This is a genomic window from Acinetobacter seifertii, from assembly GCF_000368065.1.
GTDB classification, from domain to species: Bacteria; Pseudomonadota; Gammaproteobacteria; order Pseudomonadales; family Moraxellaceae; genus Acinetobacter; species Acinetobacter seifertii.
In genome coordinates this window covers 57,672-173,014 of record NZ_KB851200.1, presented here as the reverse complement: position 1 = coordinate 173,014, position 115,343 = coordinate 57,672, and the positions used below count along the sequence as shown (strand labels likewise).

The following is a 115,343-nucleotide window of genomic DNA, read 5'->3' as shown; positions in this document are numbered from 1 at the left end:
CGTGCTCAAAATGCCAATATCGCGACAGCGGTAATTTCGCATAAAGACTTTCCTAGTCGTGCCGATTTTGATGAAGCGATGCATCAGCAACTTATGGCTTGGCAAGCTGACGTTGTTATTCTAGCTGGCTTCATGCGTATTTTAACTGCAAACTTTGTCGATAAATGGCAAGGTAAAATGCTCAATATCCATCCTTCGCTATTACCTGCTTATAAAGGTGTTAATACACATCAACGTGTATTAAATACAGGTGATCGATTGCATGGTTGTACAGTTCACTTTGTAACTTCTGAACTTGATGCTGGTCAAGCAATTGCTCAATCTGCAATTGAAGTCAAAGAACATGACAATGTTGCCTCTTTGGCAGAACGTGTACATAAACTTGAGCACTTTATTTATCCTCAAGTTGCAGAATGGTTATGTAATGGCCAACTGACATGTAAAAATGGACAAGCCTATTTCCGTAATCAAATTCTTGAACACCCTATTCGTTTTGCATCTTGGTAAAAGGTTTGCTCAACGAAAATTAAAAAAGGACATGCATGCATGTCCTTTTTTATAGAAATCTTATTAGCGTGAATTGCTATGAATAAGCTTCTTAATATAATTCACTGTGTCAATCGGATGCTCTAGTGGGAACATATGCCCTCCTTCAACAACACTAAATGGAATTCCCATTTTACGCTTTGCCATTTGAGGGAAGCCTCTTTTTAAGAAGGCACTTTCTTTTCCTACAACTAAATGTACAGGCATTTTTGGTTTTGGCATAGGTAACCACCACCAAGAAGGATTTTTACGGAAAATCGCAACTTCATCTTCACGAGAAATAGTGAGAGTTACGCCGCCACGTACCGAATCTTCTTTCAAAGCATAATCAATGTAAGCTTGAAAGCAGTCTTCATCAAAGTCTTTATAAAAACCTTTTGGACGCAATAACGAAGCCGCTTGCTCACGTGACTCCCAATGTTCACGACGACGTGCAGATAAACCCGCAGGTGTCATGTCATCGACTATTTTAGGTTTAAACAGTTTTGCCATATGAAAAGCAAAAGAGTATCGACCCAAAATAAGAGGCGGATCTAACATAATCACTTGTAAGAAAAGCTCAGGGCGTTTAAAGGATGCCATTAAGGTCAAAACTGAACCCAGCGAATGACCAAGTCCGATCACCTTTCGCCCTTTAGCTTGACGAACAATACTATCAATCACCTGATCAACCAAAAAAGGCCAATGATCGGTAATTGGATAACGTTTGTCAGGACCAATAAGAGGAACATAAATGATGTCATACTCATCTTTTAATTGATCAAACAATTTTTGATACACCATAGATGGCACACCATTAGCATGCGCAAAGTGTATAACCGGTTTTACTGACATACCGTTATCCTGATTTAAATTATTGTAGCTTGGCGTTTTGACTGGTCTCTAAACGTTGAGCAACCGACTCACTTAAGCCTTTACCCATTTCTGCACCCATTCGACCAAGAATAGATTGTAATGGGTTACGTTCAATCGTGTAGTCAACTTTATTATCAAGCTTCAGTTCACGCATCAAGCTCGTAATGTTACCTGAACGGTCAGCAACACCTAACTGAATTGCTTGTTCACCAGTCCAGAAAAGACCAGAGAAAATAGCAGGATCATTAGATTTTAAGCGTTTCCCGCGTCCTTCTTTCACTGCATTAATAAAATGAGTGTGGACGTTATCGAGTACAGATTGAATGTGCTCTCTTTGTACAGGATTGATCGGTTTTGTCATACTTAAAATGTCTTTATTGGTACCCGCTGTTAAAGTACGGTCTTCAATTCCTAGTTTTTGAGCTAAGCCAGTAATGCCATAATTTGGCATAATGACACCAATTGAACCGACTAAACTTGATGGATTTACAATAATTTCATCAGCAGCAGAAGCAATATAATAAGCACCTGAAGCACCCATATCACCAATTACTGCATAGACTTTCTTATCAGGATGTTCTTTTTTCAAATAGCGAATTTCTTGCCAAATTTCATCTGACTGAACAGGAGAACCGCCAGGAGAATTAATATTAAGTGCAATTGCTTTGCTATTTGAAGCTTCAAAAGCACGTTTAAGGGCTTTATTTGTATCTTCACTATTTACCGCTTGATTGCTTGAAGCATCAATGGTTCCAACAATATCAACCACAGCCAGATGAGCACTACTGCTGCTTGCTGCAGAGCTTTCCTTGCTGGTTGAGCAACCTTTACCCATTAATACAACAATGAACAATAGATAAATAAAAGTAAGTGTTTTAAAGAATATACCCCAGCGACGACTACGGCGTTGTTCTTCCACAGAAGCGAGTACCGCTTTCTCAAGGATTTGCCATTCTGGTCCGTTCTGTTTAGGGGTTATAGGTTCATTTTGTGGTTTTGGTGGCCAATCGGACATAAAATTCCAATCCAAATCAATCGAAATGATGTCATTATATACATTGATTTGATAAAAACTGTCTAAATAATATGATTTCATTTATAATATTTTTGTCTTTTTTTACTTGTTGTTTCCTCTCTACTGCTATAGATGACTAGACCAGATTCAAAAAGCATGAACTATCAATTACTCAAAACATTTAGCCGACTACCTATTCAATTTGGGCGTTCTATTGCTCGTATATTGGCTGGCGTAGTAAATACTCTAAAAATTACCAGAACATCAAAAAGTATAGAACTTAATTTAAGAATTGCTCTGCCCCATTTAACACCGCAACAGCGTATAGCGATTACAGAAAAAGCTGTAAGAAATGAGCTGACCTCATATTTTGAGTTTTTAAGTATTTGGGGTTCATCTAATCAAGAAAACATTGATCGCATCCATCGTATAGAAGGTGAACAATATTTTCATGATGCACTAGCTGAAAAAAAAGGTGTTGTATTAGTCGTCCCACATTTTGGTACATGGGAAGTCATGAATGCATGGTGCGCCCAGTTCACATCAATGACCATTTTATATAAACCAGTCAAAAATGATGATGCTGATCGTTTTGTACGAGAAGCTCGCAGTCGTGAACAAGCAAATTTAGTTCCGACCGATGAAAGTGGTGTAAGACAAATTTTTAAAGCACTCAAAAAGGGTGAAACTACAGTCATTTTGCCAGACCACACTCCAAATATTGGTGGAGATATGGTGAAGTATTTTGGTGTTCCACTTGCTTCAAGTAATTTAAGTGCAAAACTCATCCAAAAAACAAAAGCGAAAGCTTTATTTCTCTATGCAATCCGTAATGAAAATGACGGTTTTACCATGCATATTGAACCTATGAATGAGAAAATTTATGAAGGCTCTGCGGACGATGGTACTTATGTCATCCACCAAGCAATTGAGCAGCTCATTCATAAATATCCAGAACACTACCACTGGAGCTATAAACGCTTTAAAGCAAACCCAGCTTTAGATAATGTTTATAATATTGACCCTTTAGAAGCGATTAAAACTGTTAATAAACTCAAAGCTGAAGCTTTAGAGAGCTCTACGCAACCATAGCCGCTCAAAACGTCGGTCGTGTAAAACCATTTTGTGGCTTTCCAGAACAAAACTTAACTTTCCTTGCTCTACTGTACTTTTAAGTGGGATATGAAGGGCTTTTAAACGATTGATAACCTCTTGGCTAGGATGGCCATAACGGTTATCAAACCCTGCTGATGCAATTGCCAGTTTTGGTTTTAAAGTTGCTAAGAAATCATAAGCAGAGCTGTGCTTGCTTCCATGATGACCCAATATCAAAACATCTACTTTTAAGCTTGGATAGTCTTTTAACAGCTCGTACTCTGCTTCCCAGCCTGCATCTCCCATAATCAGAAAATTTTGGTAACCACTGACTCCTTTGAAATGAAGATATACCACACAGGAATATTGATTCTGTTGAGAAGATACAAAAACTAAATCTTTTTGTTTAGGCCATAAAACTTGGATATCCACCTCTGGATATTGCCAGTGTTGACCTTGATGACAATATTGAAATGACTGTTTGAGAGTATTTGAAGATTGCTCATTTGAGAGAACCTGCTTTACAGGAATCTCCTGCTGAATGGCTGGAAAAGCGCCACTATGATCTTGGTCAAGATGAGACAATACAACACGATCTAATTGTTTAACTCCTTGTTGGCGTAAAAAAGGGACTACAACATTTTGACCGATACTGAATTTTTTTTCATCGTAGGAACCACCTGTATCAATTAGCCAGTTTTGTTCAGGCTGCTGCAACAAAATAGCCTGCCCCTGTCCAACATCTAAAATATGAAGCTGAATTTGCTGGTTCGTTTTATTCACTACAATTAGGGGTAAACAACAGAGTAATCCCCACGTTTTTGGGAAAACGCCTTTAGGCAAAAATAAAATAAGGATACCTAAACTCACTGCGAATAAAGCCAGTGGCGTCAAGCTTATACCTTGTAGTGGTAAAGAGAGTTTTTCTAATAAGGTTAGGCAACTTAGTAAGATACTGAGTAAAATATCATTAAACTGAAATAGCATATTCCCGAATGGTTTGACGATAAACCATGCACAAGCAGCCAAAATATTTAAAGGGACAATAACACCACCAACAATAGGCACCGCAACAATATTGGTTAATGGAGCAACCCAAGAAATTTGTTGAAAGAAAAGTAAGGTTAAAGGACTCAATGCAATAAATATTTTGCCTTGAGACTCAATTAACACCTTACTCATAATAATCAGTTTTGAACTCAGACTTAAAAAATGTTGCTCAGGTAACTGCACTATAGTTTGGTAAATTCTTAATAAAATAAAGCATGCCCCATAAGACAGCCAAAAACCTGCAGAGAGGACACTAAACGGATCCATTAGCAACAGTAGACTGGCGCTATATACAAGTAATGCAAATGGTTTAAGGGGTTGTTTTAATATTAGGAAGGAAATAAATATAGAGACTGACAACAATGTCCGTAGTGCAGGAATTTCAAACCCAACAAAAGCTGTATAAATTAAAACCCCGAAACTGAATGGTACAGCCAATAAAACTTGTTTGGGTTTCCATAAATAAATTTGAGGGTAATAACGACAAATGAGTTGATGGCACACCCAAGAAAACATGATGGCAAAAATAAGTACATGTGGACCCGAAATCGCCAATAAGTGAGCAATTCCTAATTGTTTAAATTGTAGTTGAGTTTCATCTGATAAAAGACTTTCATCACCAGTCAGCAAAGCTAAAAGTAGGCCCTTTTGCTGTAATGAAGAATTGTGTAATAGATACCTAAAAGTTAAGCGAAGCTTTTCTATATTTAAATGAAATCTATTAAAAAAGGACTGCTGTCCTCTTAAATGCTGTTGATATCCTAATCGATAGATCTCATCAAGGCTTAAAGGTTCAATATGCTGAACAGTAAATCCAGACATTATATTTCGCTGAATAAACCACTTTTCCTGATCAAAAGCTCCTGTTGTGGCATAACTATGAGCAGGTTTTATTTTTCCAGATAGTTGATAGTAATGGCCTAATTCAAGTTCTTGACTGCCCTTCAACACATCCTGATTATCATTTTTTAAATACAACAGCCAATTTACTGATTCTTTAGATAAGTTTAATACTTGTCCAGTTTGTTGAACTTTATTGTCTTTTTCTTCACTGAGTTGCTTTATATAAACAATAATATCGAGATTCTTTGAATCCGTTTCTCTTTGTTGTAAGCGTTCGATCAGTGCATTCTCGGCATATTGATACCCGACAATAAACAGACTTGTTGTACATAACAGGCAATAAATAGCCTTTAGAAGTGGTCGGCCAACGAATACTGAGCGTCTAAAAAGATAAAAAATAAAGGCAAGTAAAAGTAAAACCTTAGCTACTTCTCCATATTGCATGATTAAAGGTAAATGAATACCCATTAATGCAATACCGCAAATCCACCCCAATAGAATAATTTTAAACATTCAAAATCTTGTGATTATCATTTTAGGGGCAAAATTAAAGCCCAACTGAGTGGGCTTTAACAATGTGATTTAATGACAATTTTTTAAGAACCGCTTACCCACAAACCATCTTCCATATGTAAGATAGAATCTGCCGCCTGAGCCAATTGCTCATCATGGGTCACAATGAGCATTGCCATGTTTAGTTCTTTCTTAAGATCAGTAAGTAACTCAAAAATACCAACAGCTGTTTTACGGTCCAAATTACCCGTTGGTTCATCAGCTAGAACGACCGCAGGCTTAGTCACCAATGCTCGAGCAAGAGCCACACGTTGACGCTCACCACCAGAAAGTTCACCTGGTTTATGGTCCATACGATGAGATAGCCCAACTCGATCTAGCAAATACTCAGCTTGTGCCTTTACAGACTTAAATTGACTGTCTGCTCGAAGCATTAAAGGCATTGCTACATTTTCAAGTGCAGAAAACTCAGGTAATAAGTGGTGAAATTGATACACAAAACCAAGGTATTTATTGCGTTGGAAACCACGCTCTGCTTCACCCAAGTTATCAAAGCGCTGTCCATTTAGAAATACTTGCCCTTGAGTTGGTTGCTCTAAGCCACCAAGTGCATGCAACAAAGTACTTTTACCCGAACCACTTGCACCGACAATAGATACAAACTGCCCTGCTTCAACCTGTAAAGAAAGACCTTTAATGACTTCAACCTTAGATTTACCGTCATCAAAATGCTTATAAATCTCTTTTGCTTCTAAAACGATTTTACTCATAACGCAATGCCTCGGCAGGTTGAACTTTGGCTGCACGAAGTGCTGGATAAATAGTTGCCAAGAAACTTAAGAGTAAAGAAACAATTACGATAATCGTCACATCTTGCCATCTTAAGTAAGAAGGTAAGTAATGTACAAAATAGGCATCGAACAAATTAAGTCCAAGCACATTATTAAACCAAGAAATAATATCGCTAATTGTAAGTGCCAAAATTACACCTAAAACCGTGCCAGCAACTGTACCAATTACCCCAATCACTGTACCTTGCACCATAAAGATTTTAGTAATCATAGATGGTGACGCACCTAAAGTACGTAAAATTGCAATGTCCGATTTTTTGTCGGTAACCACCATAACCAAAGAAGAGACAATATTAAATGCCGCAACTACAATAATCAGTACAAGTAATAAACCAACTAATGTTTTTTCCATTTGAATGGCGTTAAACAAATTACCGTGTGTATAGGTCCAGTTCGTTGCATAGAAATTGCTTGGCAAGTTTTTCACAATATCGTCGGCAACTTGAGGAGCAGCAAAGATATCATCCATTTTTAAACGAACGCCTTGGGCACCATCAGGTAAACGCAATAAAGTCGATGCATCGTATAAAGCAATGTACCCGACCATTGAGTCCACTTCAGCACCTACGCTGAAAATACCAACCACTTTAAAGCGCTTAAAACGAGGCACTACACCTGCTGGAGATGGCGTTGCTTCAGGTAAAACCAGTGTCACGCTGTCATTTAGACGTAAACCAAGTGAATCGGCCATGTCTTTACCAAGCACAATACCGAACTCACCTTTTTTCAGTGAGTCTAGGCTACCAGCAACAATATGATCTTGAATAATAGATACATTCTTCTCATATTTTGGGTCAATACCCGTCACCATAATACCAGCCACTTGCCCTTGAGCAGTTAACATACCTTGCAATTGGGTAAAAGGTGCAACTCCAGTGACATGGGGATGTTTTTCAACTCGTTTAACCAGTTCAGGCCAATCCGCAAGAATTTGCGTCGATGAAACTGTCGCTTGCGGAACCATTCCCAAAACACGATTTTTCAATTCGCGGTCGAAACCGTTCATTACAGAAAGTACCGTGATCAGTACAGCAACACCAAGTGTCAAACCGATCATGGAAACTAATGCAATAAAAGAAATAAAATGATTACTGCGTCGTGCGCGAGTATATCTCAACCCTATATACAGTGAGATTGGTTTAAACATACCTTCTAAATCCAAGGTCATTGATGGAAAATAGAGAAATGCAAGTTACACTTCCTATTTGGCCATATCGTTAGATGCAGTATTAAGGTTTAAAAATCAGTAAGTTCTGACCTATCCTTAACAATCCTAATATTATATTGCTGCGCTATTTTCTACTACTTAAGATATGAGATCAATTTGATCATGCATTTAGCTACGAATTAGAACAATTTAATGAATAAGCTCAACAAATTACCCTCATCTTCTGCTATTTAGATTTAATATGTTGAGCAAAATTACGGTTTGCCTGAATGTCTTTATAGAAATAAAGGAATAGACCAAACAAGATAATAAATGCCCCCACAAAAACCATCATCGAAAGATGTTCATGATTTAAAACAGCACCAATCACCATAGCTAACATAGGTGTAATAACGGTGGTAAGCGATAAAGTGGTTGCCTTTATATTTTGTACAAGTTTGAAATAACAGAACATAGCCAAAAGTGAGGCCATAAGCACTGTATAAATTAAAGCAAATAGAGATTTAGCTTGCGGTAAATGGGTCGGTGCATATTGCCAAATAAATGGAATTAGGCAGCTCGCCAAAAGTGAAGATACCAAAATTGAGCCTGTTGCCTGAGCCATAGGTTGAATTTTGGCATTCACTTTTTTTACCCAAAAAATAGAAAATGAATAAACGAAAACACTAATCAACATTAAAACAATGCCAAATGGATGCACGTGCTGACCAGATCCATTTAAGCAAATGATTGCTAGGCCACAAACAGCAATCGCCATACCAAGCCACTGTAGTTTATAAAGATGCTGACCAAACCCGAAACGACCAATTAAACCAGCCATAATAGGTGCCAGACCGAACATGAGGGCAATCATGCCTGAACTTAAATACTGAGTTGCAGCATAAGTAAAAATTTGAGAGCCAATTAAACTAAAAGAACCTGCAAAATAACTATGGAGAGCTTGTTTATGAATCGGAAAAGCTGTTTTTAAGACTAATAACACGATAACCGAAAGAGGTAATGCTATATAAAAACGTAACAGCAGAGCCCACATAACATGTAAGTCAGACACGCTCCATACAATGGCTAAAGGCGTCGTTGCCCAAATAAATACAAGCAACACATACGTTGAAGCCAAGTTGGTTTGGGATGGCATAAGAGGCTCACTAAGCAGTTTTACGTTTTTGCTTTAAAATCGTTTGGTCGAGTGAACTCGAGAACTCACGCTTATCACGTTCTGAAATTGGAGGTGGGCCTCCTGTTTGTACACCAGCGCCGCGCAGCGTGTCCATAAAATCACGTAAGTGCAAACGAGCCTTAACATTTGCAGTGGTATAAATCTCACCCCGTGGATGAATCGCAATACCACCCTTTTCAATAACTTGAGCAGCAAGCGGAATATCCTGTGTAATGACAATGTCATTTTCAGACATGCGGTCTACAATTTCCTGATCGGCCTGATCGGCTCCACTTAAAACCTGTATTGATTTAATACGTACCGATGGGGTAATTCCGACATTTTGATTGGCTACAAAAATCACTTCTAACTGATAACGATCTGAAGCTCGTAAAATGACTTCACGCAAAATTTTAGGTAATGCATCTGCGTCTACCCACAGCTTGAATGGCAGCACGTTATTCTCTATTTCCACTAAAAATATAAGTCTAACAGATGCATTAGACTCGAGAATAGCGCTAAATATAAAACTTATTTTCTAAATTTAATTTTAACAATACCTTAACAATCGAGCATATTCACTCTTAAAAGCGAGTGATTTATCGATTGGAAGGATTTTTGATAACTAAATATGTGCTTTTACAAGAGAATTTACACATGTTGACTTGAAAAATAGCAATTACCCTCGATTTAATATAACAAGTGAGATAAACCCAACATCAATCGTACTTATGAAAAATCAAAACAGTCCAGAAGTTATTACGGTAAACGACCAAAATTTTGGTAGTCATGGCGAGCATTGGAATCTATTAACCTCCCATCCAGAGACAGATGTACCAAAATGGCTTGGACTGGCGCTTGATGCACCTGTAATGCCAATGGGCTTATGTCAGCATGAAGATGAGATGGATCAATCTTTCTGGCTGATTCAAGGTCCTCAAGGACAGAATGTCACCATTAACCAAATTATTGCGGTTGAAAATCAAAAACCGCGCGCACTAAAAACAGCATTTCCTAGTTTTGAAAGTCCTTATCAATATAATGCGCAAATTGAGCGCATCATTACTTGTGACTCAGCAACTCAGGCAGTATTAAGTTTAAGATTAAATAAAAATACGACTGTTTATGCATTTGATAATTTATTTAGTGTTAATCGTTGTCAATATGACAAAACCCAAACTTATCAAGTTCAATTTAATGCATGGGCTTATGAGTTAGAACCAGTCCCTGCTGGTGAAACCATTGTTGTAGATGACCCAGCATCTATTAAACACCACCGTGCGTTAAATGCAATTTTGACTGAACATAATGGAATTGCACCTGAAAACCTACAAGAGCTCATTAATGAATGGCAACCAAAAACTGAGGAAGATCATGAGCCTGTAACGGTCGATTTTTCTAAAATGGTTGCATATTTATATGGAGAAAATCTTGGTCAGGAAGATGAAGCTTGGTTTCAAGGTAATATTGTAGGTAAAACTTCAATGTCATTTATGGGAGCAGAATATACTCTTTATGATGTCACTTTAGTTTTAGAAGATGATCTTCCTGCCATATTAGTGCGCATTGCGACCCAAAATGATTTGTACAAAAACTTTAATATTGGTGAATATATTCGCGGTAATATCTGGATTCAGGCGAATATTTATGCTAAAAATAGTGAAACTAATTGAATTTCACTAATATTTTAAAAATTAGGCTATTGAATGAAGATTATACCTGAACAAACCACCAGCCTCATTCAAACTAGTAACCCACGTATAAGGGTCGATACTGGTGCGTTTTGCTTTTTTGTTTTAGGTATGTTCTTAGCCGCGATGATGATTCATCAATTTGGTTTCGCCCCTTTTTAATGAATAAATTGCACAATAAATAAAGCCCTCTTTCGAGGGCTTTATTTATTTGATTTACTTAACCATTACGTTTAGCAAAATCATCCATAAAGCGAATAAGTGCTTGAACGCCTTCTAATGGAACTGCGTTATAAATACTTGCACGCATACCGCCTACTGAGCGATGACCTGCCAAGTTCAACAAATGATTTTCTTCAGCTTCTTTCAAGAATTGCTTTTCTAAAGCCTCATCTGCCAAAGTGAATGGTACATTCATAATTGAACGGTTTGGAATAGCAATCGGGTTATTATAAAAATCACTTGAATCGATATAACCATAAAGTAACTGAGCTTTTTCAAGGTTAACTTTATGAATAGCATCTACCCCACCCTGCTCTAGCAACCATTCGAATACTAAACCAGACAAGTACCAAGCATAAGTCGATGGTGTATTTACCATAGAACCATTTTTCGCTTGATCACCATATTTTAAAATGCTTGGAATTTCTGGTTTAGCTTGGTCAAGTAAATCATCACGAACAATAACGATTGTTAAACCAGCAGGACCAATATTTTTTTGTGCACCAGCATAGATTAAACCGAACTTGGTCACATCTAATGGAGCAGATAAAATACTTGATGAATAGTCACAAACAAGTGGTGCTTTAACATCAGGAATACCTGCAAACTGTAAACCACCAATTGTTTCATTATCTGCATAGTGAACATAAGCAGCATTATCAGATAAGTTCCATTCGCTTTGATCAGAAATTGCGAACTTACCATCTACTTTAATGCCTGCTTCGACAGCATTAATATCGCCATAGCGTTTTGCTTCTTTTAACGCTTTTTCAGACCAAATTCCTGTATGGATATAATCTGCTTTGTTATTTTTACCAAGCAGATTTAAAGGAATTGCTGAAAATTGTAATGACGCACCGCCTTGTAAAAATAGCACTTTATAGTTTTCAGGAATATTCATAAGCTTACGCAAGTCAGCTTCAGCTTTTTCAGCCACAGCAACATAGTCAGCACTACGGTGACTCATTTCCATGATGGATAGACCTTTACCTTGCCAATCCAACAATTCTTGTTGAGCTTTTTCTAAAACGGCAGTAGGTAATGCAGCAGGACCAGCACAGAAATTGTACGCGCGCATGATTTTTCCCTTGTAAAGTGAAACACAATAAAAAAAGGCATTTAACCACAGATTGCTTAAGGTTGCAGCAGCTTCTCTAGTAAATATTTCAATGCTAGGGCGTATTTAGGTTTATTTTTTCAATAACTATTTTATTTATTTCTTTGCTTTCACTTATTTTTTTATAAGTTTTATTAAATAAAGTTCAACTTGACTTGTGAATGGAGTTTCCCATACTGTGATGAATATATAAAGTATGCTGTATGATTTTGCATCAAGTAAAATAAACTCAAAATCATTTTGTGCTTTTATACAATTGTATAATAAACAATATGATAATTGAATTTAATAACAAGAAATTTAAACTATAAGGGATGATCAAAAATTGTTATATAAAATGCCAACACATCAGTATCGACAGTCAATACGCCCTTTTCTCTTTAAACCCAATTATCTTGCTTTGGTATTGGGAATATTTATTGCAACGCCTATTTATGCACAAAGCTTAAGTTATGCCGAAGCTGAACAACAAGCTTTAAAAAGCTCATATAGCACCCAAGCCAACCAAGCATTGCAACAAGCTTCTCAATTAGAAGCTGAAGCAGTCAAAGGCCTAGGGTTACCTAGAGTTGATTTAAACGTAAGAGCATACGCATTTCACAGTGAAACAGACGTACCACTTGGTAGTTTCAAACAAAAGCTTGAGAATGATTTAAGCCAAGGGCTAAATGACAAGTTGTCCCAGTGGAACAATGTCATTCCATCCGATGTTTTGGGACAAATTCAGGAAGGTTCAAACCAAATCATCCATGATGGCATAAATCGCTTTCCTAACTACGCTAATTTGACTTTAGAAGATCAGGTCGTACGCCCGTCTATTTCAGTTGTGATGCCACTTTATACAGGGGGCTTAACCAGCAGTGCAAAAAAGATAGCCAACATTCAGGCTCAGCGCTCAGAGCTTTCAAGCCAGCAACAACAAGATATCCAGCGGTTTGAAGTCGTACAAAGTTATTTCAATGTGCAATTACAACAGCAACTGGTCGCGAGTAGCTTATTTAACTTTAATGCAATGCAGAAACATTATAGCAATGCGTTAAAGCTCGAACAGCAAGGTTTTATTAGTAAAGGTCAACGCATGCAATTTGAAGTTGCTCGTAACAATGCAGAGCGAGCTTTACAAAACGCACAAGCAAACCTAAATGCCAGTCAATTCAGTTTAAACAATCTTCTTCATCAGCAAAGTAATGCTGATTTAAGTACTCCTCTTTTTGTAAATACAGTTAGTAGCCAATCTTTAGAAGCACTGCTAAGTAGTTACGCTCAAAAATCGAGTCTTGTGCAAAAAATGCAGTTAGATACTCAATTGGCTAATGCAAATATTCAAGCTCAACAAGCAGCAAAGAAACCAAGTCTATTTGCTTTTGGCGAATATGCACTAGATGAAAAGGAAAACTGGATTGTAGGTGTGATGGCAAAGTACAACTTGTTTTCAGGTGTAGATAAAAATAAGAATATTCATGCGGCCGAGTTAAAACGTTATGCCTCAGAACTATTAACTGAGCGAACTAAACAAGAAATTGAAGGATTGTTGAATAAATCATATAACGAGCTCAATTCAGCACAGCAAAGTCACACGTTATTGCAAAGAAATATTAGTGCAGCTCAAGAAAACTTACGTATTCAGGAGCTTTCTTTCCGTGAAGGTATGGGAACAGCCACACAAGTCATTGACGCGCAAAATGCGTTAAGTGCTTTAAAAACAGAAATGGCTTTAAATGCATATAAATATGTCATGTCACTTGCAACCTTATTGCAAAGCCATGGTTCTATGGACCAGTTTAAAGCTTATGTGACTCAACCACATACTGACTATATCCGCTAATAGGGGCATAACATGAATCAAGAATCATCTTCTTCTCAGCAAGATTCACCTGTTACGGATACAGAGCATACAGGTCAAGATCAACAAAATATTCAAACTGACAATACTCAAGAAGTAAAATCGAATAAAAGTAATCCTCAACCACCTAAAAATTCAAAAATTAAACTAATAATTGGTGTGGTCATTATTGCTTTGTTAGGTTTGATCATTTTCGGTTTGTGGAAAAGTTATCAACCAAAGCCTATTGAATTACAAGGCAGAGTTGAGGCTGAAACGATTCACGTGAGCACTAAAGTTCCAAGTCGTATTGAAGAAATTTATGTACAAGAAGGCCAAAAAGTTTCTAAAGGACAACCTCTAGTTCGTTTAGTGAGTCCAGAAATAGAAGCCAAAAAGCAACAAGCCCTAGCAACCTTACAATCAGCTTTAGCACTTCAGTCGACTGTGGATCGAGGTTCGCAACAAGAAAATATTGATACTCTGTATGCCAACTGGCAGAGTATGAAAGCTCAAGCAAATCTTGCAAAAACCACTTATCAGCGTGGAGAAAATTTATATAGACAAGGTGTCATTTCCCGTCAAAGACGAGATGAGATGTTTGCAGCCCAAACCTCTGCTCAAGAGTTAAGTGAGGCAGCTTATCAACAATATGCGCGAGCAAAGCGCGGAAGCACCAGTCAACAGAAATCTACAGCAGATGCTCAAGTGGATATTGCCAAAGCAGCTGTCAGTGAAGCCCAAGCACTTGAAGCAGAAACCCGCTTACTCGCTCCTATTTCAGGTACAGTTTCAAAAACTTATGGCAAACCTTCTGAACTGGTTGCAATAGGTGTACCGGTTGTCAGCATTTTAGAAGATGATGATTTGTGGGTGAGTTTAAATGTCGGTGAAAATCAGTACGCTTCTGTTTATAAAAACAAAACGCTAGAAGGATTCATTCCTGCGCTAAATCAAACCGTAATGTTTAAAGTAAAAAATATTGATGCTGAAGGTGAATTTGCCACGATTAAAACCACACGTCAGACTGGTGGTTATGATATTCGTAGCTTTAAATTGCATCTAGTGCCTGAGCGTCCTGTCAAAGACTTAAAGGTTGGCATGAGTGTTCTATTTAAAATTAAAGAAGAAAAATAAAACATGTTTGCCAGTATATTACGTGAACTAAAATATCTAAGAAGCAATAAATGGGATTTGTGTATGGTGACACTCATCCCTGCTTTTATCATTTTTCTGTTTAGCAGCATGTTTTATGCAGGTAAGGCTGAACATTTACCTATCGCAATTATTGATCAGGATCAAAGTGAGCTGAGTCGCAATATTGAAAAGTATCTTTCGTTAAACCATACGGTAGATGTTAAAACAATTATGGCAAGCTCGACCGAAGCTGAAAAACTACTCAATGAAACCAAAATTTGGGGCTATATTTTTATTCCTGACGGCGCTGAAAAACGTTTTGTAAAAGCTCAAGACGCTCAAATTAGCATTGCATTTAACCAATCTTTTTTTAGCGTAGGAAATACGATTTCCTCTGCCATGTTAGTCAGTACACTCAATGCTTTAGCAGACTACGCAGGCCAGAGTTATCTAGCAAATAATATCCCCTATTTAGATGTTCCTACAGCGCACGTCAAAATTTCAACACTCTATAACCCAAATATGAGCTATGAATTTTATTTAGAACCTTTCATGGTTCCTGCTGTTTTGCACCTATTACTCTGTTGTTGCGTGGCTTTTGCTATTGGACAAGAACTTAAACGCGGCACCTTAACCCAGTGGGTTAACCGTGAAAATTTTATCCGCGGCTTACTGGCTAAAAATTTACTTTATAGCTTTATTTTTTGTCTCTGGACTTGGTTATGGATGTTTTGGTTGGTTGAGATTCGCGGTTGGTTTGTCGCTGGCTCTCTCAGCTTTTTATTAGTTGCTCAGTTTTTGCTTTATTTTTCTTATGCACTCATTAGTAGTACTGTCATTCTTGCCACCAAAAATTTAAGTAAAACTTTTGGTTTTATTGCGGTATACGGTGGTTCTTCTTTAAGTTTTGCTGGTGTGACCCTGCCTTTAAATAATGCACCAATTTTCACTAAATTTTGGTCTTTAATTATTCCTTATACACCTTATGCAAAGCTCCAGACCGAACAGTGGGTCATTGGAAGTCCACTTTTTAATTCAATGACGTCCTTTTTAATACTGATTGGCTACTGTCTTATTTATTTCATTTTGAGTTCCTTGCTACTTAAAAAACTAGTTCGGGGAGCTGCGCAATGAAAGAATTCTTAAAAGCTTATGCCCAAACATTTAAAGATATTGTTAGTAACAGTTCGGTTTTCACGACACTGATTTTATCAGTCATTCTTTATAGCTTTTTTTATCCAACTGCCTATAAAGCTGAACGTGCTGAATCAATTCCAATCGTCATTGTTGACGAAGAACAAAGTCTTTTAAGCTCTCAAATTATTGGACAAACAAGCAATAGCCCGAACGTAAAAATTGTTGAAGTCACTGCTAATTTTCTCGAAGCCGAACAAATGGTACGTGAACAAAAAGCAGATGGTATTTTGCTTTTACCCAACAACTTAACACAGAGCCTACGCCGCGGAGAAACTGGTGGAATTGGCTTATACTTAAGTACAACCAACTTTTTAAAAACTAAAGAAATTGGGTTAGGTCTTGCTACTTCTATTGAGGCCACATTAAAAGAATATGTTGAAAAATTTGGAGAGCGTACTCATTTCCAACCAGCCCTTTCTATTCATCAGGTTCCTTTATTTAATCCCCTTTCAGGTTATGGAAGCTATATTTTTCCAGCAGTTGCCACACTCATTATTCATCAAACGATTGTATTAGGCTTAGCCATGCTGATTGCAAGCTACCGCGAACAGCATAAAAAAATTACAGCTATTCGGTTTGCTGGAATTTTTGCCAGCCTATTTACTATTGGTTGCTTAGGTAGTTTTTATCTTTTTGGTTTTACCTTGTGGTTCAACGACTATCCACACGGTGGAAATTTTATTGGTTTACTCGTCGCGGTTCCGATTTTTATTAGTTGTGTGATTGGATTAGGCATGTTGATTGGCTCACTTTTAGACATGCCTGAACGTGCTGGACATATTATTGTATTTAGTTCAGTTCCGCTTTTCTTATTAACTGGTACCGCATGGCCCCACCATGCCATGCCTGAATGGTTACAATGGTTTGCTTGGTGCTTACCTTCTACACACGGTGTACAAATGTTTGTACAGCTTAATCAAATGGGTGTTCCTTTAAATGTTGTGATACCTAAATTAATTTTTCTTGCAACAATTGGAATCATTTTTTTAATTATTGCCCATTCACGTTTAAAAAATTCTAAGTAAATTTAAAGGTTCATGAATGTATATAAATTATATTTTTATTTACTATAAAATCTTATAGTTAAATCTTATTTCTTAAATAATTGACCAAAAATTTATAAAAAAAATAAATAAATTCAAAGCATTAGTTTGTATCAATTGTCATAAAACCTTAAGAAAACTTTAAGTTGAAATTAAGGATATTTGTTCATAGTAAAGCTGTTTAGTTTTTCAGCAGCTTTTCAGGGTATCTCTGCTACTCTGACCCATTATGGAACTTGAATATGGCAAAGGTGTGTTATTGCGCATATGACTTTGCAATGAATGCGGAAATATCTGACGCAATTATTCAATTAATTGAACAAGGTACACTTCAAGCAACCTCATGTATGACCCAATCTGAACTATGGGAAACTGCTGCTGCCAAATTAAAACCTTTTAGTGACCAAGTTGATATCGGTTTACATTTAAATCTTACCCATGCTTTCGCTTCAGGTAATACTGTTTTTTCCTTACCCATGCTTATTTTACGTGCATGGTCTTCAAGTCTGAATCGTGAATTAATTACCCAATGTATTGAAGAACAATGGGACTTATTTGTTTCAGCCATGGGAAAGCACCCAGATTTTATTGATGGACATCAGCATATTCATCAATTTCCATTCATACGCGATATTTTGCTGCAATTGTTAAAAGAGAAAAAATTTACGGGTTGGATTCGAAATTTACAGCACCCGATAGATTTACCTCACTATCGTTTTAAAACTCGCGTGCTCTCTGCACTCGGCTCTAATTCTTTAGCAAAAGCATGTCAAACATATCATTTTAATCAAAATGACCAATTTGCTGGCATCTATGATTTTAAGCAAACTGACTATGGCGAACTGAACCAGTATTGGCTTGCGCATGCAAAAGACCACTTACTGATTATGTGCCATCCAGCGCTTGCAGAATCAAATGATCAAGATCCGATTCAACATGCCCGAATACAAGAATATGAATATTTCAGTTCGGATCAATTTCAACTTGATTGTCAGCAATATGGTATCCAGCTCACTAGACTAGGGGCAATGCAATGAACACAAAACCATTTTTATCCTGCGTTGTTCCAGCCTATAACGAAGCAGAAAATTTAAAAACTTTTATTCCTGCTTTAGCAAATAGTCTAAAACAGCAAAATCTTAGCTTTGAAATTATTGTTGTAGATGATGGGAGTAAAGACGACACCATTCCTATTCTACAAACAATGATTGATGATTACCCATTGGTTGTGCTTGAACTTTCACGCAACTTTGGTAAAGAGGCAGCTTTAAGTGCTGGCTTAGATCACGTAACAGGTGAAGTGACGCTACTCATTGATGCTGATTTTCAACATCCATTTGAAGCAATTCCAACCATGATTAACCTTTGGAAAAATGGTTATGACATGGTATATGGCATTCGCAATCGTACTACTGAGTCTTCGCTCAAACGTGTTTTAACCCAAGGTTACTATCGTATATTAAACTTAAGCTCACCGATCGATATTCCAGAAAGTGCTGGCGACTTTCGTCTATTAGATGCAAAAGTTGTTGAAGCAATTAAACAATTGCCAGAAAAAAACCGCTATATGAAGGGTCTCTATGCTTGGGTTGGATTCAAAAGTATAGGCGTTAATTTTTCTGAGCAAGAACGTCAGCATGGTCGTTCCAGTTTTAATGTAAAAGCTCTCTTTAATTTAGCCATGTCAGGTCTAACTGGTTTTTCAGATTTACCTTTACGCATTTGTATTTATTTAGGTGCAATCTTAGCTTTAGGTGCTATGGGTTACGGAACATGGATTATCCTTAAAACCTTGATTGAGGGTGTTTCTGTTCCAGGTTGGGCAACACTTGTAGCAGGCATGACATTACTGGGTGGTATACAATTGCTATTCTTGGGCATTGTCGGTGAATATGTAGGTCGAATTTATGCGGAAGTAAAAAATAGACCAAAGTATATTGTTGCATCTGAACATTCTCATATTAAAAAAGAAAAATCCATCACAAAGCCTAAAAATACATTCTCAAGTTTCTAACATGTTTGCTCATATTTTTCAGCTCACGCGGTTTGCCACTACTGGTGCCGCAGCAGCGCTCACTCACTATAGTGTAGCCATGCTTCTGTTTAAGCAGCATGTCGAGCTGCAATATGCCAATTTACTTGCATTTTTAGTTGCCTATTGGGTGAGCTATTTCGGGCATCGCATTTTTACTTTTAAAGCACAGCATCTTGCTCATCGTCAGACTTTACCAAAATTCACATTAGTTGCAGGCTTAGGTTTTTTATTTAATGAAAGTTTTCTTTTAATTTCAAATCTTTATTTTGACATTCCTGTTTCAACCTTAGTGTGTATTGCAATTGTTCTGACTTCTGTCGTGACTTTTTTGCTTAACCGTTTTTTTGCATTTCAACATTAAGGATTGTGTATGCAGCAATGGCTTCGTAATTCGAAATTTTTATTATTTTTTTTACCATGCTGGTTACTTGTTCTTTCTTGGATAAGACCTTTGTCAGTACCCGATGAAGGCCGCTACGGAGATATTAGCCGAGCAATGGTCGAAACTGGAGATTGGTTAACTCCAAGAATCGATAGTTTACCATTTATGCATAAACCTCCATTGCTCCATTGGTTAAGTTCTATTTTTATGGAAATTTTTGGGGTGCATGTATGGGTATTACGCTTAGTACCTGTTTTGGCCGCTACACTCACCTTAGTTGGTCTATTCTGGTTTGTAAAAAAACATATTTCAGAGCGTGTAGCGCAACTCACGGTTATTATTTTAGCGACTAACCTACTTTTTTTTGGTAGTAGTCAATACATTAACCATGACTTATTAGTAGCATCTGGGATTACATTAAGCGTTTTATGCTTTGCTGATTTCACTATTTCTGCACGTAAATCTATCTTATTTTTAGGTTATGTTGCAGGCGCAGCAGCCTTTCTCAGTAAAGGACTTATTGGTGTTCTCATTCCAGGCATGATTTTATTACCTTGGTTACTCTACACCAAACAGTGGAAGAAAATACCTTCGCTTCTTAATCCATTAGGGATATTGCTATTCTTACTTATCGTTAGTCCATGGTTATACGCGGTACAAAGTAAATATCCTCATTTTTTACATTATTTCTTTATTGATCAACAATTTAGTCGATTTAGTTCAAAAGAATTTAATAATAAGCAACCATGGTGTTTCTATCTGCTTATTTTATTTGTTGGTTCTTTACCTTGGTTTTTTGCGAGTAGATTTGACTCTATTAAGACCGTCTTTAAAGATCATAAGCAATCTGGTGTATTTGCTTTGCTTGTATGGTGGTTTATTTCTGTCACGGTTTTCTTCTCCATTCCACCTTCTAAACTAGCGGGCTATATTTTACCTGCTGTCCCGCCCCTTACTATTTTCTTGGCACTTGTGATGAATAAGGTTCTTGAAAGCAGTTATAAAACCAAATTACAGGTATGGGGTACTCCTGTATTTATTATGATTCTTGGAATAGGCATTGTGGCTACCCCACATTTTCTGCGTGCGAATCAGCCTTTTTTCCAACATGAAGCGGTATTCATTTACACGATTGGCACACTGTTAATTGTGCTTCCATTAGTTTTAGTATGGTTATATAAAAAGCAAAAAGTGAGCTATTTAAACTATATTTTTATAAGTTTAATTGTTCTATGTAGTGCGGTTCCTTTTGCTGTTCGTATTTTAGATACTAGGTGGTGTTTCAAAAAGTATGCTGACATTAAATGAAGCCATTATTGATGTAAAAAAAGGTTAAGTCGAAAGCTTTAAAATGGTTTTCAATCTTTTTTGAAAAATTACAACTCCTTCTAAAACCACGCCTAATTCGATGCCTTATTTTGCAATTATTACCTTCAATACCTACAGTAAAAAATTTACCAATACTTTGCTTGCAGTTTTTAAAAGCAGTTATGAAACTGTCCCAATGATCACTTGCAATTCGGGTGTAGTGAATACCTAATTGTTTAAGCTTTGTTTTCAATCGTTGAACTGTAGCTAAGTCTCTTTTACCCCAAACATAAGCAACAATCTCACCTGTTTCTCGATGGTAGGCGTAAATAAGCCATTGTTTATTATTTTTATTTCCCACAAAAGTCCAAAACTCATCAACTTCAAGAGACTCATAATGACTTTGTTTAGGCTGAATTTGGTAGGTCGATTCGGTTAAAGTACGTAAAACTTTACCGATACTGATTCGCTCAACTTCAGCGATATCTCGTATACCACTACCTCTGACCATCAACTGTAATATTTTTCGAGTAATGCCTGAATTACATCCTAGATAGCTCAGAGCATGGTCACCAATAAACTGACGTTTACAGTCTTTGCACTGATAGTTTTGTTTCCCATCTACTTTGATGCCATTTTTCTTTATACTGTCACTGAGGCAGGTTGGACATTTGATTTCTAGAGTTATTCGCATTTCTCTATTTTATCAAAATTCAACCTGCTTTGTTTCAGCATACTTTTTGAAACACCACCAGATACTAAAAATAATGTGGGCCAAACAGATTTTGCTGAGTACATCACCCCATCTACAAAAATAGTTTTCTATAATTACTATTTCTATGATGTGCCTTTCCTTTTACAGCTTAAACAGCCTGTCTACATTGTAAATGAATGGGATAGTGTTCATTCTGATAGCGCCTCTTTAGAAATTAAGGATGGTTTGTTATTTGAGCCTGAACGTAAGAAGTATTTATGGAGCGAGCAGCAACTTAAAGATGCCTTAGCCCAAAAGCAAGATTTGATTGTGGTCAGTCAGCCAAATAATTTTGCAACTAAAGATCCTTCTGTGAAAACTCTACACTACCGAAACTATGATGTATTTATTTTCCATCCAACAAAATAAATAGATTACACATAAAAAAGGAAGCCTCAGCTTCCTTTTTTATTTTAAAACTTTTTACTCTTCAGAAGTATCTTCATTATTAGATACTACTTCTTCACTATCGGTTTCAGTCGTATCTACTTCGCCTTCAAGAAGTTCTTCTTCGTCTTCTACAGCTTCAATTGAAACCACACCAACCAAAGTTTCTTCTTCGCTTAAACGAATGAGACGAACACCTTGAGCATTACGGCCTGTCATTGCAACCTCTGCGGCACGTGTACGAACAAGCGTACCACCATCAGAAATCAACAATAACTCTTTAGTTTCATCAATAGAAACTGCACCAACTAGCTCACCGTTACGTTCAGTTGTTTTAATTGCAATAACACCCTTACCACCACGTTTCTTGGTTGGGAAGTCATTTACAGGGGTACGTTTACCATAACCGTTGGCACTCGCACATAGTACTTCACCAGTCTCTGGCACAACTACAAGCGATACAATACGACTTACTAGATTTGAATCTGCTGAATCATCGTTATCATCTGATTCATCGTTTTCAACGTCTGCATCTTCTTCACTTAAGGTACTGCTTGCGAAGCTCACGCGCATACCACGTACACCTTTCGCTGTACGACCCATTGCACGTACGTCAGTTTCAGCAAAACGAATTGCTTTACCTTCGTTAGAGAACAACATGATTTGCTGATTACCATCAGTAATCGCAACACCAATTAAGGTATCTTCTTCATTCAGTTCAATAGCACGTAAACCATTTGAACGAATGTTTGCAAACTGTTCTAACTCAACACGCTTAACCGTACCAGAAGCAGTCGCCATAAACACATAGTGGTTTTCTGGGAACTCTGTTAACGGCAAAATAGCAGTAACTGTTTCTGTTGCATCTAAAGGTAACAAGTTCACGATTGGACGGCCTTTTGCCCCACGTGATGCTTGAGGAACTTCAAATACTTTCAGGCGATACACTTTACCTACGTTGGTAAAGCAAAGTACCGTCGCATGGTTCGATGCCACAATCAGATGTTGAATAAAGTCATCATCTTTCATAGAGGTTGCAGACTTACCACGTCCACCGCGGCGCTGTGCCTGATAGTCTGAAAGTGGTTGAGTTTTTGCATAGCCCGTTTGAGAAACAGTTAATACCACTTGTTCTTCTGGAATTAAATCTTCACGACAGAAATCAACACGAGATTCAACAATTTCGGTACGACGTGCATCAACATATTGTTGTAATACTTGAGCTAGCTCTTCACGAATAACAGCCATCAACAAGTTGAAGTCGTTTAGAATTGCCGTCAGTTCAGCAATTTGACCTAAAATCTCGGTATATTCAGCGTGTAACTTGTCTTGTTCTAGACCTGTTAAACGGTGTAAACGTAATTCTAAAATTGCGCCTACTTGCGTCGGAGATAAACGGTAAATTGAATCGCTTAAACCAAATGGACGATTTGGATCTTCACCTTCAATTTCATCTGGACGAACCGAAATAGCCCCTGCTTTTTCAAGTAATGAAATAACACCACCACCTGCCCACTCACCAGCAAGTAAACGCTCACGCGCTTCAGCAGGGTTAGCAGAAGTTTTGATGGTTTCAATAATTTCATCAATATTTGCTAAAGCAACTGTCAAACCTTCCAAGATATGACCACGTTCACGTGCTTTACGTAATTCGAACATGGTACGGCGTGTCACAACTTCTTGGCGGTGACGAATAAATGCCGCAATAATATCTTTCAGATTCATCAATTTTGGCTGTCCATTGTCTAGACAAACCATGTTGATGCTGAATGAGTTTTCAAGCTGGGTATTTAAGAATAAGTTATTTACAACGACTTCTGCGTTTTCACCGCGTTTTAAGTCAATTGCAATACGCATACCGTCTTTGTCAGACTCATCACGAAGCTCTGAAATACCTTCAAGTTTTTTCTCTTTTACCAACTCAGCAATACGTTCAATTACTCTTGCTTTGTTGACTTGATATGGAATTTCAGTAAAGACGATGGTTGTACGACCTGTCTTTTCATCTTCTTCGAAATGGTATTTACCACGAATGTGTAAACGACCTTTACCGGTACGGTAGGCATCAACAATACCTGATTTACCGTAAATAATACCGCCTGTAGGGAAGTCAGGACCAGTAATGTATTCCATCAATCCTTCAATCGAGATATTCGGATTATCGGCATAAGCCAAACATGCATTCACAACTTCTGTCATGTTGTGTGGTGCCATGTTGGTTGCCATACCTACAGCAATACCAGCAGCACCGTTAATTAACAAGTTTGGAACGCGTGTCGGAAGTACCTGAGGAATACGTTCTGAACCGTCGTAGTTATCTTCCCAGTCAACTGTGTCTTTTTCTAAATCTGCAAGAAGCTCATGTGCCAGCTTAGTCATACGGACTTCGGTATAACGCATTGCCGCGGCACTATCACCATCGATCGAACCGAAGTTACCCTGACCATCAACCAATAAATAACGTAAGCTAAAGTCTTGAGCCATACGAACAATGGTTTCATAAACAGCTGAGTCACCATGCGGGTGATATTTACCGATTACGTCCCCAACGACACGAGCAGATTTCTTGTAGGCTTTGTTATAGTCATTGCCCAATTCGTGCATGGCATAAAGCACACGACGGTGAACAGGTTTAAGACCGTCTCTCACATCCGGCAATGCACGAGATACGATTACACTCATTGCGTAATCTAAATATGAATGCTTGAGTTCGTCCTCAATGGCAATCGGTCGGATTTCCGATACGCTCATGCATACTCCTTCTTACAGATAGATATTTCTATCCGTTTATATGTCTTGATCTTGCAAAAAATTTAGTTCCGGAAAGTGAACTAAAATCGAAAAAAATATAGCTGTATACTATAGCATAAAAGCACTTTGTAATGTGCGGAATCTACACTGCCAATCTAGTGATATTTGTATAATTTAATTGCATATTATTCTTATCATATCGCCATAACCTACATCGTCTTACCTTCATAAAACTATGTGATTTTTATTCTATAAAAATCAAACCTCAAATGAGATACAAGTCTCAATTATGCATTTCATATTACTATTTCCAATAAAAAAACCCTTAGTAAAACTAAGGGTTTTTAACTTTAATCAATATAGATTAAAGCTTAGATACCAATTCAGGTACTACAGCGTTCAAATCACCAACTAACCAGTAGTCAGCAACGCTGTTGATTGGTGCTTCTTCGTCTTTGTTGATTGCAACAATAACTTTAGAATCTTTCATACCAGCCAAATGCTGGATCGCACCAGAAATACCTACAGCAATGTAAAGCTCAGGTGCAACGATTTTACCAGTTTGACCAACTTGAAAATCGTTAGGTACGAAGCCTGCATCAACTGCTGCGCGTGAAGCACCTTGTGCTGCACCAAGCTTGTCAGCTAATGGATCAAGTACTTTGTGGTAGTTCTCACCAGAACCCACACCACGACCACCAGATACAACAATACGAGCAGCTGTTAATTCTGGACGATCAAGTTTAACGATTTCTTCAGATACAAACTTAGAAATGCCTGCATCTTTTACTTCGCCAACTGTTTCAATCGCAGCAGAACCACCTTCCGCAGCAACTGGATCAAATGCTGTACCACGAACAGTACCAACAATGATTGCTTCGTCAGATTGAACAGTTGCAATTGCGTTACCAGCATAGATTGGACGCTTGAATGTGTTAGCAGATTCAACAGAAATAATGTCTGTGATCATACTTACATCAAGAAGTGCAGCAACACGTGGAAGAATGTTCTTACCAGTAGTGGTAGAAGCAGCTAAAACGTATTTGTAACCTTTAGCTAAATCAGCAACTAAGCCAGCTACGTTTTCAGCTAATTGATTTGCATAAGCCGCGTTGTCAGCAAGCAATACTTTGCTTACGCCAGCAACTTTAGCAGCAGCGTCAGCAACTGCTTGAGCGCCTGAACCAGCAACTAATACAGTAATATCACCACCGATTTTTTGTGCTGCAGCAACAACGTTTAAAGTAGCACCGTTAAGTGTTTGGTTGTTGTGATCAGCGATAACTAAAATACTCATGATTTTATCCTTCCGTATTAGATCACTTTCGCTTCATTTTTCAATTTTTCTACAAGCTCATCTACAGATTTCACTTGTACGCCAGCTTTACGTTCTGCTGGAGCTTCAACTTTAACAGTTTTAAGCTTAGTACCAGCTGTAACACCGTAATCAGCAGGAGATTTAGTATCAAGCGGTTTTTTACGAGCTTTCATAATGTTAGGCAATGCTGCATAACGTGGCTCGTTTAAACGCAAGTCAGTTGTAATGATTGCAGGAAGTGCAAGCTCAACAGTTTGTAAACCACCGTCGATTTCACGAGTCACTTGTACTTTACCGCCATCTACTTTCACTTCAGAAGCGAACGTACCTTGACCAGCACCTAATAATGCGCCAAGCATTTGACCTACTTGGTTAGAGTCATCATCAATTGCTTGTTTACCAAGAAGGATAAGTTCTGGTTTTTCAGCATCAACAACACCTTTTAAGATTTTAGCAACTTCTAAAGCGCCAATTTCGTCAGTGGTTTCAACTAAAATACCGCGGTCTGCACCCAAAGCCATTGCAGAACGGATTTGTTCTTGAGCTTCTTTAGGGCCAACAGAAACAACAACGATTTCTGATACTGTTCCTTTTTCTTTTAAGCGAACCGCTTCTTCCACTGCGATTTCACAAAATGGGTTGATTGACATTTTAACGTTGGTAAGGTCAACCCCACTATTGTCCGGCTTAACACGAACTTTAACGTTGGCATCAACCACGCGTTTTACAGCAACAAGAGCCTTCATGTAATCCTCGGCTGTTCTAGCAAAAGTAAATGTTGAGAAAAGTATATTAACTCTTCGATTAAAATTTTTTAGGTACCCTATCTTGCAATGTGTTTGGCATTTCGGTCAAGTCACAATTTTCTGGAACAGTACAAAAAAAATGAAATCATCAGTTCATAAAAAAAATTTTATACATGATTACCCTCTATTTTATTCTTTTTAAAGTCTATTTTATACATTGATTTTTATTATCTTTTTATTTTATTTACCTTATTAGTAAGAAGCATAAGCACGGTGTAAAAGACTCAAAATTTGTCGTTTTCAGGCTATATATGCTGACAAATTGTGCAAAGATCAAAATGGTCAATTGGGTAATTTCACCCTTTTTCTTTATACAAATTTGTAAATAAATACAAATGATCTCTACATTCACCTTATTTAGTGCAATCAAAGTCGCGTATTGATAAATAATTTAACTTAAATGACTTAATGCTTGGTCGCTCGCGGATGAGCTTGATCATACACTTGAGCCAAATGATCAAAATCGATATGCGTATAAATTTGCGTAGTCGATAAGTTGCTATGGCCTAACATTTCTTGGACTGAACGCAAATCACCGCTACTCGATAACATATGGCTAGCGAAACAATGTCGAAGTAAATGCGGATGTAAATCGACATTTACACCGGCTCTTTGCGCCTGAAGTTTTACACGTTTCTCGATTTGCCGTGGAGTGAGTACACCACCACGCTGTGAAATAAATACAAAAGCATTTTGATCAAAATGCCCTTTCCAGATTTTATAAATTTTGAGCCAGTTCAATAGACTTTCTTTTGCCTTTTTCCCAAACGGGACAATACGGGTTTTATTTCCTTTACCCGTAATACGAACAAGATGACGATTAAAATCGATATCTTTAATGGTTAGGCCCTGTAGTTCAGCGAGTCGTAAACCACTTGAGTACAGTAGTTCCAACATGGCTTTGTCTCTTAACCAAAGCTGCTGATCAATTGGTTTTTCCGGCATGGGTTGATCTAAAATTTGATTAACCGTTTCTATGTCGATCATGCCCGGCAAGAGTCTAGGCTGGCGTTTTAACTTAAAATCGTCAGTGGGATTAATTTCTAGATATTTGCCCTGTTCAGCCCATTTCATAAACTGACGAATAGAAGTAAGATGACGCTGCATACTACTTGCGCTTAACTGGTCTTGCTCAACACGTTGAGCTAGATATTCACGTAAATCTGAAGCTTCAACATTTTTTAAATCAATTTTTTTTGAGTCACAGAACTCAAGAAAGCTTTTCACATCTCGCTCATAAGCCGTGATTGTATGCTCAGACTGATTTTGAATTTTTCTTTCTTTTAACCACATCGAGAGCAGTTGTAATGCAAAATCCAAATTGCTCTCCATTTATTTACCCATTTTTTTGAGTGTACCAAAAACTAATTGATCATGAAAATTTCATATCGCACAGCATAATGAATCTAACTTATATATTACACTTCACTTTAAGTATTCGTCGGAACCTTGCTGTCATGACTACCATACTCATTCCCTACTTAATTGCCATTACTTTACTTACGCTTACTCCTGGCTTAGATACGACTTTAATTATTCGTACCGCTACACTTGAAGGTAAATCAAAAGCATTTCAAGCAGCTGTAGGCATTTGTCTTGGTTGTATTGCTTGGGGAATTGTAGTTGCTTGTGGTCTGGGTGCTTTACTCATGGCTTCTGATTTAGCTTTTAATATTCTGAAATGGATGGGAGCCACTTATTTAGCGTGGTTGGGTTTAAATATGATCTTAAAACCACGTAGCCAACTCACAGATATGCAAGAAAGCAACTCAAATGCCTCTTCTTCACAGAATTGGTTTGTTAAAGGTTTTTTGGGTAACTTACTTAATCCAAAAGTCGGAATTTTTTATATTTCATTTCTTCCACAGTTTATTCCACCACAAGCATCAGCTTTCATTTGGGTAATGGGGCTGGTGATGATTCATGTCATCATTGGAATGTTATGGTTAACTTTATTAATTCTAGCCATGCAATCACTTTCACGTTATTTAAAGCAACCTAAGTTTGTGAAATATATGGACCGAATTACAGGCAGTATTTTTGTGTTGTTCGCATTGAAATTAGCTTTGAGTAAGAGATAAATTTTAAAAAGCGTGCTAAGGCATAGCACGCTAAATAAGAGTTAAAAAATTACATTAGGCCTTTTAAGTAGTTTTCTATTTGGACTGCAACTTCATCGGCTTTTTTTTCTGCTAATTGATGGTCCCCACCTTTCACAACATATAACGTCGACTTTTCAAACTTTTGATTTAAATATTGACCTACCTGAACTGGGCTCACTGGATTGTTATCGCCCCAGATTAATAAAGTTTCAACATTTATATCTGGCAAAAACTCTTCATAGTTAGCATGAGTGGTAACAAACCAATCTGGATATTTTAAAAATGTTTGGCGATATGCTTCACGCCAGTCTTGAACATTAAATCTTTTAAGGTTGATTCCACCAGAAGTAGCAATTAAGACCAGCCCTTTCACCAAATGAGGTTTTTGTAGCGCTGCGGCAACGGCAAAAATCCCACCCATAGATTGGGCAACAATGATAGATTCTTCATTAATTTGATCGACCACATAATTTGTTAGGTCTTCAAAACTCTTCACTTCAAGGGATTCTGGTGTATCTCCAAAACCAGGGTAACCAATAATTTTTGTACGGTATTGCTGAGGTAATTTTTCAATTAAAGGATGCCAAAATGCAGTACTGCCTGACGCACCGGGTAAGAAAATTAAATTATTCATATTTTTTATAAAGTAATGAAATTAAAAAATTATTGTACATATAAAAAAAGCCTCTTTTATCACTTTAACTGATGAAAAGAGGCTTCTATTTAGGCTAAGCGATTAACCTTGGAAATAACGTAAATCCAAACGCCCATCATATACATGGGTTGTTGGACCAGTCATCCAAACAACATCACCTTCTTGCCATTCAATTTGTAGCTTACCGCCGGCAAGTTCAACTTCAACTGAGTTAGCAAGCAAACCACGGCGCATGCCACTGACCGCAGCAGCACATGCTCCTGTACCACAAGCGAGTGTTTCACCTACACCACGTTCAAATACACGTAAACGCACATGCTTTTCATCAATTACTTGCATAAAACCAGCATTCACACGTTCAGGGAATCGTTGATGTGATTCAACTTGTGGGCCAATACCTGCTACATCAGCAGTGAGTACGTCTGGAACAATAGTGACCGCGTGTGGGTTACCCATGTTGACCACATCAATACTAATGTTTTGGTCATTTGCTAACTCAAGTGTATATAAAGCTTCTGGTTGCTCAGCAATAAATGGAATTTCATTTGGTAGAAACTTTAGGTAGCCCATATTTACGCGCACCCAACCATTTTGCCCAAGCTCTGGCTTTACAATACCTGCTTTGGTTTGTACGGTGATGTTGGTTTTATTGGTTAAATGACGTTCATGTACAAAACGAGCGAAACAACGTACGCCATTACCACACTGTTCAACCTCAGAACCATCTGCATTGAAAATGCGATATTTAAAGTCAGCTTCTGGTAAATCTGGTGGCTCAACAATTAAAAGCTGGTCAAAGCCAACACCAAAGTGTCGATCTGCCAAACGTTGAATGGTTGCCGTATCTAAGTAAGCTCTTTGGCTAATCAGGTCAACCACCATAAAGTCATTGCCTAGGCCATGCATTTTGGTAAATTCTAATAACATCTCATTTACTCCTCAGGCAATAAACGTTCTTTTTCCCAAAGCGACTCAACCGTTTCACGTTCACGAATTAAATAGCTCTTTTCACCTGATACCATGACTTCTGCAGCACGGCCACGCGTGTTGTAATTTGAACTCATGACAAAGCCATAAGCCCCTGCACCGAGTACAGCCAACAAGTCATTTTCTTGTAATGCGAGTGAGCGGTCTTTACCAATAAAGTCACCTGTCTCACAAATCGCACCAACGAGATCCCATACTTTTTCTTCAGTATCGGTACGTGGTACAACAGGCTGAATATCCATCCAAGCTTCATATAAAGCAGGACGAATCAAATCATTCATTGCTGCATCAATAATGGCAAAGTTGCGATGTGTAGTTGGTTTAAGCAAATCAACTTTAGTTAAAAGTACACCCGCATTTGCACTAATGCTACGGCCCGGCTCCATATAAACCTTAAGACCTAACTTTTCTAAAGCTGGTTTCATAGAGTTTGCATATTCTTCAACACTTGGCGGTGTTTCATCTTTATAACAAACCCCTAAACCACCACCGATATCGATATGTTTAAGATTGATACCAAGTTTTTTCAACTCATCAATCATTAGCATGACACGGTCTAAAGCATCAACAAACGGTTTAGTTTCAGTGAGCTGTGAACCAATGTGACAATCAATACCTACAATTTCAAGATTAGGTAAAGAAGCTGCATATTGATAAGTTTCATAAACGGTATCACTTGGAATACCAAATTTATTTTCTTTTAAACCAGTTGAAATATAAGGATGCGTTTTTGCATCAACGTCTGGATTTACACGTAAAGAAATCGGCGCTTTCTTGCCTAAACGAGCTGCCACTTTTTGAAGGCGGTCTAATTCGGCATAAGACTCTACGTTAAAGCAAGCAATACCTACATTGAGTGATGTTTCAATATCTGCTTCGGTTTTACCTAAACCTGAAAAAACAACTTTAGATGCATCCCCACCCGCTTTTAAAACGCGTGCCAGCTCACCACCAGATACAATATCAAAACCCGCACCAAGTTTTGCCAAGACACTAAGAACCGCTAAATTTGAGTTAGATTTCACCGCGAAACAGATTTGATGATCAATAAAGTCAAAAGCACGGTCCATATCCAAGTAATGTTTTTCAAAAGCCGCTTTTGAATAAACATACAAAGGGGTGCCAAATTGCTGCGCAAGCTGCTCCATAGAACATTGCTCTGCATGCAATACTCCATTAATGCGAGTGAAACTCATGAATGTGTCCTTATTTCAAAGCTTAAGGTGATGTAGTTTGGTTTTGGGCTGATGATGACTCGACTGGCTGTTCAGACTTTTCATCCTTTTGCACAGCTGGTTTTGATTCTTTATTACGATAAAGCAAGTATTTTGCACGGTTGTCATAATTTGGATCAGAAGGTAGCTGCAATGCTCCTGACTGACCGCAAGCTGTAAGCAAAATACTGCTGCTCAATAAACTGATGAGGCAAATGACACGAAGCATCTGAGCACCTGATTTAAACAATTCGATGCAGTATACCGTGATCATGCAAGCGGCTAAAGAGTAAACTTAAAGAGAAAAACAATATGCATAAAAAACGCCAGCTTTTCAGCCAGCGTTTAGTCATAAGCAAATCAATTTCATTACTTTTTATGACGTGGTTTATAAAAGAAGAAATAACCAATGATCAAGATAACAAACCAAATTGGGCTGACTTTAAGCGCTTTAAACGTGTCTGGCTCTAAAGACAACACGTAAATCATGCCCACAAAGAAAATAATCGTGATCCAACAGGTAAATAAACCACCCGGCAATTTAAATGTTGATTTGGCATGCAGTTCAGGACGCGTCGTGTAGTAACGGATATAACTCCAGATAATAAGTAACCACACGCAAATGAACAGAATGGTTGAAAGCGTCGTTGCTAGCGTAAATGCTTCTACTGTATTAGGTACAAAATACTGTAATGCTGCACCTAACAATAAACACGCAGCAGAGAAATACAATGCATTTGCAGGTACTGCACGTTTGTTAAGTTTACCAAAAGCTTTTGGTCCCTGATCTTCACGCGATAGACCAAATAACATACGACTTGTTGAAAACACGCCACTGTTCATTGATGACATCACTGATGACAGTACCACCAAGTTCATCAAGATTGCTGCTGCTGCAACACCTGCTTGGCTAAACAAGTTTACAAACGGGCTAATCGCTGGATCAATTCTATTCCACGGCGTTACAGACATCACAATAAGCAATGCCAACACATAGAAAATAATGATACGAATTGGAATGGAGTTAATTGCTTTTGGCAAGTTACGTGCTGGATCTTTTGTTTCCGCAGCCGTTGTTCCCACAAGTTCGACACCAACGAAAGCAAAGATTGCAATCTGGAAACCAGCCAAGAAGCCATGTACACCTGTTGGGAAGAAACCACCATTCGCCCACAAATGAGTAAATGAAGCAACCTCACCCGTACTAGACGTAAAGCCAGTAAAGATCATCCATAGACCTACAGCAATTAAAATGATAATTGCTAAAATCTTAATGAGTGCAAACCAGAACTCTAACTCACCAAATAAACGTACTGTCAGTAGGTTTAAACCCATAATAAATACAATAGCGGCAACACTAATCATTGCCCCTTCGACAGGCGAGAAAGGTAGACCATTATTGAAGAATTGTAAGTAGTAGATAATTGCAGAAAGGTCAGCGATACCAATCGTGATCCAACATAACCAGTATGTCCATCCCACAAAGTAACCCGCCCATGGACCGATTAAATCAGTGGTGAAGTCAATAAATGATTTATAGGCAAGATTTGAAAGAAGTAATTCACCAAGCGCGCGCATGACAAAAAACACCATCACGCCAATAATCAAATAAATGAATAAGATCGATGGACCAGCAAGACTAATTGTTTTGCCTGATCCCATAAATAATCCAGTGCCAATTGCACCGCCAATCGCGATCAGCTGTAAATGCCGATTAGAGAGGCTTCGATGGAGTTCACCTTGTTCATGAGGCTCACTCAGATTTTGATTCGACATTTTATGAATACACTCCAGTAATTTTTTTAGTCCGTTAGCTAAATCCAAATCAAAAAGACGATATCGCACCATTTGCAGGTATCTTTTAAATGTATATTTTTTGACAACTTTTCAGCTAACCAATTTTGTCTGTATGGCTGATAATTTAAAGATACATACCATTAAATCTGATAATACGCACAAGAATCAAGCAATACAACGCACATCTTTGGAACATGCAGTTTCTCATTTAATGATCAATCTCATATAAAAAAAGGTGGTCAATATGACCACCTTTTGTGAGTTATGTTATCTCTAAAATTTAACTACCTGTTTTTTTCAACTGTGTATCTGTTTCTTGTTTTTTCTTCAAGCGTTCCTCCCAGAATGTTGCATTTTTAATTCCTAATTTAATAGGATCAAAAGTGTATTCTTTTACTCCAGCTTTTTGCTGCGTTTCATAATCTTTTAGTGCTTTAATTGTTGGCTTCCATACAAAATAAGTCACAATAATCCCGACAATATTAATCCATGCCATTAAGCCTACACCAATATCACCTATTCCCCATATATAGCCTGTCGCGCTTAAAACTCCATAAGATACAGATAGAATAATGAAGCACTTCGTCACAAATAATAAAGATGGAGATTTTGTAATATAACTTAGATAAGTAATATTAGTCTCAGCAATGTAGTAGTAAGCAACTATAGTAGTGAATGCAAAGAAGAAGACAGCTAAAGCCACAAAAATCTGACCAAAATTACCAAACATTGTGCTTACTGCCATCTGTGTAAATGCAGGAGAACCTAATTCCACAGTAGCTTCAACATTTTGCAAAATGAACTGACCCGCCTCTAATGTTCCTTGCACATTATATTTGCCAGTAATTAAAATCATAAAGGCAGTAGCTGAGCATACAAATAAAGTATCGACGTAAATAGAAAATGCCTGAACAAAACCTTGTTGAGCCGGGTGCTGAACTTCGGCAGCAGCGGCGGCGTGTGGACCAGTTCCTTGCCCAGCTTCATTTGAATAAACACCACGTTTTACTCCCCAGCCGATCGCAGCACCAAGACCTGCCATAGGAGAAAAAGCATCATTAAAAATTAATTTGATTACTGCTGGTAGTTCGTGAATATTTGCAATAACAATTACAACAGCCATTAAAATATAACCAGCTGCCATAAATGGAACAACAAATTCAGCAAACCGCGCAATTCGTTTAATACCACCAAAAATAATGATGGCAAGTAAACCAACAATTACGACAAGTGCAACAAGTTTAAATAAACCAATATCACCAAATATAATTGTTCCTTCACCAGTAATCTGAGTAAACGCCTTACCTACAGCATTTGCCTGAATACCCGGTAAGAACAAACCACAAGAAACAATAGCTGCAATAGCAAATACAATTCCTAACCAACGCTGACCTAAACCTCTATCAAAATAAAATGCTGGGCCACCACGATATTGTCCCTGATACTCAACTTTATAGATTTGACCTAAAGTCGATTCTACGTATGCCGTACTTGCTCCTAAAAATGCAACTAACCACATCCAAAAGACAGCACCAGGCCCACCAAAGCCAATTGCTGCCGCAACACCTGCAATATTACCCACACCCACGCGACCAGATAATGAAACGGCTAAAGCCTGAAAAGATGAAATCCCTTGTTCAGAAGAAGTCCCTTTTATTAATAGTCTAGCCATTTCCTTCATTTGACGCACTTGAACAAATCTTGTCAAAATAGAAAAAAATAAACCCGCGCCTAAGCACAGGTAAATAAGTGCCTTACTCCAAATAATGCCATTAATCCAATCAACAATTTCTGCTGCACTCATAGATATCAACCTTTGTATTTTTAAAATACAATACTCATATTATTTTGTTCATTTTCACTTCAGCAATATCCATGCCATACTTATAATAAACAGTGAGATATATACCTCAGTAAAAACACCTTCCTTGGGGATAGCTTAGATTTTTTATATCCACTGAAAACAAACTCTATCTGACTTGTAAAAATCTTATATCGTGTTATTTTTGGTGTCTTTCCCTTATTAGTTCCTTAGAAGATCTCTTCAAATTCCATATTATCTTTTATGAAAATTTTTGGAAAAAGAATGAAAAACCTCCTAAGAACTATATTTATATAATATCGAGCAAAATTTCAATTTTTTATGAGTAAAGCCAAAACTGTTTACCGTTGCGAGCAATGTGGTGCCGATCATCTTAAATGGGCTGGTCAGTGCTCAGAATGTGGTGAATGGAATTCTCTGACTGAAGTCAAACTCGAGCCAACTACAGCCCATCGCGCGCGTCCTAAAATTGGGGGTTATGCAGGCCAAGTTGCCAATATCACAACACTAAATAAAGTTTCGGTTTCTCATGAAACCCGCTTACCTACAGGTATTAGCGAGTTTGACCGTGTACTTGGTGGTGGTTTGGTCACAGGCTCAGTGGTACTGATTGGTGGTGACCCTGGTATTGGTAAATCGACTATTCTTTTGCAAACCGCAACCCATATGGCAAGTGCAAAAAGCTCTGCACTTTATATTACGGGTGAAGAGTCATTGTCTCAGGTGGCCTTACGTGCTCAGCGTCTTGACTTGCCTACTGACCAATTAAAAGTCATGGCTGAAACCTGTGTTGAACGCATTTGTGAAGTTTTAGAGCAAGAAAAACCTGTTGTTGCAATTTTAGATTCAATTCAAACGCTTTACACAGAAACGCTCCAATCTGCACCAGGGGGTGTCTCACAAATTCGTGAATCTGCTGCTTTATTGACCCGTTATGCAAAAAATAGTGGCACGGCACTCTTTATTGTTGGTCACGTGACCAAAGAAGGTGCGCTCGCAGGTCCACGTGTTTTAGAACATATGGTGGACTGCGTACTTTATTTTGAAGGTCAGTCAGACTCACGTTATCGTATGATTCGTGCTGTTAAAAACCGTTTTGGTGCAGTGAATGAGCTTGGCGTATTTGGCATGACCGATAAAGGCTTACGCGAAGTAGCCAACCCTTCTGCTATTTTCTTAAGTCGTTATGATGAAGCCATTCCCGGTTCAATTGTTATGATTAGCCGTGAAGGTACTCGCCCCCTTTTGGTTGAAGTTCAAGCTTTAGTCGATGATGCGCAAGGACAACCACGACGTGTCGCTCTTGGTCTTGAACAAAACCGCTTAAACATGTTACTTGCTGTCATGCACCGTCATGGTGGTGTGCAAACCACAGGACAAGATGTCTATGTCAATATTGTCGGTGGTTTAAAAATTACTGAAACAGGTTCTGACTTAGCTGTTTTACTTGCCTGTGCTTCGAGTTTACGTACCAAAGCATTACCACAGCAACTTGCAGTTTTTGGTGAAGTTGGACTTTCAGGTGAAATTCGCCCAGTACCAAATGGACAAGAGCGCTTGAAAGAAGCAGCAAAACATGGCTTTAAATATGTCATTTTACCTAGAGGCAACGCACCACAAAAAGAGATTCCGGGCGTTCAAGTGATTGCTGTGGCACGCTTACATGAAGCCCTCACTGAAGCAATGCAACTCAGTGATGAATTGACATAAAAAAACATATTTTTATAGTTGAAATTTAGTGTAAATGGCTGCATAAATACAATTACAAATTAATTTTAAACAGGAATTTCCTATGGAAGTACACCAGCGCGGCTTGATAACGGGTATTTTAATGGCTGCTTTGGCAATTTCTCCGCTTGCTGAAGCAAAACGTGCAGGTGGTGGTAAAAGCCACGGCATGGCACGCTCTACCACTTCAAGCCAGTCATATCAACAACCTCGTCAAGTGGCTCCAGTTCAACAACCTGCTACAGCACCTCAAAGATCTGGTCCGGGTGTGGGTTCAATGGTTGCGGCTGGTGTAGCTGGTGCTGCCGTAGGTGCTGTTGCAGCAAATGCTTTAGCTGATGATAAACCAACATCAACTGAACAACGTGTAACCCAGCCAGACAATCAGCAACAAGCTGCTCAACAACAAGAGAAGAAAGGTGGTATCCCAGGTTGGTTATGGGTATTACTTGCTGCTGCTGTTGCCTTTTTTGTATTTCGCAAATTTGGCGGGAAAAAAAAATTAGCAGCGAATAATCCTTATGCTCCAAACAGCAACGGTCAAAACACTTTTGGACGTTCGGCTACGCCAACTAACTCAAATGACAACACCAATATTTTTGGTCAGTCGGTTGCTGGCGGTACAGCTGCAACTCAGGCTCCGTTTGGTGGTGCAACAACAAGTAACGGCAACCAGTTACCAGATGGTAGCGAGCCTGCTTCTTTCTTACGTGTTGCTCGTCAGCGTTTTAACCACATTCAGTCAATTAACAGTGCAAGTAACGTTGAAGAAATTCGTCGCTACTTAACACCTGAGCTTTATAACTCTATGTATAACGACATCATGGAGAATCAAGATCAGGACGTTGCTGAATTTAGTAACTTAAATGCAATGGTTGTAGACAGTGCGACTGAAAATGGTCAATACATTGTGAGCGTACGCTTCACAGGTACAGTAAGTGAAGATTTAAATAGCTTGCCACAGCCATTTACTGAAATCTGGCACTTTGTAAAACCTGTTGGCTCTCAGCAAGACTGGGTTGTTGCAGGTATTCAACAAGCTTAATTTAACTAAGCTCTAAATAAAAAAGCCACAATATGTGGCTTTTTTATTTGCTCGCCCTCAGGCAATTTCGGCTGGAAATGCGATGACTTTTTCAATTTTAAGTTGATCGGTTGCAACCATGAGTAAACGGTCTATGCCTAAAGCAATTCCTGAACATTCAGGCATGTGAGGTAACGCAGCCAATAAGTGCTCATCTAAGGGCATGACATGAAGCCCTTGCTTAGCCCGTTCTGCATTATCTGCTTCAAAGCGTGAACGTAACACGTCTGCATCGAGCAATTCATCGTAGGCATTGGCAAGTTCCAGACCTTCGATATAGACCTCAAAACGCGCTGCGACCTCTTCCCCATCTTCATCTACTTTCACTTTCGCCAAAGACGCCATTTCTGGTGGAAAGTCAGTTAAAAAGACAGGTGCATCAAAACCTAAACTTGGCTCAACAAAATGAGAAAACAACAAATCCATATAAGCTAAGCGGTCGTCACCTAAATCGAGATTTAACCCCACACGATTTGCTGTATCTTTGAGTTGTTTCAAAGTGGCCTGCAAAGGGTTAATGTCTAAACGGTCCTGAAAAGCATGCTTATAACTTAAAATAAATGGACGAACTTCACCAAAACGATGCTGCAAACAAGTTTGTAATAAATCGGCTGTTTCATGCATTAATGCTTTTAAGTCTAAACCCGGACGGTACCATTCAAGCATGGTAAATTCACTATTGTGTTTACGCCCGTGTTCATCATCTCGGAAAACCTTACAGATTTGATAAATCGGCCCACTACCACTTGCTAGCAAACGTTTCATGGCAAACTCTGGCGAGGTTTGTAAATACTGAGTCTGCAATTTGCCATGAATATGACGCAAAGTCTGAACCGAAGCTAAATGCACATCGGTAACGCCTGCTTGTGAAACGATTGGTGTTTCAACTTCCATGACATCACGTTCTGCAAAGAACTGACGAATTTGGGTATAAAGCTTAGCACGAGCCTTTAAAGCATCAATTGAACAAGTAGGTTGATAACTTAAACTCATGCCTGTGGTTCCCCGTGTGCTGCCCATTCACGGCGCAGCGGATAATTCTTACGTAATAAATCAAATGCTTTTTGCTCTACTTTACCGTCTTTAACACAGGCACGGATGTTGGCATCATCTTGAGCAATATCATAAATCTGAGATAGTTTTTGCTTGAGTACTGCTTTTAAATCTTGTCCTGAAAAATAGTCTTCACATGCAGGCAACTGAGTCTCGAAACGCTTATTGATGTCATATCCAAATTTTTGGCAAAACGCTTCATAAATCATTTGTGTACCGCGAGCCTTACCTTCGAGGCTATAACCTGCAATATGCGGTGTTGCCAACGCTAACATATTTAAAAGCTCATCTGATATCACTGGCTCATGTTCAAATACATCGAGCACGACTTTACGCTGGGTACGTTGAATGTCTTGCATTAAAGCGGCTTCTTTCACGACTGGACCACGAGCGCTATTAATTAAAATTGTGTTAGGTTGAAGCGCTGCAAAAGCATTTTCGTCAAACAAATGATACGTCGCATGCTCACCGTGTTTGGTGAGCGGTACATGAATTGAAATAGCATTGGCTTGTTGCAATAGGGTTTTAAAGCTTACATTTTCAATTGAATCTAACTGCACATAGGGGTCAAAACCAATGACGTTCCAGCCAAGCAACCGAGCCATATAGGCCAAACGTTTCCCCACGTTTCCAAGACCAACGATGCCTAGCGTAAATTTTTCTTGTTGTTCTAAAAAGTTCACATCTAAATGCAGTAAAGCAGTAATCACATATTCAGCAACCGCTTGTGCATTACAACCTGCTGCATTGGCCCATGTAATATCATGCTTTTCAAGGGCTTGAATATCTAAATGATCGGTTCCGATTGTGGCACTACCCACATATTTTAAAGCTGTGTTTTGAATTAAACTTTCGTTCACTGCGGTGACTGAGCGAACCAATAAAGCTTCAACATCTTTTACATCTGCGTGCGTTAAGGTGCGTCCTGCATGGTGTTGAATATCGCCAAATTCTGAAAAAAAGTAATCGGTAAATGCCAAGTTTTCATCTGCGACGATTTTCATTGTCTGCAACTCATAGCTTATAAAAACGTTATTATCCTTTGAGTTGCAGTAAAGCACAATGTTCAGGGCGCTAAATTCACGCAGGGTTTCTAAGTTTGGCTTATCTACAAACCACCGCCTAAATAAAAATAAGCCATGAGTGCAAGTGTTATCCAAATTAGAATAATGAGTACAGCAACTAAATAATTTCGTGGCGCTTTTTCATGTTCCTCTAGCCATTCATTCGCTTGCTGTTCTGCATCAAAAATGACTTGTTCTGGTGTAAACCGAAGTGCTAACCAAATGAGTATGGGCAAAATAATCGCATCATCTACAAAACCCAAAATAGGAATAAAATCTGGAATTAAGTCGATAGGACTAAAAGCATAAGCTACAGCCACTACAGCAATAACTTTTGGCAACCAAGGCATTTGAGGATGTCTTGATGCAAACCAAAGCATAACAATCTGTTTTCTTAGACGTTTTGCCCATTCTTTTAGTGATTGTACCCAAGACATTTGGACTGTCTCTGAACCTGTAGAGTTTTATCATAATCTATAAAGTCTACCCATAGCTTAAAAGCAACAGAAATGTCAGATGAGCTTTGTTTTAAGACAAATATATTTTAAATGTCAGTATATAAAACAAACCTGTCTCCCCTACAGAAACTTGCCAATGTCAGACCAGATTGTTTAGCTAATTGAATAGCCATACTGGTCGGTGCTGAAATTGAAGCCAGTAAACTTATATTCAACTGGGCACATTTTCGTATTAGTTCATAACTTGCTCGACTGGTCATGACCACAAAACCTAAACTGGTGTCGTAGTTTTCTTGCGCTAAATAACCAATTAATTTGTCCAAGGCATTATGACGGCCAACATCTTCAAATAAAGCCACGATTTGACCATCAACCACCCAAGCTGCGGCATGTGCTCCACCTGTTAAAGCGGTAATTTCTTGCTGGGCTTTTAAATGGGAAATAGCACTCGGAATTTGCTCAAGCCATATTTTTGATGCATGCGTTGTAATTTTGGGAACATCTAAATGAAACTGCTCCAAACTTTCAATGCCACATAAACCACAACCTGTACGACCTACCATCATACGGCGGTGTTGTTTTAAAGCAGCAAATGCTCTCGATGAAATGGTCATTTCCACCGTAATGCCCAATTCACTTTGATGTACATCAAGCGCATATAGCTCTTTTAAACTGGGCAAAATACCTTCAGAGAGACTAAAACCTTTGGCAAATAATTCGACATCGGTTGGTGTTGCCATCATCACCGCATGTGAAATACCGTTATACACCAAGGCGATTGGGTACTCTTGCACAATATGATCTAAAACATTTTCAGATTCGGTTTTGTTAAACCGCTGTACTTGTAATGTTTCAACCCCATAAGCATGTGGTGTCAAAGTTATTTCCCTTATTTCAAAATGGCGCTTGTTTAGAGCGCCATTTGTTTGAGTTACATTTTAAATGTCGTGTTTGATTTAAAGACTACTGACTTTTTTATCTGCATCTTCAGGGTCAACGGCTGTTGCCAAGTTAAAGTGCTCAGGTGCATTTCCGGGATGCAAAATCACAGGAACACTTTTTGATGCTGGAATCTTGGCATATTTGTCATGACTGCTTAATGCCACTAAAGGATTGGTTTCCGGATAGTAAGCGGCCAAGCTGCCACGCGGAATGTTATACGGCACAATACGGAAACTATGCACAATACGCTTCACACCATCCGAGAAAACACTTTCAATATCGACCCACTGATTTGCTTCAAAGCCTGCTTCATCAATATCGGCTTGGTTCATAAACAATACGCGGCGCTGACCAAACACTCCGCGGTAACGGTCATCTAGACCATATAGTGTCGTGTTGTATTGATCATGAGAACGAGTGGTCATTAAGGTATATACTTTACTTTCGGTATATGCCGCAGCGTACTGATTTTCCTTATCGGCATAAACCTCACTCAAAGGTGTAATCATAAACTGCGCTTTCCCACTTTTTGTATTCCAGATGTGTTGATTAGCAGGATGCTCTAAGTGAAAGCCGCCCGGTTTATAAACACGTAAATTAAAGTCATGGAACTCATCGAATACATCGGCAATTGAGTCACGAATGCGGTCATAGCTCTCGATATACCATTTCCATTTAATCTGACTGTCTGGAAGTACCGCTTCAGCCATTCTTGCCACAATATCCGGTTCAGACAAAATATTTTTAGAAATTGGCGTGTTGCGCCCTGCCGACAAGTGAACATTACTCATTGAGTCTTCAACTGAAATGGCTTGTGGGCCGTGAAGCTGTTCATCAATTTCGGTACGGCCTAAACACGGCAAAATGAGTGCATCTTTACCACACACCAAATGACTACGATTTAATTTCGTTGCGACATGAACAGTTAAATCACATTTTCTAAGTGATTCTTGGGTATATGGGGTATCGGGGGTTGCAACTGCAAAGTTTCCACCTAAACCAATAAAGACTTTAACCTCGCCTTCAGCCATAGCTTTAATGGTTTCGACTACACCATGCCCATTTTTTCTTGGTGATTTAATACCGAATACACGGTCAATGCTATCAAGCAGTTTAGGGCTAGGCAACTCATTAATACCCATCGTGCGGTCACCTTGCACGTTACTGTGTCCACGAACCGGACAAAGTCCTGCACCCGGTCTGCCAATTTGACCACGCGCCAACAGTAAATTTGCCAGCATATGTACGTTAGCGGTTCCGTGACGGTGCTGGGTAATGCCCATACCCCAACAGAAAATTGAACGCTCAGAGTCTAAAAAGAGTTTAGCGAGTTTTTCTAAATGTTCAGGCGATAAACCTGAGTGCTTATAAATATCTGCCCACTCAGTTCTTTCCACCTCGGCAATCATTTCATCGAAACCAACGGTATTGACTGCAATAAAGTTTCGGTCAAAAACGCTTGGTTTACCTGAGGCAATTGCCTTTTTATCCCACTCATTTAAGTGCTTTAACATCCCTAACATGAGAGCATAGTCACCCCCAATTTTTGGCTGGAAATAATAACGACTAATTGGTGTACTGCCGTTAGTCATCATTTCAAGCGGTGCTTGAGGGTCTTGGAAACGCTCTAGGCCTCGTTCTTTAATTGGGTTAATCGCAATAATATTGCCACCCCGTTTAGACACTTCACGTAAAGTACCTAACATACGCGGATGGTTGGTTCCGGGGTTATGACCAAAACTAAAAATAGCATCGGCTAGGTCAAAGTCGTCTAAGGTGACCGTGCCCTTTCCTAAACCAATCGAGTCGAGCAAACCGACACTTGTGGTTTCATGACACATGTTCGAACAGTCTGGAAAGTTATTTGTACCGAAGCTTCGCACAAACAATTGATATAAAAATGCGGCTTCGTTACTGGCACGGCCCGATGTGTAAAACGCCGCTTGGTCAGGGTTGTCTAGTGCATGTAAATGTTGAGCGATGAGCTTAAATGCATCGTCCCAAGAAATAGGCACATATTTATCGGTTGCAGCATCATAACGAACTGGGTCGGTTAAGCGACCTAGGTCTTCTAGGAAAAAGTCACTTTGCTCTGACAGCCAACTGACGGTATGACCTGCAAAATATTCAGGAGTAACGGTTTTACTGGTTGCTTCAAAGACAACCGCTTTGGCACCATTTTCACAGAAGTTAAATGCGTGAGCGTCTTTCTTTTCTGGCCATGCACAGCCAGGACAGTCAAAACCTGTCGGCTGGTTAATGTTGAGTAAGGTAATTGAGCCTTTGCCTAAAATATCTTGTCGCTTTAGGTTTCGAGCAACACTGAGCAGTGCGCCCCACCCGCCAGCAGGATGAGTATATGGCTCAATTCGCGCAAAACTATTATTTTCCTGTATGTGCTTTTGTTCTTCTGAATTATCCACTTTTTCATCCTCTTATTTCTTTTACACTCAACAGGCTCAATGAAATCACAATTTAATTATGGTTTGATCAAAGCTACCCGCTGTTTACCGATGAGTAGAGTCTGCTTTTGATGTTATTGCTCAAATTTTAAAAACTGGCTCAAGGCTTCTTATAATATGTGCCATATTGTTTACAATTACAATCATTCACCCCAAGTACACCATTTAAATAATACTAATTAAAACAAATGTTTAAAAAATAATAACTGTGGTTTTTACAGATCAAAACATTATTAGCCTTTACCCTTAACAGAGTGAAAGTGTTTTTAAATTGACACTTACATGTGTTTATCTATGGTTTTTTGGCATTAAGCAGTATAAAACAATGAGAAATCTATTCGTATTAGAGTATTTATGAAGGTTGTGATTGCCCCTGACTCATTTAAAGACAGCTTATCTGCTTTAAAGGTAGCTCAGGCCATTGCCAAAGGATGGCAAGCAGTTTTTCCTCATACGGAAACTGTTTTATGCCCAATGGCAGATGGCGGTGAAGGAACCATTGAAGCTGTTTTAGAAGTCTGCAAAGGTGAATGGCGTGAAAAAACTGTGGTTGGCCCCTTAGGTCAGCCTGTTCAAGCCAAATGGGGATGGTTAGAAAAACAAAAAATCGCCATCATTGAAATGGCTCAAGCAAGCGGCATACAATTAGTCCCACCGTCTGAGCGAGACGCTTGCCACAGCACGACGTTTGGAACAGGCCAGCTCATTTTGGATGCTTTAGACGCAGGTGCAAAAGACATTATTCTAACCGTAGGCGGTAGTGCAACTAATGATGGTGGCTCAGGCTTACTCAGTGCCTTGGGCGCTGTTTTGCTCGATACCAATCAAAAGGTTTTACCCGCAGGTGGCCTCGCTCTAAGCAACCTATCACACATTGATTTAACACATTTCGACTCACGCATTGAACATACACGTTTTTTACTGGCTGCCGATGTAACCAATCCGCTTTGCGGTCCAAATGGCGCATCTCATATTTTTGGTCCACAAAAAGGTGCTTCTCCGACTCAAGTAACGTTACTCGATGCAGCGCTTGCGCATTTTGCCGATGTGTCAGCGGAGCTTTTAGGTTTTGACAAACGAGATGAAGCAGGCTCAGGTGCTGCAGGTGGTTTGGGCTTTGCTGCCAAAAGTTATTTAAATGCGTCGTTTAAAGCTGGTGTTAAAGTCGTGGCTGAACTGAATGAACTTGAGCATAAAATTGCTGATGCAGATTGGGTGATTACGGGTGAAGGTAAATTTGACCAGCAAACTTTAAGTGGTAAAACAGTTTTTGGGGTGAGCCAAATAGCAAAGGCGCACAATGTACCTGTGATTGTGATTGCTGGGACATTAGGCGAAGGCTACCAAGCGCTTTATAAACATGGCGTTACGGCTGCTTTTTCAGTCGCCAATGGTCCCATTACATTAGAACAAGCCTGTGAACATGCAGCAGAACTCATTTATGAAAGAACCGTCGATATTGCAAAATTAATCCAGTTTAGCCAAACCAGTTTCAAAGATAAAAAAGTTTAATCGGCTAACTTTAAAAGGCTCTCTTTACAGCTTTCTAAGATTTCATCGCTAAGGTTTGATTGGTCTGGGCATGCGCGAGACAACGCAATTGCCCCTACAGACTGAGCAAGAATATTAATAGCTTGCTTTCTCAACTCTGGCGTTTCCAAAGAAACTTGTTTGGCTCGTTCATTCATTATGAACCGAATAAGTTGCTCAATGCCCTCTTCAAATTCTACTTTTACCTCGTCTGGCTGTCGTGCAGCATCACAAGATAGCGCCGTTAGCGTGCAGCCCAAATCTCGATTATCTCGATGAGTACGAGACACATAAAGCTGAATAAATTGAGTTAAGTTTAAACCTTCTATTCTTTTCAAAACCTGCTCAAGTCCATGTTTAACAGTAATTGAGACAAGGTCTGTTTTCGAACTGAAATGTTTATAAAAACCGCCGTGGGTAAAACCTGCGCTAGACATTAACTCGGCAATGCCGACCCCATCGTAGCCTTTGATACGAAATAGTTGAGTCGCCTTTTCTACAATTTTATCTCGGTTTTCTTTTACCTGAGTTTTACTGACTTTCATGCTGGCGCACCCACTTTTATTCACCCTACTGGTCATAATTATACATTGATTATGATTGACATCAAAAATTAGTTATTTTAGATTATGATCATCATCTAAAAATTAAAGCGTGGAGACATCACATGTCAGCTCAATCAAAAGTACTTATTACAGGAGCTTCGTCAGGGATTGGTTCTGTCTATGCAGACCGATTTGCTCAACGTGGCCATAACTTAATTCTGGTGGCACGAGACACCAACCGCTTAGATAAAATCTCGAAGGACCTTCAAGAAAAATACGGTGTACAGGTCGAGTTCATTCAAGCCGATCTATCAAAAGATCAGGACATTAGTAAAATTGAAGATGTACTCAAAAACGATGCTGATATTGAAATTTTGGTAAATAACGCTGGGATTGCACTAAACGGAAACTTTTTAACTCAAGATCGTAATGAGATTGAAAAACTTCTGACTTTAAATATGACTGCGGTGGTGCGGTTGTCTCGTGCAATTTCTCAAAAACTCGTAAATAAAGGTAAAGGTGCCATTATTAATTTAGGCTCTGTGCTTGGCTTAGCGCCTGAATTTGGTTCTACCATTTATGGTGCAAGTAAATCCTTCATCCAATTTTTTAGCCAAGGCTTATATTTAGAATTAAAAGATCATGGCGTGCATGTTCAAGCCGTATTGCCTTCTGCTACTAAAACCGAAATTTGGGAACGTTCAGGCATCGACTTAAGCCAAGTTCCACCATTAATGGATGTCAATGATTTGGTCGATGCCGCTCTGATTGGCTTTGACCGTAAAGAAACAATCACAATTCCTGTGCTGAAAGACGAAAATCAATGGAATAATTTTGAAAAATCACGTATCACTTTACTACCAAACTTTTCTTCGGCTGATGTAGCCCAACGTTATAAAAACTAACGAGTACCGCTACCCAACTCTTAAGTAGGAAAATCTTATGAATGTTATTGATGCCATCCGTAACCGCCGCGCAGTTAAACGCTTCGACCCTGCTTTTCAACTTTCTGAAGATAACAAAAAGCAGTTATTACAAGAAGTTTTAGCAAATGCGCCAAGCGCTTTTAACTTACAACATTGGCGTCCAGTCATCATTAAAGATACTGAGTTAAGACAAAAAATTCGCACCATTGCTTGGGATCAACCACAAGTTACAGAATCATCATTACTGATTGTGTTGTGTGCAAAAGTAAATACATGGGAAGTTGATGCTAAGCGTGTATGGGATGGAGCTTCTCCGGAAGTTCAAAATATTATGACTGGCGCAATTGACCAATATTACCGTGACCGTCCACAAACCCAACGTGACGAAGTTATGCGTAGTGCTGGTATTTTTGCTCAAACCTTAATGCTGCTTGCTCAAGAGCATGATTTAGACAGTTGCCCTATGGATGGTTTTGACTTTGATGCAATGGCAAAGCTGATTAACTTACCTGAAGATCACGTGGTGTGTTTAATGATTGCAGTTGGTAAGTCAGCATCTCAGCCTTATCCACGTGTGGGCAAACTTCCTTACGACGATGTCATTATTCAAAATACATTCTAAGTTTTAGACAGATTTTAGGCCCTCATGTATAGCATGAGGGCCTAATTATTAATGACATTCTGTTTTGTAAAATCATTTGGCTTTTTTTGTATTTAACTTATTAGTTAAACGACGAACTAAAAGAAAAAATAAAGGCACAAAGAAAATAGAAAGTAGAGTTCCCGAAATCATCCCACCAGTTACGGCGATACCAATTTCTTTTCGGCTAACAGCCCCTGCTCCTGTAGATACAGCCAATGGAAGAACACCTGCAACAAAAGCCAGAGATGTCATAATAATTGGCCGTAATCGCTGACCCGCGCCTTCAATAATGGCATCCATTAATGCCTGACCAGCCTCTAACTTGGCTGCCGCAAACTCAACAATCAAAATAGCATTTTTGGCAGAAAGCCCAATGGTGGTGAGCATAGCGACCTGAAAGTAAATATCATTCACAAAACCTGCCAGACTTGCAGCAACTACAGCGCCAATAAGACCTAAAGGAATAACTAGCATGACAGAGACAGGAATAGACCAACTTTCATAAAGTGCTGCCAAACATAAAAAGATAAAGATGATTGAGGCTAAATATAACCAGATCGTTTGGCCACCTGCTAGTTTCTCTTGATATGACAATCCGCTCCACTGAAGATTAAAACCTTGTTGCTGGTCAACTAACTGCTGCATCTTATCCATAGCCCCACCAGAACTCTCACCAGCTGCCGCAGAACCTTGTATTTGAAGGGCTGAAAGACCGTTAAAGCGTTGCAGCATTTGAGGGCCCATCTGCCATTTCACAGAAGAGAAACTAGAAAATGGCGTCATCTCACCAGTAGCACCGCGAACATACCATTGCCCAATATCTTGGGGTAAGGAACGATAGATTGCCTCTCCTTGCATATAAACTCGTTTAACACGTCCCTGATCTATGAAATCGTTAATATAAGATCCGCCCCATGCAGAGGATAAAGTACTACTAATATCAGCTTGAGCCAAACCAAGTGCACTCGCTTTTCTTTGATCGATATCGACTTGTAATTGAGCCTTATCATCTAACCCATTTAGGCGCACCCCTGCTAATCCAGAATCAGCATTTGCTTCTTTTAGAATATTATCTTTTGCTGCGAGTAAAGCATCTCGTCCTTTATTTTCAGCATCTTGCACCCAAAGCTCAAACCCACTTGATTGCCCAAGTCCTCTTACAGCAGCGGGTGAAAGTACCTGAACTTGGGCTTGACGCAATGACTTAAAATATGCATTTGCACGGTCAATGATAGCCTGTGCTGTATTTTCACTACCTTCTCGATCATTCCAATTTTTAAGTGAAGCAAATGCCATTCCAACATTCTGACCATTACCTGCATAATTTCTACCCATAACCATCAAAATTACATTGAGATTATCCTTTTCTTTCGTCAAAAAGTAATCCGCGATCTGATTACCGATGCGCTCTGTTTCAGCCAATGTGGTTCCTACTGGAGTAGTATATTGAACCATAACCAAACCTTGATCTTCTTGTGGTAAAAACCCAGTATTCATACGCGTATATTGCCAGCCTAATAAGGCTGTAATAACTAAGAATATGAACATAAATATTTTAGGTTTACCTAAAATTCCAAGTAACTTGGTACGGTAGCTAGATTGCCCTTGTTCGACTTTACGATTGAACCAAGTAAAGAATTTTCTTTGCTTATGTTTATCATTTGCAGGTTTGAGTAAGGTTGCACACAACGCAGGTGATAATGTTAAAGCGACAATCGCAGAAAGCACCATAGCCGACACAAGCGTTACCGAAAATTGGCGATAGATAATGCCGACAGAACCACCAAAAAAAGCCATCGGTAAAAATACGGCAGCAAGTACCATCGCAATACCAACCAGCGCACCCGATATTTCTTTCATCGAAATTAGGGTGGCTTGCCGAGCATCAAGATTTTGCTCATGCATAACCCGCTCAACATTTTCTACAACTACAATCGCGTCATCTACTAGTAAACCAATTGCAAGGACCATCGCAAATAAAGTCAGCGTATTAATGCTATAGCCAAGTACGCTCAACACACCAAATGTTCCCAACAATACGACAGGAACCGCAATAGCCGGAATTAAAGTTGCACGCCAATTCTGCAAGAATAAAAACATTACAATAACTACAAGAACAATAGCTTCAGCTAAGGTTTTAATGACTCCCTTAACAGATTCTTCTACAAATGGCGTACTATCACGTGGGTATGCAACCTTATAACCTGCAGGCATCGTGCCTGTTAAACGCGTGACCTCAGCTTTAACACTTTTAGCTGTTTCTAAAGCATTGGCGCCCGAAGCAAGTTGAATAGACATAGCCGCAGATGGTTTTCCATTTAGACTAGTAAAAGACTGATAATTCTCTGCACCACGCTCGACTCGGGCAACATCTTTAAGTAATACGACCGCACCATTTGTTTGTGTACGCAAAATAATATTTTCAAATTGGCTCACAGTCTGTAGACGAGATAATGCTGTTACTGTTGCATTTAAAGCTTGTCCATCACGCGTGGGTAATGCCCCCAACTCACCCGCTGTAACTTGAGTGTTTTGTGCTTCAATAGCGGCTCTAACATCTGAAGGCATTAATCCATAACTATTTAATTTATGAGGATCAAGCCAGATGCGCATTGCAAATTGAGAACCGTATACAGTGATTTCACCTACTCCATTGACCCGACTTAACGGGTCTTGTAATGTGCTCACCATATAATCGGAGATATCTACAGAGGAGCTTGCCCCACTTTCATCATAAAGTGCAAAGACCAATAAACTATCACCTTGTGACTTTGTCACAGTGATTCCTTGCTGCTGAACCTCTTGAGGTAATCGACTCAGCGCCTGATTCACAGCATTTTGCACCTGCACCTGAGCAGTATCAGGATTAGTATTTTGATCAAAAATAAGACTTATTCGTGCTTGGCCCGCCGAACTACTACTCGATGAAAAATAAAGAAGACCATCAATGCCCTTAATTTGTTGCTCCAAGACTTGGGTCACACTGTCTTCAACAGTTTTGGCGGATGCCCCGGTGTAATTCGCTGTTACATTTACACCCGGTGGTGCAATATCGGGATATTGCTCAATAGGCAAAGCTAAAATAGAAATCGCACTCATTGCCATAATACAAATAGAGAGAACCCTTTTAATGGGCTACTTGTACCTATATTAAATTACTTTGTTATTCAACCTACAAAGTTAAATTTTGATAAAATGAATAGATCCTTCAAAAAACATATTGAAAGTCAGAACTTAAATAATAATACCTGTAAAATATCCTAGTTAAAAAGTAAGGACCACTGAGTGAATATTAGTCAAATTTCAAAAAAATACGGACTATCATTAGATACTTTACGTTTTTATGAAAAATGTGGAGTATTAGTTCCCGAACGATTAACAAATAGCTACAGAAGCTATCAAGAAATACATGAACAAAAAATTAAATTAATTATATGTTTGAAAAATATTGGATTTACTCTAGAAGAGATCAAACAACTCATTGAACTTGGAACAAAACCTCCTTCTGAAGAGTGCAATATTATCTCCAATCAATTGATTGATAAAAAAATAGAGTTGATTAGTCAGCAAATTAAGTTGTTTGAATATGGAAAAGATACTCTTCAAGAGGTAAAAAAATATATTAAAGATAATTCTTTTGTCAAAAATCAGGACAAAATTCAAGATATGATTGAAAACTTGTATAAGCTTTCAAAAAATTAAATATAGAAATACTGATTTTTATCAGAATACCATGAATAGGAAATTATAATGAAAATGTATCAGGTAGATGCTTTTACTGATCAATTATTTGCAGGAAACCCAGCCGCAGTCATAATTACTAAACAATGGTTAGATGTAGAAATAATGCAAAATATTGCCATTGAGAATAATTTATCTGAAACAAGTTTTGCTCGTAAAATTGATGAGCAAGTCTACGAAATTAGATGGTTTTCACCAATAAAAGAAGTTCAATTTTGTGGATATGGAACTTTGGCAACTAGTTTTATAATTTTTCAAGAAAACCCTCAAATCAAATCTATTACATTTCAAGTCAAACAAATGGGTGAATTTTATATTCAGAAGCAAGAAAATGGCTTTATTGCAATGAATTTTCCTGTCCAGATTCCTGAAAAAATTCATAATATTCCACAAGAATTGGAGGAAGCATTGCAGCATAAAGTTGAGGAAGTTTATATCAATCCTCAAGCCTACATTGTTGTTTATGAATCGGCAGAGGCTATTTTACAAGAACAGCCAGATTTTGAAAAAATCAAACAGCTTGGTGGAAGACGAGTGGCAATTACCGCAAAGAATGATTTATTACATCCTGAATATAAAAACATCGATATTATCTCCCGCTATTTCACACCATCAATGGGAATTGATGAAGATCCCGTGACAGGCTCCTTACACACATCACTTATTCCATTATGGAAAGATGAAATTAATAAGAACGATATTATTGCTTATCAGGCATCGAAGCGTGGAGGAATATTGCACTGTAGAATGCTCGAAAATAATAGAATCGAGATTTCAGGACAATGCCGCTTATATATGGAAGCTAAACTTTTTCTATAAAATAACTAAAGTATCAACAAATAATCTATCTGGTAAATTGCTGCTCAAGCATGGTTTTCCCCCATTGGTTTCCTTCCCATTCTTTCGTCAGTTTAAATCCAAACGACTCATAAAGTTTACGAGCTGCATCAAGACCGCTAAATGTCCATAATTGCACAGCAGAGAATCCTTTCTGATCGCAAAAACCTATAGCTTCTGCTAATAATCTTTTTCCAATACCACTACCTTGATATCCATTCTCAAGAATAAACCAACGTAAATGAGCTTCATTATTTCCTAAATCTTGACCATCTATAGCTACAGATCCAATAATCTGATCATTATGTATAGCAAGCCAAATGTTATTATTTTGATCAAGTAGTCGTTCCGAAAACTCAGCAAGCCCAGATGCAACTCTAGCTTCAAAAAAATGTCCAAATCCATAGCTTTTTGCATAATAGGTTCCATGCATTTCGGTGATACGACCAATCATTCCAGCACGGTATCCAGAAACTATTTCAATTTTTTTATTTACCTCAACAATTGGATGAGATCTGCAAGCAACTAAAGCTTCTGCGTAAGATGTAAGACCTTGAGCAATTTGTTTCTGTTGAGTTAGTTTTAAATTTCCTATAGCCTGAATTACCCTCATTTCACCATATTCATTTATTTTTTTAACCGTATTACGTCCTTTGTCAGTGAGTTGAAGCGATTTAGATCTTCCATCATTTATTGCTTGTACTTCTTTGATTTCATCCGCTTCAATTAGTTTACCTAGCATACGACTTACGCTGGATTTTTCTAAACCTAAGATTTGTGCCAACTGGATAGCAGTTATAGCGCCATAATTTTCAATCTCTAACAATGTATGAACTGCGGAAGGTGAATAGTCTGTAGCAGCAAGAGTAGCCTTCATAAATCCAAGTTCCCGAACCATAGTTCGTGAAGATCTACGAATTTCCTCAATTAATTTACTATCGATCATACGAACACCTCCAAATATAGTTGTACAATACAACTATATTTGGAGGTGTTTGTCAATTAATAGTTACGAGTTAATTCAAGTGTCATATCTTACAAATAAAACAAAGCCAAACTATAAGTAGCAGAACAAAAGCAATTAATCGTAGGTATGCATATCGGAAAATCAGGATTTGTATATATTCATTTTATAGAATGAAAAGATAGATATGAGATTTCATATTTAAATGAAGTCCATTAACCTCATAATGAATATAAAAAACATTTGTGATTAAGTGATATATACAGTTAATATATCCTTTGAATAAAAGTATCCCCCTTCTAAAAGAGGTTTATATGTTGGAGATAGTAATCATCTGATAATCACTCTCAATTTTTATTATTGAGTTGATTATCAATGTCGCAATTTTTCTGTGGTCATATTTCTGATCACCTCTATTTGCACGTTTGATTATTATCAAGGCTTCAACATGAATCTTTCAAAGTTCGAACAACGAACTCTCCATGTCCTTGCCAAAGGTGGACATATTAAATACCAACGTGACGCATCAGGCACAGTTTATTTCGTTGAATGCTATACACGAGAAGGTTTTGTGCTATCTGATTGTTCCTTAGATGTATTTAAAAAGCTAAAAGCAAAACGTTTAATCAAGTCTAAAAATAGCCAACCTTATCAAATTACATTGTTAGGGCTTCAGACGGTCCGCCCTCAACTAGACAATCGTTAATATAAGTTGCTATTTATTAAGAGAAAGAAAAATATGAATATTATAATTCGAGATGAACAACCCGAAGATATTAAAAATATCGAAGAGTTAACCAAAGCCGCGTTCTTGAATGAAGAGCATTCTAGCCATACTGAACAATTTATTGTGAACAGCCTTCGGAAACATAAACAACTCACGATCTCTTTGGTTGCTACAGAAGATGGTTTAATTGTAGGTCACGTTGCTATTTCACCAGTTACAATCACGTCGGGTGAAACTGGCTGGTATGGCCTAGGCCCTATTTCTGTATGTCCAAATAAACAAGGAATTGGCATTGGTTCTCTTTTAATGAATGCAGCTCTGCAAAAGTTAAAAGATTTGGGCGGAAAAGGTTGCGTTCTATTAGGTGATCCAAATTATTACAGTCGATTTGGTTTTAAATCTTACCCATATTTAAATTTACCTGATGTACCAAATGAATACTTTCAAGCTATAAGTTTCAGCAATCATATTCCTTTTGGAGAAGTTACTTATCATGATGCTTTTACGGCAACTGAATAAATAAGTTCGCTTACAACACCTAATATAAAGCCTCTATTTATAGAGGCTTTATATTAATTTAAAACATTGAAAGTTATATAATTATTAAATCTATTAAATTCTACAAATAAAATTGAGAGTAGCTCCCTTTTTAGTACAACACGCAAGATACATTTGTTTTAGACTAGATCATGAAAAAGTAAGGATAAATAATCAGGTAGTTACTGGTCAAAGTGGGTTATGAATGGAGCAAGTAAACAGAAAATTAGGGCTATCCGTTATATATAAGATTGAAATATATTGCAAATAATTGATCTCCATTTGGAATCAATTTTAAAATTTATTACACAAATACTGATAATTATAAAATCTTGATCATATAGACACGTTAAAATTTATAAAATAATTTTGAGATAAGGTTTTTGATGAAAACTCAGAAAATTGGTGTAGATCTTGGAGGCACTAAGTTATTGATATTATGTAATGAAATTGAAGAAATATTTAGTACAGGGATTTCATTCACTCCAGAAGAATTAATATCACATCTGCAATCTTTTATTTTAAAACATGGAATTAAACCCGAAAGCATAAGCCTAGCAGTGCCGGGTCTAGTTAACGAATCGGGATACGTTGTTAATTGTGATGTTCTTCCAGCATTCATAGGCTGGCAAGGAAATGACGCATTAAAATTATTATGTAGTAAAACAATGATCTTAAATGATGTAAAAGCTGCTATGTATGCTGAACTCAATGATTTTTCATCTCATGCTGCAAGCGGTATTATTATGATTGGTACAGGTATTGGGGCTGCATTCATAACAAATGGAAAACCCTTAATGGGAGCTAGTGGTTGGGCTGGTGAACTAGGTTACTTACCAGTACAAAGTAATGAAGGAATTAAGCGTCTAGATGAACTTGCCAGTGGAGCTGCAATTAGCAAACTATGCGCACTAAGCCCATCTAATTTAGCATTAATGGCTAACAATGGAGATCAATCTACTTTAACTGTTATAAAAGAGGCAGGCACATCTTTAGGTCTTGGAATAGCAACTGTTATTAATCTTTTAAACCCATCGCAATTAGTAATAGGAGGAGGAACAATAGAATTACCCGGTTATTTAGAGGCCGCTTTAGAAGCTGCTAAAGAAAACTGCCTTCCCGAGCTTTGGCAAAATTGCGATATATCAAAAGTAAAGGCGGGAAAAAAAGTAGCTGCTTTAGGTGCTATACATGCAATTGAACAATAAAATAATATGAGTATTTTTCTGATAAGGAATCAAGAATAGTTCAATATATAATGCTGTTAGATTTGCTTGGAAAGTTAATAAAAATAGAGCTGAAAAAGCTGAAGTTATTCTTGCTGTTGCCCATGGAATCATACGCGGTGCTTATATCAATGCTAATTGGTTAGAAGCCATACCAAAGAATTTTCCAGAACATATATTTCATGATACAGATTCCCATAAATTTGGTTTTGTAGCAGATGAAGCTCCAGAAGATATCAAAAAACTATATATTGGTAAAAAAATTCCAAAAGAATATGAAAGAAAAAAAGGAGATATATCACCTATAAAATACACCTACCAATACTCTATTTAATTTAATATGTATTTAATAAATTTATACGGTGACTCAATTATTATACCTTTCAAATAAAATAAAGCTAAGCTCTATTCCAGAGACCTAGCCTTATGATAAATAACATAGGCTATCTAAGAAAAACTGTTTAATTTGGATGCATACGTGTGCTTTTACAAACTCATACATTAGCTTTAAAATCAGCCATAATTTTTAAAATTAACAATAGTTTAGTCTTCACACTCAACTTTTTTATGCATCAATAAAAAAGCTAAACTTTTATTAACCAAATTACCCGATGGAACCTCTTTTCTAGTATCTATAGTTAAATTTATAGATGTTTTCATAAAGAAGCTCCCAAGTGAAATGCATAGCAGAACCAAGGCTATATAAATAAAACTATTCTTAATTTTTATAAGATATACAATTAGAGAAATAATTAAGAAAACAATTAAAAAATTAATTATAAAATTATTAATAAAAATTGAATAATTATTAATTCCGTTAAATTCTACTAACCAAACTTTAAATAATTTAAAAGATGTATGCGTGCAATACAAATCTACAAATGAAATTGAGAGCAATACTACAACTGAAATGATTAGGCTAAATAAAGCTTTTTTTAACATTAGGTTTCTGCTCTTATTCCAATACCAAAAGTTTGTGTTTCATCTTTATTTTCTGCTGACATAAACTTAAATCCTCCGTCATACCATAAAAACACTGAATCGCTACCATCTACAGCGCAGGCATTTGTACAACCATGTTTAATAAAGATATCAAAAGAAACCTATCCTAAATATCAGCAGTAGGTGTAAATCCTATTCCTCCTCGCCCTGTTCTATTGTCTAACCGTGAAAGCGCAGCATATCTATTATTATTTCTTTGAGTCAAAAAAGGTTTATAGGCAGGCACTGGCTCACCTGTTAACTTCGCATTTGGAAATTCTTTACTATATAAATTACCATCACCATATTTTAACCCTTTGAAAATCAAAGGGCATAAACCACCAATACCCGTATAATAACCCCGATTTTTTGTTAAATCTCCTTGTCCCATAAATTATGTACAATCTAGTTTTTGAGCAATATAAAAAAAGCCCCTGTTCTACAGAGGCTTTTTTAACTCAACACTGAATTATTTATGAACCCAAGGCACAGCCGGTGAACCAATCCAAGCAGATTTAGCCGGAATATTTTCACCTTTCATGACCAATGTTAATGGACCTAACACGGCATGGTTGCTCACGTTGGCGTTATACAAAATAATACTACGTGTATTTACCACAACATCATTACCAATATTCACTTGTCCGATTTTCATAATACGGTCTTCAAACAAGTGAGTTTGTGGGCCTGAGAAGCTATTAAACTCAGCACGGTCACCGATGCTTACACAGTCAAACTCTGTAATATCTGCTGTATCCATATAGACGTCTTTACCGAAATTAAAACCGGAATAGTAATTAGCTGTGCAATACCACATAACCACTTATAAGTCTGGTTACGCGGGTTATCTTGCCCAATTTGGCTATCAAATACAGTAGGCGTTGGTTGCTCTAACATAAGCGCAGCAATGGCCCCAACTCGTCTCGCTTGATATAAGTTTTGAATAGTTAAGTGGCTATATTCTGGATGTTCACGTAAGTTCGAAATTAAAACAGCCGCTAAAAGTGAATGACCACCTAAGTCATCAAAGAAATCTGAATCGAGTTTAATCGGCATGTTTGGGAACAAGCGATTCAAAATACCAAATAAAATTTCTTCTGCTGGGTTTTGTGGTTGGTCCGATTCACTACGGTCAATCACACTGGTGAGTGGTCGTGCTTTTAAAGCTTTACGGTCAATTTTTCCTGACAATAGACGCGGAACTTCTTCAATAATCTCAAAACGGTTTGGCACCATATAAGGTGGTAAACGTTGGCTTAGATTATGACGGAGTTCTTTAATTTCGATTGCTTTTTTTGCATCAATTTCTGGTGCAATAAACGCAATAAGCTGATCAATACCGTCTTCTGGACGAAGAATAACTGCTGCAGTACCAATACCTTCAATATCGCAAAGCGCAGCTTCGATCTCACCAAGTTCAACACGGAAACCACGGATTTTGACCTGATCGTCCGCACGTCCCAAGCAGTGTACTTGACCAAACTCATCAATTTTAGCCAAATCGCCGGTGCGATAGAGCGATTGTTCATCTGGACCGTCTGCCCACGTGTTTTGAATAAACTTATCAGCGGTTAAGTCAGGGCGACCTAAGTATCCTTCCGCCACACTTGGGCCAAAAATACAGAGCTCACCTGTTTCACCTTGCGGCAGTAATTCTCTTTCAGCGTTAATGACCAACATGCCATAGTTTGGTAAAGGCTTACCAATCGTGACGAGTTTGCCACGCTCTAACGCCTCAAGGCTTGCAGTAACCGTAGTCTCAGTTGGACCATAAGTGTTAAACATTTTGTGATGAGGTAATGCCCAACGGTCAACCAGTGAATCCGGGCACATTTCCCCACCTAAGTTAATAATTCTTAAGTTAGGTACATCTTCTGGGAATAAAGCAAGTAATGTCGGTACAGCATGCAATACTGTAATTTGTTCTTGCTTTAATGTTTGGCATAAACGTTCAGGGTCACTCACAAGCGACTTAGGTGCAATCCACAAGGTTGCCCCAACCAAGTAAGAAAGCCAAATTTCTTCAAACGACATGTCAAAAGCAACAGAAAAGCCTTGATAGACTTTGTCTTGCTCTTGAATACCCAAAACATTATTTTCACTACGTAAAAAGTGACAAATATTTCTTTGGGTAATCACAATCCCTTTCGGCTTACCTGTCGAACCCGATGTATAAATAATATATGCAGGTTGTTCTGGGGTGGTTTTAGCTAAAGGAATATTTTCACTAAGTGGCTTTTGCAGTTCAGTATTGGTCCACTTTGTTTGTGGTACTTCATCTAAATGCGCATGCCATTCATCTGTAGTAATCATCCCTACAGCATCAGCATCTTCAAGACACACCGCGATACGGTCCGCTGGCGTATCCATATCAAAAGGAAGCCAAGCTGCGCCACTTAAACAAATCGCCAATTGAGCTTTTAAAAGCTCGATACCACGAGGCAACCATAAGCCAACAATATGACCAGGTTTTACCCCCCTTATCGTCAAATGCTGAGCCATAATTAAGGCTTGCTGATATAACTCACCATAACTCAACGTTTTATCTGCTTCAATTAAAGCCGTTTTATCAGGAAGAGTTTGTGCAGTATGGACAAAAATATCGGCCAAGACTTCATGCTGCAAAAATTCCGGATGATACTTTCCACGAATAATATTATTCGTGTTTGTTACAAACTGGTTCATTTTTATACTCTCTTTAATTTTCTGATTTGGCTCAAATGAAGTCATGTTTGTTTTTCTGACCCATTAAAGAAATCAAGATATGTCATAAATTAAATAATTGAACTTAAATCAAGATTAAAGTTTTAGTTTTGAAGTCTATTTAATAATATATAAATTCCTATTGTTTAGGCTCATATTTTCTAAAAAAATTAAGCTTTTAGCTGCAATGTTTGAATCTCGCCATCATCATTAGGATGAAAAACGTACAAAACTAGCGAAGTAAAAACCTATAATTCACAAAATTTATATAACTCTAATTTTAATAAAACTAATAAATGCTATCCGGTATACAAATTCTCCATATTTTAAACTTAATTGATTCGTTCTAAACATTAAAAAAGCCTCAAAAAATCGAAGATTCTATTTAAATTTTTAACCGATGTTTGATTATTAACAGTATATTAAAGTCATTATGAGTCATTTCTATTTATCTTATATTTTTATCTGTATTTTTCTAAAAACTTATCCATCGATTAGCTCAAACTTATAGTTGTTTAATACTGATCATCCCTAAAATGTTTTTGCGCTAAAAGTATGGTGTGTTTATAGGAATAAGTACTTGCATGCGCAGCTGTGACTAGCTGTTCCGTTTAAGCATGTCGAAGCCCCTTCATTTATAATATATTCAAAATGGACTTAAAACTTAAATAGTGGGAATGATATGAATCAAAAAATAACAAACCCAGAAGATATTCCTTTAGCACTTCAAATCGCATGGAATAATCATGATATGAAGGCCTTTGCTGCTCTTTTTCATCAAGATGCGACTTTCGTTAATCGTTTCGGTCATTACGTTAAAGGTACTAAGGAAATTATTGCACTTCACCAACCTATTCATGAAACAATCTATAGCGATTCAAAACTAGAGAATGAACTCATAGACATCACTACCCTAAGTGACAATATTTGTATTTCTCATTTTTGGAGTCGCTTAAGTGCAGGTATAGCTCATCCTCAAGGTCCTCATCAAATTGACACTCTCATTCTTACTGTACTTATTAAGGAAAATAATTCTTTGTCCATTCAGGCGCTTGAAAATGTGACTTTGACAAACCCACGAACGGGAGAGACCATACTTAGAGATTTGTGAAATCAAGCAATATAGTTTTTTTAATAATTTATAAGCAAAAAAAAACCCTTGTCATTAACAAGGGCTTTTTAAGAATTTTGGCGGAAGCGGTGTCCGTCTAACACCAATCCTAAGAAGTCCAATCCAATATTATAAATTAATATTTTTCAATTAATTACAATTACACCCATCCAACTCAGTCTTGTCTAATCCGACTATTTCCAGTATTTTATGAGGGGTAATTTGAGGGGTAGACAATAACATGCCAAAGAAAGCTAAAGAGCTATCTGCGCTTAGTGTAGCAAAAATTAAAGAGACTGGTCGATATCACGTAGGTGGTGTTGATGGTCTTTGTTTAAACGTCGAAGGAACTTCCCGTGTCTGGATTTTACGTGCGGTGGTGGGAAAACATCTGGATAAAGATGGAAAATTAAAACCTCATCGACGTGATATTGGTATTGGTCCATACCCTGAAGTTTCTTTAGCTGAAGCTCGTGCTAAAGCCACTGAATTAAAATTACAAATACGAAGTGGTATTGATCCAATTGTCCATCAACAGGAACAGCTTGCAAAGCTTCATGTTCAGCAACTACGGAACAAAACATTCATGGAATGTGCAAAAGTTGTTATTGCCAATAAAACCCGTGAACTCAAAAATGAAAAACATATTGGACAATGGTCATCAACACTAGAAACTTATATTTACCCAACTTTGGGCAATCTTACTATTAGTAACATTACCAAAGCCGATATTGCTGAAGTTTTAAGACCTATTTGGGTTGAGAAAAACGAAACAGCCAAACGTATCCGTGGTCGTATAGAAACCATTTTTGATTATGCCAAAGCAATGGGATATTTTGAGGGTGACAACCCTGCCGAATGGAAAGGCAATCTTGAACCTATATTAGGTAATTTAAAGCAGGAATCACGCCCTCACCCATCCCTGCCCTATGAACAGGTTGCTGAGTTTATCCAACACTTAAGACAGAAAAAAGGAATTTCACCAAAAGCTCTGGAATTTGCAATTTTAACCGCCTGTCGCTCTGGTGAGATTTTTGGGGCGAAATGGCAGGAAATTGATTTTAAGAATAAAGTCTGGATTATTCCTAAAGAACGTATGAAAGCAGAAAAGGAACATCATGTGCCTTTGTCGAAAGAAGCGATAAGTTTGCTTGAATCAATTCAAAATCATACTCTAATTCAAGATTTCATCTTCCCTGCGCCACGGAGTGGTGAGATGCTTTCTGATATGTCTTTGACGACCCTAATCAAACGACTGCATGAGCAAAAGCTTAAAGAAAATGGCTTAGGCTATATTGATCCCAAACAAAACCGAGTCATTACAACGCATGGCTTTCGGTCTACTTTCCGTGATTGGTCGGCAGACAAAACAGATTACCGTAGAGAAGTGTGTGAACATGTTCTCGCACACAAACTTCCAGATAAGGTTGAAGCTTCTTATTTACGTGGAGGCTATTTAGAAAAACGTAAAGGCTTAATGGCTGATTGGGCAACATATATCATGCACAAATAGCCTGAAGCCATGTGGTACAGCTCAAAAAAGTACAATCCCAATTACAAAAACACTTAATATAAAAATAAGAGATAAAGGAATTTTATCTCTTATAAATCTGAATTTTAATTGCTCATCCATCCAACTAATTTGATGTTCCCAAAAGAATTTGTAATGAGCATACCAATTACTAAAAAGGATCTGCTTACTTATCCCACACTCGCTTTAAGTAAGCGAATCCGAAATAGAGAAACGCTGGCGTAACACTATAAGTAGCTAAATAAAAAAACAATATAGAAAATCTAACTCCACCCATGAGAGGTGGAGTTAGCTTGATTTATTTCAGTGAATGTATTGATTATTCTTGATTGTCTAAATACTTTTCAGCATCCAATGCTGCCATACAACCCGAACCAGCCGAGGTAATCGCTTGACGATAAATACTGTCTGCCACATCACCCGCAGCAAATACACCCTCGATAGATGTAGCTGTTGCATTACCCGTAGTTCCACTTTGGACTTGGATATAGCCATCACGTAGGTTCAATTGACTTTCAAACATTCCTGTATTGGGTTTATGTCCAATCGCAACAAACAAGCCTTGCACTTGAACATCTTGGATACTTGCATCTTGAGTGGATTTAATACGTACCGCCGTTACACCTGTGTTGTCACCTAAAACCTCATCAACTTGATGGTTCCAAATAATGCTGATTTTGCCCTCTTTTTCTTTGGCAAAAAGATGGTCTTGCAAAATCTTTTCAGAACGCAGACTGTCACGACGGTGTACCAGTGTCACATGTGCAGCGATATTTGACAGATATAAAGCTTCCTCAACCGCAGTGTTACCACCACCAACCACCATGACATTTTGGTTTTTATAGAAGAAACCATCACAGGTTGCACAGGCACTCACACCCTGCCCCATGAAAGCTGCCTCTGACTCAAGACCTAGATATTGAGCCGTTGCACCTGTTGCAATAATCAGTGCATCACAAGTATATTCACCCATGTCACCTTTGAGTACGAATGGGCGAGTTTTGAGATCCACCTCATTGATGTGATCATAGACCATTTCTGTACCAAAGCGTTCTGCATGCGCCTGCATACGCTCCATGAGTACAGGACCAGTTAAGCCCTCAGCATCGCCAACCCAATTATCAACTTCAGTCGTTGTTGTTAATTGCCCGCCTAATTGTAGTCCAGCAATCAATGTTGGTTTGAGGTTGGCACGAGCTGCATATACGGCTGCACTATAACCCGCAGGTCCCGAACCTAAAATAATTAAACGAGAATGTTGATTTTGCATTTAATTTTCTCCAGCATTCTACAAACTTCGCTGATTAACACGTTTTGATAATTCTTCAGCAGATTCTTTACGCTCAGAATAACGATCAGTTAAATACTGACTTTGCCCCCGTGTCAGCAAGGTGAATTTATACAGCTCTTCCATCACATCCACGATACGGTCGTAATACGATGATGCTTTCATTCGCCCATCTTCTTCAAACTCTAAAAATGCTTTTGGAATTGAAGACTGATTCGGAATCGTGATCATCCGCATCCAACGCCCTAAAATACGCATTTGATTGACACTATTGAAAGATTGCGAACCACCACTGACTTGCATTAGTGCCAGTGTTTTTCCTTGAGTGGCACGAATCGCACCACCTGCCAATGGAATCCAATCTATCTGTGACTTAAAGATCGAACTCATTGAACCGTGACGTTCAGGCGAACACCACACCATGCCCTCTGACCATGCCAAAAGCTCATGTAGTTCTTTTGCTTTTGGGTGTTCCATATCCGCATCTTCTGGCAAAGGTAGCCCTTTCGGATGAAAAATTTTAACCTCAGCACCAAACTGTTCCAAGATTCGACCTGCTTCCATCACGGCTAAACGACTATACGAACGCTCACGGTTAGAACCATATAACAACAAAATACGTGGCGCATGATCTAACGATTTAGCTTGAACTTTTTCCAAAGTTGGCTGTTCAAGTAGCTCCATATCAACATTAGGAAGATTCATTACAATTACACCGATTTAAAATACTTTTTTCTGAGCCATAGAGACACACTCACTAAAGCGATCAATACAGGTACTTCAACTAAAGGACCAATCACGGTGGTAAATGCCACAGGTGAAGCCAAACCAAAGGTTGCAATCGCTACAGCCAAAGCCAACTCAAAGTTATTACCAGCAGCCGTGAAAGAAATTGCTGTGGTTTTAGGATAGTCATTGCCCATCCATTTACTCATAAAGAAGCTGATGAAAAACATCACAATAAAATAAATCGTGAGTGGGATTGCGATACGCAGAACATCCAATGGTAAGCTCACTACATCACCACCTTTTAGGCTAAACATTGCCACGATGGTAAAAAGAAGTGCCAATAAACTGAGTGGGCTGATCTTGGGTAAAAAGACATTTTGATACCAATCTAAGCCTTTGGCTTTGACCAAAACCAAACGAGTCAAGAAACCAAGAAGAAATGGAATCCCCAAGTAAACCAACACCGCATGGGTAATCGTCCAGAAATCAACATTGATCACTTGCCCTGCAATACCGAAATAGGGTGGCAAGAATGTGAGGAACAGCCAAGCATAGGTACTAAAAAACAGAATCTGGAAAATACTATTGAATGCCACCAACGCTGCTACATATTGGTTATCACCACAGGCTAAACCATTCCACACCAAGACCATTGCAATACAGCGAGCCAAACCGATCAGGATCAAGCCTGTCATGTACTCTGGATAGCTATGTAAAAAAATAATTGCTAATGCAAACATTAATACAGGCGCAATCACCCAGTTCTGCACCAAAGACAAAGTTAAGGTTTTCTTGTCTTTAAACACTTGTGGCAAAGTAGCATAGTCCACTTTGGCTAAAGGTGGATACATCATCAGAATCAAACCAATCGCAATTGGAATATTGACGGAATCCACACTCATTTTGTCTAAAGTAACGGAAGCTTGCGGAAAGAACACACCTATCGCAATCCCCAATGCCATGGCGATAAAAATCCATAGAGTGAGGTTACGATCTAGAAAAGATAATCTTTGTTGAGCCATGATGTTCTCATTCAATATGCGAAATTTGATTGATTGCTGCAATCAAATCTGGGCGAGACATATGAGTTGTATCTAGTGCCAATAAAGCGTCTAAGCGGCGGTTGATATGATCAACAGTAACTTGGAATGCTTTTAATTTTTCTTCTTTCGGCAAATCTAAATGTGAAGGATCAGCCAAGCCCCAATGTGCCTTAATCGCTCCACCTAAATAAAGTGGACACGCTTCTTGAGCTGCTGAATCGCAAACAGTAATCACGACGTCAGGTTGATATTGTTCGCAGTCATCAATGGTTTTACTCCACAAACCATCTGTTGAGAGACCAAGATTTTCTAAAGTTTCTATAGTCAATGGATGTACTTGCCCTGATGGCTTACTACCTGCACTGTATGCTTTCCATCCTTCAGGCGCACGACTGTTAAAAAGGACTTCTGAGAGGATGCTACGGCAACTATTTCCAGTACACAAAAAAAGAAATTTCATATTCTATTACTCACAATAGCTATTTATTTGGATATTTTGGGAATCTTTATTTACTATGGTTTGACTGCTTACCAAAAGATTCAGAACGTCATGGCACCACATTGGTAATTGCGGATTAATGCTGTAATACACCCATTGGCTTTGTCTCCTGTCCTGTAAGAGACCAGAAGAACGCAATAACGCTAAATGCCTAGAAATCTTTGGCTGACTCAGTTGCAACTTTTCAGTCAAATCACAAACACATAATTCTTTATTCTCAGCGACTAAAGTCACGATATTTAGTCGAGTTTCATCTGATAAGCATTTAAAAAAATTAACTTGGTCCATTCTTAACTCCCATTCACTTATTTGGATATGCGGATAATCACATACAAAAAGTAAAATTTTTAATTCACTCGTTGACCATTTTCATCAATCACTTTTTCACCATCCTCTTTCGTAAAGGCACCCTTCTGAGGTAATGGTAGAATATCTAAGACAACTTCAGAAGGACGGCTTAAGCGAGTGCCTAATTCAGTAACAACAAATGGTCGATTAATCAATATTGGATGATCAAGCATAAAACTAAGTAACTGCTCATCACTCAAATCACTACGATCAAGGTCTAAATCCCGATAAGGATCTACATTCTGGCGAATGGCCTCTCTTACTGTTAATTTTGCATCCTGAATCAATTTAACTAATTCGTCATGACTAGGTGGTGTAATGAGATATTCAATCACAGTTGGCTCAATCCCTGTATTACGGATCAAAGCCAAAGTGTTGCGAGATGTCCCACAAGCTGGGTTGTGATAAATCGTCACAGTTGATGAAGTTGTCATCGAATTGAGCTCTTTTGATAATTTATAATATCTTTATATTCGAATTACCATATATATGCAATACCATATGTTTTGTTTTTTATTAGAGAATAAGGCTCTTTTGAAAAGAACCTCATTACTATCAAAATTCTATCTACTAAATCATCCTATTTTTTTAACTTAGCAGCTACGACTGTGTATGTTTCTCCCTCAGCCTTTAATTCAAAATCAACTTTTTGCCCTACTGCAAGCCCATTCAATAATGCAGGATCAGCAACTTTAAAGCCCATGGTCATCGCAGGCCATTTAATCGCAGGAATTGCCTCATGATCGAGTGTCAAAATATTTTCTTTCGTATCAATAGCCGTAATCACTCCAACTGCTTGAGTTGTCGTTGCTGTAGATGATTCTTTACTCATCTGCTCCATAGGCGCTTCCGCTTTCTTTTGCTCTGACGCCTCATTTTTACTACATGCACTTAACGCAGTAACAGTGGCAACAAGAGCGACAATTTTAATAAATTTAAACATAATAAAACCTCTTTGAACGAAATAAGAAAACTATCAAGATTTTGATAGTTTTCTTTTGATTAAAAGCTGATATGCAGCGGGAATAACAAACATTGATAAAAGTGGAGCTGAAATCATGCCCCCAACCATAGGTAAAGCAATACGACTCATCAATTCAGAGCCCGTTCCAGTTCCTAAAAGGATAGGAATCAAACCCGCCAGAATGACAGCTACAGTCATCGCTTTAGGGCGAACCCGTAGTACTGCCCCTGTACGAAGGGCATCATTGAGTTGCTGCTCAGTTAAAGATGATAAATTTTGTTGAGCATGTTCTATCGCCTGCTTTAAATAAAACAACATGACCACTCCAAACTCTGCGGCAACACCGGCAAGTGCAATAAAGCCTACTGCAATGGCAATTGAGAAATTATAACCACTGAAATACATTGCCCAAATACCACCAATTAAAGCGAATGGTAGAGTCAGCATAATCAGAGCAGCATCTTGTACTTGTCTAAAAATCAGATACAGCAATAGAAAAATGATCATCAAAGTGATTGGTATTACTACCTTTAGGCGAGCATTTGCTCTTTCCATAAATTCAAATTGACCTGAATAACTAATACTCATACCCGCAGAGCGTTTCACTTGTTGGTCAATAGACTGTTTCAAATCCCGAACAACGGAGGCTAAATCACGTCCTTGTACATCAACATAGACCCAACCACTTGGACGAGCATTCTCACTTTTTAACATCGGAGGACCATCTGTGATTTGAATGTTGGCAACACTACTCAAAACAATTTGCTGACCTGATTCAGTCAGAATTGGTAAATTTCTTAATGCCTCAAGTGAATCTCGAATTTCTCGCGGATAACGTACATTAATAGGATACCTTGCTAACCCTTCAACAGTTTCACCAATATTTTCCCCACCAATTGCTGATGACACAATTTGCTGTACATCGGTGATATTGAGACCATAGCGTGCAGCTTCCATTCGATTAATATCGATATCAACATATCGCCCACCAGTGAGTCGTTCAGCTAAAGCTGAGCTAACACCGGGCACTTTTTTGGCAACCTGTTCAATTTGTTGTGCTACCCGATCAATATCTTGCAAATCATTTGCTGAAATCTTGATCCCGATTGGGCTTTTAACCCCGGTCGCCAACATATCAATTCTGTTACGAATAGGCGGCACCCAGATATTTGTTAAACCCGGTACTTGAACAGCTTTATCCAGTTCTTTTATCAACTTATCTGGTGTCATACCTGAACGCCATTCAGATCGTGGTTTAAACTGAATCGTGGTTTCAAACATTTCTAAAGGTGCAGGATCTGTAGCCGACTCTGCTCGCCCAGCTTTACCAAATACAGTGGCAACCTCTGGAACAGTTTTAATCATTCGATCAGTCTGTTGAAGTAATTCAGAAGCTTTTGCTGCGGACAATCCCGGTAAAGCTGAAGGCATATACAGTAAATCACCTTCATCCATATTAGGCAGGAACTCTCCACCTAATTGCGTTAAAGGAAAAAGACTGATAAGAAAAATGAGTAACGCACCTAATAACGTTGTCTTTGGATAAGCTAAGACTTTATCTAACATAGGACGGTATATTTTGATGAGAAAACGGTTTAATGGATTCCGTTGTTCAGATGGTAACTTCCCGCGAATCCAGTATCCCATCAAAACTGGAATCAATGTAATAGATAGCCCCGCAGCAGCAGCCATGGCATAAGTTTTAGTAAATGCCAATGGAGAGAACAATCGTCCTTCTTGTGCTTGCAAAGTAAAAATGGGAATAAAGGATAAAGTAATGATGAGTAAACAGAAAAATAAAGCAGGCCCAACCTCACTGGCAGAACGTGTAATGATGTCCCAACGCTCTTGTATTTCTAAAACTCGATCAGGATGTTCATGTTGCCAAGCTTCGATATGCTTATGTGCATTTTCGACCATAACCACAGATGCATCAACCATAGCACCAATCGCGATTGCAATCCCACCCAATGACATGATATTGGCATTTAGTCCCTGATAATACATCAATAAAAAGGCTGACAAGATTCCCAAAGGCAAAGAAACAATCGCAACCATTGCTGAACGTAAATGCCAGAGGAATAGCCCACAAACCAAAGCCACTACAATAAACTCTTCAATTAATTTATGGCTGAGATTCTCTACCGCCCGATCAATCAATTGACTGCGGTCATACACAGAAACAACTTGTACACCTTTCGGTAGACTTTGTTGTAATTCAGCAAGTTTTTCTTTTACAGCAGTAATGGTTTCACGTGCATTTTTACCAGCACGTAAAATCACAACACCTCCAACAGTTTCCCCTTGTCCATTGAGTTCAGTAATTCCACGACGCATTTCAGGACCGAGTTGAATCGTTGCAACATCTCCAAGAGTGATTGGAACACCTAAATCGTTTGTACGTAACGGAATCTGCCGAAAATCTTCTAATGTTTTTAAATAACCTGAAGCTCTCACCATATATTCAGTTTCAGCCATTTCTAGGACTGAACCGCCAGTTTCCTGATTTGCCTTTTGAATTGCTTCAATTATGCTTCGCTGAGTTATACCGAATGCTGCCATTTTGGTTGGGTCTAAAACAACTTGATATTGTTTAACCATCCCCCCAATTGTGGCGACCTCAGCCACATTTGGTACTGTCTTCAGTTCATACTTCAAAAACCAATCTTGTATGCTTCGCAGTTGTGAGAGATCATGTTGCCCTGTTGGATCAACCAAAGCATATTCGTAGATCCAACCAACACCTGTAGCATCTGGTCCTAATGAAGATTTTGCATTTGCAGGCATTCTTTCTTGTATTTGATTGAGATATTCCAATACACGAGAACGTGCCCAATAAAGATCAGTATGTTCATCAAAAATGACATAAACAAACGAATCACCAAAAAAAGAATAGCCCCGAACAGCTTTAACACCGGGTACTGATAACATGGTCGTTGTTAAAGGATAAGTCACCTGATTTTCAACAATTTGTGGTGCTTGACCGGGAAAATTAGTTCGCACAATCACTTGTACATCAGACAGATCTGGCAAAGCATCAACCGGAGTATTCTTGACAGCCCAAGTTCCCCAAACGGCAAGAACTACAGCAGCTAATAAGACAAATACTCGATTTGTAATTGAAAAACGAATAATACGGGCGATCATAATGGTTCTCCCGTTTAGTTCTGCATAGATGTCATAGACATCTTGGAAATGTCAGAAATAACATAAGCATCCCCAACACGTGTAAAACGAAAACTGACCTGCTCGCCTTGCTGAATTTGGGTAAATGGTTGTACTGGTTGTTTAAAGCTCATGGTCATAGCCCCCCACCCCAATTCAGCAATTGCATGATGTGAAATGGTAATGTCTTGAGCTGTAACTTTTTCCACTTTACCAATGCCTTGGTATATTGATGCCTTAGTCACTTGAGATGATGTAATCGATTGTCCAGTGTTCAGCTTATCCAGTACACCCTGTAAATTGGCCTCAGAATCAATTAGGAATTGTCCCGAAATCACGATTTTCTGACCAGCGTTCAAACCCTGTAGAATTGCTATTTTATTTCCGTCACTCTGTCCTAACTGTACAACAACAGGTTCGAAACGCCCTTTTTCATGTGCGACAATAATAATATTACGAGTACCTGTACGTATAACAGCTTGCTCTGGCACAACTAAACTGCTTTGAGGATTGTTGGAAAATTTGACAGAAGCAAACATTCCGGGCTTGAGTTGCCCCTCTCTATTGGGTAACTCAATACGAACTTTTATGGTTCTGCTTGTAGTATCTAATGTCGGTAAAATATCAATGACTTTGCCAGACACTTTTTGAGGGTACGCAGCAAAAGTTGCTTCGATTTTATCTCCTCGCTTTATCCCAGCAATTTGCGTTTCAGGCACTGCTGCTTCTAACCAAATTGGATTCACGCCTTTAATGGTGGCAAGTGTTTGCCCCATAGCTAAAGCCATTCCACTACGAACTTCTAGTGAGTCAATGAATCCACTCAAAGGAGCACTCAAAGTCATATTAGACTGTACTTGATGTGTCCGTTCGACTTGATGGATCACATTTGGTGGGATTCCCAGAAGCTGTAGGCGTTGTCGACTTGCTTGAATAAGAGAACGGTCTCCTATTTTAAGTACTGCCAAAAACTCAGTCTGTTCCCCAGTCCACTCAGGGATTGAAATATCAGCAATCGGACTCCCTTGAGTCACTATATCCCCGACTGCATGGCCATAAACACGCTGAACAAAACCACTTGCTCGTGTTTGCAGAATTGCTACCTGTCGTTCATTCGCTTGTAATATGCCATTGGTTAACAAGGTATTGCCCATTACAGCCTGTTCGACTGTGGCATAACGAATGGCTAGATTTTGTTGAAGAGCTGGATCAATCTTTACTCCTGCACTTTCAGTTATTCCAGAAGTACTTTCATCCGCATACTTAGGGACTAACTGCATATCCATAAAAGGGGATTTCCCTGGCTTATCAAAATGCTGTTCTGGTTTCATTGGATCGTACCAGTACAACACTTTAGCAGTTGCCTGATCACTTACAGTTTGCTTTTCATCATTTTGATGCGCATACCAATATCCAATCCCACTACCGACTCCCAAGCTGCCCACAATCAAGCCAGCAATTACAAATGCCAATTTATTTTTTAACATTATCTTGACTCCTCAGCATGGTTTAAGGTGGGTTCTACAAAAGAAAAATAGAGCTGGGCTTTGATAATTGCTTGCTGTTGTTGTAAATCGATGAGACGTAATCGCTGATTTAGTAATGCTTGTCGTGTCTCAATGACATCTGACAAATTGGCTTTACCAGCCTGATAACTTGCTAACTGTAAAGTTACTTTTTCTTTAGCCAAAGGAAGTGTACTTTGAACGGTACGTTGGATTTGTCTTTCAAGAGCTTTTAAATCCGATAGCCCCTCATCTAACATGGTGAGATGGTCGCGGTATTTTATCTCCTGATCTGCTGTAATCCGATTTTGTTCAGCTAATGCTGCCTGAATGAGCGGACCACTACGTTTTTTTGAAAATATTGGTAGTTCTGTTGTCAGTTGTACACCAATCATATCTCCAAATTCAGGAGCACGATGCTGATAGGCAAGCTCAATACCCCAATCTGGTTTTTGAAGGGCTTGGGCTTGCTTAAGCTTTGCTTCAACAGTTTGCTTTTCTGCTTGGAATGCTTTTAGTTCAGGGTGTTGATGCAGATGATGATATAAACGTGATGTATCAAAATTAATTATAGGTTCTTGGGTAGGCAAACTTTCTATTTCAGTTGTACCACTAGAATCCTCACTGATTAATCGGTGTAATTCTAGTTTTGCCTTATTTATATCTCGAAGCAAATCATCTTTTTGATCAAGCAAAATAGTTTTGTCCAGCCTAGGGGAAATTGTATTAGCAACCATGGTTCGACCAGACGCAACCTGTGTTTGTGTAATCTGGGATAGCAATCCATTTTCTGAAAGAAGGTCATCATATAACGCCAGTTTACGCTCAAGATAAAAACGTTTAAGCCATGCCGATGCTACTTTTTGACGTAACTCAATTCGCAGAATTTCTGTTTGAGCATTTGCTGAACCCAATTCAGCTTTTGCTAATTCAACTTCAGCTAATCTTTTGGCACGATTTGGAAAATCTTGCATGATGCCAATCTTTTGCATCGTCATCCCCTCTTGTGTGACAGACCATGCAGCATCACCTGATACAGGGTAATTATCGAGACCCACAAATAGTTTAGGATTGGGCAAAATACCTGAAGCTGAAACTATATTCTCAGCACCTTCAATCTGAGCACTATTAGCTCTTAGAGCAGGCGCATATCGCTCAGCAAGCTTCAATGCTGTATCCAAAGTCAGTGGCTGGGCATAAGCATGTCCATAACTCAAGAAAAAACAGATCGTCGCAATCGAGCATCCACCCCATTTTAGGGACAGCTTTCCTTTATTAAAGTTCATATTTTTAGCTCTAAAATGATGTACACGCGCACGTGCAGAACACCCATAGAAAACTCTATGAATGATGAAGAATCATCAAATTAGTTAAAGCGTGGGGGTTTCCATAAATTGGAAAGATCAGATGAGATGAAATTTTGATTTAATGGAGAAAAAGTAGACTGTTCCGCAGGTAAAAAAATCATCGACTGCAAAACATCCAGCGCTGTAGATGTATATGCAATTTTAGAAAATGACATAATACAATCTTGCTTAGACATACATGATGGATCATGTAATTGCTTCTTAATCTTTACCTCAGCTTTCATACAATCCATGTGCATAGCACTTGCTTTTTCATGATCTTCAGAATTCATCATTTGCATGGATTGTGTATCTTGAGATGACATTAAACATGGGCTATGTACAGATGCAGCAGCTGCTGCCGATCCTACAATTAGGATAGCAAAAGATAAAAACAGCGATAAGCATGTCCTTAACAAGTGCATAACATCAAGACCAAAATTTAACCTTTTTAGTTTTACAGATTATCCTGTAAATAACAATCCTATAATTAATTAAACTAATTCATTAAACAGCGGTTGTTGGTTTATATCAACAACCGCCTTCTAAATTAAAACCGACTTATAACTTGATAAGTTATAAAGGAAAATAAATAAGCCAATGAAAAGAGATATACAGCCATTACGACTGGTTGTTTCCAACTCCCTGTTTCTCTTCGAATGGTCGCTAGTGTTGCTAAACAATGCGGGGCAAAGATAAACCAAACTAACAATGACATACCTGTCGCTAGCCCCCATCCATCCGGACCAGATATTTGAGATAATAAAGTCTGGGTAACTGCATCTTCATCACCAGACATTGCATAGATCACCCCTAACGCAGCAATAATCACTTCACGAGCTGCCATTGCAGGAATCAAAGCAATACAAATTTCCCAAGTAAATCCAATCGGAGCAAATATTGGATGGATTAGATGCCCTAACTGTCCAGCAATACTATAATTGATTGGTGGCATTGTTGGATTATCAGGTGGTAAAGGGAACGTTACCAAGAACCATAATAAAATAGAAAGTGCGACAATAATTCCACCAACTCTTTTTAAGAATATAGTTGCTCTATCATAAAGCCCCAAAGCTACATTTCGAACATCTGGAATACGGTATGTAGGTAATTCAAAAATGAAAATACTTTCAGTTTTATCTTTTCTGACTAATTTCAGGAATAAAGAAACCAATAAAGCGGATACGATTCCTGACATGTAAAGCCCGAACAGAACTAGACCTTGTAAACTGAGCCAACCATAAACCAACTTGTTTGGAATGAATGCAGCGATCAGCAAAGCATATACAGGTAGTCGTGCAGAACACGTCATTAAAGGTGCAATCATAATCGTTGCTAAACGATCTCTTTCAGAGCTAATACTTCTAGTCGCCATGACTCCGGGAATTGCACAAGCAAAGCTCGAAAGTAGTGGAATAAATGAACGCCCACTTAAACCAGCTTTAGACATCAGCTTATCTAACAAAAAAGCAGCTCTAGGTAAGTATCCCGATTCTTCTAAAATTAAAATAAAGAAAAATAAGATCAGAATTTGAGGCATGTACGCGAGTACACTACCAGCACCTGCAATTACACCATCAACGACCAAACTTCTTAAAAGTGGATGAGTAATCAGAGGTCCTATCGCCCCACCAAACCATGAAATCGAATCCTCAACAAAGGAAATTAACGGTTGAGCCCAAATAAAGACAGCCTGAAACATTACAAACATGGTAAAGGTCAATATTAATAATCCAAAAACTGGATGTAAGAATATTTTGTCCAAGAAAGCCGTTCGTTTATCACCATTATCATTTTTCAAGATGACTTGTTTTGTAATATATTTGATTTGGTCAAAGTGACTCAGATCAGAATGATAAGGGGCAACAAACAAATTCTTTTGATCCAATTGGGTCAATAGCCCCTGAATGCCTTTTGTTTTTACAGCTACTGACTCAACAACAGGAATACCTAAAAGCTGAGATAGCTTCGTTGTATCAATTGAAATCCCACGCTTTCTAACCTCATCCATCATGTTAAGAACAAGTAACATTGGTCTGTTTAAAGCCCTGACTTCAAGTACAAGACTTAAATGAAGATGAAGATTCGTAGCATCGACAACACATACAAAAATATCAGGTATAACTTCGCCTTTTAATTCACCAAAGCATACTGCTCTAGTTACCTCCTCATCTAAACTGCTCGGTTTTAAACTATAAGTCCCAGGCAAATCCAATACTCGAACGGTATCACCAGATGGCAGTTTAAAAAATCCCTCTTTCCGTTCTACCGTTACCCCAGCATAATTTGCAACTTTTTGACGAGTCCCTGTGAGGGTGTTAAAAAGTGATGTTTTACCGCAATTAGGATTACCAACAAGTGCAATATTTTTAGTGTCCATTGGTAATCTCTACAAAAATTCGTTCTGCTTCATTTTTTCTTAAGGCGAAACGTGAGGTTTCGATTTGAACCAACACAGGATCACCACCAAAAAGCCCTTTCGCAAGCACTTGTAAGGATTCACCTACTCTAAAGCCCAGCAGTTCTAAACGCTCCAGAACAGGATCATTTTTATCTTGATACTGTTCACCCTTTTTAAGATCAATGATTTTTACAGTCTGGTCTTGCTTTACTTGAAATAAATTCATTGTCAGCACCCTACTTCAACGCCAAAATTTTTCGAGCGCCATTCAGTACAAACAGTGAAACAAGAATACCAATAATCAAATCTGGGTAAGCTGAACCAGTCCATGCAACAAGTACACCTGCTAAAATAACCCCCATATTTACTATTACGTCATTAGCTGAAAAGATCCAACTCGCTTTCATATGGGCTCCGCCATCTCTATGCCCAGAAATGAGATACAAGCACGTCACATTGGCAATAAGTGCTAAGAAGCCAATAATGATCATCAAATCTGACTCTGGTTCACTACCGAACATGAAACGTCTGACAACATCAATAATAACGATCAAAGCTAATAAAAGTTGAATCCATCCTGCAAAATGAGCTGCTTTTAATTGGTATTTAGCCGCTTTCCCTACCGCGTAAAGTGCTATACCGTAAACGGCCGCATCAGCAAACATATCAAGAGAGTCCGCAATGAGCCCCGTCGATGCGGCAATAATTCCACTTATGAACTCAATAAAAAAAAGAACACCATTAATCGCTAGTAATAATTTAAGGACTTTCGCCTGCTTAGTCGGATCTGGTGTTTCAGGCAATTCCCCAGTGGCTTTTACTGTTTCCACGAGCTTTGCACCAAAACCTAGGGCTTCAAGTTTTGTGGTAATTTCATTAATCCCATTGGTATGGAAAACAACTAACTGTCTTTGCGCCAAATCAAAAGATAAACCTTTAACTTCATGCAAGGGAGAAAGTGCCATTCTTACCATTTGCTCTTCTGCCGAACAATCCATCTTCGGAATCAGAAAAGTACTAGCTTCTTGTGCTTGTTCTTTATTTTCATAAGCTTCAGTTTTATTTAATTTTGCCCCAAATCCAAGAGCTTCAAGTTTTGCAGTGATTTCATTACTTTCACCATTATGCAGAACTTTTAGGTTTCGGTTCGGCAAATCAAAAACCAAGCTCTTAACATCTACCAATGAAGATAAAGTCATCCGAACCATTTGTTCCTCTGCGGAACAATCCATTTTCGGGATGCTATAGTCACTGATGAAAGTCGCTGTATCTTCACTCCCCCTAATCTTTTCAGGTGAAGTTATCGAATCCGAACCACAGCATGAATTCGACTGCTTACTACCGCATGAATCTTTTTCATCAGGGTTAGGTTCTTGCTGTACCTCATTATCGCAACAAGAACTTTCACTTTCTTCTGTAGCTAAATCTTTAATTTTACAAGAATCTGTTTTTGATTCATTTTGTTTTTGCTTAGTGTCTTCACAAGAACTTTCTTGATTACAACCGCAACCACTCATTGATGTGCCTATAGTCATATCTTCACGTATTGCATATTAAAATCCCTATAGCTACTATAGAGTCAATAGATCAGGTGACTTGAAATGAACTTAAAAATTGGTGAATTATCTCAGCTATCCGGTTGCCCTGTTGTTACAATACGGTTTTATGAAAAAGAAGCTTTATTACTAGCCCCTAATCGTTCGGAAGCTAATTATCGACTTTATAACAAAGACCACTTAGAGCGACTTCTATTTATTCTTAATTGCCGAACTTTGAATATGAGCTTGGACGAAATAAAAATTTTATTAGCATACAAAGACAAACCTTGTGGAAACTGTAGTTCTATTAACATCTTAGTTGATAAACATATTCATCAATTAGAGCAGAATATCCAAAAACAGATTCAGCTTAAGCAACAACTTTCTGATTTAAGAAGCAAATGCTCTGGTTTTTTGGAAATTAACTCTTGTAAAGTACTTGAAGGGTTATCCGTAAGTTTAAAATAATTAAGAATGAATAATGGAATATCACCATTATTCATTCTTAATAAAATATTTAGAAAACTAATTCAATACCTGCCCCGTATAACCACCCCTTTTCAGAATTTGTAGCTTCTTGAAAAGTTGTTAATTTCTGTCCTTTTTCATATTGATAAGCGACATCAACAAATGGTCTTATACGCTTATTAATCTCGTAACGAGTTTTTAGACCTGTCTTTAACTCAGACAAACCTGACTTTGTAGCAAAATCAGAATTATCATTAAACACAATATCTGCTGCAATATATGGCTGAGTAATTAGGGCGAATTCAAACATGAGGTGCGACAGTTTCAAAAGCCATATGATAATCAACAAGCTGAGCAAATTTCTCTAATGGTGTAAGCCAATCTAACGCCTTTCTAGGACGAGTATTCAGTGACATGGCAACTTGATTTAAATAATGCTGATCTGCCTGATTTAAATCAATCCCTTTAGGTAAATATTGCCTAATTAAACCATTCATATTTTCGCATGTGCCTTTTTGCCAGGGTGAATGTGGGTCACAGAAATATACATCTATGCCTAAATCTTCTTCGAGTATTTTATGTTCTGACATCTCACGTCCACGGTCATAGGTCAACGTTTTACGCAGTTCTGCAGGTAAATATTTCAGAGCTTCAGTTAAAGCCTTGCGCACTGATTCTGCCTTTGCATCAGGTAATGTTGCCAAGATACAGAGCCGTGTATTTCGTTCAATAAGTGTTGCTATCGAACTTTTATTGTCTTTACCTTTAATTAAATCAGCTTCCCAATGACCCGGTATTTTTCTTTCTTGAACTTCGGCTGGGCGCTCATGAATAGTTTTAATATCCTGTAATATAGAATCTTTTTTAGGTTCACCGTTAGCTTTTCGCTTTTTATTTTCATGACGTAGACAGGATAATAAGTCTTTTTTCAACTCACCCTTGGGTAATGCTCGTATCGTTGAATAAATCGTTGTATGGCTTACATTCATTGTTTGATCCAAATCAGGAAATGTCTTTAAACGCTTTGCTATTTGCTGAGGAGACCATAAACAACGGATCGCTTCAACAATAAATTTCCAGAGGATTGAATCGATTTTGAGTTTTCTGTGACCACGTCTACGTCTAGCAAAAGTGTTATCAGAAGCATATTGAGCTTGATAAACGTCATTGATGCTATTTCTTTTAAGCTCACGATAGATCGTACTAGGATGTCTTTTAATAAGTTCAGCAAATTTTCTGGCTGAAAAGCCTTCTTTTCTTGACTCAAGCATTAATGCAGTACGATCTTCAAAGTTAAGATGATGGTATGACAATTTTATATACTCCATAAACCCTTTAAATTAATTAGGTGGTTTATGTCGCACTTCAAGTTTTACTCTGCCTAGCTTTTGAGTGAGTAATAGATCTCGATCAAACTCAAAACTGGCTCCCCAAAAATTATTTTCACCACCATAAAGGTAGGCTTTTGTCTCAAAGAAATAAGGTGCAAGGCCTAATAATCCAATAACGCCATCAATGCGATTACTATTACGGTTATTTTTGTCCTCACTATACCTTACCCCAGCTTGTACATCCCAAAATGGTGCAACATTTCTACTGTAAAGAGCTGATACATCATATTTGGGATCATTACTCTCCGCTTTATTCATATTAGCTTCAACAAACATTCGATTTTCATCTGTTCCAATCAATGCCTCGAAACTCGAACCTAAGCTGCCCTTTCCATCTTTATCAACTATCCACTCATTGGAAAATTTAGTTGTCTGATAAATTTGCCCACCATGCTCGTTCATATGATTTTGGCTAAAAGCTAAAGTTTCAGACCCTTTGCTGTTTGAAGACTTTTGATCAGTATTACGTTCAACATAGCCTAATCCGCCTGATTCGCGTAAAAGCACACTCATACTTGACGTACTCTTATTTAGATTTTCAGTCGAATTATCATTCGCAAATGCCATACCCGCTAAGCCAATTAAAGCAACAGATAAAATTGTTTTTGAATATAACTGTTTAGTGATGTGCATGTTGATTCACTCCCTCATGGCTAGTTTGAGGTTGGGCAACGATACTTTTCGTATCATCATCATTGCTATCTACATTTGCCACAATGAGTTTGTTCATCATTCCAGCTGCCATGTGATATAACAAATGGCAGTGGATAGCCCATTCACCCAATTCATCAGCAGTAAGTAAAGTTGTAACTGTTTTCCCCGGTGGCACAATGATCGTGTGTTTATTTGGCATATTACTTGGATCTTGACCATTTTCAAGCTGCATAAACATACCGTGCAAGTGCATTGGGTGAGCCATCATACTGTCATTCACAAATTTCAAGCGTATACGTTCCCCGTATTTCACTTTGAATGGTTCTGTTTCATTAAACTTCTTACCATTAATTGTCCAAATATAGCGCTCCATGTTCCCACCAAGACGGATTTCCATTTCACGTTCAGGGGCACGAGTATCTGGTTGAGGCTTTAAAGATTGTAAGTCACTATATTGAAGTGCTTTTTGACCAACAGGTGTTGAAGCATTTGCCCAGCCATATACAACATCACCATTCTTTTCTTGTGTAGGTGCATTAGATGTAGTCATTTGCATGCCATGGTTCATACCTGACATAGATTGATCTTTTGAGCTGTCTGTCATAGACGACATATCGTGATCCATGCCTTTCATTGAAGACATGTCATGGTTCATTCCAGACATTGACTGATCTTTTGAGCTGTCTGTCATAGGCGACATATCATGATCCATGCCTTTCATTGAAGACATGTCGTGATTCATGCCCGCCATAGAAGACATATCATGCCCCATCCCCATATCTTCCATAGTTAATAAAGAACGAGGACGTGACTTCGGCATTTTGATTTGATTTATTGGAGGAGTATTCTCATCATGTAAGGAACCAACTGAAAAACCACTCCTATCAATTGATTCTGCTTCAATTTGATAATTTGATTGTTTGGGTTCTACAATAACATCATACGTTTCAGCCGTCCCTATTCTGAATTCATCAACCGGAACAGGTTTCACTGGTTGCCCATCTGCACTGACTACCGTCATTTTCAAGTTAGGGATTCTGACGTCAAAGAATGACATTGCTGAGGCATTAATAAACCGAAGACGTACTTTTTCACCCGTCTTAAAATTACCAGTCCAATTTTGTTCTGGAGTCTTACCATTCATCAAAAAAGTATATTTTGTCACATCAGACATATCTGTCTTGAGCATTCGCATCTGGTTCCACATCGAACGGTCTTGCCATGTTGCTTTTAAACCATCTTTTTTAATTTGTTTAAAAACATCAAAAACAGTTTCACGACGGTTCTGATAATAGTCAGCTTCTTTCTTTAGATTATTCATGATTTTATCACTAGTTGAATCATGAAAATCTGAAAGTAATACGACATAATCCTTATCTGTTTTCTCAGCTACAGTTAAAGGTGTCCTATTTTTGGGGTAAATGACTAACGGACCATACAAGCCCTCTTGTTCTTGACCTTTACTATGCGAATGATACCAATAGGTACCATTTTGGCGTACCTTAAACTTATATTCGTAGGTCTTATTAGGGGCAATACCGTCAAACTGATTAAATCCGGGTACGCCATCCATGATGCCCGGTAGAATTAACCCGTGCCAATGAATAGAAGAATCTTGTTTTTTTAGCTTGTTATGGACACGAATAATAGCATCATCACCTTCCTCAAACTCAAGAAGAGGTGCAACAAATTTCCCATTAACCGTAATTCGTTTTAAAGGCTTACCTGTGGAATGCGTTTTTTTTCATCAGTTTTAGGCAATTTTTGAATGATGATTAAACAGATCAATTGACCTGTTTTTTAGCAGCGATTATGATGCAAGGGCTGACCTACATTGTCAGTCGGTTTTGACAGACCGCTCATCTAGCGCATCGGAGTTTATTCATCTGAGTATTCTTTGTATGTGTAAAAACCTTCTCGTCCCCCTTTGCGGTAGAACGGGAGGGGGACGCGTTCGCGCGTGCTGGTTCTAGATGTCCAGTCTGTCAACCCCTTTTCGTTCTGCCACCATAATCAATTGACAGTGATTCGGTAGAACTTCTAATTCATCTAGGAGTCAACCATGACGCAATTTACTGTGCTTTATTATTCCCCTGCACTTTCTCTGCCTCTCAGGCATTTTATTCCAATTCATTTATCACACGCTTTCACTGTGTCCTGATTGACTCAAGGCATCAATTAACTGCTGCATCCATTTTGGTCAGTGGTGTTTTGTGCTGGATAAAAATCATGAAATTCATCGCACAGCTTATTTTGGTTGTCCTTATTGTGCTCAGTAACAGCATCGCTAGAGCCTATGACAGCCAAGCAAAATGTATTTGAAATTACAGGCAATTTCATAATTCATTTTTAAAAACTTAAAAAATATTGGATGGGGAAAATAATAGGATGAAATACATTTGAATTGCGCTGCTCACCAGCCTTGCGTTGGTCGGCTGCTCAAAACCACAACAAGATGATGTAGAGAATAAAGAACTATCTCAAAAGATTGAAAACATGTCATTGAATGATGCTGTCCCTGCACAGGCTGTTTCTTCTCCTTTGATTATCGCTCGCAATAAAATTACACCTCCGCTAACAAAGACTGGAGAAGACTTTCAGGAACTCATCAAAGATGAGGGGTATTTTTCCTTTTATCCACCGTATAAAACCATCTATGGATTGCAGATGTTTGCTGAAAATGACGATGTTGCAGATTATTGTGCAAACTGCGTGTATTTCCAGTCCATTCTCAATGATTTAAGAAATGTGCTGGCTTTAAAAAACAATCAAGTTTTAGTGATCGGACATACTGATCAACAGTTTCCTGCATTCACTTTTGCTTTAGGTGATGACTATTCTTTGCGTGCAGCGCATGATACGGCAATCAATTATATAAGATCGACAATGCAGGTGACTCCACCACAAAAAGATCAATTTGAGAGTACAGAACAATATCAACAACGTATTCAGACACTTCAAAATGAGTTGGATACTAAAAATGCCCATCTAAATTATGACTTGAAGCTTTTAGAACTCAGTTTAAATGCTACGTCTGGTCAAAGTCTGTTTATGCCAAGCAGCTATACACCGAATGATCGACCAAATGGTCCGATTGATAATTTTGTTTATTACGATGCTGATTCGAAACAATTACATTTTGAGAATATGAATTTCGCATCTGATCTTATTGTGAATTTCACAGCCCCATCCACGCCAGAGTTAGCACAAAATATTATTACGGCTGGTGGACAGAAGTATGTCGGTTACATTTTTAACTTCAATAATCATAAATTGGAATTAGAGAGCTTAGTCATTTATCAGGCCAACAACACTCAAGCTGATTCTGCGAATGAACCGATTGCCATCCTTGAACCGAGCACCATGTCCTTTCAACGCAAACATTTCAACGGCATAGAAAATGCTCGATTAAAGCAATTTGATGTGACACTGAAAAAGCCAATTCCTTTTGATTTTAGCTTGGAAAACTACACGCCGATCGAAAAGGTATTTAAAAAGATCGATGAGTAATTCCCACTTTTATAAAAAGTAAAAAATTGATTGACCAAACAATTAAATACACAGAGTTGGGCTTTCACCCAACCCTGTAGATCACAATATTCGATTAAATATAGGCATGTGTAATGAATTTTATTCCATCGATTGTTTTATCCAGTGTGTTGCTACTGACTTTAACTGCGTGTAATTCAGGTAACGATGCACCAAAACCAAAGGATACCCCAACTCAAACAAGTGAGCATAGCACTGCTGATGCGACTGAAACTCCGCCTCAATCTGAAGATGATTTTCCAGCCGTTGATAAATCCTTTCTGGAAGATGAGTCATATAATGCTGAGGAAGGGACTGAACCCACTGTACAAGAACAATTTGAAGTCCGTGTCCGTCGTGAAGAATCACAATACTCCATGACAGGCTATACCGATTTGTTAAACATCATGTCCTTGAACGATGCGCCAACCACCATCACAGGGGTTTTAATCAACCGTGGTAATTGCAGAAGCAAAGGCACTTACGATTACCAAAATATGCGCTATGGCTCAGTGGCAAAAGTCTACTTGGGCTGTTCCGCTGAATATGTCCGTGAAGTGACCATCACCACCAACAGTGGTTTGACCTATACCTATAATTTTTAGAGATTTAATCACAGCGATTTATACAAGCATAAAAAAGGCGTTCTAATCAGAGCGCCTTATATTTGAAAAGTTTACTTAGCAGGGATATTCCCTGTATAGCTTTGCCATAAATAGGAAATATGCTGACTCATATACCGATAAAGTTTGAGGGGGCCATTTAGAAACTCAAGCTGTTTACTCCAGTAGCTACGCATATCACTGTCCGCAAAGTAACAGTGTTTTTCCCAAACCAAATAAGGTGATCCTTGCACAAGCTCATGTCCCTTGTGTAAACAAGCCCCTCTCCATACCCGTAAGATAAAATCAGAATATTTACACTCATCACCAATCACATAAATGATGGCATGGACTGAATAAAATCCATTCAGTGATTTCACAATACGCCATTGCACATCATACAGCTTGCCAGCTAATTCTTCGGATTGATGTAATCTTTCCAGCCATTTACTAGCAAGTTTTGGTAATTTAACTTCGGCATCAAATTGTAAGGGAATAGTAAACATACAAGGTAAATCATAGATCATACAATTGATCTGCTTATGTTTGTCTAGACAACGTTTAAACAATGCCTTTTGGAATTTAATACTTTCATTAATTGGTTCAATAAATTTTGTATATTCCAGTGCAATCCGTCGTTTCAGAAACTTATGTTTAAATTGATCATGAATAAGCTCTGCATTCTCTACAAGGTAATTCATATTACCGTAATGAGAAAAGCCTACTGTATCAAAGATTGCAGCCCAATAAGGATTTAGTTGAAATCCATGTAATACCAAACGGTGATAATGCAGCCAAGGTAGAGAATTTAAAAATATACGATAATTCTTATCCAAACATTTGGGTGATCGTTTATCCATAACCGCTAGTTTCCCATTTTCAATTTGAGCTGCATTTTGAATACTCTGTCCTAAGAACAAATGAGTATTAACATCCAGCATGAATGGGATAATTGGTGTCTGCGGTATATAGTGTGCTTGAGGAGTCGCTGAATAATGAGTCATTTCATGCCTCCTTTTGACCAGTATTTTTAAGAGATTTACCCATTTTTATCGCAACATCCTTAGCAATATTTTTACCAAATACACGTATGAAGTAGGCTTTATCATTTCTAAGGTTTTGCTCATTCTCTTCATCCTGCTTAATCCTTTTATGCACAATGAATTGGTCTCTTTTGGTTATATAACGGATGGCTTTAATCAAATACTCGTATTTTTGTTTATCACTGCGATGTAAGGTGCCAATACCGACATCTTTGTATTTGCCATTGTGAGCATCAATATTGCAATTATAGTAAGTCCCCTCATCACCAATCACTCTTTTCCAGACCTCACCAATCTGTTGTGCTAACTTAATGTCCTGTGAGTGTTTACGACCATCGAGAAAGAAAAAACAGTGGTAGTGATAGCCCGTTTTTTCGGCAAATTCCAATTTCCATAGATAGCCCAATATACGTAAATTTGAAGTACGCTTTAAATAACGAAGGCATGTGATTAAATCTGCTTTGACTTGGGCAAGTTCAGGGTTTTGTGTTTTTCCATAACGAAAATCGACACGAGCAATGACAATTCTCGAATGTTTAGCCAGTATCGTATCTACACATTCTGTAGCGACCTTTTGCTGATATTGGGAACGTTCCCTTCGTTTTTTCTGTTGGTATTTGAATTCCTTTTCTTGAGTTAGCAAATACAAACGTTCAATGAATAGATTAATTAATTCTGCATAACAAATTGAAGTTATTGTTCCATCAGTATTTCTTAGCTGAATAATATCATTGGGGTAATGTAGATAAAAATCAGCATGAAAATAACCCTTTAGAATTTCGTTATACGCTTGCATAACAATCTTATGATGCTCACAATCATAATGCTCTAGAGGATCAAACCCTTGGATGAGTATTTGCTTTAATAATTCAATGAATTTTTTATCAATAGGCTCATACCATCCATGATACAGAGTGCCTTTGATCTTACGATAAGCCTGCACATAGTTGTGTTTTAAGATTTGTTTTACTAATTCAATTTCTGAGAATATTTTCTCAGCTTCAGGATTTGATCGAATTTCATATTGGTTATATTCAGTGTTGAAATCTAATAAGTAATCCAATGCCAATGAGCTTGAATGCTGATCGTCTGCTGCATTGAAGCATTCTTCATACATTGAATTGAGTAAAGACTGTTGCTCTTCCAATGGTGCTGTAATCTGAATGGGCTGATTAGATGAATCAGTATCAGTTATTTCAGTCTGCTGATTTAGAAAGTGTTCAGGTACTTGTGTTAAGTATTCATGTGCTAAAGCAGGTGTTTGATTATTACTCATAAGATAGGATGATTGATTCATAATAATGAACTTCTCTGTACGTAATTACACCTAACAATTTGTTAATTAAGTCAATTTATATAATAATTAATATTATTAGATATACTGATCATATAAGTAACACAAATGGTCAGGCGTAAAAATCACTGTAATCCCATGACCTCGAAATCAAGGAATTACAGTGTTATAAGGGTTAATAGGGTATGTGAGAGTTGTAAAGATATCTTGCTAATCTGGTTAGCTTTTTTTTGAATTGATCCAATCAATTATGTCCTGCTCTAACCAACCAACGGCTGATAGTCCCAATCTAATCGGACGAGGAAAAGACGAATCATATCTCTTGGATTTCGGGTTCATTTTGTCATACAGACTTGATTTACTTAAACAGACTAATTCTGTTACTCCTTTCATTCTAAGAATCTGATTTTTTTTGGTTTCTGAGGTTTGCATTGTTTACTCCGATTTAAACCTGATGTGGATGTCTTCGGATATAAATATGCTCTAGAATCCTCAGAAACATCAGCAAAACAAGATTCACAATTGTTAAGTAGCGTATTTAAATGAGTAATCCCGTCTTCGATCATGAAATTTACAGAATAGCTCACCCTGTAATGCAAAAATTAGTAAAGCAAGCTGTAAAAGCAAGAGAGTTTCAAGCAACTTTCCCAAATCTGTATAACGAGTTAATACGTATTAGGGATGTAATATTGAGGCAACTGGTCAACCTGCTAACTGAAAAATATAAAGAAAGAAAGTCACTACCTATTGAGCAAATCAAGATTGAAGTAGAGATAATTGTCTTTGGCAGACAGTTACTCAACCATGTAATGGGATATTGTCAAACAAGGCAATTAGTGGATGAAGATATATTTTTGTTAAACCATTTACTTCAACCAGATGAACTAACATCAATATTTGAAGAACTTTATTGCATATTTTGGGAAAACATCAAAAGTTATGAAGAATGGACACAATTCCCCAATTTTTCGACAAACCTCAAACGTATTTTGAACGAAAAGTATTTCTTACCTGACTTGTTACCATTCTGGGATATTAAATCTCTATTTTTGGATTATCTTAAAATTTATATTGAATATCATAATTTTAAGAATAGCAAAGATATAAAAGGCACAAATATAACTCAAGTCCCTTCATATCACGAAGTTAGGAATGCAATTAAAGGATTGAAAATTTATGGTACACCACTACAGAAGTCCACAAAATCATTTATTGGATGCTCTCCGTTAGATGCCAATTTGCCACCTTCAAAGTTCATAAATCTTCATCTAAATCTAGAAGAGGATGTTAGCAATCTGCCTGTGCTTTTAAGTAAATTTATACATGAATTTATGGCTACAAGATTAGATAATCAGAGAAATGGGACAGATGCCCAGCCTATTATTGACAATAAGGTTTCTGAAAAAATTCATAGCTTGAGCATCATTTTAGATGATTGTGCAAATTCACTTGAAGTACTCAAAAGAGCTGATGCAATTCTTACTGCGCTAATCAGCCTGATTTACTACGATAAAATTTTTGAAACAAAGATCAACAAGGGTAACATCCAGCAGTTTGAATCAGCGAATTATTCTAAATTTATGCTAAGTGAAATTCACGGCTCTGCAAACCAAACTATAATTGAGAATGCTATCAATCAAGATCGTCGCAACTCAATCAATCATACAGGCATGGTGAACCGTACCGGGTTTGTCGGAGACTTTTTTATTTAAGTTAGGCCACCTGACCTAACGGGTTAATCTTATCATAGTACATTGCTTCAAACTCAAAAGGCGATACATAACCCAGTGCACTGTGTACACGCTTTTTATTGAACCAATCTACCCAGTTTAGTGTCGCAAGTTGTACATCTGCTAAACCTTGCCAATCTGCTTTTAAATATTCAATCACCTCTGTTTTGTATAAGCCATTCACCGTTTCAGCCAAAGCATTATCGTATGAATCACCAGTTGTACCGACTGATGCTCGTAAATTTGCTGCTTCCAAACGATGGGTGTAACGAATAGAAAGGTATTGCACGCCTCTGTCGGAATGATGAATTACATTCTTTGGCATACCGCGAGCATGTAACGCTTGTTCCAGTGCATCAAGGACCATGTCTGTATTCATCCGTGTTGATACTTTCCAGCCAACAATTGCCCGTGAGAAAACATCAATCATAAAGGCGGTATACACCCAGCCTGAATGGGTTTGAATATATGTGAAGTCTGCGACCCACAGCTGATCTGGATGATCAGCACTAAAATTCCGTTTCACCAAGTCGGCTGCTCGTTTTTGATCATCTCTGCTACGTGTCGTTTGTTTGTTCTTACCACGCCAAACACCTTGTATTCCTAGCTGTTGCATCAATCGAGCAACTGTACAGCGCGCAACAATATAACCTTCCCGTTTCAGTTTTTGCCAGACTTTACGTACACCATACCGACCTGAACTTTCCTGCCAAATTCGTTTAATTTGTTCAGCATGATGCAGGTCATGTAGATCTCTTTTCGCTCGATGTTCTGGATTGTCCGCAAGATCTAAAGTTCGATAATAGGTTGAAGTTGCGATTGGTAGAATTCTACAAATCGCCTCAACACCGTATAGGTCTTTATGGTTATGAATGAAATCCACCATTATTTGTGTGGGCGGTCGAGCTCCGCCTGGGCGAAAAAAGCAGCTGCTTTACGTAGAATTTCATTGGCTCGCTGCAGTTCTTTATTTTCGCGTTCAAGTTGTTTAATGCGTTCTTGGTCTGAAAGCTGCTGTACTTTAATTGGATTCTGTTGATTCAAATGCTTCTGATGCCAGGAACGTAGTGTTTCAGGAGTACAGCCAATCTTGGGAGCAATTGCTGTGATTGCAGCCCAAGTAGAAGGATAATCTTTTTCGGATTCAATCAATAATTGAACCGCTCTATCTCTGATTTCAGGGGTGTATTTTACTTTTTTCATCGGGACATTCTCTCAAGAAAAGTGGTCTCCGACAAACCCGGTACGGTTCATGGATTATTTTTCCGATTTGTTCCAAACGCTTTATGAATTACTTGAAAATGATAAAGATATAAAAACCATAAAGCCTAAAAAAGCAACAATATTTATCACTTGTGGTATGAGGGACATACTTTATGAACATACATTTAGTAAAGCAAGTCTAAGTAAAGGTCTAAATGATATGGTGAAAAATTTATCACCAGAAAATTTATATGAGATCATCAATCTGTAAGGATGCAGACAACTTAACAGTCCGTATGATATACCAGTATCATCAAATTTATGGGTTTAACATCACTTACAAGCATCTAAAGAATATGGGTAGATTTATTTTTTTACAGTCTGCCCATAATTATGAATCGATAAAATCTCATAAACAGAATGTATAAGATCAAGAAAACTCATCCAAGATGAAAGTAAAGATAAGCAACAGTAAAAAACCAAATACAACAGACCATTCAAGCATAAGACCAAAGTGGATATTTGCAAAATTCCCCACCTTAAAATCAGTTTGGAATTCTACTAGAAATTTTCTTTCAACTAATATGATGTCCAAATAAGTAAAAAGATGTCTCTTTAGATATCACCTAATCCAATGTTTGATGAGGGGTAGGTTGAGGGGTAAAATCATAGATAAAAAACAAGCCCTTGTAAAAACAAGGGCTTATTTAAATATTTGGCGGAAGCGGTGTTAGTCAAATTAAACAACCAAACCACTGATAAACATACAAAAAATAATTTAATTTTAGTTTTTTACTGTTATTTTTACTACAATAAAATTTCAACCAATCATTTGTTTATATTTCATTCACCTGACACTATTCTTGCTTAGTAAGCTAATGATTGTAAATTACAAATCATCTTAAACTACCCATTCTAAGACAGTTCATGTAATTTTACCTCAATTAAGAGTTCATTCGAGAATATATTCAATTAGAAGATTTTATATTCCCCGCCCCACGTAGTGGTGAAATGCTTTCCGACATGCCATTGACTACACTAATCAAGCGTATGCATGAACAAGAACTAAAAAATGGCTTAGGCTATATTGATCCAAAACAGAATCGTATAATTACCACACATGGCTTTCGGTCTACTTTTCGTGACTGGTCTGCGGAAAAAACTAATTATGCGCGTGAAGTCTGTGAACATGTATTAGCGCACAAACTACCAGATAAAGTTGAAGCTTCTTACTTGCGTGGAGATTATCTAGATAAACGTAAAGAATTAATGGCAGATTGGGCAGAGCACTGCTCTACGCTTACAGAGTGATGTAACACATAAACCTTGTATTTCGCCTAACCAAATAATAATCTTACCCTTTATATTTATCATAGAGCCAACATGTCAATACAAACTATAAGCAGTACCATAACAAGGTTAAATAAGGAGTTAGCAGATATTACTCATCGAATGAGCTTAGAGCAGAAAAAGGGAGCTGATATAATTTCTAAAATTTTACAAATTCAAAATTCTATCGGGAAGACAACTAGCCCCTCTACATTAAAAACAAAGTTATCAGAAATTAGTAGGAAAGAACAAGAAAACGCTCGTATACAATCAAAACTTTCAGACTTACAAAAGAAAAAGATTGATATTGATAATAAGCTGCTGAAAGAAAAGCAGAACCTTATAAAAGAAGAAATACTGGAAAGAAAAAAATTAGAGGTCCTGACTAAAAAACAGCAGAAAGACGAAATTGAACATCAAAAGAAGCTGAAACGTGAAATTGATGCTATTAAAGCTTCTACCCAATATATTACTGATGTTTCAATATCATCTTACAACAATACAATACCTGAGACGGAACCAGAATATGATTTGTTTATTTCACACGCTTCAGAAGATAAAGAAGATTTTGTCAGACCGCTTGCAGAGACATTACAGCAACTTGGAGTAAACGTTTGGTACGATGAATTCACGTTAAAAGTTGGGGACAGTTTACGTCAAAAAATTGATAGTGGTCTCCGAAACTCTAAATACGGTACCGTTGTTCTTTCAACTGACTTTATTAAGAAAGACTGGACCAACTATGAACTTGATGGCTTAGTAGCTCGAGAAATGAATGGCCATAAAATGATTTTACCGATTTGGCACAAAATTACTAAAAATGACGTTTTAGATTATAGTCCGAATTTAGCCGATAAAGTCGCCTTAAATACTTCTGTAAATAGTATTGAGGAAATTGCCCATCAATTAGCTGATGTTATCTTAAATCGATAAGCGCCTTCTAAAAATTAAAATTTTGACTGAGATTTACAAATAACCTAATTCTCAGTCAACTTTTGAACACCCTACAATTTAGACACTTTACAATCAATAATTTAATTATAACTAAAACAATTTTTTTTGTGATGAGTAATACTGAATTCACAAATATTGATGTATATTGAAACAATAAAACCAAATAATTTATATAAAATCAAAAACTTAAAAAATTCTTCTTTAGCCATTTCCGCCCTTTAATATTTCTTTTGATATAAGAAATCGATTCTTCATATTTGTATCCAAGCCAAATTAATGTTATATATTTAACAAATAAGTTGAGTATACAACATGAAAATATCTTTACTCATATCCTCTTTGCCTACACAGAACACATCTACACGTATGAGAGTATGGCGTTCTCTTAAAGCAAGTGGAGCCGCAATCCTTAGAGATGGTGTGTATTTACTTCCCATTTCTCATAGCGAGAAATTTGATCCTATTGCAAGTGACGTTATTTCAGAGCAAGGCTCTGCGTATGTATTCCATGCGGAGCAGCCTTTAAACCTTGAATTAGCTCCTTTCTTCAGTCGAAAAGAAGAATACGATGTCCTCTATAAACAACTCTCTGAGTTAAGAGATCGTCAATCTAAAGATGAAAAGAAAGAGCTGCTCAAGCAAATCCGTAAATTAAGAAAAAGTATCGATGCACTCGTAGAAATTGACTATTACCCCGATGAGACTCAAGCACAGGTACTAAATGAACTTTCTGCTTTAGAGCTTTCAATAGCTCGACTTGGTGAAGTGAATGAGCCTCAAGCAATACAAGCACATATTCAACTTCTAGATAAAAATAGTTATCAAAACAAAATATGGGCAACTCGTAAGAGACCTTGGATTGATCGTCTAGCCTCTGCATGGCTAATCAAGACTTTTATTGATTCAACTCCTACATTTATTTGGTTAGAAACACCAAGTGAATGTCCAGAAGAAGCTTTAGGATTCGATTTTGATGGTGCAGCTTTCAGTCATATCAATCACTGGGTTACCTTCGAAGTTCTTTTACATAGTTTTAATTTAGAAACACCTGCTTTGAAAAAAATTGCAGAGATTGTCCACTATCTTGATATTGGCGGGATTGAGCCACCCGAAGCTTCAGGCATAGAAACCGTCTTTGCAGGAATACATGAAAACATTACAGATGATGACCAATTATTAGTCGCATCAAATGCAATCTTTAATGGCCTATTGTCTAGCTTTAATAAAAATAGCTCTGTACTGAATGATTAAACGCATCAAATACTTTTTAAATTTCAAAAATTTAGGTGAAATAGCAATGAATACAAATGAAGATTCCACTGCTTTAGCTGAAAGCATTCCCCCACATGAACTTCATGGTGTTTCATTTCGTGAAGCTTTTTGGGTATGGCTTAAAGTAGCTGCGCTTAGCTTTGGTGGACCTGCGGGGCAAATCGCAGTAATGCATAAAATTTTAGTTGAAGAGAAACAATGGATTAGTGAAACGCGTTTTTTACATGCCTTAAATTACTGTACACTTGTTCCTGGTCCTGAAGCACATAAGTTGGCTGTATACATAGGTTGGTTATTACACCGAACACGTGGCGGACTCGTTGCGGGTACTCTCTTTATTTTACCGGGTCTACTTGCATTAGGAATACTAAGCTGGATTTATGCAAGTTATGGTCAGATTAGTATTGTTCAAGCATTATTCTTTGGATTAAAAGCAGCCGTACTTGCAGTAGTTCTTGAAGCTGTCATGCGTGTAGGTCGTCGAGCCTTAAAAAACAAGGTGATGGTCATTGTCGCTATCTTGTCATTTATCGGCATCTTTATCTTTGCTTTGCCTTTTCCATTTATTATTTTAGTTGCTGCGCTTATCGGTTACATCGGAAATAAAAGTGGAAGTAAAGCATTTAACGCCTCCTCATCTCATTCTGACGCTAATAGCTCTAATGCTTCATTAGCAGCTATTGATGCTGCTTTTGCTAAGCAGATCCCAGAGCATGTACAACCTTCCCATACAAGAGCTCTAAAAATTACTCTCATTGGTTTGGTCTTATGGCTCGGCCCACTTATAGCTTTTATTACTTTAATGGGCAAAGATAATGTTTATACGCATATCGCTCTATTCTTCAGCAAAATGTCCGTACTTACGTTTGGTGGTGCTTATGCAATTTTATCTTATGTTGCACAGCAAGCCGTCGAAAACTTCCATTGGCTTAAACCTAGTGAAATGCTGATCGGACTTGGTATGGCTGAAACCACCCCTGGCCCCCTGATTAGTGTAGTTCAGTTTGTAGGCTTTATGGCAGCGTATCGAGACCCAGGATCATTGAATCCTGCCTTGGCTGGTACTCTTGGAGGTATATTAGCGAAATGGGTAACATTTGTACCCTCTTTTCTATTCATTTTTATTGGTGCTCCATATATTGAAGCATTAAGAAATAATAAGGCTTTAAATGCCATACTTTCGACAATTACAGCAGCTGTTGTTGGAGTGATCCTTAATCTATCAGTGTGGTTTGCATTACATACATTATTTGCTGAAGTTAATGTAATTCATAAATATGGAATGGTTTTACAAGTTCCAGTTTTATCCAGCATTAACCCATGGTCACTAATGTTATCAATCATAGCTATGCTTGCTTTATTCCGTTTCAAACTTGGAATGATGACTACTTTAGCTGGTTGCTGCGCTATAGGAATTATTCTTCACTTTTTCGGGATAAGCGGCTAATCACTTATAACTATATAAAAATGTTTTAGTTGGACTTATTTGTCCAACTAAAACCATTCAATAATTCAAATAAAATGTATTTCAACACTTGCATGCACAATTTCTTCATGGATAGAGAGTGCCTGTTTCACTACATCTGGTGTTAAATCTACACCTGTACTCTCTAAAGCCAAGATGCAAGAAAACTTGCCTCTACCAACTTTCCAAACATGTAAATCAGTAATATTAACTTGAGGAAATTCCTCTATAACCTCTTTGATTTCATCAACCACAGGGTGAGACATTTCTGCATCGAGTAGTGTCTTTCCTGTCTCATTTAATAATCCCCATGACCATTTAGCGACAAGAATAGCTCCAACTACACCTAATAGTGCATCTAAGAAACTCCAACCAAAATATTTCCCCGCAAACAATGCAACAATTGCCAATACAGAAGTAACCGCATCAGCTACTACATGCAGAAACGCCGCCTTTTGATTTAAGTCATGATGATCGTGGTGGTGGTCGTGTTCATGGTGATGATCATGCTCGTGGTGATGGTGGTGGCCTCCGTCATGTAATAACCATGCACAAACCAAGTTTACCAATAAACCAACAATTGCAATTGGTATTGCCTCATTGTAATGAATATTCACGGGATTCATTAATCGATCGATAGATTGAATACCCATTAAAAGTGCTACAACCATAAGTAAAATAGCACTACTGTACCCTGCTAGAATCTCAATTTTCCAAGTACCAAAACTAAATCGCTGATCATGAGCATAATGTCGGGCCATTCGATATGCGAAATAAGCTAAGCCGAGAGCAACCATATGTGAACTCATATGCCAGCCATCTGCGAGTAAGGCCATCGAATTAAAAATCCATCCCCCCAATATCTCTAGTACCATCATGATTGCTGTAAGAATTGTCGCAATCAGTATTTTCTTTTGTGCTAAAGGATTTCCTTCATCGAATTGATGAGAATGACGACGATCTAAGTTACTATGAAGTTGCATAAATTTTATCTTTCCAAGATACTCCCCCCAGTATATATTTTTTTTAGGAAAAATCATGTCTCATTTGCATCAAGATAAAAAAATACTTAATCGCATCAAGCGGATTCAAGGACAGGTTACTTCTGTTGAAAAGTCATTATTAACACCTGAAAGCTCTTGTCTTGAAGTATTACAACAAGTTGCAGCAATTAAAGGTGCTGTTAATGGGTTAATGCAGCAACTTCTTGAACAACATTTAAGAGAACATGTATTGAAAGGGGATCAAAATTTTGATGAAGAAGAAATGAAACAGTACTTATTATTATTAGATCGTTATTCAAAATGAGTAGAACAAAATGTTCTACTCATTTTTATTATTAATGGCAGTGACGATCCCCTGTCTTGCTATTCGTGTGGCAGCCTGAAGAATCAGTACCACCTGAATGAGCAAAAGCATTTGTTACCGCAAGCCCCATTAAACATACCAAGATTAGTTTTTTCATGTTGTTCCCCTTTTTTTATTGAACAATAAAATAAGCTTATAATTGTACAACAAACAAACGGAATCTTTCTAAGTCATTAGTCGAAAAAGAGTTATTTAGGCCACTTTTCATGATAGTCATCAATAATATATTCATGGACGTGTACTCCATTGATTCGATGCTGCTGCAAATGCTCATGATCTGGAGGTAAATCATCATGACTGTGGGGTAAAAGAGCCTCATCCTGTGATGGCCACAAACGCATTGCAAGTAATAAAGAAATCGTTGCAATCACTGCCATCGGTATAAAAGTTTGTAATGTTCCTATGTTAGTAGTGAGCCATCCAACCAAGGGATAAGTCACTAACCAGCAAGCATGTGAAAACGCAAATTGCGCTGCGAATAGAGAGGTCCTACTCTCACTCGATGCAGATTTTCGAATCAAACGGCCTGTAGGTGTTTGTGAAACAGAATATCCAATACCAAGCACAAACCAAAGTACAAGCAAACCATTATAAGATGTAATGAAATAACCACTTAACAGCCCAATTACAAGAATTGTTGTTCCCGTCAACATCACTGATCGATCTGGGAACTTATCCAATATCTTAGGCAAAATGAAAGCCGAAAGCATTGAACCAAATCCAAATAAACCAAAAGCCCAAGTAGTCGCATTTTCAGTTAGCTTAAATGTCGATTGAACCAATACCACGGTATTTACAATCACTACAGCGCTTGCTGACGCAATTGCTAAATTGAGAGCAAGCAATGCTTTAAGTCTAGGCGTATTAAAATAAATTTTAGCTCCCTGCTTAATACGGCTATAAACACCTCTAAACGCAGGTACTTTGGCAACTGGTAATTTCGCACTTACCACAAACAAAGCAGAACCGATAAAACCTAATACCGTTCCCAAAAATAAGTTGTGATAACTCATCAAAGTTAATAAAAATGCCGCGAGCATCGGACTAATAATATTTTCTAAATCATAGGCCAATCGTGATAATGATAGCGCATTGGTATAGTCTTTTTCTTCAGGTAAAACATCTGGAATCATTGCCTGAAATGTTGGTGTAAATGCAGCAGAAGCAGATTGCAAAATAAAAATGAGAATATAAATTTGCCAAATTTGTGTCACAAACGGTAGACACAATGCTGTTAATGCTCGAATAACATCTAGCCCAACCAATACTTTTTTTCTTGGTAATCGCTCAGCAAATGCAGATGCTATAGGCGCTACACCGATATAAGCAATCATCTTAATTGCCAATGCAATACCAAGAACTTGGGCTGCTTCCCCCTTTGCAATATCGTACGCCTGTAAAGCTAGGGCGATTGTGATTAACCCCGTTCCGATTAGCGCTATTACTTGGGCCAAAAACAAATGCCGATATGTTGTGTTTTTTAGTACTTCTAGCATCTTATGGATTCCTTTTAGAACCTGACTTCTTTAGCAATTGAATCTCCTTGGAATATTATTCCAAGGAGATTGATCAAAACTTAAAAGACTTTCTTCATTTCACTAAACTGCCCTTCTACAAGTAGAGTTACAGTCACTGGATTTTCCGTACGGTTACGCCAGAACCAACCATGCTTGCCATCAAAAGCTGCCTTTAAGACACCCTGCTGAGTTGTTTCATTCTTTCCTTTTCCATAGCCATGATAGAACCCTTTAGGAGCGTTCACTGGATCACCATGGGTATCATAATTAAGACCACCTCCAACAGCTTTCCAGTCAAAGTTGACACTTGCACTTTGTGGCATCGTCAGTTTCACTTCGGTTGCTTGGCCCGGTTTAAGCTCAATACTAATGCTCTCTTTATTAATAGCAGGCATAATCATTTGAGCATTATCAGTTGCCGTTTGAGTCGAAGTTTCTACTGATATTTGTTCAACACTATTCACTGCCTGTGCAGCATTGATACCATTTTCTGACTCTTCAGTTAGTGATTGTTTGATTTCTCCCATTTTCGTTAAACCAAGCACTTTACCCATACCTGTCGGATCAATTGCATACTCCGCAGGCATGACACAGGTAACTAGCACAATAACGGCACTTACGGCAGCAATTGCTGTTGATTTAATTAACTTTTTTGATGAAGGTAATTCGATATCTTTTGGAATTTCAGCGTTATACATAATTTAGATCCTTATTGAGTAATGAAGCCAGTAAGTTGATAGCCAACAAGTAAAAAACCGAGGAACATGAGGAAGACATTGCTTTGATAAGCTGTTTTAAAGAAATAAGGTGTCTTTCTCCAAAACGTCATTAATAACAAGATGATGCACAGAGCCATAAACTGGCCTAATTCAACCCCAATATTGAATGAGATTAAATTTGCCAACAGTCCATCACTCGGAACTTCATATTCCTGAATTTTTACTGCGAGTCCAAAACCATGAATCAGACCAAAAATTAAAGTCGCGATTTTCGTGTTTGGTTGAAAACCAAACCAACGCTGATAAGCCCCCAAGTTATCTAGAGCCTTATAAACAATCGAAAAACCAATGATTGCATCAATGATGTAGGCGTTTATCGAGATATTGTAATAAACACCCACCAGCATCGTAATCGAATGCCCAAGTGCAAATAGGCTGACGTACAAGCCGATATCTTTCATTCGGTATAAGAAGAAGATAATGCCAACAAGAAATAGTAAATGGTCATATCCAGTGACCATATGCTTCGCACCCAAATAGATGAATGGAATCACATGAATGCCATAAATTTCTTGAATATAGCCCTTATCACCTTCCGCTACTCCATGAGCAAAAAGTGTAGGGCTTACCAATGTAATGAATAAAGCAAGTAATAGCTTTATGTAAGCACTTAATTTCACAATGTGTGAAGCAATAATTTGCATGTATATCAAACTCCAAAATTTAAAATGAATTGAAAATCCATTAACTTTTTGGGCGGTTTAAAAATACGACTCACCATCAGATAAACATATTCTTTTGACCAATCTAAAATCGAAATCCCTTTTAAGAGATGAGCTAAAGCGGCCGATTTAAGTACGTCATAGCCAACAAAATGTTCATAGTAATTATCTTGGTGACTATGTGAATGTTGTTGGCTTATCTCATGATGGTGAGAGTTAATTGCATCAATTGAAACGTGTCTCTGAAATTCATTTTCAGTTACATGCTCTTTAAAGTGCAAACATAAAGCGAGACTGATCATGCAGACTAGCAACATCATCACAAATTTGTTTTGTTTATCTCGCAATATATTTGTCATTAAAGATGCCCCTAAACAACCTGTTTAGCAGCTTCGTTTGATTTTCTTGACCTACCTTGGTTAAACCACACATATAAGGTTGGCAAAATAATCAAAGTCAGTAAGGTTGATGAAATAATCCCACCAATAACAACAGTTGCAATTGGGCGCTGAACTTCAGAGCCAATGCCTACGTTTAAGGCCATCGGAATAAAACCTAATGAAGCGACTAAAGCTGTAATCAACACGGGACGGAGTCTTTCCATTGCACCATGTTTCACTGCATCAATGACACTTTCACCTTGAACTCTAAGTCGCTGAATGGCTGAAACAAGAACCAAACCATTCAGCACAGCAACACCCGATAAGGCAATGAAACCCACAGCCGCAGAAATTGAGAATGGAATATCACGTAGTGCTAAAGCAATCACACCACCTGTTAGTGCAAATGGCACACCTGTGAATACCAAGATACTGTTTCTAACATTACCTAAAGCCATATAGATCATGGCAAAGATCAGAATTAAAGCAATCGGTACTACAACCATAAGACGATTTGAAGCAGATTCCATTTGCTCAAACGTACCGCCCCAAGTCAGCCAATAACCATCTGGTAATTTAAAATCAGCATTCAGCTTAGATTGTGCTTCTGAAATGTAACTACCAATATCAGTTCCACGAACATTTGCTGTAATGACGATACGCCGTTTACCATTTTCGCGAGAAATCTGGTTTGGTCCTTGAACGTTTTTTAACTCGATCAATTCTGATAAAAGAACACTCGAACCATCAGCTAAGCTCACAGGAATCTGATACAGCTTTTCTAGATCTGTTACCGAGTTTTGATCCATACGTACCACAATGTCGAACTTTCGATCTCCTTCAAACACCTTACCTACTGTCTCACCTGTGATTAGGCTAGAAACCTGTTTTTGTACATCCTCTGCATCAAGCCCATAGTTGGCAATCATGTCTTTTTTCAGCTCAACAGAAACCATGGGTAAACCAGACATCTGTTCGACTTTAAGATCAGCAGTACCTTTGACTCCCTCTAAAATCTTAGCGGCAGCGTTTGCTGATTCAAGCAACTGCTCTAAATCATCACCATAAATTTTTACGGCAACATCTGTTCGGACACCTGAAATAAGTTCGTTAAAACGCATTTGAATCGGCTGTGTAAACTCATAATTGTTTCCATATACGCCTTTAGATACGCGTTCAATTTCAGCAACAACCGCAGACTTTTCCTTATCAGGATTAGGCCACTGACTACGAGGTTTCAGCATGACAAAGTTATCTGCTACGTTAGGTGGAACAGGATCAGTCGCAATTTCAGCAGTCCCCACTTTGGCAAAAATAGTCTGAACTTCTGGAATTTTCTTAATCTCTTTTTCTAACGTGTATTGCATTTCAATTGCTTGAGTCAACGACGTACCAGGGATACGCAAGGCATGTAGTGCTACATCTCCCTCATCCAAGGAAGGTATAAACTCTGAGCCTAAACGAGTCGAAAGACTTGCACTAAAAACAAAGAAAATAGAGACAAAAGCGATTAGCAAATATCTGTGATTTAAAGACCAATCTAGAATTGGGTTATAAAATCTTTTGATGCCATGGACGATTTTTGACTCTTCTTCTTTAATTTCACCAGTAGTGACCAATGCCACCATTGCAGGGACAAACGTAATTGAAAGAATCATTGCTGCCACTAAAGCCATAACCACTGTTGCAGCCATTGGTGTAAACATCTTTCCTTCAACACCAGTCAGAGTCATTACAGGTAGATACACCAAGATAATGATCAATTGACCATAGAGAATCGCTTTGCGGGATTCTTTAGTCGCCTCAAACACAGTCGTAAAGCGTTCTTGCCTTGTTAAAACTCGCCCAAGCTCTTTTTGTTTAATTGCCAACTTTGCTAAGGAGGCCTCAACAATTACAACAGCACCATCTACAATAATCCCGAAATCTAGTGCCCCAAGACTCATAAGGTTTGCACTAATTTTCTGGTTCACCATACCTGTGATTGTCATCAGCATGGATAAAGGAATGACCAAAGCGGTAATCAGCGCAGCACGGAAGTGACCAAGAAATACAAACAGAACAACGATTACCAGAATCGCACCTTCTAAAAGATTCTTTTTCACCGTCTGTATCGTTGCATCAACCAAAGTTGTACGGTTATAGACAGCTTTTGCTTCCACACCTTCTGGTAATGATTTTTGAACCTGTTGTAGCTTTTGATCAACAGCGTGAGCAACATTTCGTGAGTTCTCACCAATAAGCATGAATGCTGTACCCAGTACAATTTCTTGCCCATCTTTAGTTGCAGCACCTGTACGTAATTCGTGACCAATAGATATTTTGGCAACATCTTTCAATCTGAGGATATAACCATTGCTCGTCGTAATCGGGATATTCTGGACTTGCTCAATCGAGTTAATTTGAGAATCAGAACGAATTAAATACTGTTCACCATTTTTCTCAATATACCCCGAGCCTTTATTCATGCTGTTCTTAGAGATAGCCTCTAAAATTGTCTTCTGATCCAGCCCTATGCTACGTAAATAAGCATAATCAGGTTGAACTACAAATTGTTTGAGATAACCACCAATGGTATTGATTTCATTAACACCCTCTACATTTCGAAGCTGAGGTTTAATCACCCAGTCTTGTAAGGTGCGTAATTCCGTTGGTGAAAGTGGATTAGGATTGTTCTTGGCATTTTCAACGGTATACATGAAGATTTCGCCAAGTCCTGTAGAAACAGGCCCCATAGAAGTTGCAATTCCAACGGGAAGATTTGGTGTCACTCCTTGTAGCTTCTCATTGACTAATTGTCGGGCAAAATAAATATCCGTCCCTTCTTTGAAAATTGCCGTTACTTGAGATAGACCATATCGAGATACGGAGCGTGTATAGTCTAAATTTGGAATACCTGCCAAAGCAGTTTCAATGGGATAGGTCACTTGAGACTCCATCTCCATTGGAGAGAGTCCTTGAGCTTCACTATTAATCTGGACTTGTACATTCGTAATATCAGGGACTGCATCAATCGGTAACTTGAAATAGTTATAAACCCCTAATGCACCAACAAATAAAAATACGATAAGTACAAGCCAACGATTCTTAATCGAGAGCTTAACAATCTGGTCAAACATAGTCGCTACTCCCCTTAGTGGTCATGAGTAGCGCCAGATTTCCCTAGCTCTGCTTTTAAAAGATATGAATTTCCAGCGGCATAAACCTGTCCTACGCGTAATCCAGATTTAACTTCCACATACCCATTGTACTTTTCACCAAGCTCCAGAGGCCTAGCTTCAAAATCATTGCCAACACGAATGAATACAACATCCCAATCACGGAAGCTCTGTAGAGCATCTTCACGCACAACCATCGGCTTCAAACTTTGATTTTCAAAAATTTGGGCCGTGATTAACTGTCCTGAGCGCCACTTAAACTGGTTTGGTACTTCAATAAAGACCTGTGCTGTACGTGTCTTTGGATCAATGACATCACTGATATATTTAATTCGTCCTAAAGCTTCTTCTGTATCCACAGGGCTTTGAGGTTTAACTTTAACCTTATTGTTAGGATTTATAGCATTTAGCCTGTCAGCGGGAACATTAACAACTGCTAAAAGTTGAGAAGTATTTGCGATTTTAAAAATAGGTGTTGAAGAACTTACATTTGATCCAACAGCACCAAGGACTTCTAATATTGTTCCAGACATTGCAGCACGAACTTCAACAGTACCATTACTAGAACCACCATAAGAGTTGATTAAGTTATTCAACTCATTTGCACGAGTTTGTGCTGCGTCAAAGTCTCGTTTTGCTGAAATATAATCAATTTCAGGTGATACACGCTTTTGCCATAGCGCTCGTTCCTGTTCCATTTTTTGACGAGCAAACTGTAGGCTGTCCAAAGCAACTTTACGATCGGCATTCAAACGAATTACATCTTGGCTTTGAACTACAGCAAGTAAGTCTCCCTGACTCACCTTATCACCTAGATTACGGTAAGTTTTGATCAATGTCCCACTGGCTTTAGGCGTAATAAAGCTTTCAAAATTATCAGGAAACTTCAGTTCGCCTTTTAACTCCAAAGCATTTTCAAACATCTTTGATTCAACTTTTAAAAGCTCTAATCCACTGCTCTTAATACTACTGTCCAACATGGTGACACGGCCTTCCTTCGTATCCCATTTCCAAGTATGCTTTTTCCCTTGATAATCAACGTTTATCATCATTAAAAAGGAATGTGGCTCGTAAACAATTTCATTCCCAATTAAGTAATCACTCTCAGGTTGAAATTGAATATTTTGCTCGGCATCCAAACGTTTGATGTAGATATTTGCTGTTAAGTCTTCAGGTTTAAGTAGTTTATCTTTCAAATACCCATAAACACGGAGGTGTGGTTCCACTCCTTCCTCAAATATCTTGACCTCAGCAGAGAAATCTCCATCTCGATATAAACGACCACCGTGAGGCCCTTTCTCATCTCCAGCCACAGCTACTTTTTCTTCGGCGACCTCACCATGTGCGCTCGCTTGTGTTTTATTGCCCGATTTATACCAAGCAATTGCACATAAGACGATAAGTAAGGCAACGACACCAGTTGCAATCAATGTATTGGTTTGTTTATTCATATTCTTGCCCTTATTCTTGATCTAAATGAGTAATGTAGTTACGTTCGACATCTGCAATTTCAGTTTGCAAAGCCAACCACATATCGAATCGAGCAAGATGTTTGTCTAACCAAATTTGCTTAATATTATTGAATTCAAGTAAAGAGTTTTTCCCTGCTTGGTATCCCATTTCAGCAATTCGGAGACTCTCATTTGTTGCGGGCAAAACCGTTTGATCATATTGCTTAATCGCATCAATCAAGTTGGAAACCTCAATAGCCTTGTTTTCCAATTCAATTTTAGAATTACGATTCACAAGCACCGACTGTGTTTCTGCTTTCGTATGCTCTGCTTGAGCGATCGCAATATTGCCTTTATTTCGACTAAAAATATTGAGGGGTATTGATGTCGAAACCTGAAAGACTTTGTCATTGGTTTCTTGGTAGTTTCTAACCCCTACTCCCAAAGTAATATCTGGTATTGCTTCTTTACGAGCCAACTCAAACTGAGCTTTTTTCAGCTTTGAACTTAAAGTTGCTTCTTGCTCAGACAAACTTATTTTGTCTGTGAAATTAAAGCTTAGCGGAACCTCCAATGCACTACTGGGCAGGTTGGAAGTGAACTTAGAACATAGATTTTTCTGGAACTGAATCTTCTTCACTTCATTTTGATGGCGCAATTTCGACTCAGATGAAAGTGCTATGCTTAGTTGAGCATCGGAAGGAATTACTCGCCCGTACTTAAGACGTTCGGAAAGAACGTTAGCTTGTCTGGCATTCAATTTACTCTCAGAAGAATAAATTTCAGCACGCTGAGTAGCTACATACCAGTTCGCCATACAGATTCTTAAATCTGCTTTGAGTTCAGCCTGACGCTTTGCTATTTCGAACTGATTACGATCACCTTGAAAACTCGCAATCTGTTTTCTCAAGGAAAGTTTATTACTGAGGGGGATCTCTTGTGATAGCCCCAGCAAGGTTGTTGGGCCATCCAAATCTTTCAATTTTGAATTACCGAGATTATCCAACTCCATATTGAAAGTCGGATTAATTAATCTGCCAGCAAACTTTTGATTGATTTCATAAGCTTGCTCGGACTGCTGTAAGCTATTGAGTACAGCATCATTTGCGATTACCTGCTTTTGTAGTTCTGCATAATTCGTTTCTGCGAATACATTTGCTGCTGTTGCTACAAATCCACAGGTAAGAAATATCTGATATTTTTTAGACATGACTTTACCTATACAAAAAAATTAAAAACTATTTTTTGTATAGAAAGATCAATTACGTAGGACGATTAAATCTTTAGAGAAAGTATAAGAATTACTAAATACTAGAGGGGATCGCCGCTTTAAAAAGACTCGATAAACGGGCTTTTCAAAAAGCTGGAAAAAGAATAAAACTAGTGGAAGTGCGAAACTAAGAATAAAGATTGGATCTATGCTGAAATCACTATCAGAAGAAATTGGCTTTACTGAATGATGATAGATCGGCTCATCAAAATTCTTCCACGTATGTGCTTCTGCATCATGATCAGCAGAACTTTTTAGAGAATCATCTGAGTGCTGTAAAGACCAATGACTAGAAGCATCATCCTCTACAATGATACTCAACTCATGCTGATGTTCAATATTTTCAAGTAGAACAGGCGCCCACGCATGAACTCCCGTAATTGTTATGGTAAACAAAAACAGGACAAATGCGAGTATAAGCTTAGAAAACCTACTTGAACGCATAGTCATGAACATACTTCTGATTTGCTACCAAAATACTAAAAAGCGTTATTAAAGTAAATCCATCTCTCAAAAATTCTAGGAGTGAGTATTTTCTTATCTACAGTCCAAAATCTGCAAAAAAAAGAGTACAAGTACTCTTTTCTAACTAGGTCCATTTCAATTGAGAGCCTGCACAGAATGCTGCAACCCTTTCTGAATGTCTTGAACATGAGTTAAATCACTAAGCTGCTGACCCTGCTCTGGTTTTGGTTCATTGATATAAAACTCCTCAACAATATCCAGTCCCTCCTCACCTCCTACCTCAAATCTGGCATTACCATAACCTAGCCTTGCCACATGATCTAAAGCCTCCTGATAAAACCCTGCTGTCTTGCTTTGTCCATCGATCTGTTTGGCTGAAGTAATGGCTTCTTGTAGATTGATTCCATCACGTAAGGTTAAGTCCACGTAATAAATTGGGGTACGGTAACTTTGCGTTGTGCTTTTTCCTCGTAAGGTCAGTTGCAATGGCAAACATGAAAGTAAATCACCTGAAGCCGCATGGTAATAACGAAGCCGTGCAGCTAAGGTACGAATGCTATTGAAACCTGTAGTCCTAAAAATGAATGTACCCAACTCATCCGACTCATCTAGATTGACGTAAAGCCGCCCATAAGGCTTGCAGTGTCCACCTTGGGCCAAGGGGCATAAATCAGGTGATGGACATGGATGCTGTTCAACCCCGTTTTGTCCAAGTCGCTGACAGGTTTCACCATTACCAGTACAGATGGGCCGACCAGTTTGTCGGTCGAATAGAGTGTACTCAGCTCGCAAGTTGAGTTCAGGATCATTAAAAATCATCCGGACAGGAATGGTTCTGAGTTTCTGGTTTTGTGCCTTGGCTCTTAGCTGCTCATCCAGTGGGTGTTTCACCCAGCCATCCTTATTCTGAATTTGGCTAGTAATCGTAAATTGATCATCTTTTTCAGGCAGACGTTTACCATTCTTTTCGACCACTTTACCGATACTAATTCTGCCGAGTATTGGCGGTGTAATCGCTAAACCTTTGATCATGTTGTTTGTCCTATAAGTAAAATTTTACTGATTACCCCTTGCTATGTAAGTAAACAGAAATATGAAAAGCTACGACTTCGCAAAAACCGCCATTGTTGGTCTACCGCTCCTTCGGGAGTCGGTAGATCGGGGGTGGTTTTTTTGCGCTTTTGGGAAGAATGGATATTTCATGCATATATAGTTAGCGATATAGATGCATGGTTTTGATCGGGTCAGTCATCATTGCTATAGATTTGAAAACGTCGTGTCCCCACCTTGTTTTGTGGAAACTCATTGATTAGTTCAGGATGCATTTTCAATACAGCCTTATTATCTAAAGCAATGGAGTCTTTAGATCGTTTCCACGTCACTGAACCATTGGCAAAAGTTGCTCGTTCAGCATCTTTCATTAACATCTGAATTTGATGCTTAGTTTCATCAAAGCTGTTTTGGTGTTTTTCAATATGATGCTTTTCTTGAATCAGTTGAGCAAACAACTGATTGGCTTGTTCATTTTGACTGAGATCTTCGACACTGAGTGGAATATGTTGAGGATAGAGTTGCTGAATGGCTTTAGCTGCCGATTCACTGGCATCGACTGAAGGTGGCGTGTCATTTTCCACACACTCCCAAAAGTATCGCTCTGCATTCACAATATGTTGAATGACTGATTCACTGCGTGCCACTTTATAGATACGAGTTTCATGACCACAGATCAGCACACAAATATGCGCTGCCTTTTTGCCTGTTACAGCGAGTTGATGTTGCACCTGACACAATACGTATAAAGGCACACCATCTCGCCATAACTTTGCTCCATATTCCCCTGCGGTTTTGCATTCTAAAATCTGTACTTCCTCACTACCTACCACCGAGTAATCTAAGTTAGCCAGCATAAAATGCTTATCCTCATCAGGATGTTGTAGTACGGCATTGATACGACGAACTTTGTTGTTGGTATGCATGCTGTAGTATTCAGCGACCAAAGGTTCAAGTTGTTTACCCCAATATAAAGGGGCATGACCTGTGCTTTCATCTTCAATGGATTGTTTAACTCGACCTGTCTTGATCATCCACAGTTCTAGCATCGACATATAGGGATTAAGTCCACAGGCTGCGGCACAGTCACTACTGCCAATACCTTGGCGTCTGACTTCAAGCCATTCTGCTTGAGTCATATTCTTTGTATTGACCAAGCGTTTGGCTGTGAATAATTTTGGGGCAATAAATGGGGTACTTGCCTGTTGCATAGATGGATTTAAAATTGCGGTATTCATATTGAAGTCCTGATTATTTTGCTATGTAAAATGATGGGGATCACAAAAAATGGGCATAAAAAAACCACAGCCGAAGCTATGGTTTTAATAATTTTTAAAATTCGAAATTCCATTTAAAAATGCTTAGTTAGGTCTAACTTTCCATGATTGAAAAATGTATATTCCGCACTATGCAAGCATGTTAAGTGCCTGTTCCAATCCTCGTTGTTTGATCGATGCGCCAGCACCAAACCAAGCTGAATCAAGCCGGTGATCGGTACTCATGGCACGACGTTCGTGGTCTATAAATTCTGTGATTGAACACAGTAATCCATAGGCTGTTCCTTTGGCTGAACTTAGCTCCGCACCTCGTCCTTGACCATTAAACATTTCCATAGCTCGACTCATCGATTTGGCATTTGGTTCAGCTTTGTCCTTGCCATTGGCTTGGGCTTGTAAGGCTACATCACGGTAGAACTGGATGATGTTGTCCTCCTGATCCACCACGTTGTTCATTGTGCTGTTATTGAACACGGCATCAAAGTAAGCGGATGCTTCCATCTGACTCACTTTACGTTGTGTCAGTTGCTTCATTTCATACATGTGTTCATCCCATGCACGTACTGAAATACCGAGTTGCTGTTTGACCTTATCAGCATCAAATTTAGTACTGTGTGGAACTTTGACCACACCTGCACTGCTGTTCTGTCCTTTTAAGGCAATCGCTAAAGTATTGTTGCACACTACTCGGATCGAGGTAAATTGTGCGGTGGTGGCAAGGGTTCCGTCACATGCTGTTGCCAAGAGCATATAGCCATTACTGACATCTTTGCCCTTCAACATGGATGTTTGCCCTGTACGTGCTAGTGCCCAGAATTTCTTGCCACCTTTGAGTACACCTGCGGTTTCAAGTTCAAAACCTGATTGCTCGGTGAGGTCACGATAGAATTCTAAAATCTCTCTCGGTTGCACTTCCTGAAAGCGTTGACTGACGACTGACAGTGGAGCATGGGTATCAGAGCGATATAAAACTCGTTGTTCTTCATAAGGCATGATGATGCTTTGCCCACGGTCATTCTGCGCCATATAACTGACATTAGAAGATTCAATCCGCCAATCCATACCTGCCTGCTGTGCCCAGACTTCAATCGGTTGGTTTTGTGTCAGTTGATTCCCTAGTCCGTGCCAAGGGGTTTCTCCGACATACGCCATTTGTTCAAGTTGATGTGCCATAGTTTTATTCCTTTTAATTTGAAAATGAAATTTGAATTTGTGTGGTTACTAACGATCTTTAATGCAAAAGGTGCGCTGGAAACTTTTGGTAGCAGTTGTGGCAGAAGCATAAATTCTGCTGTGGTGGTGTGCTTTGTTCGGTAAATGAATTCAACACACTGCCGAGTACCGTTCCTGCTATTCCACCGACAATCGGTGGCAGATTGAAAGACTTTGCGACCGTGGTTCCCAATGCACCCAATGTGGTCGGTGTGACCAAATTGGTTAAGGTCGTATTTGATTGTTGTGTACTTGCTTCAACCAATATCACATTCGTTGAATGGCAAAAGGGACAGCTCAAGCTCATAGCTCGACTCCTTAAATTTTGTGCATAAAAAAAGCCTGCTCGATGGCAGACTTTGTTTTCATATTTTCATGAAGAACTCAAAAGAGTTTCATGATTCTCATTAGGATATTATGTGTCTGAAATTATTTGGAATAACTTTTAATTTACTAATTCAATTAGTAAATAATCTCTCCAATTTTTTATTTCAAATACAACTATCAATATTATTCCAACACTCAAGCAGGTTTAAGCTGATGAGTACGATTAGGCTGTGCTGAATCAGGTTTGGCAAGTTCCCTATAAATCTCTAATTGACGATTAATTTCATTAATTTTTGGCTGTAGATCAACTGATATAAAATTACTTGACTCATCAATAGCCACCCAACCAGCTTGAACCTTTTCCATTTCATTACCTTTTTGCAACTTATGTAATATCCATTGGTTCAGATGATAGGCACGCATATAAGCTTCATGTTGATAGATCAATAAAGTACTAAAAGTAATAATACGATCAGCATTATTCAACATATGAGTTTCAAAACTTTGTAGCTGTTTGAATAGCACATTTGTTCGATGAACCAATAAATTTTCATTGAACCACGCTGCGAATTCAATGAGTAATTTCACTACGATATCTCTCTGATTACACAAGGCTTCTCGATTCATACTATTTGCACCTGTAGAACCAGCAACCCCTCCCATATATGCACCAATACCACTCGCAACAATGACTCCAACACCACCTGTAGCAAGACCTGCTAATGCGCCGAGTAGCATTGACCCTGTCATTGCACCTCCAGCAATTGCAGCAGTTTCTTTGCCAACATTTTTTAAGTATTGCTCGCCATCCACTTTACCTGAATTAAAATCACCATAATTACGATATGCCGCTAAACCAATCGTTAATAGTGGGATTGGTAGCATATCTCCTACATCCGCAAAATCTGAAACTTGCTCTAGTCCTACACCAGTAGTTTCCTGAACAGCTTCATAGCTTAAAGTGGTATCCACTAACACCATCGGATGATTACCTAGCTGCTCTGCAAGTTCACTGTTCACAATCACTGGAATATCTGGATACTTATCAAAATGACTTAATACATAATCAGCATCCATTGAGCACTTAACTTGCATCGGTGTGCCATCAACAATCAAATCATAACCAGCTTGGTTTGCGCTATCGGGAAATTCAACTGTATGTCCTTGTTGTTGTAAATTCAGTGCAACCTGTTGTTCAGCAACATAACCAGTTAAACGAGTCACTGCTCCTGCACTATCTAGTGTATTCGCTGAAATGTCTTGTAAAGTATTTAAGTTTTCAGGATTTCCTTTTGATGCAAAGCTCAATGCATCTAATACAGATGGATCAATATGTGCATAATCCCAAATTAATCCTAAAGAATATGCGGATGCCGTTAAGCCCACACCCACCTTTAGCCCTTGATCAGATAATATTTTTTCTAGCTCTTTTTGTGCTTTTTGATTTTGGTTAAGACACTCAACAATTTTTTTATTTTTCAAAAGTTTTGGTGCACTCGCAATAATTCCTTCACTATATGGAATCTGCGAATCACGCCCTCCAAAAAATGTACCAACTCCCTTACTAAAACTATTTAGCCCACGTCCCATGTCAGCTAAGAAATTCGTATCTTCAGGACGAGTTGCAATAACGTCTTCTGGTAAAAGGGCTGTTATAGCACGATTGAGTAGATTCCCTTGTAATGCTCTATCTTTCGCATCGTCTATAGAGCAAAGTAAATATACAGCATATTGCAAATCACCAAACTCTCCTTTTTCCTGATTATAGATAACATTCTTCCGCATTATTAAACATTCAAGATAATCAAAATATAATGTTTCTTGATAAGAACAATGCTCAAAATAGTACTCAAACTTTTCTATAGCGCTAGTATAGATTTGACTACGTTTGTACACTATCGCCTGTGCTTTAATGACAGCATTGCTAGGCTCACGCTCAAATAAAATTTTTAAGATCTCTCGACTAATCTGTAAATGTTCACTTTTTTCAATCTTCGATAAATACCGACTGACTAATTCAGAAATATTCATCGACGCTTGATGCTTGAGTTTGAATAAAATACATTGCTCTAACCAAGCATAATTTTTTGCATGCCCCTGATAGTGAGGGATAAATACTGTTTCAATCAATTCAACCAATTCTAAAGCAACGCCAATTTCCTCAGATGAATTGATAGAAAATTCCCATTTTTGTGGAATAGTCACACTAAATAAGCGAGAGAAAAACCCCGAATTAAGATCAGCTTTTTCTTGAGTAACTAACATCAACATATCTTCTGGAGTAAGTGTATGTTTTTGAGTTTTAATTCTATCTAGTCGTACTTTAAGTAATTTAAAATTCATATATCCCCCTAATTTTTTGAATTTTCAGATAATTTACTATTTTAGACACCAGAATTATATTACTTAAAATTGAAAAAGTACTAGTGTATTAAAAATAATAAAATTATTGATTTATTTATATATTTTCATAACCTCGATTGACTAAACTCACCCTTAATTTTATCATTCGACTGCTGACCTACATCGTCAGTCGGTTTTGACAGACCGTTTACAAAAGGCGCACAACAACGCTGTGATGGTTTTGTGCGTTCTCTTAAGTCACGCCTTTACGGTGAGACTGGGAGGGGCACGCTTGCGTGCGCTGATTTCCTTTTGTATCAGTCTGTCAACCCGCCCAGTCTTGCCACCATTATTTGACAGTAATTTGGTAAGACTCTCTTTCATACAAAAGGAGTAGTCACCATGACTCAGCACTTTCTATCTATATTATTTTCCCTAAAACGATTTTCTATTCCTCTGTTGCAATAGCAACTTTCAAAATTTTTTGCTTATTTGACTGATCTAAACGCTATCTAGCCTTGGAAAGCTTTTTCAGATCTACACTTTAGTCAATTCAGCAAAATATATTACACATCAAATAACACAATAAAAATTAGGGGAAATGATGAAAATTCAAACTTCACTCATTGTTGTCTCAGTTGCACTTCTAGCATCAGGCTGTGCCAGCAAAACCGAACGCCAGTTTATCAGTGGTTGTAAAACAGGCGGCATTAATGACAGCACTTGTTCATGCATCTACGACAAACTTGAAAAGAAATATGGTGAGGGTGGACTGAAAGAAAATATCTACACCTTACAACAAACTGAATCCTTCCAGATGGATATGGTCAATGTGTCCTATCAGTGTATGAAGGAGTAGCCATGAGAACACTTGCAGGCATTATCTGCGTCATCGCTGTGATTTGTGTACTGGGTCTACCCTTCATTAGCTTCATGATCGTGATGGGAATTTTTATTGCATTGGCAAAATTTGCAACTGGGGGGGAAGTAAATGAATTCTAATCTTAAAGCTGGACTGATCAGCACTTATCTGGTCATTGGATTCTTTTTTGCCATCTATCAACATTTCTGGGGGCAGTATAACTATAAGCCATTTACCTACAATTTAGGGCAAGGCTTAGTGTGGCCTGCGGTGATGTTTCCTGTAATCGGTAAAATTGTTGGTGGAATTTTGATTCTACTATTCGTCTGGTTTGTTGTTATTCGTCCTAAATTATAAGGGAGTGCAATCATGAAATCATTATTTTCCACCATTGCCTTGTGTTCCCTGTTAATGGCATGTAGCCAGAACAATCAACCACCAAAAACTGATACTTCAGGTGAGCCTACCAATAATGCTGCTCAGCATACTCAATCAATCTATGCTCCTTATACCGAGGAAGCAGTTAAAGCTAAACTCAATGAAATGCAGATGATTATTGACAATGGTCATGTCTATTTACCTGCTGAAGTCAAGGAAGCGGAGTCTTATATCAGTGGATGGAATAAGTATCCTGATGTGCTGAAAGCCATGATGGAAACTGACCTTAATCCAAACAACACTCAGGAAGCTGCTGACATTCCGCTTGAGAATGAATCTGCACAAGTTAGCGATCTAAATGTTAAGGCTCGCATTAGTGCTAGAGAATCTCAATCTGCTTTTAATGTACAAGGGGCAATTGAATATATTCTTGAAATTCAATCGACCAGCAATCAGCCTTTTGTTCTACAAGGCATGAAAATTAATCGTGGTCGTTGTGGTTATTACACCGCTGACTTTCATAGCAAGATGCCTGTGCAAATGAGCTATAGCTCTACAGTATCGTACTTATTGAAATGCCGTGGTGATCAGGTGCTTGAAGCTGAATTAATCACCGATCAAGGAAATGTAAGTTTGTCTTTTTGATGTCAAACTGTACAAGATAGAGAATACATCTGATAGTCGTGTTCTCTATTTTTAATATCATAATGACTCATTTTGTTCAATATCTCTGCGCCATTTTACTTCAAACTGACCTGTACCAAAAGTCCGCATCTGTGGAGAGGTTTTAGCCCGTAAGCGCTGATCTTCTTTTTCAGGATTGACCAAGTACATCGCTGCACGAATCGCATTTGTAACTTGTATTGGTTGATCACGATGAATCATTCCAACCCCAAGCAATCCATTTTTATCAAATTTTTCCTTGTTGTCTTTGGTATTACAGTTGTAGTGAGTACCCTGTTGATTGGTGATGTGCTTCCAATACTCAGCCACCAGTTTTGCTAAACCTGAATCCTCTATACGACTATTCCCATCATAGATGAGTAATAAATGGCAGTGATAGCCTTTTTCTACACCCTGCTCTAATGCCCATACATAACCTTGTAAGTGCTTAAAACAGGTATCTTTATTTGACATACGATTACATAGAATATCCAATGCATACTTAAAGTCTTGAATACCCCAATGGATTTGATATTCTTTAAGAATAGAGATATCTACTCGAACAAACTGTAATCTAGCATAGTGTGTAAGCAGTTTATTTAGGTAGCATTCCAGTTTAAAGCGATTACGTTGTTCTTGACGCTGAAAATCGAATTGTTCTCGTATTGTATTTTTCATCTCATGTTGAATTATGCCTTGAATATGGAAGATGTGGTTTAGTTCAAATCGTAAAATATCTTCATAAAGATGGGAGTCCAATTTATCCATAATGTAATCTACGAGATTAATCACTCTTTTGAAAACATTAATGATTCTGGAATAAGTAAAATCTTCTCTGTAAATCACCTTAAAAGCACACACAGCATCCAACAGCTCTCGCTTGAATTCTTCATGATCATCAACAAATTGCTCATGGCATGTACTAACCATAAAATCTTCGATTGAGATAAGAATGGATGATTCACTTTCTAATGGATTATTCTGGTACATTTAGGTTCTCACTGAAACATAAGGTTCATATCTAAGTGAGAGATGTAAAATTTTACTGATCATGATTCTAAAGCAGGATGTTGTGGTCATCCTGCTTAGCTGAACATGCTTAGAGACTTTGGAACATACTATAGGGTTAATTTAGAATGCTTTTAGTGATTTGATATTGATACATTGTCTATAACCCATTTGAGTATGGGCTATACTTAACTAAATAACTCACTGTATTTAATCAACGATATAAGTTATTGTTTATATTATTAATAGATAATAATATATATTACCTGTTAAGCAAACCTGTCTAGACTGACCATTACACCACTGCGCCATACAGCGAGAATAACCAAATTATGGGAATATTACAGAAGCTAAACTTACGCTACTTTTTTATTCAGCAATTCAGTTCCTCCTGTATAAAACTGATCCAGCAATCCATATTTTTTCATGTCATCAACACTAGGTTCAATGAATTTCAGCAAATAGTCTTCGTTCGAATATTCCTCCTCTTTCCCACGAATTGGATGAGGGATATCGATCAGAAAAAACTCATCTTTAGTGAGTGTTGAATCGGGCACATAGATACAACTATACATTTTCTGCGACTCGACTTTTGGTATAATTTGAAAAAACTTGCCTGCTACATGACTGAGTCTTCGCGTACTTTTTAAAAATGGTAAAATCTGATTTTTGGCAATCAAATTCAAACAAAATAATAAGAATTCTAGGATGAACCGTTGCTCCTGTTTCTCTAGCTTCTGAATCTGTATTTGGATGTCCGCATCTGGATCGCTGTTTCTGATTAAGTCAGGATTTGTAATCAATTCCAAACGGTATTTTTCTTGAAAGACAAAAGGATAAATATCTTTTTCAATTGTAGTCCGATTTAAAATATCTACACCATATAACAGTGAACCTTGTAAGATATGCTGACGTAAACCCCGCTGATCAAGCAGTCTGCAACACCATGATTCAAAATAGCATTGCATCATTGTCAAATTTG

The 115,343-nt window shown here is 38.1% G+C and carries 102 protein-coding genes, 9 pseudogenes and 1 other annotated feature (2 of these 112 cut by a window edge); of the genes and pseudogenes, 41 read left to right on the top strand and 70 right to left on the bottom strand.

What is annotated here, in order from left to right:
• A protein-coding gene (purN, locus tag F985_RS08115; RefSeq protein WP_004699860.1) for a phosphoribosylglycinamide formyltransferase crosses the window boundary here: on the top strand, positions 1-507 show its 3' portion. 123 nt of this gene lie to the left of the window's left edge; 507 of the gene's 630 nt are visible here — the last part of the coding sequence; the start codon falls outside the window, past its left edge; it ends in the stop codon at positions 505-507.
• 63 nt (positions 508-570) lie between these two features.
• Here purN and F985_RS08110 read toward each other — a convergent pair whose 3' ends face one another.
• The gene (locus F985_RS08110) at positions 571-1,380 is read right to left on the bottom strand and encodes an alpha/beta fold hydrolase (RefSeq protein WP_004699857.1); all 810 of its coding nucleotides are present in this window, start codon (positions 1,378-1,380) and stop codon (positions 571-573) included.
• Positions 1,381-1,399: 19 nt separating this feature from the next.
• Positions 1,400-2,416, bottom strand: coding sequence for a signal peptide peptidase SppA (gene sppA / locus F985_RS08105; protein ID WP_019457289.1), 1,017 nt, complete (start codon positions 2,414-2,416; stop codon positions 1,400-1,402).
• Positions 2,417-2,548: 132 nt separating this feature from the next.
• Between sppA and F985_RS08100 the strand changes: the two genes are divergently transcribed.
• On the top strand, positions 2,549-3,508 hold the full coding sequence (locus F985_RS08100; RefSeq protein WP_004699853.1) for a lysophospholipid acyltransferase family protein: 960 nt from the start codon (positions 2,549-2,551) through the stop codon (positions 3,506-3,508).
• Here F985_RS08100 and F985_RS08095 read toward each other — a convergent pair.
• From F985_RS08095 to F985_RS08085, 3 genes are all read right to left on the bottom strand, one after another.
• Entirely contained in the window at positions 3,485-5,917 is a 2,433-nt protein-coding gene (locus tag F985_RS08095) for a DNA internalization-related competence protein ComEC/Rec2 (protein WP_004699852.1), read from the bottom strand. The genes F985_RS08100 and F985_RS08095 overlap by 24 nt on opposite strands.
• 83 nt (positions 5,918-6,000) lie before the next feature.
• Positions 6,001-6,687 (bottom strand): lipoprotein-releasing ABC transporter ATP-binding protein LolD, encoded by a 687-nt coding sequence (gene lolD / locus F985_RS08090; RefSeq protein WP_004699850.1) that lies wholly within the window; start codon positions 6,685-6,687, stop codon positions 6,001-6,003.
• Positions 6,680-7,915, bottom strand: coding sequence for a lipoprotein-releasing ABC transporter permease subunit (locus F985_RS08085; RefSeq protein WP_004699848.1), 1,236 nt, complete (start codon positions 7,913-7,915; stop codon positions 6,680-6,682). The genes lolD and F985_RS08085 overlap by 8 nt, the downstream gene beginning before the upstream one ends.
• A gap of 137 nt (positions 7,916-8,052) precedes the next feature.
• Here F985_RS08085 and F985_RS26265 point away from each other — a divergent pair.
• Positions 8,053-8,133 (top strand): annotated as a pseudogene (locus tag F985_RS26265) (PilZ domain-containing protein); the annotation flags it as partial.
• Positions 8,134-8,162: 29 nt separating this feature from the next.
• Here F985_RS26265 and F985_RS08080 read toward each other — a convergent pair.
• Together F985_RS08080 and F985_RS08075 are read right to left on the bottom strand one after the other, a co-directional pair.
• Positions 8,163-9,071, bottom strand: a complete 909-nt coding sequence (locus tag F985_RS08080) for a DMT family transporter (protein WP_004699846.1) — start codon at positions 9,069-9,071, stop codon at positions 8,163-8,165.
• 10 nt (positions 9,072-9,081) lie between these two features.
• A complete protein-coding gene (locus F985_RS08075; RefSeq protein ID WP_077163168.1) occupies positions 9,082-9,567 on the bottom strand; it encodes a YaiI/YqxD family protein in 486 nt (161 codons plus the stop codon).
• A gap of 256 nt (positions 9,568-9,823) precedes the next feature.
• On the opposite strand from F985_RS08075, the gene F985_RS08070 reads away from it, so the two are divergent.
• Together F985_RS08070 and F985_RS25860 are read left to right on the top strand one after the other, a co-directional pair.
• The gene (locus F985_RS08070; RefSeq protein WP_004699843.1) at positions 9,824-10,765 is read left to right on the top strand and encodes a hypothetical protein; all 942 of its coding nucleotides are present in this window, start codon (positions 9,824-9,826) and stop codon (positions 10,763-10,765) included.
• A 33-nt stretch (positions 10,766-10,798) separates the two neighbouring features.
• A complete protein-coding gene (locus F985_RS25860) occupies positions 10,799-10,945 on the top strand; it encodes a hypothetical protein (protein ID WP_004699840.1) in 147 nt (48 codons plus the stop codon).
• A gap of 58 nt (positions 10,946-11,003) precedes the next feature.
• Here F985_RS25860 and serC read toward each other — a convergent pair whose 3' ends face one another.
• Positions 11,004-12,083, bottom strand: a complete 1,080-nt coding sequence (serC, locus tag F985_RS08065; protein WP_004699837.1) for a 3-phosphoserine/phosphohydroxythreonine transaminase — start codon at positions 12,081-12,083, stop codon at positions 11,004-11,006.
• Positions 12,084-12,459: 376 nt separating this feature from the next.
• On the opposite strand from serC, the gene F985_RS08060 reads away from it, so the two are divergent.
• The 8 genes and pseudogenes from F985_RS08060 to F985_RS08025 form a co-directional block, all read left to right on the top strand.
• The gene (locus tag F985_RS08060) at positions 12,460-13,947 is read left to right on the top strand and encodes a TolC family protein (RefSeq protein WP_004699836.1); all 1,488 of its coding nucleotides are present in this window, start codon (positions 12,460-12,462) and stop codon (positions 13,945-13,947) included.
• A gap of 12 nt (positions 13,948-13,959) precedes the next feature.
• Positions 13,960-15,081 carry an HlyD family secretion protein gene (locus F985_RS08055; RefSeq protein WP_004699833.1) on the top strand — a complete coding sequence of 374 codons (1,122 nt, stop codon included), beginning with the start codon at positions 13,960-13,962 and terminating at the stop codon, positions 15,079-15,081.
• A 3-nt stretch (positions 15,082-15,084) separates the two neighbouring features.
• Positions 15,085-16,215 (top strand): ABC transporter permease, encoded by a 1,131-nt coding sequence (locus tag F985_RS08050; protein ID WP_139344791.1) that lies wholly within the window; start codon positions 15,085-15,087, stop codon positions 16,213-16,215.
• Positions 16,212-17,303: an A1S_2622 family ABC transporter permease subunit gene (locus F985_RS08045; protein ID WP_004699829.1), complete on the top strand. Its 1,092-nt coding sequence runs from the start codon at positions 16,212-16,214 to the stop codon at positions 17,301-17,303. Before F985_RS08050 ends, F985_RS08045 begins: the two co-directional genes overlap by 4 nt.
• 260 nt (positions 17,304-17,563) lie before the next feature.
• Positions 17,564-18,358 (top strand): ChbG/HpnK family deacetylase, encoded by a 795-nt coding sequence (locus F985_RS08040; protein ID WP_004699827.1) that lies wholly within the window; start codon positions 17,564-17,566, stop codon positions 18,356-18,358.
• On the top strand, positions 18,355-19,335 hold the full coding sequence (locus F985_RS08035) for a glycosyltransferase family 2 protein (protein ID WP_004699825.1): 981 nt from the start codon (positions 18,355-18,357) through the stop codon (positions 19,333-19,335). Before F985_RS08040 ends, F985_RS08035 begins: the two co-directional genes overlap by 4 nt.
• Position 19,336: 1 nt before the next feature.
• A complete protein-coding gene (locus tag F985_RS08030; RefSeq protein ID WP_004699823.1) occupies positions 19,337-19,717 on the top strand; it encodes a GtrA family protein in 381 nt (126 codons plus the stop codon).
• 9 nt (positions 19,718-19,726) lie between these two features.
• Positions 19,727-21,013: pseudogene (locus F985_RS08025) on the top strand (ArnT family glycosyltransferase); the annotation flags it as partial.
• Between the two features lie 25 nt (positions 21,014-21,038).
• Here F985_RS08025 and F985_RS08020 read toward each other — a convergent pair.
• Positions 21,039-21,740, bottom strand: coding sequence for an IS1-like element ISPa14 family transposase (locus F985_RS08020; protein WP_001223318.1), 702 nt, complete (start codon positions 21,738-21,740; stop codon positions 21,039-21,041).
• Between the two features lie 57 nt (positions 21,741-21,797).
• On the opposite strand from F985_RS08020, the pseudogene F985_RS08015 reads away from it, so the two are divergent.
• Positions 21,798-22,169: pseudogene (locus F985_RS08015) on the top strand (dolichyl-phosphate-mannose--protein mannosyltransferase); the annotation flags it as partial.
• Positions 22,170-22,223: 54 nt separating this feature from the next.
• Here F985_RS08015 and gyrA read toward each other — a convergent pair.
• The 4 genes from gyrA to xerA form a co-directional block, all read right to left on the bottom strand.
• A complete protein-coding gene (gene gyrA, locus F985_RS08010) occupies positions 22,224-24,938 on the bottom strand; it encodes a DNA gyrase subunit A (RefSeq protein ID WP_004699817.1) in 2,715 nt (904 codons plus the stop codon).
• 364 nt (positions 24,939-25,302) lie between these two features.
• The gene (locus F985_RS08005) at positions 25,303-26,235 is read right to left on the bottom strand and encodes an electron transfer flavoprotein subunit alpha/FixB family protein (protein ID WP_004699815.1); all 933 of its coding nucleotides are present in this window, start codon (positions 26,233-26,235) and stop codon (positions 25,303-25,305) included.
• Between the two features lie 17 nt (positions 26,236-26,252).
• Positions 26,253-27,002: an electron transfer flavoprotein subunit beta/FixA family protein gene (locus F985_RS08000; RefSeq protein ID WP_004699812.1), complete on the bottom strand. Its 750-nt coding sequence runs from the start codon at positions 27,000-27,002 to the stop codon at positions 26,253-26,255.
• Between the two features lie 465 nt (positions 27,003-27,467).
• A complete protein-coding gene (gene xerA / locus F985_RS07995) occupies positions 27,468-28,355 on the bottom strand; it encodes a site-specific tyrosine recombinase/integron integrase (RefSeq protein ID WP_077165743.1) in 888 nt (295 codons plus the stop codon).
• 164 nt (positions 28,356-28,519) lie between these two features.
• On the opposite strand from xerA, the gene F985_RS07990 reads away from it, so the two are divergent.
• Positions 28,520-29,143, top strand: coding sequence for a LysE family translocator (locus tag F985_RS07990; protein WP_025469078.1), 624 nt, complete (start codon positions 28,520-28,522; stop codon positions 29,141-29,143).
• A gap of 49 nt (positions 29,144-29,192) precedes the next feature.
• Here the strand turns inward: F985_RS07990 and F985_RS07985 are convergent, their stop codons facing one another.
• The 6 genes from F985_RS07985 to F985_RS07960 all read right to left on the bottom strand — a co-directional run bounded on the left by F985_RS07985 (position 29,193) and on the right by F985_RS07960 (position 35,621).
• Positions 29,193-29,798 (bottom strand): alpha/beta fold hydrolase, encoded by a 606-nt coding sequence (locus F985_RS07985; RefSeq protein WP_004699806.1) that lies wholly within the window; start codon positions 29,796-29,798, stop codon positions 29,193-29,195.
• Between the two features lie 102 nt (positions 29,799-29,900).
• On the bottom strand, positions 29,901-30,746 hold the full coding sequence (dapF, locus tag F985_RS07980; protein ID WP_004699803.1) for a diaminopimelate epimerase: 846 nt from the start codon (positions 30,744-30,746) through the stop codon (positions 29,901-29,903).
• Positions 30,747-30,751: 5 nt separating this feature from the next.
• Positions 30,752-32,002, bottom strand: a complete 1,251-nt coding sequence (gene lysA, locus F985_RS07975; RefSeq protein WP_004699801.1) for a diaminopimelate decarboxylase — start codon at positions 32,000-32,002, stop codon at positions 30,752-30,754.
• Between the two features lie 22 nt (positions 32,003-32,024).
• Positions 32,025-32,249 (bottom strand): LPS translocon maturation chaperone LptM, encoded by a 225-nt coding sequence (lptM, locus tag F985_RS07970; RefSeq protein ID WP_004699798.1) that lies wholly within the window; start codon positions 32,247-32,249, stop codon positions 32,025-32,027.
• Positions 32,250-32,389: 140 nt separating this feature from the next.
• Positions 32,390-33,796, bottom strand: coding sequence for an amino acid permease (locus tag F985_RS07965; protein ID WP_031944427.1), 1,407 nt, complete (start codon positions 33,794-33,796; stop codon positions 32,390-32,392).
• A 301-nt stretch (positions 33,797-34,097) separates the two neighbouring features.
• Positions 34,098-35,621, bottom strand: coding sequence for an alanine/glycine:cation symporter family protein (locus F985_RS07960; RefSeq protein WP_004699794.1), 1,524 nt, complete (start codon positions 35,619-35,621; stop codon positions 34,098-34,100).
• A 339-nt stretch (positions 35,622-35,960) separates the two neighbouring features.
• Here F985_RS07960 and radA point away from each other — a divergent pair, with 339 nt between their 5' ends.
• Both radA and F985_RS07950 read left to right on the top strand, forming a co-directional pair.
• Positions 35,961-37,349, top strand: a complete 1,389-nt coding sequence (gene radA, locus F985_RS07955; protein ID WP_004699791.1) for a DNA repair protein RadA — start codon at positions 35,961-35,963, stop codon at positions 37,347-37,349.
• Positions 37,350-37,431: 82 nt separating this feature from the next.
• Positions 37,432-38,412, top strand: a complete 981-nt coding sequence (locus tag F985_RS07950; RefSeq protein WP_004699790.1) for a Tim44 domain-containing protein — start codon at positions 37,432-37,434, stop codon at positions 38,410-38,412.
• Between the two features lie 57 nt (positions 38,413-38,469).
• Here F985_RS07950 and epmA read toward each other — a convergent pair whose 3' ends face one another.
• The 5 genes from epmA to F985_RS07925 all read right to left on the bottom strand — a co-directional run bounded on the left by epmA (position 38,470) and on the right by F985_RS07925 (position 44,391).
• The gene (gene epmA, locus F985_RS07945; protein ID WP_004699788.1) at positions 38,470-39,444 is read right to left on the bottom strand and encodes an EF-P lysine aminoacylase EpmA; all 975 of its coding nucleotides are present in this window, start codon (positions 39,442-39,444) and stop codon (positions 38,470-38,472) included.
• A complete protein-coding gene (locus tag F985_RS07940) occupies positions 39,441-40,508 on the bottom strand; it encodes a 4-phosphoerythronate dehydrogenase (RefSeq protein WP_004699786.1) in 1,068 nt (355 codons plus the stop codon). Before F985_RS07940 ends, epmA begins: the two co-directional genes overlap by 4 nt.
• Positions 40,509-40,612: 104 nt before the next feature.
• Complete coding sequence (locus F985_RS07935; protein ID WP_004699783.1) at positions 40,613-41,005, bottom strand: YkvA family protein; 393 nt, start codon at positions 41,003-41,005, stop codon at positions 40,613-40,615.
• Between the two features lie 107 nt (positions 41,006-41,112).
• Positions 41,113-41,904 (bottom strand): formate dehydrogenase accessory sulfurtransferase FdhD, encoded by a 792-nt coding sequence (fdhD, locus tag F985_RS07930; protein ID WP_004699781.1) that lies wholly within the window; start codon positions 41,902-41,904, stop codon positions 41,113-41,115.
• Between the two features lie 78 nt (positions 41,905-41,982).
• Positions 41,983-44,391 carry an FdhF/YdeP family oxidoreductase gene (locus F985_RS07925; RefSeq protein ID WP_004699779.1) on the bottom strand — a complete coding sequence of 803 codons (2,409 nt, stop codon included), beginning with the start codon at positions 44,389-44,391 and terminating at the stop codon, positions 41,983-41,985.
• Between the two features lie 393 nt (positions 44,392-44,784).
• On the opposite strand from F985_RS07925, the gene F985_RS07920 reads away from it, so the two are divergent.
• The gene (locus F985_RS07920) at positions 44,785-45,942 is read left to right on the top strand and encodes a glycerate kinase (protein WP_004699777.1); all 1,158 of its coding nucleotides are present in this window, start codon (positions 44,785-44,787) and stop codon (positions 45,940-45,942) included.
• Here F985_RS07920 and F985_RS07915 read toward each other — a convergent pair.
• Complete coding sequence (locus tag F985_RS07915) at positions 45,939-46,505, bottom strand: TetR/AcrR family transcriptional regulator (protein ID WP_004699775.1); 567 nt, start codon at positions 46,503-46,505, stop codon at positions 45,939-45,941. The genes F985_RS07920 and F985_RS07915 overlap by 4 nt on opposite strands.
• Before the next feature lie 122 nt (positions 46,506-46,627).
• On the opposite strand from F985_RS07915, the gene F985_RS07910 reads away from it, so the two are divergent.
• Positions 46,628-47,410 carry an SDR family NAD(P)-dependent oxidoreductase gene (locus F985_RS07910; protein WP_004699773.1) on the top strand — a complete coding sequence of 261 codons (783 nt, stop codon included), beginning with the start codon at positions 46,628-46,630 and terminating at the stop codon, positions 47,408-47,410.
• 37 nt (positions 47,411-47,447) lie between these two features.
• Positions 47,448-48,053 (top strand): nitroreductase family protein, encoded by a 606-nt coding sequence (locus F985_RS07905; protein ID WP_004699772.1) that lies wholly within the window; start codon positions 47,448-47,450, stop codon positions 48,051-48,053.
• 72 nt (positions 48,054-48,125) lie between these two features.
• Here the strand turns inward: F985_RS07905 and adeE are convergent, their stop codons facing one another.
• Complete coding sequence (gene adeE / locus F985_RS07900) at positions 48,126-51,206, bottom strand: multidrug efflux RND transporter permease subunit AdeE (RefSeq protein WP_031944426.1); 3,081 nt, start codon at positions 51,204-51,206, stop codon at positions 48,126-48,128.
• A 153-nt stretch (positions 51,207-51,359) separates the two neighbouring features.
• Between adeE and F985_RS07895 the strand changes: the two genes are divergently transcribed.
• Positions 51,360-51,776, top strand: coding sequence for a MerR family transcriptional regulator (locus F985_RS07895; protein ID WP_004699768.1), 417 nt, complete (start codon positions 51,360-51,362; stop codon positions 51,774-51,776).
• Between the two features lie 48 nt (positions 51,777-51,824).
• Complete coding sequence (locus F985_RS07890; protein ID WP_004699767.1) at positions 51,825-52,634, top strand: PhzF family phenazine biosynthesis protein; 810 nt, start codon at positions 51,825-51,827, stop codon at positions 52,632-52,634.
• Between the two features lie 25 nt (positions 52,635-52,659).
• Here the strand turns inward: F985_RS07890 and F985_RS07885 are convergent, their stop codons facing one another.
• Complete coding sequence (locus F985_RS07885) at positions 52,660-53,598, bottom strand: bifunctional helix-turn-helix transcriptional regulator/GNAT family N-acetyltransferase (RefSeq protein WP_004699765.1); 939 nt, start codon at positions 53,596-53,598, stop codon at positions 52,660-52,662.
• A gap of 466 nt (positions 53,599-54,064) precedes the next feature.
• Between F985_RS07885 and F985_RS07880 the strand changes: the two genes are divergently transcribed.
• The 3 genes from F985_RS07880 to F985_RS07870 all read left to right on the top strand — a co-directional run bounded on the left by F985_RS07880 (position 54,065) and on the right by F985_RS07870 (position 56,088).
• Positions 54,065-54,322: a YjhX family toxin gene (locus F985_RS07880; RefSeq protein ID WP_001054060.1), complete on the top strand. Its 258-nt coding sequence runs from the start codon at positions 54,065-54,067 to the stop codon at positions 54,320-54,322.
• A gap of 33 nt (positions 54,323-54,355) precedes the next feature.
• On the top strand, positions 54,356-54,862 hold the full coding sequence (locus tag F985_RS07875; RefSeq protein WP_004699762.1) for a GNAT family N-acetyltransferase: 507 nt from the start codon (positions 54,356-54,358) through the stop codon (positions 54,860-54,862).
• A 404-nt stretch (positions 54,863-55,266) separates the two neighbouring features.
• The gene (locus F985_RS07870) at positions 55,267-56,088 is read left to right on the top strand and encodes an ROK family protein (protein ID WP_004699760.1); all 822 of its coding nucleotides are present in this window, start codon (positions 55,267-55,269) and stop codon (positions 56,086-56,088) included.
• 1,126 nt (positions 56,089-57,214) lie between these two features.
• On the opposite strand, the gene F985_RS26075 is transcribed toward F985_RS07870, so the two are convergent.
• The 3 genes and pseudogenes from F985_RS26075 to posA form a co-directional block, all read right to left on the bottom strand.
• The gene (locus F985_RS26075) at positions 57,215-57,478 is read right to left on the bottom strand and encodes a hypothetical protein (protein ID WP_004699755.1); all 264 of its coding nucleotides are present in this window, start codon (positions 57,476-57,478) and stop codon (positions 57,215-57,217) included.
• 78 nt (positions 57,479-57,556) lie between these two features.
• Positions 57,557-57,847, bottom strand: coding sequence for a hypothetical protein (locus tag F985_RS26305; protein ID WP_004699752.1), 291 nt, complete (start codon positions 57,845-57,847; stop codon positions 57,557-57,559).
• Positions 57,841-59,772 (bottom strand): annotated as a pseudogene (gene posA, locus F985_RS07860) (delta-poly-L-ornithine synthetase PosA); the annotation flags it as partial. The gene F985_RS26305 and the pseudogene posA, both read right to left, overlap by 7 nt.
• A gap of 655 nt (positions 59,773-60,427) precedes the next feature.
• Between posA and F985_RS07855 the strand changes: the two are divergent.
• Positions 60,428-60,901, top strand: a pseudogene (locus F985_RS07855) (SgcJ/EcaC family oxidoreductase).
• A 241-nt stretch (positions 60,902-61,142) separates the two neighbouring features.
• Positions 61,143-62,414 (top strand): tyrosine-type recombinase/integrase, encoded by a 1,272-nt coding sequence (locus tag F985_RS07850; RefSeq protein ID WP_004699746.1) that lies wholly within the window; start codon positions 61,143-61,145, stop codon positions 62,412-62,414.
• A 21-nt stretch (positions 62,415-62,435) separates the two neighbouring features.
• On the opposite strand, the gene F985_RS26300 is transcribed toward F985_RS07850, so the two are convergent.
• From F985_RS26300 to F985_RS07780, 15 genes are all read right to left on the bottom strand, one after another.
• Positions 62,436-62,594, bottom strand: a complete 159-nt coding sequence (locus F985_RS26300) for a hypothetical protein (protein WP_324097330.1) — start codon at positions 62,592-62,594, stop codon at positions 62,436-62,438.
• A 157-nt stretch (positions 62,595-62,751) separates the two neighbouring features.
• On the bottom strand, positions 62,752-63,702 hold the full coding sequence (trxB, locus tag F985_RS07845; RefSeq protein ID WP_004699744.1) for a thioredoxin-disulfide reductase: 951 nt from the start codon (positions 63,700-63,702) through the stop codon (positions 62,752-62,754).
• Positions 63,703-63,720: 18 nt separating this feature from the next.
• Positions 63,721-64,425, bottom strand: a complete 705-nt coding sequence (gene arsH, locus F985_RS07840) for an arsenical resistance protein ArsH (protein ID WP_004699742.1) — start codon at positions 64,423-64,425, stop codon at positions 63,721-63,723.
• Between the two features lie 5 nt (positions 64,426-64,430).
• Positions 64,431-65,471: an ACR3 family arsenite efflux transporter gene (arsB, locus tag F985_RS07835; protein WP_004699740.1), complete on the bottom strand. Its 1,041-nt coding sequence runs from the start codon at positions 65,469-65,471 to the stop codon at positions 64,431-64,433.
• A gap of 7 nt (positions 65,472-65,478) precedes the next feature.
• Complete coding sequence (locus tag F985_RS07830) at positions 65,479-65,952, bottom strand: arsenate reductase ArsC (protein WP_004699737.1); 474 nt, start codon at positions 65,950-65,952, stop codon at positions 65,479-65,481.
• 6 nt (positions 65,953-65,958) lie between these two features.
• Positions 65,959-66,279 carry a metalloregulator ArsR/SmtB family transcription factor gene (locus F985_RS07825; protein WP_004699734.1) on the bottom strand — a complete coding sequence of 107 codons (321 nt, stop codon included), beginning with the start codon at positions 66,277-66,279 and terminating at the stop codon, positions 65,959-65,961.
• Positions 66,280-66,338: 59 nt separating this feature from the next.
• On the bottom strand, positions 66,339-66,773 hold the full coding sequence (gene arsC, locus F985_RS07820; RefSeq protein WP_004699732.1) for an arsenate reductase (glutaredoxin): 435 nt from the start codon (positions 66,771-66,773) through the stop codon (positions 66,339-66,341).
• A 146-nt stretch (positions 66,774-66,919) separates the two neighbouring features.
• Positions 66,920-67,282, bottom strand: a complete 363-nt coding sequence (locus tag F985_RS07815; RefSeq protein ID WP_004699729.1) for a copper-binding protein — start codon at positions 67,280-67,282, stop codon at positions 66,920-66,922.
• A gap of 33 nt (positions 67,283-67,315) precedes the next feature.
• A complete protein-coding gene (locus F985_RS07810) occupies positions 67,316-70,450 on the bottom strand; it encodes an efflux RND transporter permease subunit (RefSeq protein ID WP_004699728.1) in 3,135 nt (1,044 codons plus the stop codon).
• 14 nt (positions 70,451-70,464) lie between these two features.
• A complete protein-coding gene (locus tag F985_RS07805) occupies positions 70,465-71,955 on the bottom strand; it encodes an efflux RND transporter periplasmic adaptor subunit (protein WP_004699726.1) in 1,491 nt (496 codons plus the stop codon).
• Positions 71,955-73,259, bottom strand: a complete 1,305-nt coding sequence (locus tag F985_RS07800) for a TolC family protein (protein ID WP_004699724.1) — start codon at positions 73,257-73,259, stop codon at positions 71,955-71,957. The genes F985_RS07805 and F985_RS07800 overlap by 1 nt, the downstream gene beginning before the upstream one ends.
• Positions 73,260-73,339: 80 nt before the next feature.
• Positions 73,340-73,744: a hypothetical protein gene (locus F985_RS07795; RefSeq protein WP_004699723.1), complete on the bottom strand. Its 405-nt coding sequence runs from the start codon at positions 73,742-73,744 to the stop codon at positions 73,340-73,342.
• 125 nt (positions 73,745-73,869) lie between these two features.
• Positions 73,870-75,699 carry a ferrous iron transporter B gene (gene feoB, locus F985_RS07790; RefSeq protein ID WP_004699721.1) on the bottom strand — a complete coding sequence of 610 codons (1,830 nt, stop codon included), beginning with the start codon at positions 75,697-75,699 and terminating at the stop codon, positions 73,870-73,872.
• The gene (locus tag F985_RS07785) at positions 75,689-75,946 is read right to left on the bottom strand and encodes a FeoA family protein (protein WP_004699719.1); all 258 of its coding nucleotides are present in this window, start codon (positions 75,944-75,946) and stop codon (positions 75,689-75,691) included. The genes feoB and F985_RS07785 overlap by 11 nt, the downstream gene beginning before the upstream one ends.
• 10 nt (positions 75,947-75,956) lie before the next feature.
• A complete protein-coding gene (locus F985_RS07780) occupies positions 75,957-77,237 on the bottom strand; it encodes a cation efflux transmembrane domain-containing protein (protein ID WP_004699717.1) in 1,281 nt (426 codons plus the stop codon).
• Positions 77,238-77,321: 84 nt separating this feature from the next.
• Between F985_RS07780 and cadR the strand changes: the two genes are divergently transcribed.
• On the top strand, positions 77,322-77,726 hold the full coding sequence (gene cadR / locus F985_RS07775; protein ID WP_004699715.1) for a Cd(II)/Pb(II)-responsive transcriptional regulator: 405 nt from the start codon (positions 77,322-77,324) through the stop codon (positions 77,724-77,726).
• 49 nt (positions 77,727-77,775) lie between these two features.
• Here the strand turns inward: cadR and F985_RS07770 are convergent.
• The 4 genes and pseudogenes from F985_RS07770 to F985_RS07755 all read right to left on the bottom strand — a co-directional run.
• Positions 77,776-78,024: pseudogene (locus F985_RS07770) on the bottom strand (copper resistance protein B); the annotation flags it as partial.
• Positions 78,025-78,028: 4 nt separating this feature from the next.
• On the bottom strand, positions 78,029-79,054 hold the full coding sequence (locus tag F985_RS07765) for an IS30-like element ISAba125 family transposase (protein WP_001988464.1): 1,026 nt from the start codon (positions 79,052-79,054) through the stop codon (positions 78,029-78,031).
• 54 nt (positions 79,055-79,108) lie between these two features.
• A pseudogene (locus tag F985_RS07760) lies at positions 79,109-79,750 on the bottom strand (copper resistance protein B); the annotation flags it as partial.
• Positions 79,737-81,500, bottom strand: a pseudogene (locus F985_RS07755) (copper resistance system multicopper oxidase); the annotation flags it as partial. The pseudogenes F985_RS07760 and F985_RS07755, both read right to left, overlap by 14 nt.
• Before the next feature lie 674 nt (positions 81,501-82,174).
• Between F985_RS07755 and F985_RS07750 the strand changes: the two are divergent.
• Positions 82,175-83,281, top strand: a complete 1,107-nt coding sequence (locus F985_RS07750; protein WP_228128579.1) for a hypothetical protein — start codon at positions 82,175-82,177, stop codon at positions 83,279-83,281.
• 113 nt (positions 83,282-83,394) lie between these two features.
• Complete coding sequence (locus tag F985_RS07745) at positions 83,395-83,904, top strand: hypothetical protein (RefSeq protein WP_004699703.1); 510 nt, start codon at positions 83,395-83,397, stop codon at positions 83,902-83,904.
• Between the two features lie 71 nt (positions 83,905-83,975).
• Here the strand turns inward: F985_RS07745 and F985_RS07740 are convergent, their stop codons facing one another.
• The 3 genes from F985_RS07740 to F985_RS07730 form a co-directional block, all read right to left on the bottom strand.
• Positions 83,976-84,905, bottom strand: coding sequence for a hypothetical protein (locus F985_RS07740; RefSeq protein ID WP_004699700.1), 930 nt, complete (start codon positions 84,903-84,905; stop codon positions 83,976-83,978).
• Between the two features lies 1 nt (position 84,906).
• The gene (locus tag F985_RS07735) at positions 84,907-86,241 is read right to left on the bottom strand and encodes a YagK/YfjJ domain-containing protein (RefSeq protein ID WP_004699698.1); all 1,335 of its coding nucleotides are present in this window, start codon (positions 86,239-86,241) and stop codon (positions 84,907-84,909) included.
• 216 nt (positions 86,242-86,457) lie between these two features.
• Entirely contained in the window at positions 86,458-86,631 is a 174-nt protein-coding gene (locus F985_RS07730; RefSeq protein ID WP_228127864.1) for a helix-turn-helix transcriptional regulator, read from the bottom strand.
• 149 nt (positions 86,632-86,780) lie between these two features.
• Between F985_RS07730 and F985_RS07725 the strand changes: the two genes are divergently transcribed.
• On the top strand, positions 86,781-87,950 hold the full coding sequence (locus tag F985_RS07725; RefSeq protein WP_004699693.1) for a hypothetical protein: 1,170 nt from the start codon (positions 86,781-86,783) through the stop codon (positions 87,948-87,950).
• A gap of 1 nt (position 87,951) precedes the next feature.
• Here the strand turns inward: F985_RS07725 and F985_RS07720 are convergent.
• Positions 87,952-89,171, bottom strand: a protein-coding gene (locus tag F985_RS07720) for an IS3 family transposase (protein WP_085945696.1) whose coding sequence is annotated in 2 segments (ribosomal slippage) — positions 87,952-88,895 and positions 88,895-89,171 — 1,221 coding nt in all. Because the reading frame shifts where the segments join, the coding sequence is not laid out codon by codon here.
• Positions 88,780-88,896, bottom strand: a sequence feature (AL1L pseudoknot). (Overlaps the previous gene by 117 nt.)
• A 49-nt stretch (positions 89,172-89,220) precedes the next feature.
• Here F985_RS07720 and F985_RS07710 point away from each other — a divergent pair.
• From F985_RS07710 to chrA, 5 genes and pseudogenes are all read left to right on the top strand, one after another.
• The gene (locus tag F985_RS07710; RefSeq protein ID WP_004699691.1) at positions 89,221-89,442 is read left to right on the top strand and encodes a hypothetical protein; all 222 of its coding nucleotides are present in this window, start codon (positions 89,221-89,223) and stop codon (positions 89,440-89,442) included.
• Between the two features lie 683 nt (positions 89,443-90,125).
• A pseudogene (locus F985_RS07705) lies at positions 90,126-90,482 on the top strand (tyrosine-type recombinase/integrase); the annotation flags it as partial.
• Positions 90,483-90,554: 72 nt separating this feature from the next.
• Positions 90,555-91,433: a TIR domain-containing protein gene (locus tag F985_RS07700; protein WP_000027438.1), complete on the top strand. Its 879-nt coding sequence runs from the start codon at positions 90,555-90,557 to the stop codon at positions 91,431-91,433.
• A gap of 333 nt (positions 91,434-91,766) precedes the next feature.
• Positions 91,767-92,705, top strand: a complete 939-nt coding sequence (locus F985_RS07695) for a chromate resistance protein ChrB domain-containing protein (RefSeq protein WP_002065076.1) — start codon at positions 91,767-91,769, stop codon at positions 92,703-92,705.
• Between the two features lie 46 nt (positions 92,706-92,751).
• Positions 92,752-94,173, top strand: coding sequence for a chromate efflux transporter (gene chrA, locus F985_RS07690; RefSeq protein WP_002040866.1), 1,422 nt, complete (start codon positions 92,752-92,754; stop codon positions 94,171-94,173).
• Positions 94,174-94,238: 65 nt separating this feature from the next.
• Here chrA and dmeF read toward each other — a convergent pair whose 3' ends face one another.
• Complete coding sequence (dmeF, locus tag F985_RS07685) at positions 94,239-95,174, bottom strand: CDF family Co(II)/Ni(II) efflux transporter DmeF (RefSeq protein ID WP_001175951.1); 936 nt, start codon at positions 95,172-95,174, stop codon at positions 94,239-94,241.
• A gap of 55 nt (positions 95,175-95,229) precedes the next feature.
• Here dmeF and F985_RS07680 point away from each other — a divergent pair, with 55 nt between their 5' ends.
• A complete protein-coding gene (locus F985_RS07680) occupies positions 95,230-95,499 on the top strand; it encodes a metal/formaldehyde-sensitive transcriptional repressor (protein ID WP_000018740.1) in 270 nt (89 codons plus the stop codon).
• Positions 95,500-95,530: 31 nt separating this feature from the next.
• On the opposite strand, the gene F985_RS25660 is transcribed toward F985_RS07680, so the two are convergent.
• The 14 genes from F985_RS25660 to F985_RS07620 all read right to left on the bottom strand — a co-directional run bounded on the left by F985_RS25660 (position 95,531) and on the right by F985_RS07620 (position 111,450).
• Complete coding sequence (locus F985_RS25660) at positions 95,531-95,656, bottom strand: YHYH domain-containing protein (protein ID WP_000733641.1); 126 nt, start codon at positions 95,654-95,656, stop codon at positions 95,531-95,533.
• Between the two features lie 91 nt (positions 95,657-95,747).
• Positions 95,748-97,055: an MFS transporter gene (locus tag F985_RS07675; protein WP_000895211.1), complete on the bottom strand. Its 1,308-nt coding sequence runs from the start codon at positions 97,053-97,055 to the stop codon at positions 95,748-95,750.
• An 80-nt stretch (positions 97,056-97,135) separates the two neighbouring features.
• Positions 97,136-97,774: a hypothetical protein gene (locus F985_RS07670; RefSeq protein WP_000282061.1), complete on the bottom strand. Its 639-nt coding sequence runs from the start codon at positions 97,772-97,774 to the stop codon at positions 97,136-97,138.
• A gap of 11 nt (positions 97,775-97,785) precedes the next feature.
• Positions 97,786-98,499 (bottom strand): HupE/UreJ family protein, encoded by a 714-nt coding sequence (locus F985_RS07665; RefSeq protein WP_001165581.1) that lies wholly within the window; start codon positions 98,497-98,499, stop codon positions 97,786-97,788.
• Positions 98,500-98,504: 5 nt separating this feature from the next.
• Positions 98,505-98,876 carry a hypothetical protein gene (locus F985_RS07660; RefSeq protein WP_000181823.1) on the bottom strand — a complete coding sequence of 124 codons (372 nt, stop codon included), beginning with the start codon at positions 98,874-98,876 and terminating at the stop codon, positions 98,505-98,507.
• Positions 98,877-98,887: 11 nt separating this feature from the next.
• Positions 98,888-102,016 (bottom strand): efflux RND transporter permease subunit, encoded by a 3,129-nt coding sequence (locus tag F985_RS07655; protein ID WP_000460236.1) that lies wholly within the window; start codon positions 102,014-102,016, stop codon positions 98,888-98,890.
• A 14-nt stretch (positions 102,017-102,030) separates the two neighbouring features.
• A complete protein-coding gene (locus F985_RS07650) occupies positions 102,031-103,506 on the bottom strand; it encodes an efflux RND transporter periplasmic adaptor subunit (protein WP_001041870.1) in 1,476 nt (491 codons plus the stop codon).
• A 10-nt stretch (positions 103,507-103,516) separates the two neighbouring features.
• Positions 103,517-104,716 carry a TolC family protein gene (locus F985_RS07645; protein WP_000039774.1) on the bottom strand — a complete coding sequence of 400 codons (1,200 nt, stop codon included), beginning with the start codon at positions 104,714-104,716 and terminating at the stop codon, positions 103,517-103,519.
• Between the two features lie 48 nt (positions 104,717-104,764).
• On the bottom strand, positions 104,765-105,220 hold the full coding sequence (locus F985_RS07640) for a hypothetical protein (protein ID WP_002086797.1): 456 nt from the start codon (positions 105,218-105,220) through the stop codon (positions 104,765-104,767).
• Between the two features lie 156 nt (positions 105,221-105,376).
• On the bottom strand, positions 105,377-106,273 hold the full coding sequence (locus F985_RS07635) for a recombination directionality factor (protein ID WP_000589670.1): 897 nt from the start codon (positions 106,271-106,273) through the stop codon (positions 105,377-105,379).
• Positions 106,274-106,485: 212 nt separating this feature from the next.
• Complete coding sequence (locus tag F985_RS07630; protein WP_001090272.1) at positions 106,486-107,529, bottom strand: YqaJ viral recombinase family nuclease; 1,044 nt, start codon at positions 107,527-107,529, stop codon at positions 106,486-106,488.
• Positions 107,530-107,697: 168 nt separating this feature from the next.
• Positions 107,698-108,741: a DUF932 domain-containing protein gene (locus F985_RS07625; protein WP_000951122.1), complete on the bottom strand. Its 1,044-nt coding sequence runs from the start codon at positions 108,739-108,741 to the stop codon at positions 107,698-107,700.
• Positions 108,742-108,799: 58 nt separating this feature from the next.
• Complete coding sequence (locus F985_RS0104205; protein ID WP_000058781.1) at positions 108,800-109,087, bottom strand: hypothetical protein; 288 nt, start codon at positions 109,085-109,087, stop codon at positions 108,800-108,802.
• Between the two features lie 215 nt (positions 109,088-109,302).
• Positions 109,303-111,450 (bottom strand): glycine zipper family protein, encoded by a 2,148-nt coding sequence (locus tag F985_RS07620; protein WP_001009680.1) that lies wholly within the window; start codon positions 111,448-111,450, stop codon positions 109,303-109,305.
• A 604-nt stretch (positions 111,451-112,054) separates the two neighbouring features.
• Here F985_RS07620 and F985_RS07615 point away from each other — a divergent pair.
• The 4 genes from F985_RS07615 to F985_RS07605 are packed head-to-tail and all read left to right on the top strand — an operon-like array spanning position 112,055 to position 113,335.
• Positions 112,055-112,309 (top strand): hypothetical protein, encoded by a 255-nt coding sequence (locus tag F985_RS07615; RefSeq protein WP_000701730.1) that lies wholly within the window; start codon positions 112,055-112,057, stop codon positions 112,307-112,309.
• 2 nt (positions 112,310-112,311) lie between these two features.
• Complete coding sequence (locus F985_RS25855; protein ID WP_001259410.1) at positions 112,312-112,452, top strand: hypothetical protein; 141 nt, start codon at positions 112,312-112,314, stop codon at positions 112,450-112,452.
• Positions 112,442-112,669, top strand: coding sequence for a hypothetical protein (locus tag F985_RS07610; protein ID WP_001087629.1), 228 nt, complete (start codon positions 112,442-112,444; stop codon positions 112,667-112,669). The genes F985_RS25855 and F985_RS07610 overlap by 11 nt, the downstream gene beginning before the upstream one ends.
• Before the next feature lie 12 nt (positions 112,670-112,681).
• Positions 112,682-113,335 carry a hypothetical protein gene (locus F985_RS07605; RefSeq protein ID WP_000838342.1) on the top strand — a complete coding sequence of 218 codons (654 nt, stop codon included), beginning with the start codon at positions 112,682-112,684 and terminating at the stop codon, positions 113,333-113,335.
• 57 nt (positions 113,336-113,392) lie between these two features.
• On the opposite strand, the gene F985_RS07600 is transcribed toward F985_RS07605, so the two are convergent.
• Together F985_RS07600 and F985_RS07595 are read right to left on the bottom strand one after the other, a co-directional pair.
• Positions 113,393-114,121, bottom strand: a complete 729-nt coding sequence (locus F985_RS07600) for a YagK/YfjJ domain-containing protein (protein ID WP_002041114.1) — start codon at positions 114,119-114,121, stop codon at positions 113,393-113,395.
• 596 nt (positions 114,122-114,717) lie between these two features.
• A protein-coding gene (locus F985_RS07595) for a hypothetical protein (RefSeq protein ID WP_000344079.1) crosses the window boundary here: on the bottom strand, positions 114,718-115,343 show its end. Its footprint extends 1,102 nt past the window's final position; the window shows 626 of its 1,728 coding nt (coding positions 1,103-1,728); its start codon lies beyond the right edge, outside the window; it ends in the stop codon at positions 114,718-114,720.

Bases quoted from the DNA above. Each gene is read 5' to 3' on its own strand.
- F985_RS07745 (WP_004699703.1), top strand. From the start codon at position 83,395: ATGAATTTTATTCCATCGATTGTTTTATCCAGTGTGTTGCTACTGACT.
- F985_RS07880 (WP_001054060.1), top strand. From the start codon at position 54,065: ATGAATCTTTCAAAGTTCGAACAACGAACTCTCCATGTCCTTGCCAAA.
- F985_RS07660 (WP_000181823.1), bottom strand. From the start codon at position 98,876: ATGACAAATATATTGCGAGATAAACAAAACAAATTTGTGATGATGTTG.
- F985_RS0104205 (WP_000058781.1), bottom strand. From the start codon at position 109,087: ATGAGCTTGAGCTGTCCCTTTTGCCATTCAACGAATGTGATATTGGTT.
- F985_RS07885 (WP_004699765.1), bottom strand. From the start codon at position 53,598: ATGATCGATAGTAAATTAATTGAGGAAATTCGTAGATCTTCACGAACT.
- F985_RS07655 (WP_000460236.1), bottom strand. From the start codon at position 102,016: ATGTTTGACCAGATTGTTAAGCTCTCGATTAAGAATCGTTGGCTTGTA.
- F985_RS08030 (WP_004699823.1), top strand. From the start codon at position 19,337: ATGTTTGCTCATATTTTTCAGCTCACGCGGTTTGCCACTACTGGTGCC.
- F985_RS07810 (WP_004699728.1), bottom strand. From the start codon at position 70,450: ATGATCGCCCGTATTATTCGTTTTTCAATTACAAATCGAGTATTTGTC.
- radA (WP_004699791.1), top strand. From the start codon at position 35,961: ATGAGTAAAGCCAAAACTGTTTACCGTTGCGAGCAATGTGGTGCCGAT.
- F985_RS25855 (WP_001259410.1), top strand. From the start codon at position 112,312: ATGAGAACACTTGCAGGCATTATCTGCGTCATCGCTGTGATTTGTGTA.
- feoB (WP_004699721.1), bottom strand. From the start codon at position 75,699: ATGGACACTAAAAATATTGCACTTGTTGGTAATCCTAATTGCGGTAAA.
- sppA (WP_019457289.1), bottom strand. From the start codon at position 2,416: ATGTCCGATTGGCCACCAAAACCACAAAATGAACCTATAACCCCTAAA.
- F985_RS07890 (WP_004699767.1), top strand. From the start codon at position 51,825: ATGAAAATGTATCAGGTAGATGCTTTTACTGATCAATTATTTGCAGGA.
- F985_RS08095 (WP_004699852.1), bottom strand. From the start codon at position 5,917: ATGTTTAAAATTATTCTATTGGGGTGGATTTGCGGTATTGCATTAATG.
- F985_RS08050 (WP_139344791.1), top strand. From the start codon at position 15,085: ATGTTTGCCAGTATATTACGTGAACTAAAATATCTAAGAAGCAATAAA.
- serC (WP_004699837.1), bottom strand. From the start codon at position 12,083: ATGCGCGCGTACAATTTCTGTGCTGGTCCTGCTGCATTACCTACTGCC.
- F985_RS26075 (WP_004699755.1), bottom strand. From the start codon at position 57,478: ATGGGACAAGGAGATTTAACAAAAAATCGGGGTTATTATACGGGTATT.
- F985_RS07935 (WP_004699783.1), bottom strand. From the start codon at position 41,005: ATGTCTTGGGTACAATCACTAAAAGAATGGGCAAAACGTCTAAGAAAA.
- F985_RS08000 (WP_004699812.1), bottom strand. From the start codon at position 27,002: ATGAAGGCTCTTGTTGCTGTAAAACGCGTGGTTGATGCCAACGTTAAA.
- F985_RS07960 (WP_004699794.1), bottom strand. From the start codon at position 35,621: ATGAGTGCAGCAGAAATTGTTGATTGGATTAATGGCATTATTTGGAGT.
- F985_RS07645 (WP_000039774.1), bottom strand. From the start codon at position 104,716: ATGTCTAAAAAATATCAGATATTTCTTACCTGTGGATTTGTAGCAACA.
- F985_RS07605 (WP_000838342.1), top strand. From the start codon at position 112,682: ATGAAATCATTATTTTCCACCATTGCCTTGTGTTCCCTGTTAATGGCA.
- F985_RS07640 (WP_002086797.1), bottom strand. From the start codon at position 105,220: ATGCGTTCAAGTAGGTTTTCTAAGCTTATACTCGCATTTGTCCTGTTT.
- F985_RS07680 (WP_000018740.1), top strand. From the start codon at position 95,230: ATGTCTCATTTGCATCAAGATAAAAAAATACTTAATCGCATCAAGCGG.
- F985_RS08110 (WP_004699857.1), bottom strand. From the start codon at position 1,380: ATGTCAGTAAAACCGGTTATACACTTTGCGCATGCTAATGGTGTGCCA.
- F985_RS07735 (WP_004699698.1), bottom strand. From the start codon at position 86,241: ATGAATCAATCATCCTATCTTATGAGTAATAATCAAACACCTGCTTTA.
- F985_RS08005 (WP_004699815.1), bottom strand. From the start codon at position 26,235: ATGAGTATTTTAGTTATCGCTGATCACAACAACCAAACACTTAACGGT.
- trxB (WP_004699744.1), bottom strand. From the start codon at position 63,702: ATGCAAAATCAACATTCTCGTTTAATTATTTTAGGTTCGGGACCTGCG.
- xerA (WP_077165743.1), bottom strand. From the start codon at position 28,355: ATGTGGTTAAAAGAAAGAAAAATTCAAAATCAGTCTGAGCATACAATC.
- F985_RS07870 (WP_004699760.1), top strand. From the start codon at position 55,267: ATGAAAACTCAGAAAATTGGTGTAGATCTTGGAGGCACTAAGTTATTG.
- F985_RS08045 (WP_004699829.1), top strand. From the start codon at position 16,212: ATGAAAGAATTCTTAAAAGCTTATGCCCAAACATTTAAAGATATTGTT.
- F985_RS07875 (WP_004699762.1), top strand. From the start codon at position 54,356: ATGAATATTATAATTCGAGATGAACAACCCGAAGATATTAAAAATATC.
- F985_RS07630 (WP_001090272.1), bottom strand. From the start codon at position 107,529: ATGAATACCGCAATTTTAAATCCATCTATGCAACAGGCAAGTACCCCA.
- F985_RS07620 (WP_001009680.1), bottom strand. From the start codon at position 111,450: ATGAATTTTAAATTACTTAAAGTACGACTAGATAGAATTAAAACTCAA.
- F985_RS07740 (WP_004699700.1), bottom strand. From the start codon at position 84,905: ATGACTCATTATTCAGCGACTCCTCAAGCACACTATATACCGCAGACA.
- F985_RS07625 (WP_000951122.1), bottom strand. From the start codon at position 108,741: ATGGCACATCAACTTGAACAAATGGCGTATGTCGGAGAAACCCCTTGG.
- gyrA (WP_004699817.1), bottom strand. From the start codon at position 24,938: ATGAGCGTATCGGAAATCCGACCGATTGCCATTGAGGACGAACTCAAG.
- F985_RS07805 (WP_004699726.1), bottom strand. From the start codon at position 71,955: ATGTTAAAAAATAAATTGGCATTTGTAATTGCTGGCTTGATTGTGGGC.
- F985_RS26305 (WP_004699752.1), bottom strand. From the start codon at position 57,847: ATGGATACAGCAGATATTACAGAGTTTGACTGTGTAAGCATCGGTGAC.
- F985_RS07795 (WP_004699723.1), bottom strand. From the start codon at position 73,744: ATGCACTTGTTAAGGACATGCTTATCGCTGTTTTTATCTTTTGCTATC.
- lysA (WP_004699801.1), bottom strand. From the start codon at position 32,002: ATGAGTTTCACTCGCATTAATGGAGTATTGCATGCAGAGCAATGTTCT.
- dmeF (WP_001175951.1), bottom strand. From the start codon at position 95,174: ATGCAACTTCATAGTAACTTAGATCGTCGTCATTCTCATCAATTCGAT.
- F985_RS07675 (WP_000895211.1), bottom strand. From the start codon at position 97,055: ATGCTAGAAGTACTAAAAAACACAACATATCGGCATTTGTTTTTGGCC.
- F985_RS08080 (WP_004699846.1), bottom strand. From the start codon at position 9,071: ATGCCATCCCAAACCAACTTGGCTTCAACGTATGTGTTGCTTGTATTT.
- F985_RS07615 (WP_000701730.1), top strand. From the start codon at position 112,055: ATGAAAATTCAAACTTCACTCATTGTTGTCTCAGTTGCACTTCTAGCA.
- F985_RS07920 (WP_004699777.1), top strand. From the start codon at position 44,785: ATGAAGGTTGTGATTGCCCCTGACTCATTTAAAGACAGCTTATCTGCT.
- F985_RS07780 (WP_004699717.1), bottom strand. From the start codon at position 77,237: ATGAGTGGTTGCGGTTGTAATCAAGAAAGTTCTTGTGAAGACACTAAG.
- F985_RS25660 (WP_000733641.1), bottom strand. From the start codon at position 95,656: ATGAAAAAACTAATCTTGGTATGTTTAATGGGGCTTGCGGTAACAAAT.
- F985_RS07950 (WP_004699790.1), top strand. From the start codon at position 37,432: ATGGAAGTACACCAGCGCGGCTTGATAACGGGTATTTTAATGGCTGCT.
- F985_RS07665 (WP_001165581.1), bottom strand. From the start codon at position 98,499: ATGCAAATTATTGCTTCACACATTGTGAAATTAAGTGCTTACATAAAG.
- F985_RS07830 (WP_004699737.1), bottom strand. From the start codon at position 65,952: ATGAAATTTCTTTTTTTGTGTACTGGAAATAGTTGCCGTAGCATCCTC.
- F985_RS07910 (WP_004699773.1), top strand. From the start codon at position 46,628: ATGTCAGCTCAATCAAAAGTACTTATTACAGGAGCTTCGTCAGGGATT.
- F985_RS07710 (WP_004699691.1), top strand. From the start codon at position 89,221: ATGGATTATTTTTCCGATTTGTTCCAAACGCTTTATGAATTACTTGAA.
- F985_RS08040 (WP_004699827.1), top strand. From the start codon at position 17,564: ATGGCAAAGGTGTGTTATTGCGCATATGACTTTGCAATGAATGCGGAA.
- F985_RS07940 (WP_004699786.1), bottom strand. From the start codon at position 40,508: ATGAAAATCGTCGCAGATGAAAACTTGGCATTTACCGATTACTTTTTT.
- cadR (WP_004699715.1), top strand. From the start codon at position 77,322: ATGAACTTAAAAATTGGTGAATTATCTCAGCTATCCGGTTGCCCTGTT.
- F985_RS08035 (WP_004699825.1), top strand. From the start codon at position 18,355: ATGAACACAAAACCATTTTTATCCTGCGTTGTTCCAGCCTATAACGAA.
- F985_RS07730 (WP_228127864.1), bottom strand. From the start codon at position 86,631: ATGAAAGGAGTAACAGAATTAGTCTGTTTAAGTAAATCAAGTCTGTAT.
- F985_RS07695 (WP_002065076.1), top strand. From the start codon at position 91,767: ATGAAAATATCTTTACTCATATCCTCTTTGCCTACACAGAACACATCT.
- F985_RS07785 (WP_004699719.1), bottom strand. From the start codon at position 75,946: ATGAATTTATTTCAAGTAAAGCAAGACCAGACTGTAAAAATCATTGAT.
- dapF (WP_004699803.1), bottom strand. From the start codon at position 30,746: ATGTTATTAGAATTTACCAAAATGCATGGCCTAGGCAATGACTTTATG.
- arsB (WP_004699740.1), bottom strand. From the start codon at position 65,471: ATGGCTCAACAAAGATTATCTTTTCTAGATCGTAACCTCACTCTATGG.
- arsC (WP_004699732.1), bottom strand. From the start codon at position 66,773: ATGACAACTTCATCAACTGTGACGATTTATCACAACCCAGCTTGTGGG.
- F985_RS07915 (WP_004699775.1), bottom strand. From the start codon at position 46,505: ATGAAAGTCAGTAAAACTCAGGTAAAAGAAAACCGAGATAAAATTGTA.
- F985_RS25860 (WP_004699840.1), top strand. From the start codon at position 10,799: ATGAAGATTATACCTGAACAAACCACCAGCCTCATTCAAACTAGTAAC.
- F985_RS07700 (WP_000027438.1), top strand. From the start codon at position 90,555: ATGTCAATACAAACTATAAGCAGTACCATAACAAGGTTAAATAAGGAG.
- F985_RS08020 (WP_001223318.1), bottom strand. From the start codon at position 21,740: ATGCGAATAACTCTAGAAATCAAATGTCCAACCTGCCTCAGTGACAGT.
- F985_RS08055 (WP_004699833.1), top strand. From the start codon at position 13,960: ATGAATCAAGAATCATCTTCTTCTCAGCAAGATTCACCTGTTACGGAT.
- F985_RS08060 (WP_004699836.1), top strand. From the start codon at position 12,460: ATGCCAACACATCAGTATCGACAGTCAATACGCCCTTTTCTCTTTAAA.
- epmA (WP_004699788.1), bottom strand. From the start codon at position 39,444: ATGAGTTTAAGTTATCAACCTACTTGTTCAATTGATGCTTTAAAGGCT.
- F985_RS07765 (WP_001988464.1), bottom strand. From the start codon at position 79,054: ATGGAGTATATAAAATTGTCATACCATCATCTTAACTTTGAAGATCGT.
- F985_RS07650 (WP_001041870.1), bottom strand. From the start codon at position 103,506: ATGAATAAACAAACCAATACATTGATTGCAACTGGTGTCGTTGCCTTA.
- F985_RS07990 (WP_025469078.1), top strand. From the start codon at position 28,520: ATGACTACCATACTCATTCCCTACTTAATTGCCATTACTTTACTTACG.
- F985_RS07725 (WP_004699693.1), top strand. From the start codon at position 86,781: ATGAGTAATCCCGTCTTCGATCATGAAATTTACAGAATAGCTCACCCT.
- F985_RS07600 (WP_002041114.1), bottom strand. From the start codon at position 114,121: ATGGATAAATTGGACTCCCATCTTTATGAAGATATTTTACGATTTGAA.
- arsH (WP_004699742.1), bottom strand. From the start codon at position 64,425: ATGAATCTTCCTAATGTTGATATGGAGCTACTTGAACAGCCAACTTTG.
- lolD (WP_004699850.1), bottom strand. From the start codon at position 6,687: ATGAGTAAAATCGTTTTAGAAGCAAAAGAGATTTATAAGCATTTTGAT.
- F985_RS08085 (WP_004699848.1), bottom strand. From the start codon at position 7,915: ATGTTTAAACCAATCTCACTGTATATAGGGTTGAGATATACTCGCGCA.
- chrA (WP_002040866.1), top strand. From the start codon at position 92,752: ATGAATACAAATGAAGATTCCACTGCTTTAGCTGAAAGCATTCCCCCA.
- F985_RS07800 (WP_004699724.1), bottom strand. From the start codon at position 73,259: ATGAACTTTAATAAAGGAAAGCTGTCCCTAAAATGGGGTGGATGCTCG.
- F985_RS07635 (WP_000589670.1), bottom strand. From the start codon at position 106,273: ATGATCAAAGGTTTAGCGATTACACCGCCAATACTCGGCAGAATTAGT.
- F985_RS07815 (WP_004699729.1), bottom strand. From the start codon at position 67,282: ATGTTTAAATTTATTAAAATTGTCGCTCTTGTTGCCACTGTTACTGCG.
- F985_RS07850 (WP_004699746.1), top strand. From the start codon at position 61,143: ATGCCAAAGAAAGCTAAAGAGCTATCTGCGCTTAGTGTAGCAAAAATT.
- F985_RS07965 (WP_031944427.1), bottom strand. From the start codon at position 33,796: ATGTCGAATCAAAATCTGAGTGAGCCTCATGAACAAGGTGAACTCCAT.
- F985_RS07905 (WP_004699772.1), top strand. From the start codon at position 47,448: ATGAATGTTATTGATGCCATCCGTAACCGCCGCGCAGTTAAACGCTTC.
- F985_RS08070 (WP_004699843.1), top strand. From the start codon at position 9,824: ATGAAAAATCAAAACAGTCCAGAAGTTATTACGGTAAACGACCAAAAT.
- F985_RS07825 (WP_004699734.1), bottom strand. From the start codon at position 66,279: ATGGACCAAGTTAATTTTTTTAAATGCTTATCAGATGAAACTCGACTA.
- F985_RS07985 (WP_004699806.1), bottom strand. From the start codon at position 29,798: ATGAATAATTTAATTTTCTTACCCGGTGCGTCAGGCAGTACTGCATTT.
- F985_RS07670 (WP_000282061.1), bottom strand. From the start codon at position 97,774: ATGTATAACGCTGAAATTCCAAAAGATATCGAATTACCTTCATCAAAA.
- lptM (WP_004699798.1), bottom strand. From the start codon at position 32,249: ATGCTTCGTGTCATTTGCCTCATCAGTTTATTGAGCAGCAGTATTTTG.
- F985_RS08100 (WP_004699853.1), top strand. From the start codon at position 2,549: ATGACTAGACCAGATTCAAAAAGCATGAACTATCAATTACTCAAAACA.
- F985_RS07610 (WP_001087629.1), top strand. From the start codon at position 112,442: ATGAATTCTAATCTTAAAGCTGGACTGATCAGCACTTATCTGGTCATT.